We start from the raw sequence: 114,038 nt of genomic DNA, 5'->3' as shown, positions 1-114,038 counted from the left end.
CCACAGGGGAACGAGCGTATTAAGCACCGCTAACGCCAGGGTCAACAGCATCAGGCCACAGAGCAAAAGCATCACTGGCCGGGTATAGGTGGACATGTAAAAAACCGCGAGGAAGAGAAGAAATTTGTGCGCATCATGCCACCGGAAAAATGATTGTCAATCCAGCGCTGACGGGGCCTGGCGCCGGTTGAGGCCTGTCGATTTGAAAAACTTATCTTCGGCACGGGTCAAGCGTAGCGCACAAATGCTATCTCTCTGTTTTTGATAAGATCGGGCCGGGAGAATCGAAGCGGGATGGATGAAAAATTTCATGGTCATTCGGATGATATTTTTTTATCCGAATATTTATTAATTACTCGCGAACAAACACTCGCTTTCGGGATGAAATGATACTTCTTTGGGGGCAGGCATGCTTGTCTGATGTTAAATAAGGCGGAGGATCGGCTGTTCTAAGCCCTTAAGGCCGATAAAAAAAGCGCCCGCAGGCGCTTAATGAGAATCAGTCAGCAAGTTAATGCTTAACCGATGTATTCCAGACCTTTCATATAAGGACGCAGCACTGCCGGTACCTCGATGCGGCCGTCGGCCTGCTGGTAGTTTTCCAGCACCGCAACTAGGGTACGCCCCACCGCCAGGCCGGAGCCGTTTAAGGTGTGCACCAGGCGGGTTTTCTTGTCGGATTTGCTACGGCAGCGGGCCTGTAAGCGGCGAGCCTGGAAATCCCACATGTTTGAACAAGATGAGATTTCACGGTAGGTGTTCTGCGCCGGCAGCCAGACTTCAAGATCGTAGGTTTTAGCCGAACCAAAGCCGATATCGCCGCTGCACAACAGCACCTTGCGGTACGGCAGATTCAGCAGCTGCAGCACTTTTTCCGCATGCGCGGTCAGCTCTTCTAACGCATCCATAGAGTCTTCAGGACGAACGATCTGCACCATTTCAACTTTATCGAACTGGTGCTGACGGATCAGACCGCGCGTGTCGCGACCGTAGGAACCCGCTTCGGAGCGGAAGCACGGCGTATGTGCGGTTAGCTTCAGCGGCAGAGCATCTTCGTCGATAATCTCGTCGCGCACCAGGTTGGTCAGCGGCACTTCTGCGGTTGGGATCAGCGCGTAGTTGCTGCTGTCTGCTTCTTCTTCCAGCGGGCGAGTATGGAAAAGGTCGCCGCCGAACTTAGGCAGCTGGGCCCGTGCCGTACAGCGTGTCCTGGTTAACCAGGTACGGGACATAGTTTTCCGTGTAGCCGTGCTGCTCGGTGTGCAGATCCAGCATAAACTGGCTCAGCGCGCGATGCAGGCGAGCTATTTGCCCCTGCATCACCACAAAACGGGAACCCGTGAGTTTTACCGCAGCAGCAAAGTCCAGGCCTTTAGCCATTTCGCCCAGGGTAACGTGATCGCGCACGTCGAAATCGAATTTACGCGGCTCGCCCCAGCGGCTGATTTCAACGTTTTCGCTGTCGTCTTTACCGAGCGGTACGCAATCGTCGGGAATGTTCGGCAGGGTCAGCGCGATGTCGCGGATTTCAGCAAGCAGCGCATCCAGTTCGACCTTCGCCGCATCCAGATCTTCGCCCAGCTTGTTCACTTCCAGACGCAATGGCTCAATATCTTCCCCACGTGCTTTCGCCTGGCCGATGGATTTCGATCGCGAGTTACGCTCAGCCTGCAGATTTTCAGTTTTGACCTGCAACACTTTACGACGCTCTTCCAAAGAGCGCAGCGTTTCTACATCCAGCTTAAAGCCACGGCGTGCCAGTTTTTCAGCGACTGCGTCTGGCTCTGTACGCAGCAGATTGGGATCGAGCATGCTTATCCTGTGCTTATCGAATTAAATGAAGGGGATGCGGCCACAGCCTGCGACCGCCCAGGTAATTTTGCTAACCTTACCGCAACGCCTGCATTAGCGGTAGCGTTTTGTCGGGCTATTTTGATCCTGTTCAGCAAGCCAGGCGAGCTTTTCGCCAATCTTGCCTTCAAGACCTCTGTTTGTCGGGCGATAGTAGCGTGTTTGCGCCATTTCCTGCGGGAAATACACCTCACCGGAAGCGTAGGCGTTGGGCTCGTCATGGGCGTAGCGGTACTCCTGCCCGTAGCCCATCTCCTTCATCAGTTTGGTCGGCGCATTGCGCAGGTGGACCGGCACATCGTAATCCGGACGTTCGCGCGCGTCCGCCATCGCGGCTTTAAAAGCGGTATAGACGGCGTTGCTTTTTGGCGCGCACGCAAGGTAGACGATGGCCTGGGCAATGGCGCGCTCCCCTTCTGCCGGGCCGACGCGGGTGAAGCAGTCCCAGGCGGAAATGGCCACCTGCATGCCGCGGGGATCGGCGTTGCCCACGTCTTCTGAAGCAATGGCCAGCAAACGGCGCGCCACGTAAAGCGGATCGCCGCCTGCGGTGATAATGCGGGCATACCAGTACAGCGCCGCGTCTGGCGACGAGCCGCGTACGGACTTGTGCAGCGCGGAGATCAAATCGTAAAAACGATCGCCTTTATTATCAAAGCGCGCGCTACGCTCGCCGGCGATTTCCGTAAGCAGCGCCGTTTGCAAAACGCGTTTGCCTTTCGCATCGCTCTCGGCCATATCAGCCATCATTTCGAGCGTGTTGAGCGCGCGACGCGCATCGCCGTTGACCAGTTCCGCAATCGCCCGACGGGTGTCGTCCGGCAGCACCAAATCGGTCTGTTTGCCATAGCCGCGCTCGGTGTCTTTCATCGCCTGCTCCAGCACCTGTTCAATATCTTCGACGGTGAGGGATTTCAGCAGGTAAACGCGGGCGCGCGAAAGCAGCGCGGAGTTCAGTTCAAACGAGGGGTTTTCGGTAGTCGCGCCGATAAAGGTAATGGTGCCGTCTTCAATATGCGGCAGGAAAGCATCCTGCTGGCTCTTGTTGAAGCGATGGACTTCGTCGACAAACAGAATGGTGCGGCGCCCCGCGTTGCGGTTCTGGCGCGCGCGTTCGATGGCCTCGCGGATCTCTTTTACGCCTGACGTCACCGCGGAAATACGTTCGACATCGGCATTAGCGTAATGAGCTATCACTTCCGCAAGCGTAGTTTTACCGGTGCCCGGCGGCCCCCATAAAATCATCGAATGAAGGTGGGCCTGCTTCGATTGCTCTTGGCAAAGGCTTACCGGCGGCCAGCAGATGCTGCTGGCCAATATACTGCGTTAAATTCTCTGGCCGCATACGGGCGGCCAGAGGTTGAAACGTATTGTCAGAAAAATCGAGCGACAGATTGCCCACTCATGCCTCTATTTACGTTGGTCATCCACCGTCACGCCTTGCGGCGGGGTGAAGGTAAACTTACTCATATCCACCGAACCGTTTTGCTGGGTCTGCAGCGCGTAGCTGCTGCGCTGGTCGTCCTGCTCTACCGCGCTAAACTGGTGGATAGTCCCGTCGCTTCCTACGTTGATGGTGAACTGCTTCAGGTTGCCGGCGCTGGTTTTTGGCGTCAGCACAAAACTGTCGCCCGTTTGTTTGATGTTGTACTGCTGCCAGTCGCTGCTCTGGTTGCGCGCAATCAGCATGAACGGCGTATTGCTGGTGGCATCTTTCAGCCAGGTGGCGCTCACCTGCTCAACAAACGGATTATAGAACCATAAGGTTTTACCGTCGGAAACCAGAATGCTTTCGTCCGGCTGGGTCATATGCCAGTTGAAGAGATTAGGACGTTTTACCCATAAATCGCCCTGGCCTTCCTGCACCGCAGCGCCGCTGCCATCGGTGACTTTTTGCGTAAAGCTTGCGTGGAAGCTGCTCACCTTATCCAGGCGGCTTTTCAGGTCGCCGGCGGCATCGGCCCAAACGCTGGTGGCGGCAAAAGTACTCAACAAAGCACAGGCAATTACAATCTTTTTCATTATTTTCCCTCTGAATTCATCCGCCACGGCGCGACGGCGCGATGGCCCTTCTGTTGCTCAATCTAGTGCACAGCTAAGCGTAAGCAACAGAAGAAAAACCTGATTTTCTGGTAATTTACCCTTCTTTGCAAAAGAGCCGCAACAGCGGCTCTTTTGCAGGAGGCTTACTCGAACGGCGGAGGAGCAAGCACCTCGCGGTTACCGTTATGCCCCTGCGGGCTTACGATGCCCTGCGCTTCCATCTGCTCAACGATACGTGCGGCACGGTTGTAGCCGATACGGAACTGTCGCTGAACGCCGGAAATCGATGCTTTACGTTTTTCAACGACAAAGGCCACCGCCTGATCGAACAGCGCATCCAGCTCTTCGTCGCCGTCCAGACCGCCTCCTGCGCCGCCCTCGCCGTCGCTATCCGAGGTGATGCCGGAAATGTACTGCGGACGACCGCGCGCCTTCCAGTCCTGCACCACCGCGTGAACTTCCTGATCGCGCACAAAGGCGCCGTGCACGCGAACCGGCGTGGTCGAGTTCGGCCCCGAGTAAAGCATATCGCCCATGCCCAGCAGCGATTCCGCGCCGCCCTGATCGAGGATGGTGCGCGAGTCGATTTTACTCGATACGGTAAACGCAATACGCGTCGGGATGTTCGCTTTAATCAGGCCGGTAATCACATCCACAGACGGACGCTGCGTGGCGAGCACCAGGTGAATACCCGCCGCGCGGGCCTTCTGCGCCAGGCGGGCGATAAGCTCTTCCACTTTTTTGCCCACCGTCATCATCAGGTCGGCGAATTCGTCCACCAGCACCACGATATACGGCAGTTTTTCCAGCATCGGATGCGTGGCGTCCATGCTGTCGCCCGGCTTCCAGAACGGATCCGGAATCGGACGCCCCATCCGCTCGGCTTCGAGCACGCGTTCGTTGTAGCCGGCAAGGTTACGCACGCCGAGCGCGGACATCAGCTTATAGCGGCGCTCCATCTCGTTGACGCTCCAGCGCAGGGCGTTGGCCGCATCTTTCATATCGGTGACCACTTCGGTCAACAGATGTGGAATGCCTTCATAGACCGACAGCTCGAGCATTTTCGGGTCGATCATGATGAACTTCACCTCTTCCGGCGTGGCCTTGTACAGAATGCTGAGGATCATAGCATTCACGCCCACGGATTTACCGGAACCCGTCGTACCCGCCACCAGCAGGTGCGGCATTTTCGCCAGATCGGCTACTACCGACTCGCCGCCGATGTCTTTACCCAGCACTACGGTTAAAGGAGAAGCGCTTTCGCGGAATTTCGCGCAGTCGAGCACTTCCCGCAGATAGACGGTTTGACGCTTTTTATTCGGCAGTTCGAGGCCGACGTAAGGTTTGCCAGGGATCACTTCCACCACGCGCACCGCTACCGTAGACAGGGAACGGGCCAGGTCGCGGGACAGGTTAGAGATGCGGGCGGCCTTCACGCCGGGGGCTAAATCAAGCTCAAAGCGCGTAATGACCGGGCCTGGAGAGTAATCCACCACGTCCGCTTTAATGCGGTAGTCCGCCAGACGAGCCTCGACCAGGCGCGCCATCTGCTCCAGCGCAAAGGTATCCACCGGCTCAACTTCCGCCGGCGGCGAAGTCAGCAGATCCAAAGACGGCAGCGGCGTGGTCGGCTTTTGCAGCGGACGATCGTCGCCGTTACGCATCAGGAACGGATGAATCAGGCTGTCCTGCGGCTGCGGGGCTGCCGGCTGCTGCGGTTGATAAGCCTGATGCTGCGCAGGCGCCTGATAGGCCTCTTGCGGAGCATGCCTTTGAGGCGCGGCTGGCTGAGCAGGCGCAGGTTCCTGTACCGGGCTCGGCGTAAACAGCGGCTCGCTTGGGCCATCGTCTACCAGCGCTTTCATTGGTGAGAAATCGAAGTCATCAAGCGAGAACGGAACGTTTGACGCAGGCGCGGTTTGCTCATAACGCTGATGCTGCTGAGCGGCAAACTGACGCGCCAGCTCCGCCTGCTCAGCGGCAGCCTCATCTTCCGCGCCGAGCGGCTCTTCCTCGTATTCTTCGCCATAACGCTGCTGTTGCTGAGCGGAGAACTGGCGGGCCAGCTCCTGCTGCTGCATTTCGGCCGCGTTGTCGTCGGCATACTCATCGCCGTAGCTATCCTGTCGATGCCCTTCTTTGCGGGCCTGCTCTTCCGCCATGCGCTGCGACGGCAGCTTAATACCGTAGGAGGCCAGTTCACGGCGCGTAGGCACGCGCACGCGGTTCGGACGCGGCAGCTGCGGGCCGATACCTTCTTTTACCTGGGCGCGCGGCGCATCGCTTGCGATGCTGAATACAGGTGAAAACGCCGCGGTGGCCGCCGCGGCTTTTGCCGCTTCTTTAATGACGGGGGCCGCCGGAGCCACTTCCGAAGCCGGCATTTCAGGAGGCGTAGCCGGCGTTACCGCTGGCGCTGGCGGTATAACCGACGCGCGCTGCTGGTAAGGATCGGGCTTCGGCTCTTCCACCGGCTGATACCAGGCCGCAAGCTGTTCGCGTTCGCGGGCCCGCTGCGCTTCGACCTCTTCGAAATGATAAAGCGGCGGACGCGCGGGTTTTACTTCTTCAACGGGCGCCGGCTGGAATTCTGGCTCAGCGGCTGGCGCCGTCGGCTCTGACCAGCGGCTGGTCATTTCCTGCGGCACCTGCTGCGCTGCCGGACGCGGCGCGGTATAGCTTTCCGGAGCCGGAGCGATAACAGGCTCCGGCGTCACCGTGGTCGGCGCCGGCTCCCAGGCGATAGCGGCGCTGGTTTCGGTTTCTGGCGCGGGCGTATGCACCGGCGGCATGGGAGCCGCAGGCGTCACCGGCGCCGTATGTGCCTGATTCGCCATGGTGGCCGCGGCGGCCGCGGCTATCGGCTCAGCGATGGAATGGCCGTGCAGAAGCGGATCGTATTCTTCAGCCTCAGGCAGCGTCGCCTTGTTGCCTGAGAACAGCACATCGTTCGCATCGGTCGCGATGCCGCGCGCGCTGAACAGCACGTCGTCTTCGTCGTCGTCCATTCTTCTGCCGGAGAACAACGCGGCGTCGGTTTTGCGCGCATGAGGATTGGCGAATTTTTCTGAAAGGCGCTGCTTGCGGGCTAGCGCCCCGCGCAGAATGCGGGCGCGACGAGACTCACGTTTTTCCATTGCTGGCTCGTGCTCTTCGTCATGCTCCTCATAATGTTCGTCTTCGTAATCGTACTCTTCGTCCTGCCAGGTGTTGTCCCGGCGCGTACGATTGCTGGCAAAGGTCAGCACCGTCAGCACCGCGCTGCCGAGCTTTTCGGCGATACTGACCCACGACCAGCCGGTAAACAGCGTTAAGCCCGCAGCCCATACGCACAGCAGGGCGATAGTTCCGCCGCTGCTGTTTAGCAGCGGCATCATCGCGGTGCTCAGCAGGCTGCCGAGAACGCCGCCGGAAGCGAAGTACCAGATATCATCGGCGTTGATGGCGGCAAGGCCGCAGGAAGTCAGCACCATCGCCAGCACGCCAATCAGACGCAGGGAGACCGCGAAGTAATCAATGTAATCTTCGCTGCCGCGCTGGCGCCAGGTGAACCAACAGCCGCCGATGATGATAACCGGAATGGTGTAGGCTATGACGCCAAAAATGAAGAACAGGGTGTCGGCAAGCCACGCGCCGGGAGCGCCGCCCAAATTATGGATAGGTTCGTGCCACGCCGTCTGCGACCAGCTTGGATCGGAAGGATTAAAACTCAGTAAGGCGGCCATCAGATAGACGGCAAAAATGGCGACAAGAATCAGCAACGCCTCAAGTAACCGGCGCCCGCTGCTGAGTTTCCTCAATGTGACTTCTTTATCTTCGGTATATTCCTGGCTCAAGTAAGACTCTCCAGGTCCTTAAATATATGGAGAACAACAGCGCCGGGAGGTTCCCGGCACTGTTGCTGTATGGATTACCAGGAGTGTAACCAAAATACGCGGATTTTGCACCTGGCCCGTGTTAACGGGTCTTAATTACCAGACGATTACTCTGTTTGACCTCTTCCATAACTACATAGGTACGGGTGTCGTTCACACCCGGCAGTCGCAACAGGGTTTCGCCTAATAATTTGCGGTAGGCCGACATATCCGGCACGCGGGTTTTCAACAGGTAGTCGAAATCACCGGATACCAGATGACACTCCTGAATTTCTTCAAGTTTTTGCACAGCGGAGTTAAATTGCTCAAAAACATCCGGCGCGCCACGATTCAGAGTAATCTCAACAAAAACCAGAAGTGATGCATCCAGATAATGCGGATTCAACAGCGCTGTGTAGCCCTGAATAAAACCCTGTCGTTCCAGACGACGCACGCGCTCAAGGCACGGCGTCGGCGAAAGCCCAACACGCTTTGAAAGCTCGACGTTAGAAATTCGCCCATCCTTTTGCAGCTCGTTGAGAATATTACGATCGATGCGGTCGAGATCTTTGCCAGGGCGCTTTTTGCTATCTACCATTATTATTGTCTCTCTCTATTCCTTCCATCACCTGCCATAACCCAGGTTAACGTCACTGTTCCGGGTGTACGTGAGAAGACCGGTGCCGGGTGGCTGCTATCGACATCACGCATGGCGTCTGTCCACACCATGCGTAGATTTCAATCGCCCGGTAAATTTGCATCAGGTATGCGTGACGTTTCAGAACAATCACACCAAATGTTTTTTCTTCCTCGAATGTTTTCGCAAATGCTTAGGGGATTGTCAAAGCAAAACATCCATTTTTAGTGGAACGTGCCAGATATTGGGGGGACTTGACGATTATTCATCACTTTACCCCCGTGACTATCTCCCGCGCATGGTGCGTATTTATGCGCTTTTGCGGCATGTTCAGCGGTAATGATTGAGCCTGGCTATTACACATATCGTTAACACTATTCTCTAACATGGACGCTACACCTTTTTTTAACCCGCCAAATTCCCTACAATCCCCCGATTGTCAGCAAACGTTCAATGAGGAACTCATGAGCACGGCTAAACACAGTAAGTTGCTTATTCTGGGCTCCGGCCCTGCGGGCTACACCGCAGCGGTCTATGCTGCTCGCGCTAACCTGAAGCCGGTATTGATCACCGGCATGGAAAAAGGTGGTCAGCTCACGACCACTACCGAAGTGGAAAACTGGCCGGGCGACCCGCACGATTTAACGGGCCCGCTGTTGATGGAACGCATGCACGAGCACGCGGCGAAGTTCGAGACGGAAATTCTGTTCGACCATATCAGCAAGGTGGATCTGCTTAATCGCCCCTTCCGTCTGACCGGCGACAGCGGCGAGTACACCTGTGATGCGCTGATTATCGCCACCGGCGCCTCCGCTCGCTACCTTGGCCTGCCTTCTGAAGAAGCCTTTAAAGGGCGCGGCGTCTCCGCCTGCGCAACCTGCGATGGATTCTTCTACCGTAACCAGAAGGTCGCGGTCATCGGCGGCGGCAACACCGCCGTGGAAGAGGCGCTTTATCTGGCGAACATCGCCTCCGAAGTGCACCTCATCCACCGTCGCGACAGCTTCCGCGCGGAAAAAATCCTTATCAACCGTTTGATGGATAAAGTGGCCAACGGCAACATCGTGCTGCATACCAACAAAACGCTTGATGAAGTGACCGGCGATCAGATGGGCGTGAGCGGCCTGCGTCTGCGCGATACCCACAATACCGACCAGACTGAAGAGCTGGCGGTTGCGGGCCTGTTTGTCGCTATCGGACACAGCCCGAACACGGCTATTTTTGCCGATCAGCTGGAGCTGGAAAACGGCTACATTAAAGTGCAGTCCGGCATCCACGGCAACGCCACGCAAACCAGCATCCCCGGCGTTTTCGCCGCCGGCGACGTCATGGACCATATCTACCGCCAGGCCATCACCTCGGCCGGGACCGGCTGCATGGCCGCCCTTGACGCCGAGCGTTATCTCGACGGGCTGGCCGAACAAAATAAGTAAATTATTTGCGTAACAACGGGCGACCTTAATAGGTCGCCTTTCTTTTCTCCGCGTTGTAACATGCCTGCAAATTTTGCCTGATAATTCCTTTATCTACCTGCACTGGCATGCCATGAATAAAACCCGTCAACAAGAGCTTAGCCGTTGGCTAAAGCAGCAAAGCGTTATCTCCCGCCGCTGGCTTGGGCTGTCACGAATTTTAGGGCTGCTGAGCGGGCTGCTGATCGTCGCCCAGGCCTGGATCCTTGCGCGCCTGCTCGATCATATGATTATGGGAAATATCCCGCGGGAAGCCCTGCTGCTGCCGTTTATCCTGCTGGTGCTCATTTTCATTCTGCGCGCCTGGGTGGTTTGGCTGCGGGAGAAAGTGGGCTTTTACGCCGGCCAGCACATTCGCCAGGAGATTCGCCGCAAGGTGCTCGATCGTCTGCACCAGGCCGGCCCAGCATGGATTCAGGGCAAGCCGGTAGGCAGCTGGGCCACGCTGGTTGTTGAACAAATCGAAGATATGCACGACTACTACGCCCGCTATTTGCCGCAGATGTCGCTGGCGGTCATGGTGCCGGTGCTTATCCTTATCGCTATTTTCCCTTTCAACTGGGCGGCGGCGCTCATTTTGCTTGGCACCGCGCCGTTGATTCCTCTGTTTATGGCGATGGTTGGTATGGGCGCAGCCGACGCCAACCGACGCAATTTCCAGGCGCTGGCTCGCCTGAGCGGCCATTTTCTTGACCGCCTGCGCGGCATGGAGACGCTGCGCCTGTTTAATCGCGGAGCGGCCGAAACAGAAGATATTCGCACGGCCTCCCGGGACTTTCGTCAGCGCACCATGGAAGTGCTGCGCCTGGCGTTTCTTTCCTCCGGCGTGCTGGAGTTTTTCGCCTCGCTGTCCATTGCGCTGGTGGCGGTTTATTTCGGCTTCTCCTACCTGGGAGAGCTGAATTTCGGCCACTACGGTACCGGCGTCACGCTGTTCGCCGGCTTCCTGGCCCTGATCCTCGCTCCGGAGTTTTTCCTGCCCCTGCGCGATTTAGGCACTTTTTATCACGCTAAAGCGCAGGCGGTCGGCGCGGCGGACAGCCTGATGACGTTCCTGGATGCGCCTTTGCAGCAGCAGGAAAGCGGCAGCGTCCAGCTTGGTAGCGCCACGCCGTTAACCCTCGAAGCGCGGGAGCTGACGATCTTATCCGCTGAAGGTCGCCCGCTTGCCGGGCCGTTGAACTTCACGCTCTCGGCGGGGCAGCGCGTGGTGCTCGTCGGCCAGAGCGGGGCCGGGAAAAGTTCTTTGCTCAACGTCTTATCCGGCTTTTTGCCCTACCAGGGCGAACTGCGGGTCAACGGTATTGAGCTTGCGCAGCTCGATCCCGTCTGGTGGCGCGAGCAGTTAAGCTGGGTCGGGCAAAACCCGCAGCTTCCTGCGGCCACGTTAAGAGAGAATGTTTTGCTCGCTGCGCCTGACGCCAGCGAAGCGGCTTTAAAGGCCGCCTTAGACAAAGCCGCGGTAAGCGAATTTCTGCCGCTCTTACCCCAGGGCGTCGATACGCCGTTAGGCGATCAGGCTGCGCGTTTATCGGTCGGCCAGGCGCAGCGCGTTGCGGTAGCCCGCGCGTTGCTGGTGCCGGGCCAGCTGCTGCTGCTTGATGAACCGGCCGCAAGCCTTGATGCCCACAGCGAGCAGCTTGTCATGGAGGCGCTGGGCGCGGCCTCCCGCCATCAGACCACGGTGATGGTGACCCACCAGCTTGATTACATTACCGACTGGGACACCATCTGGGTGATGCGTGACGGCACAATCGTTCAGCAGGGCGATTACCGGACGCTTGCCGCGGCGGACGGCCCGTTCGCCGGGCTGCTGGCTAACCGCAAGGAGGAGATTTAATGCGCGCTTTACTGCCCTACCTGGCGCTTTATCGCCGTCATATCTGGCTGCTTTCGCTGGGCGTCGTGCTGGCTATCGTTACCCTGCTTGCCAGCATAGGCTTGCTGACCCTCTCCGGATGGTTCCTTTCCGCTTCCGCCGTGGTCGGCGTGGCCGGCATTTACAGCTTTAACTACATGCTGCCCGCGGCCGGCGTGCGCGGCGCGGCCATCACTCGTACCGCCGGGCGCTACTTCGAGCGGCTGGTAAGCCACGATGCCACCTTCCGCGTGCTGCAGCACCTGCGCGTATTCACCTTCAGCAAGCTGCTTCCCCTCTCCCCCGCCGGGCTGGCGCGTTTTCGTCAGGGAGAATTGCTCAACCGCCTGGTTGCCGACGTCGATACGCTCGATCATCTCTATCTGCGCGTGATATCGCCGCTGGTCGGGGCGTTGATGGTGATTGCGGCGGTGACCTTCGGCTTAAGCTTTCTGGACGTGCGGCTGGCGTTAACGCTGGGCGCCATCCTGCTTGCGACGCTGCTGTTTTTACCGCCGCTGTTCTATTACGCCGGCAAGCCGACGGGCGAAGCGCTGACGGTTTGCCGCGGCCAGTATCGCCAGCAGCTGACGGCCTGGCTGCAGGGGCACGCGGAGTTGACCATTTTTGGCGCCACGAAGCGCTATCGCGAACAGCTTGACGCCACGGAGTACGGCTGGCAGGAAGCCCAGCGCCGCCAGTCTGAGCTTACCGCCCTTTCACAGGCGTTGATGCTGCTGATCGGCGGCGTGGCCGTGGTGGTCATGCTGTGGATGGCGTCGGCGGGCGTAGGCGGCAATACTTCGCCCGGCGCGCTCATCGCCCTGTTTGTCTTCTGCGCGCTGGCGGCCTTCGAGGCGCTGGCTCCGGTTACCGGCGCGTTTCAGCATCTCGGACAGGTTATCGCCTCCGCGCTGCGGGTGACCCAGATTACCAGCCAGCGGCCGGAAGTGACTTTCGATGCGGGCGCGGCAGAAACGTTCGCGCAGGTTTCGGTGGATATCAAGCAGGTCGGCTTTACCTATCCGCAGCAGCCCCAGAGCGCGCTGAAAGATATTACGCTTGCCGTTAAGGCCGGGCAGCACGTCGCGGTGCTCGGCCGCACCGGCTGCGGTAAATCAACCCTGCTGCAGTTGCTGACCCGCGCCTGGGATCCGCAGCTGGGCGAGATTCACTTTAACGGCCGGCCGCTGCGCGAGCTGAATGAAAATACCCTGCGGGCCGCAACGAGCGTCGTGCCGCAGCGCGTTCATCTGTTTAGCGCCACCCTGCGCGACAACCTGCTGCTGGCGGCTCCTGCGGCGAGCGACGAACGGCTAAGCGCGATCCTGGAACGCGTCGGGCTCGAAAAGCTGCTTTCCGATGCCGGGCTTAACAGCTGGCTCGGGGAAGGCGGACGACAGCTTTCCGGCGGCGAGCTGCGCCGTCTGGCTATCGCCAGGGCACTGTTGCATGACGCTCCGCTGATGCTGCTCGACGAACCGACCGAAGGTCTGGATGCGGAAACCGAGCGCCAGATTCTGGATTTGCTGGCGGAAGTTACCGCCGGGAAAACGGTTCTGATGGTTACCCACCGCCTGCGCGGACTGAAACATTTTGACAGCATAGTTGTGATGGACAACGGACAAATTAAAGAGCTTGGCAGTCACGCAGAATTGATGGCAACGGGTGGGCGTTATTACCAGTTCCACCAGCGTTTGTAGCGCCTGCGCATAGTCTATTATCAATCAATAATTGCTTCGTGGTGGAGTGTTGCGGCCATGCGCCTGATACAGCTTTCTCGGGACTCTATTGCCTTTCCTTCACCGGAAGGCGCGTTACGCGAACCTAATGGATTACTGGCGCTTGGGGGAGACCTCAGCCCCGCCCGGTTGCTGATGGCCTACCAGCGCGGAATTTTTCCGTGGTTCTCGCCAGGCGACCCTATATTGTGGTGGTCGCCCGACCCTCGGGCGGTCCTGTTTCCACAGCAGTTTCACCTGAGCCGCAGCATGAAGCGGTTTCATAAACGCTCGCCCTACCGCGTGACGCTAAACCACGCCTTTGAAAAAGTGATTTCAGGCTGCGCCGACGATCGTCATGAGGGCACGTGGATCACTCCGGATATCGTGGAAGCCTATACGCGCCTGCACGAGCTGGGCTATGCGCATTCCGTTGAGGTCTGGGAAGACGATGAATTGGTCGGCGGCATGTACGGCGTTATTCAGGGAGCCTTGTTCTGCGGCGAATCAATGTTCAGCCGGCGCGAGAACGCCTCCAAGACGGCTCTGCTGGTATTCTGCCAGCACTTTTTACGCCACGGCGGAAAGCTGATTGATTGCCAGGTCTTAAATAGCCATACCGCATCCCTGGGCGCTATTGAAATTCCCCGCCGGGATTATTTGCACAACCTGGCGAATTTACGTTCTGAACACTTAATTTCCCATTGTTGGGTGCCACAAATCCTGTCCGGACTATAATGTTTACGGCACATTTTATTTGACGGTGTTATAATTAGCTCCGCAGAGTGAACTCTGCCCATTACCCCGCCGCCGTATGGGAACTGCAATTAAAGGGAACGCCCCTCGTTTATCTCTTCGCACCCCTTGTCGTAAGCGCATTTTATGCAGCTTTCGCGTGGTTTATGGGTAATGTGCAAAATGCACTTTCGCTTGCGAATTCACCAACAATTCTTTACATGATAAGCGAACTTCGGCATTATCTTGCCGGTTCAAACTATGGTAGTGATACCCCCGAGGATTAGATGGCCAAAGAAGACAATATTGAAATGCAGGGTACCGTTCTTGATACGTTACCTAACACCATGTTCCGCGTTGAGCTGGAAAACGGGCACGTGGTAACCGCTCATATCTCCGGTAAAATGCGTAAAAACTATATCCGCATCCTGACGGGCGACAAAGTCACTGTAGAGCTGACCCCGTACGACCTGAGCAAAGGCCGCATTGTCTTCCGTAGTCGTTAAGAGTTTTTATCTGTCGTAGCCGGGCGCTGCGGCTGAGCTATAGCTAATAAAAAGGCCGGATATCACTATCCGGCCTTTTTTTGCACGATGAAAACTAGTGCGCCGCTTCCGGCTTGTGCTTCTGGGCGCTGTGGAAGTTGTAGGTCAGCTGTTCGTGGGCCTTATCCAGCGCAACAATCACCTGTCCGCCGTCGACCAGGGAACCAAACAGCAGTTCGTTAGCGAGCGGTTTTTTCAGGTTATCCTGGATGACCCGCGTCATTGGACGAGCGCCCATCGCACGGTCATAGCCTTTTGCCGCCAGCCAGTCGCGCGCTTCCTGACTCACTTCCAGCGACACGCCTTTCTGGTCCAGCTGCACCTGCAGTTCGACAATAAATTTGTCGACCACCTGATGAATCACCTCGGTAGAGAGGTGGTTGAACCAGATAATGTTATCCAGACGGTTGCGGAATTCCGGGGTAAAGATCTTTTTGATCTCTTCCATCGCATCGGTACTGTTGTCCTGACGAATCAGGCCAATAGACTTACGCTCGGTTTCACGCACGCCGGCGTTGGTGGTCATCACCAGGATAACGTTGCGGAAGTCAGCCTTGCGCCCGTTGTTATCGGTTAAGGTGCCGTTGTCCATGACCTGCAGCAGCAGGTTAAAGACATCCGGGTGCGCCTTTTCGATCTCATCAAGCAGCAGCACCGCGTGCGGATGTTTGATAACCGCATCGGTCAGCAGCCCGCCCTGGTCAAAGCCGACGTAGCCCGGAGGCGCGCCGATCAGGCGGCTTACCGTATGACGCTCCATATATTCGGACATATCGAAACGCAGCAGCTCAATTCCCAGGGATTTCGCCAGCTGTACCGTCACCTCCGTTTTACCCACGCCGGTTGGGCCGGCAAACAGGAAGGAGCCCACTGGTTTATGATCGTGCCCAAGTCCGGCACGGCTCATTTTGATGGCTTCGGTTAACGCCTCAATGGCCTTATCCTGGCCGAACACCAGCATTTTCAGACGGTCGTTAAGGCTCTTGAGCGTATCGCGATCGCTTGCCGACACGCTTTTCTCAGGGATACGCGCGATGCGGGCAACCACGGTTTCGATATCCGCCACGTTGACGGTTTTCTTACGTTTGCTCACCGGCATCAGGCGGCTGCGCGCGCCGGGCCTCGTCAATGACGTCGATAGCCTTATCCGGCAGGTGACGATCGTTGATGTATTTCACCGCCAGCTCAACCGCCGCGCGAATCGCTTTCGCGGTATAGCGCACATCGTGGTGAGCTTCGTACTTGGTTTTCAGACCGTTGATAATCTGCACGGTCTCGTCGATGCTTGGCTCAGTAATGTCAATCTTCTGGAAGCGACGCGCAAGCGCGCGGTCTTTTTCAAAGATATTGCTGAACTCCTGGTAGGTCGTGGAGCCGATAACGCGGATCTTACCGCCGGACAGCAACGGTTTGATGAGGTTAGCCGCATCAACCTGACCGCCAGAAGCGGCGCCCGCGCCGATAATGGTGTGGATTTCGTCAATAAACAGGATGCTGTTCTGATCCTGCTCAAGCTGTTTGAGCAGGGCCTTAAAGCGCTTCTCAAAATCACCGCGGTACTTGGTGCCCGCCAGCAGCGAACCGATATCCAGCGAATAGATGGTGCAATCGGCCATCACTTCCGGAACGTCGCCCTGCACGATACGCCAGGCAAGCCCTTCGGCAATCGCTGTTTTACCGACGCCCGACTCCCCCACCAGCAGCGGGTTATTTTTACGGCGGCGGCAGAGCACCTGAATAGCCCGCTCCAGCTCTTTATCGCGGCCAATCAGCGGATCGATACCGCCCACGCGCGCAAGCTGGTTGAGATTGGTGGTGAAGTTTTCCATACGTTCCTCCCCGCCTGCCTGCTCTTCATTAACCGGATTTTCTGCACCCGGTGCCTGATTTGGCTCGTCTTTACGCGTGCCGTGGGAGATAAAGTTCACCACATCAAGACGGCTCACTTCGTGTTTACGCAGCAGATAGGCCGCCTGGGACTCCTGTTCGCTAAAGATGGCAACCAGCACGTTTGCGCCTGTTACCTCGCTGCGACCGGAAGACTGGACGTGGAATACCGCGCGCTGCAGGACGCGCTGGAAACTGAGCGTAGGCTGAGTATCGCGCTCTTCTTCACTGGCCGGCAGAACCGGCGTGGTTTGTTCGATGAAGGCTTCGAGTTCCTGACGCAGCGCCACCAGATCCACGGTACACGCTTCCAGCGCTTCGCGGGCCGATGGGTTACTGAGCAAAGCCAGTAACAGATGCTCGACGGTCATAAACTCATGACGGTGCTCGCGCGCTCTGGCGAAAGCCATGTTTAAACTGAGTTCCAGTTCTTGATTGAGCATAGGCACCTCCCCCAAATTTTTGCCTTCTTCAGGCCTGTTCTAGCGTACACAGCAAAGGATGCTCATTCTCCCTGGCATACTGGTTCACCAACGCAACCTTGGTTTCCGCCACTTCCGCAGTAAAAACGCCGCAGATGGCCTTACCCTGATAGTGAACCGTGAGCATCAGTTGTGTGGCTCGCTCTACATCATAAGAAAAGAACTTTTGCAGCACGTCAATAACAAATTCCATCGGCGTGTAGTCATCGTTCATTAACATAACTTTATACATAGAAGGGGGTTTTAGCGCTTCGCGCAGTTTATCGCCCACCAGTTGGTCAAAGTCTAACCAGTCGTTCGTCTTACCCATTGCGAATCGTCATCATATTTATTCGTCTGACGTTTATCAGACGAGGCCCTTAGGTTGAGTGTAATACGCTTTTGGCTACTGCAACTACTTGTGTAAAAAAGTAATGTTTTTGCCAGGACGCGAACTGCGTCACATTAATGGCAATAGCGTTAACTGCTTCAAATTTTTGACTGATTCTCATCCCACTCCCCCCGTTGAACGCTTGACGCAGTGATTAAATTATCTACATTGTACAGGCGTGAGTTGGCGAGGTTTTGAACAGCCCGCCCTTACCCACCGGTTCATTCCATCTCACTATTAAGATTTACGAAGGATAAGATGCATGGAGACGGGTACAGTTAAATGGTTCAATAACGCCAAAGGGTTCGGGTTCATCTGCCCTGAAGGCGGCGGCGAAGATATCTTCGCTCATTATTCCACCATCCAGATGGATGGTTACAGAACGCTCAAAGCCGGGCAGGTCGTCAGGTTTGATGTACATCAGGGGCCGAAAGGCAATCATGCCAGTCTTATCGTCCCGCTTGAAGCAGAAGCGGCGGTCGCTTAGGCCCACCTGTTTTATTGTGTACATCCTCAAGTCAAAATGCCAGTCCCTGCGGCTGGCATTTTTATTATAAGCCATCCAGCTTTACTACTCTCGCGCCAGCGCGTCAATCGGATTAAGCCGCGCCGCATTGCGCGCGGGCAGCCAGCCGAAAAGCACGCCGGTCGCCGTGGAACAGGCGAAGGCGGTAAGCAGCGCCACCGGCGAGAAGCCGATATGCCAGCCGGGCAAAAACAGCCCGAGCGCGAAGGCGATCAGCAAGGAAAGCGAGATGCCAAGCGCCCCGCCCACCAGGCAAACCAGGATCGCTTCAATCAAAAATTGCTGCAGGACGTCGCTTGCCCGGGCGCCAACCGCCATGCGGATGCCGATCTCTTTGGTTCGCTCCGTCACCGACACCAGCATAATGTTCATCACGCCAATTCCGCCCACCAGCAGCGAGATCACCGCCACTAAAGTGAGGAACAGCTGAAGAGTACGTGTGGTCTTTTCAGCGGTTTTCAACAGGCCATCCATATTGTAGGTGAAAAAATCCTTCTTACCGTGGCGCAGCTCCAGCATGCGATTAAGCTGCTGCTCCGCCTCGTGGCTGTCGTAGCCCTCTTTCACGCGTACCGTAATGGTATTCAGCCAGCTTTGCCCCATCACGCGTCCGGCCATCGTGTTGTAGGGCAGCCAGACGCGCAGCACTTTGCTGCTGCCAAACATCGACTGTTTTTCCTCCGCCACGCCAATCACGGTTGCCGGCATGTTTCCGACCAGCACCACTTCCCCCACCACGTTCATCTTATTCGGGAAGAGCTGGCGCTTGCTGTTGCTGTCCAGCACCACCACCTGCGCGCGCCCGCTAAGCTGCTCATCGTTGAAGGTTGTGCCCTGGCTCATCGTCATGCCGTACACGTTAAAGTACTGCCCGTTTACGCCGTTTACGCTCGCCGCGGCATCCACGTTGCCGTAACGCAGGCGCAGGTTGCTTGAGATGGACGGCGTCGCCGACGCCACCCAGGGCTGCTGCTCAATCGCCGCCAGGTCGGCGTATTTCAACGCCTGCTGGTACTGCGGATCGTCATCGCCGAAGTCTTTGCCGGGATAGACGTCAATGGTATTCGTGCCGATAGAGCGAATGTCCTCGAGCACCATTTGCTTCGCCGCATCGCCAACAATCACTATCGATACCACCGAGGCGATACCGATAATTATGCCCAGCATGGTCAACAGCGTGCGCATCTTGTTTGCCGCAAGCGCAAGCCAGGCCATAGAAAAAGCTTCGCGAAAACTGCTGAGCGTCTGCTGAAATGGAGAGACCCCGGGCCTTGCGGATGCCTCTTTCTTCGCCCTGGCATTCTGCGGCAGCGGCGGCGGATTATTAATGATTTCACCATCGCGAATTTCAATAATGCGCTGCGCCTGCGCCGCCACCAGGGGATCGTGCGTGACGATAATTACCGTGTGCCCCTGCTCGCAAAGCTGCTTTAAGGTCGCCATCACCTCTTCGCCGGAGTGGGTATCCAGCGCGCCGGTAGGCTCATCGGCAAGGATCACCTGCCCGCCGTTCATCAATGCGCGCGCAATGCTGACCCGCTGCTGCTGGCCGCCGGAAAGCTGGGAAGGCAGGTAGTCCACGCGCTCCGCAAGCCCCAGGCGCATCAGCAGCGCACGAGCGCGCTGCTGGCGATACACGCGCGCCGTTCCCGCATACACCGCCGGAACCTCGACGTTCTGCGTCGCGTTAAGATGCGAAAGCAGGTGATAGCGCTGGAAGATGAAGCCAAAATGCTCGCGGCGCAGGGTCGCCAGTTCGTCGCCGTTAAGCGCTGCGGTATCGACGCCCGCCACGCGATAGCTGCCGCTGGAAGGCTTATCCAGGCAGCCCAGAATATTCATCAGCGTCGACTTGCCCGAGCCGGACGCGCCGACGATCGCCACCATTTCACCCGCTTCGATGGTGATGCTCACGCCCTTGAGCACCTCAATTTGCTCGTCGCCCGACGGATAGCTGCGGCGAATATCCTTCAGCTCAAGCAGCGCCGTCATTGCGCGCTCCCGCCGGAAGATTTGCCGATAACAACCTCTTCGCCCTCCTCAAGGCCCCGTCGCGATCTGCACCTGCGTGTCGTTACGCATGCCAATGGCCACCTCGCGTTCGCGCGTTTCACCGTTGCGCAGCACGGTAACCTTGTAGCGGTTATCCCCTACGGGCTCGCCCAGCGCCGCCAGCGGAATGGTTAAAACGTCCTTCACTCCGCCCAGCTGAATATGGACCTGCGCGGTCATTTCCAGACGCAGTACGCCCTGCGGGTTGGGCACTTCGAAGCGCGCGTTATAAAAAATCGCATCGTTGACCTTATCCGGCGTGGGCAGGATGTCTTTTAACCTGCCTTCGTAGCGCGTCAGCGGGTCGCCGAGGACGGTAAACCAGGCTTTCTGGCCCGGCTTGAGATGAATGACGTCGGCTTCCGATACCTGGGCCTTGACGAGCATGGTGCTCAAATCGGCGAGCGTAAGAATATTCGGCGCCTGCTGGGCGGCGATAACCGTCTGCCCCTGAAGGGTGGTGATCTGCGTGACTTCACCGGCCATCGGCGCCACGATACGCGTGAAGTCCAGGTTGGTTTTCGCCGTATCAAGCGAGGCCTGATTGCGCTTAATTTGCGCCTCAATGGTGCTGATTTGCGCAAGCTTAACGTCCAAATCCGTAGCCGCGGTATCCAGATCCTGGCGCGATACCGCCTGGGTTTTCGCAAGCTCCCGCTGCCGGTTTAAGGTCACCTGCGCAAGCCTGGCCTGCGCCTGCGCCTGGCGGCGCTGGGCACGAAGCTCCATCAGCGTCGCCTCCACTTCTTTAATCTGGTTCTGCGCCTGCTCAGGATCGATAACGCCCAGCAGCTGATCCTTTTTCACCCTATCGCCAATGTTCACCGACAGCGTTTTTAACTGCCCGCTGACCTGGGCGCCGACGTCAACCTTGCGCAAAGCGTCGAGTTTCCCCGTCGCCAGCACGCTTTGCTCAAGCGAGCCTTTGCGCACAATCATGGTCTGATAGGCCGGCGCAGGCGCGTTCAGGAACTGCCACAGCCATACCGCCAGCATCAGAAAAACGAGCGCGAGCAACCAATAGCGTTTTTTAATTTTTCCCTTAAATCTCATAGGTATCCTGAAGAAAATGCGCGGTTAAACAAAGTTTCAACGAAGTTAAAAAGCCCGTCGCGGCGCCCGGCATGATTGAACTCTGGTTGAGGTTACGAGTGGTGGAATAGGCCTCTCCATCGCCAACCGGGTACTTATTATGTCGCAGATTGCCGTAAACAAATTGACAACAACGATGCCGCAAAGCGGCTGGCAACTGTTTCTTTCATTAGCCAGAGGGACACAGCTGCCCGGGGACGCCTGGCGCAGCGCCGGCTATCGGCATAAATTTATGCTGCGCTCTGCGGCCTCGCCTTTCACTACCGGGCGGCTGCTGTCGACCCTTGCTCAACAGCCCCTGCTGGATGAGCTCCTGCATGCCCAGCCGGGTTTGCCCTGTCGCCTGCATCGCCCCTACCTGTCGGTGAATTTTAACCGCAAGGATAGCCTGAATGCATTGTGTTTCCATTATCAGACGCTGATTCATCTGATGCCGCAAAAGCTGCTGCGCGCTCACCTCACCCTTAACGGGGCGCGCCTGGCCCGGCTTGTGGGCAAAGATGACGCGCAATACTTCATCGATTTATGCGCGGTTGCCAATCTGGATAAAGAGGGCGAAGCCACGCTTGTCATGCTCAACGAAGCGGGCACCGCCCTCGCGGAGCTGACCTTTACCCTGTGCCGCTATCTGGACAAAACCACGCTGTTTATCGGCGGCCTGCAGGGCGCAAAATCCTGGGTGCCCCATGAGGCCATTCAGAGCGCGACCAAAGCCTGCCACGGCTTATTCCCTAAACGCCTGCTGCTTGAAGCCGCCTGCCGGCTGGCGCGGCATCTTGGCGCCCGGCAAATTATCGCCGTCAGCAACAGCACGCATATTTACCGGTCATGGCGCTACCAGAAGAAGAAAAAGGATAAGCTGCATGCGGATTACGACAGCTTCTGGCAGTCGATGAAAGGAGAGCCCCTGGCCGACGGATATTTCAGGATGCCCGACGAAGTGGCGCGTAAGCCGCTGGAGGCCGTCGCCAGTAAAAAACGCGCCGAATATCGCCGTCGTTACCTGCTGCTCGACGACATGGCCGCCGGTATCGCCAGCCGTTTTTAGTCCGCCCGGCCTCGCGCCAGCCATAAAACGCGCGAGAACATCTTGCGCAACAAGGAAGGCACGGCCTCCACGCCGCGCCTGCCCGCCTCCATCGCCACCTCGATGGCAAGGTCCGGCTTGGACGAGCGATGAATCGCCTTAATTATCACGCGGCGCAGGTTCATATGCATATTTTCCGGGATCTGCGCCACGCGATGGTAAACGTCCGCGAACCCCTGCCGGTACATAAAATGCTCCATATCCATTGCCGGCAGGGCCGTCAGGTGGTCGCGCTCCCGGGCCTTGTCGTTATCCAGCAGTCCGCGAACGGTGGCGGCGTATTTTTTCCCCGCCTCGTCGCCGTCGACCAGCACGTGCCATTCGATGCCCATTCGGCGCGCAAACTTGATCAGCGGCTTCAGCCCCGACTGGGCAAACTCAATAACCTTCACCCCTTCGGCATCGAAATGATAGCCGCACTGGCGCGCCAGCTCGTTCATCACCCAGACTTCGGTTTCCCCTTCCACCAGCAGCCAGCAGCGGGCGAAAAGGGAGGAGGCGCGATTAAAGCGGATATGAAAGGCGATGCGGCGGCTGTCTTCGGCATTCATCCCGCCGGGGGCCCAGCCGCCAGGCGGCGACTCTGGAAGACTCGCGCACCAGCCGGCAAACCTGCTCAACCGGCGTTAGCGACAGCAGCTCGCCGGAGTTGGTGGTGGTGATTTTTTGCAGCGGCAGCAAATTGAGCAGGTGCCAGGCCACGGAGAGCATGATGGGATGCAGCCGGGTTTCCGGATCCTCCACCAGCAGCAGCGGACGCGCGTCTTTATCAAGCGTAACCGTGCCTTTCGCCTGCAGCAGCGTGGAAAACATGCCCAGCAGTATCATGCGGTAGCTGCGGCTGTTGGGCTGGTCGATCATCCGGTTAATGATGTCCAGATAGCGCCAGCTGCGTTGTTCATCGTGCGAGCGACGGCGCATCAGGCGCTGATGGGCAACGGCGCTCTGTTCGGAAAAATAGTGCTCCAGCAGCTGCACCATGGCAGAAAGCCCCTGCCGCAGCTGGGAGTCCGTCAGATTTTGCGGCCGCGAAACTAACTCGCGGGCCAGGAAATCGAGCTGGCGGGCGGTCATTTCCGTGTTCGGCATATCCGGCACGCTGCCGTTGCGTAAGCGACGCATAAAACGTGCATCGCGCAGCCTGAGAACGGGGTTGAGGCGCGTAATTTGCCGGGCAAGCGCGTCGATATCCTCAAGTACAAGAGGCTTTGCCAGCGGGTCGAGGAAGCTGCGCAGCGTCAGCACGGCATTATCCTGCGCCAGCTCACCTTCCAGGCGATACATGATGCGGCGATAGCCGTCGTTGCCGTCGATCCATACCGGCGCCAGCCCGCGGTATCTGCGCCCCAGGTAGTGTCCGGGCGCGGTTTCGCGAAAGGTCAGCACGATATGGAGATGGCGTTCACGCCCCTGTATATCGCCGGGGGGAAAGTAGAAGTCATCGCGTCTGAAGTGATAAAGAGACTCCTCAGGCGAGAGCAGCAGCGTCAGCGCGTCCAGCAGGCTCGATTTGCCCCAGGCGTTTTCACCGATCAGCACGTTATTTTGCTCAAGCTGCAGCGACAGACGATTAATGCCGCGAAACCCGACTATCTCAACTCGTTCGAGAAACATATCCCCTCCAGGGTTATCCGCCGCCTGTCCATAAGGGGCCGGAGCCGGCAATAAACCGAGTATAGCGGTAAGGCGTCAGGCTTTGTACGATTTCACAGAGGATATAGCCCTGACGAAACCAGAGCATTTTATCTGTTAATCACTCCCCCGGCCTGGCCGCCTTTATTAATTATTTTGCTCACGAGAATATTCTCAGGCCGCCTGAACCCGTCTGGAACTTTTTATAAAGTAAATTCCGAAAACAAACCCTATCACCTTGCCTTAAATCAAATCAGCAATATATATTGCGCTGGCCGGAAGAGATGAAGTTATTAACGTCTGCCGGTTTTTATCTTTTCGTCAACGCCATGGCATTAATAAAAAATACGATCGGCGCGTGTTAATTGCCCGCTGCGATTCGTTGTTCTTCTCACATAGAGGTGGATATGTTCAGAAAGTTAGCGGCCGAATGCTTTGGTACATTCTGGCTGGTATTTGGCGGCTGCGGCAGCGCGGTATTAGCCGCCGCCTTTCCTCAATCAGGTATTGGTTTCGCCGGCGTCGCTCTGGCGTTCGGTTTATCCGTTCTGACCATGGGCCTACGCCGTGGGCCATATTTCCGGCGGCCATTTTAACCCGGCCGTTACCCTGGGTTTATGGGCCGGCGGCCGCTTTCCACGCCAAGACATTATTGGCTATATCGTCGCTCAGTTAACTGGCGGGATTATTGCCGCGGGTATTCTTTATTTAATCGCCAGCGGTAAAACTGGATTTGACGCAGCGGCCAGCGGATTTGCCTCGAACGGCTTTGGCGAATATTCTCCTGGCGGTTATTCCCTGCTTGCGGCGGTTATTATTGAAATTGTGTTAACCTGCGGCTTCTTAATTATTATTCACGGCGCAACCGATAAAATGGCGCCGGCGGGTTTCGCGCCGCTGGCCATTGGCCTGGCGTTAACGCTGATTCACCTGATTAGTATTCCCGTCACTAACACCTCGGTTAACCCTGTGCGCAGCACCGCAGTAGCTATCTTCCAGGGCGGCTGGGCTCTGCAGCAGCTGTGGCTGTTCTGGGCCATGCCCATTATCGGCGGTATTCTGGGCGGCGTTATCTATCGTACCCTGCTGGAAAAGCGCGGCTAATGCTTTAGCTACTGCGCATAAAGGCCTGAGCGATCTCAGGCCTTTTCTTTTTGCGTTGTGCATAAATCCCTCATTTTTCGCAGCTTTACTCACTCCTTCTCTTTGGGTAGTGTGGGCGGTGCCTTTTTTATCGCAAGGATTGTCCGCCTCATGTTTTCGGGATTGTTAATTATCTTAGTGCCGCTGATTGTTGGCTATCTTATTCCCCTGCAGCAAACCAGCCTGTTAAAACTCATCAACCGCCTGCTGAGCTGGATTGTGTATGTCATCCTGTTCTTCATGGGGATTAGCCTTGCTTTTCTCGACAACCTGGCGAGCAACCTGTTGGCCATATTTCATTACTCGGCGGTAAGCGTCGTTATTATTTTATTATGCAACGCCGCGGCTCTTTTGTGGCTGGAGCGCTCACTGCCCTGGCATCACGCCCACCGGCAGGAAAAATTACCTTCCCGAATCGCCATGGCGCTGGAATCCCTGAAGCTGTGCTTTGTCGTGGTGGCGGGTTTTGTACTCGGGCTGACGGGATGGGCATTTTTACAGCACGCCGCCGAAGCAAGCGAATACACGCTGATTTTCCTGCTGTTGCTGGTTGGCGTACAGCTGCGCAACAGCGGCATGACGCTAAAACAGATCGTGCTTAACCGGCGCGGCATGATTATTGCGGCGGTGGTCGTGCTCAGCTCAATGGCAGCCGGCGTGATAAACGCCTTTATTCTCGATTTACCGCTTAAAACGGGCCTGGCGATGGCCTCGGGCTTTGGCTGGTATTCGCTCTCCGGCATCCTGATGACCGAATCCTACGGCCCGGTAATCGGCAGCGCCACCTTCTTTAACGATCTTATCCGCGAGCTGCTGGCGATTGTGCTGATTCCAGGCCTGGTGGCGAAAAGCCGCTCTACCGCTCTGGGCCTTTGCGGCGCCACCTCAATGGACTTCACGCTGCCGGTGCTGCAACGCAGCGGCGGGCTGGAAATCGTGCCGGCGGCTATCGTACACGGCTTTATTCTCAGCCTGCTCACTCCGCTGCTGATGGCCTTCTTCGCTTCCTGATACCACGTTGGCGGTAGGCTCCTGCCGCCAAAATTGCGCTAAATCAATTACCTCTTAACTTCCTGTAAAAAGACCTTTTCTCCTGCCGGAGCGAGGCATAACCTTAAACATGTATTTAAAATATAACTTTAAAGGTACGATTATGTTTTGTGTGCAATGTGAACAAACAATCCGCACTCCGGCGGGCAACGGCTGCTCTTACGCGCAGGGTATGTGCGGTAAAACCGCCGAAACTTCTGATCTGCAGGATCTGCTGATTGCCACTTTGCAGGGCCTGTCTGCCTGGGCCGTTGCGGCGCGCGAAGCGGGCGTTATCGATCATGAAGTGGATAGCTTTGCGCCACGCGCCTTCTTCTCGACGCTGACCAACGTTAACTTCGACTCCACACGCATCGTCGGCTACGCGCGCGAAGCGATCGCCCTGCGTGAAAGCCTGAAAGCGCGCGCGCTTGCCGCCAAGGCCGACATAACCGTCGACAGCCCGATGGCCGAGCTACAGTTGGTCAGCAGCGATTTAGGCGACCTGCAGCGTCAGGCGGCGGACTTCGCGCCTAACCGCGACAAGGCGGAAATCGGTGAGGATATCCTCGGCCTGCGCCTGCTGTGCCTGTACGGCCTGAAAGGCGCGGCGGCCTACATGGAACACGCCCACGTCTTAGGCCAGTACGACAATGACATCTACGCGCAGTATCACAAAATTATGGCGTGGCTTGGCACCTGGCCTGCCGATATGGGCGCGCTGCTGGATTGCTCGATGGAAATCGGCCAGATGAACTTCAAGGTGATGAGCATCCTCGATCACGGCGAAACCACCAAATACGGCCACCCTACTCCGGCTCAGGTCAACGTGCGTCCGGTAGCGGGTAAATGCATTCTGATTTCCGGTCACGACCTCAAAGACCTTTACCACCTGCTGGAGCAAACCGAAGGCACCGGCGTTAACGTCTATACCCACGGCGAAATGCTGCCGGCCCACGGCTACCCTGAGCTGCGTAAATTTAAACACCTGGTCGGCAACTACGGCAGCGGCTGGCAGAACCAGCAGACCGAATTTGCCCGCTTCCCGGGGCCGGTGGTGATGACATCCAACTGCATCATCAACCCGGAAGTAGGCTCCTATGCGGACCGTATCTGGACCCGCAGCATCGTCGGCTGGCCGGGCGTGAGCCACCTTGAAGGCGAAGACTTCACGCCCGTTATTAAACAAGCGCAGCAGATGACCGGCTTCCCGTACAGCGAAATCGAGCACCTGATAACCGTAGGTTTCGGCCGTCAGACCCTGCTGAGCGCCGCCGATACCCTGATTGATATGGTAAGCCGCGAAAAACTGCGCCATATCTTCCTGATCGGCGGCTGCGACGGCGAACGCAGCGAACGCAGCTACTTCACCGATTTTGCCACCAGCGTACCGGAAGACTGCCTGATCCTGACGCTGGCCTGCGGTAAATACCGTTTCAACAAGCTGGACTTCGGCAACATTGAAGGCCTGCCGCGCCTTATCGATGCCGGCCAGTGCAACGATTCCTACTCCGCTATCATTCTGGCGGTGACGCTGGCCGAAAAACTCGGCTGCGGCGTAAACGATCTGCCGCTGAGCCTGGTGCTGTCCTGGTTCGAGCAAAAAGCGATTGTTGTGCTGCTGACCCTGCTGTCGCTGGGCGTGACCAATATCGTGACCGGCCCGACCGCGCCGGGCTTCCTGACGCCGAATCTGCTGGCCGTCCTCAACGAGAAGTTTGGCCTGCGCGCCATCACCACCGTTGAAGAAGACATCAAACAACTGATGAGCGCGTAAGGAGAGGAGTAGCCATGACCATGCCAACGCCGATGTGCCCGTACCGCATGCAGGTGCATCACATTCATCAGGAAACGCCGGACGTCTGGACGCTGTCGCTGATCAACCACGACTTCTATCCTTACAAGGCCGGCCAGTATGCGCTGGTGAGTATTCGCAACAGCGAAGACACGCTGCGCGCTTACACCCTCTCTTCCACGCCGGGAATCAGCCCGTTCGTTACGCTGACGATTCGCCGTATCGAAGATGGCGTTGGCTCCGGATGGCTGACGCGGGAAGTGAAGCCGGGCGATTATCTGTGGCTTTCTGCAGGCCAGGGCGAATTTACCTGTGAAAATCTGACCACCGACCGCTATCTGCTGATGGCGGCGGGCTGCGGCGTTACCCCGATTATGTCGATGCGCCGCTGGCTGGCGAAACATCGTCCGCAGGCCGACGTCGCGGTGATTTTCAACGTGCGTTCGCCAGAAGATGTGATTTTCGCCGAGGAGTGGCGCGACTATCCGGTTACGCTGGTGGCGGAAAACAACGCCACCCTCGGCTTTATCCCCGGCCGCCTGACCCGCGAGATTCTGGAAAAGGTGCCGGATATCGCCTCCCGTACCGTTATGACCTGTGGCCCGGCGCCTTATATGGATCTGGTGGAAAAAGAAGTGAAGGCGCTCGGCGTAACCGAGTTCCACAGCGAGAAATTTTTCACTCCGGTCGCGGCGCCGGTGGACAGCGGGCTGAAATTCACCACCTTAAAACCGATGCGTGAATTTTACGCGCCTGTTGGCAGCACCCTTCTCGCGGCGCTGGAAAGCAACAGCGTACCGGTTAACGCAGCCTGCCGCGCCGGGGTATGCGGAAGCTGCAAAACCAAAATCGAATCCGGGGACTATACCGTAAGCAGCACCATGACGCTGACCGAAGCCGAAATCGCCAACGGTTACGTTCTGGCCTGCTCCTGCCATCCGCAAAGCGATTTGGTTCTGGCCTGATAAACCCTGCCACCCGCCTGCGGGTGGCACTTTCTGCCCGGTGACTTCTCTTTCATTGACTAAGCTTGTTAACGGTAACTGAATCGTGACAAGGAGAAACGATGAAACAGACCGTAGCCGCCTACCTGGCAAAAACTCTCGAAAGCGCGGGTGTAAAACGCATCTGGGGCGTGACCGGCGATTCCCTCAACGGCATCAGCGACAGCCTGAACCGGATGGGCACCATCGACTGGATGCCTACGCGCCATGAAGAAGTGGCCGCCTTCGCCGCCGGCGCAGAAGCTCATCTGACCGGCGAACTGGCCGTTTGCGCGGGCTCGTGCGGGCCGGGCAACCTTCACCTGATCAACGGCCTGTTCGACTGCCATCGTAACCGCGTTCCGGTGCTGGCCATCGCCGCGCATATCCCCTCAAGCGAAATCGGCAGCGGTTATTTTCAGGAAACGCATCCCGAAGAGCTGTTTCGCGAATGCAGCCATTACTGTGAACTGGTGTCGTCCCCGGAGCAAATCCCGCAGGTGCTGGCGATCGCCATGCGCAAAGCCGTCCTTAACCGCGGCGTTTCGGTCGTGGTTCTGCCCGGCGACGTGGCGCTGAAACCGGCCCCGGAAACCGCCACCACGCACTGGTATCCCGCGCCGCAGCCGGTCATAGTGCCGCAGCAAGAAGAGCTGAAAAAGCTTGCCCAGCTGCTGCGTTATAACGACAACATCGCCCTGATGTGCGGCAGCGGCTGCGCGGGCGCGCATGAGGAGCTGGTGCAGTTCGCCGCGAAGCTCAAAGCGCCGATAGTTCACGCGCTGCGCGGCAAAGAGCACGTCGAATACGACAACCCTTACGATGTCGGCATGACCGGGCTTATCGGTTTCTCCTCCGGCTTCCACACCATGATGAACGCCGACACGCTGATCCTGCTCGGCACCCAGTTCCCCTACCGCGCTTTTTATCCGTCGGACGCAAAAATTATTCAGATTGATATCAACCCCGGCAGCATCGGCGCGCACAGCAAGGTCGATATGGCGCTGGTCGGTGATATTAAGGCCACGCTGAGCGCGCTGCTTCCGCTGCTGGAGGAAAAAACCGATCGCAGCTTCCTCGACAAAGCGCTGGACGACTATCGCGAAGCGCGGGAAAGCCTGGACGAGCTGGCGCAGGCAAGCGACGAAGACAAGCCTATCCATCCGCAGTATGTCGCGCAGCAAATCAGCAAGTTCGCCGCCGGGGACGCTATTTTTACCTGCGACGTAGGCACGCCGACCGTCTGGGCCGCGCGCTATCTGCAAATGAACGGCAGGCGCCGCCTGCTCGGCTCCTTTACGCACGGTTCGATGGCCAACGCCATGCCGCAGGCGCTGGGAGCGCAGGCCACCGCGCCAGACCGCCAGGTGGTCGCCCTGTGCGGCGACGGCGGATTCAGCATGCTGATGGGGGATTTTCTTTCCGTCGTGCAGATGAAGCTGCCGATCAAAATCGTGGTCTTCAACAACAGCGTGCTGGGCTTTGTGGCGATGGAGATGAAGGCGGGCGGCTATCTGACGGACGGCACCGACCTGCACGCAACCAACTTCGCCAATATCGCCAATGCCTGCGGCATCACCGGCATTCGCGTTGAGAAATCCGCCGATCTGGATAGCGCCCTTCAGCGCGCCTTCAGCATCGACGGCCCGGTGCTGGTGGATGTGGTTGTCGCCAAAGAGGAGCTGGCTATTCCGCCGCAAATCAAGCTGGAGCAGGCAAAAGGGTTCAGTCTCTATATGCTGCGCGCCATTATCAGCGGCCGCGGCGACGAGGTCATCGAACTGGCGAAAACCAACTGGTTCCGGTAAAACAGAGGTTTATTATGGATATCTTTGAGGTTCCCCCGTGATAGATCTGCGCAGCGATACCGTAACCCGACCGTCCAGAAGCATGCTTGACGAAATGATGGCCGCGTCGACCGGCGATGACGTATATGGCGATGACCCGACGGTCAATGAACTACAGGCCTATGCCGCCGAAATCAGCGGCAAAGAGGCCGCGCTGTTTTTACCAACCGGCACCCAGGCAAACCTCGTGGCGCTGCTTAGCCACTGCGAGCGCGGCGAAGAGTATATCGTCGGCCAGCTTGCGCATAATTACCTGTATGAGGCGGGCGGCGCCGCCGTGCTGGGTAGCATTCAGCCTCAGCCCATCGAGGCGAATCAGGACGGTTCGCTGCCGCTTGATAAAGTGGCGGCGAAAATCAAGCCGGACGATATCCACTTCGCCCGCACCAGGCTGCTGAGCCTTGAAAACACCCACAACGGCAAAGTGCTGCCGCGTGAATATCTGCAGCAGGCGTGGGAATTTACCCGCGGCCATAACCTCGCCCTTCACGTTGACGGCGCGCGTATTTTCAACGCGGTCGTCGCTTACGGCTGCCGGCTTGAAGAGGTGGCGCGCTATTGCGACTCCTTCACCATCTGCCTTTCCAAAGGGCTCGGCACGCCGGTTGGCTCTTTGCTGGTCGGCAGCCAGGACTATATCAAACGCGCGTTACGCTGGCGGAAAATGGTCGGCGGCGGCATGCGTCAGGCTGGAATACTGGCGGCGGCAGGCCTGTACGCGCTGAAAAACAACGTTCAGCGCCTGCAGGAAGACCACGACAACGCCCGCTGGCTCGCCGGTGAACTGCGCGAAATCGGCGTGGACGTGACGCGCCAGGATACCAATATGGTCTTTGTACGCGTCCCGGCGGAGCAGACGGAAAGTCTGGGCAAATTTATGCGCGAGCGCGGCGTATTCATCAGCGCAGGTCCGGTTACCCGTCTGGTTACCCATCTTGACGTAAGCCGTGCGCAGCTCGCCGAAGTGGTTAGCCACTGGCGCGCCTTCGCACAGCGGTAGCCGAGGTCAGGGACGATGACGCAGCCGCAAAGGATTCTGGTGCTCGGCGCCAGCGGGTACATCGGCCAGCACCTGGTGCCCGAGCTGACCGGCGCCGGACATCATGTTATCGCCGCCGCGCGCCGCGTAGACTGGCTGAAGAAGCAACAATGGCCGGGAGTCGAGTGCCGCCATATCGATTTACAGTGGCCGCATCACCTTCCGGCGCTGCTTGCAGGCGTGGATACCCTGTATTACCTGGTGCACAGCATGGGCGACGGGCCGGATTTCGTCGCCCATGAGCGCCAGGCCGCGCTCAATGTGCGCGACGCGCTGGCGGAGCAGCCCGTTAAGCAAATCATCTTCCTGAGCTCGTTACAGGCGCCCGGCGGCAGCCGCAACTCCGACCACCTGCGCGCCCGTCAGCTTACGGCGGATATTCTGCGCGATTCCGGCGTACCGGTAACTGAACTGCGCGCCGGGATCATCGTCGGCGCGGGCTCCGCCGCCTTCGAAGTGATGCGCGATATGGTTTACAACCTGCCGGTGCTGACGCCTCCGCGCTGGGTGCGTTCGCGCACTACCCCTATCGCGCTGGAAAACCTGCTCTATTATCTCGTCGCCTTGCTCGACCATCCCGCGCAGGAAAACCGGTTGTTCGAGGCCGCGGGACCAGAGGTGCTCAGCTACCAGCAGCAGTTTGAACGCTTTATGGCAATCAGCGGCCGCCGTCGCCCGCTGATTCCTGTTCCCCTGCCGACCAGCTGGATCTCCGTCTGGTTCCTGAACGTGATCACCTCCGTGCCGCCGACGATCGCAAAAGCGCTGATCCAGGGGCTGGAGCACGATCTTTTAGCGGAAGATCGCCAGCTGCGGGCGCTTATTCCGCAGCGGCTGCTTACCTTCGACGACGCCGTGCGGGCGACCCTCGCCGAGGAAAATAAGCTGGCCAACTCCCAGGACTGGGGATACGACGCCCAGGCGCATGCCCGCTGGCGTCCGGAATACGGCTACTTTCCAAAGCAGGCCGGCTGCACGATGCAAACCCGCGCCAGCCCTGGCGAGCTATGGGAAGTGGTGAACCAGCTCGGTGGCAAAGAAGGCTACTTTTTCGGCAACGCGCTCTGGAAAACCCGCGCGTTTATGGATCGGCTGCTGGGGCACAGGCTGGCTAAAGGCCGCCCGGCGCACCCGATGCTCGCGGTCGGTGACAGGGTGGACAGCTGGAAGGTGATTATCGTGGAGCCGCAAAAAGAGCTGGCGCTGCTGTTTGGCATGAAGGCGCCCGGCCTTGGCCGCCTGGTATTCACTTTACGTGACGAAGGCGCCAGGCGAACGCTGGATGTCCGGGCCTGGTGGCACCCTCACGGCAGCGCCGGCTTGTGCTACTGGCTGGTGATGATGCCGGCGCACCTGTTCATTTTCAAAGGCATGGCGCGGCGTATATGTCGCTTAGCCGAACAATCTTCGCGCAAACACCGTCTATAGTTCTTATTCTTACTCACAGGGCATTGCAAGCGCCGCCGTTTCACGGAAAAATGCCCGCGTTACTCTCAACCAAAACGAGTTGGTCTACATGAAGGTACTGGTCACGGGCGCCACCAGCGGTTTAGGCCGAAACGCGGTCGAATACTTACGGGCGAAAGGTATCAGCGTTCGGGCTACGGGCCGCAACGAGGCGATGGGCAAACTGCTGGTGAAAATGGGCGCCGAGTTTGTTCATGCAGACCTCACCGAACTCGTCTCCTCGCAGGCAAAAGTGATGCTGGCCGGCGTCGACACGCTCTGGCACTGCTCAAGCTTTACTTCGCCCTGGGGCACCCAGGAAGCCTTCGATCTCGCCAACGTGCGCGCAACCCGCCGTCTGGGCGAATGGGCCGTGGCATGGGGCGTACGCAACTTTATTCATATTTCCTCGCCGTCGCTCTATTTTGACTATCACCACCACCGCAATATCAGCGAGGACTTCCGCCCGGTGCGCTTCGCAAACGAATTTGCGCGCAGCAAGGCCGCAAGCGAGGAAGTCATTCAGCTGCTGGCGCAGGCGAACCCGCATACGCGCTTTACGATTTTGCGGCCGCAAAGCCTGTTCGGCCCGCACGACAAAGTGTTCTTCCCGCGCCTGGTTCAGATGATGCGTCACTACGGCAGCGTCCTGCTGCCGCGCGGCGGCGATGCGCTGGTCGATATGACCTATCTGGAAAACGCCGTCCATGCCATGTGGCTGGCATCCGAGCGGGACAACCTGCCTTCCGGACGCGCCTACAACATCACCAATATGGAAGCGCGCCCGCTGCGCACTATCGTACAGAAGCTGATTGACGATCTGGATATCAAATGCCGCATCCGCTCCGTACCCTATCCAATGCTGGATATGATTGCGCGCGGCATGGAAAAATTCGGCAATAAGGCCGCCCGGGAACCGGCGCTGACGCACTACGGCGTATCAAAGCTGAATTTTGATTTGACGCTGGACACCACGCGCGCCGAAAACGAGCTGGGCTATCAGCCCATCGTCTCACTTGATGAGGGGATTCGCCGCACCGCGCTGTGGCTGAAAGACCACGGCACCCTGCATCGCTAAGCCCCTCAGCCCTGCCCGTACTTCTCCAGCAGGGCTTCGACAATAGCCTGACTTTGCGCATCCGCCACGCCGTTGTACAGCGCCGGGCGGAAGTGCATCTGGAAGGCGCTAATCACGCGCCGCTGCGCGGCCTGCGTCATTCCGGCATCAACCTGATAGCCGTAGCGGGACAGCAAATCCAGCAGGCCTGCGGTATCGACAGGTTCATAGGGATCGCGCCCGTTTAAATAAAACGCCACCCGCGCCTCGTCAGGCCATGCGCCAATGCCTTTTTGCGCCAGCTGCCGCCAGGGGAAAAGCGGGCCGGGATCGACCTTACGCTGCGGAGCAATATCGCCGTGGGCGACCACGTTCTGCGGCGCAATGTGGTAGCGCCCGATAATCTCTCTGGCGAGCTTTTCCAGCACGTCGATTTGCGCAGCGTTAAACGGGTAAAACTGCTTTACCTCACCCCGGCGGCTGTAGCCCTGATTTTCCAGCTCAATGCCGATAGAGGTGTCGTTAATGCGGGTAGCGCCGCGCCAGAAGCTCGCTCCCGCATGCCAGGCGAGTTCGCTTTCCGGCACCAGCTGCCAGATAACCGGCTTGCCGCCCGAAAGCGGCGGATTATCAGGAATGAGGTAATGAGAGCTGACGTTTTTATCCGTCAGCGTTGAAAGCGAGCCGTGGAAATCATCGGCGGTGTAATGAATAACCAACACTTTTACGCGTGGATAAGCCGCCTGCGCCTGACGGCGGGTATCAATTTTATAGCCGCCCTTATCAATCACGCCCGTGTCACCGGCGCAGCCCGCCAGCAGCGCGGCAATAATTAAGGCGGCGATACGACCTTTCATCGACGGGTTTTCACCGCCGTACCGGTTACGCTCACCATCAGCATGCTGCTCTCTTTGCCTACGGTTTCGTAATCGATATCAATGCCGACAACGGCGTTCGCTCCCAGGCTCTCGGCCTGCTCCTGCAGCTCTTTAAAGGCGATTTCACGGGCTTTACGCAGCTCCTTTTCGTAAGCGCCCGAGCGGGCCGCCGACGATGTCCCGCACGCCGGCGAAAAAGTCGCGAAAAATATTGGCGCCAAGGATAGCCTCTCCGGTGACGACGCCGCAGTATTCGGTGATGCTCTGTCCTTCAAGCGTTGGGGTAGTCGTAAACTGCATTGGCTTCTCCTCTTAGTGGATCAATATCTTAGCGCGTTATCCGCCACGCATTTTGACAGCGATACGCTATGCTAAGGTAGTCCTCCTGAGAAAATAAGGAAATAAAAATGCGCAGCTCAGTTTTGGCCCTTCTTCCGTGCGCCATGCTCCTCACGGCCTGTACGACCAGCGTTAATCCCGCCTTTAAAGATATCGGCACCCGCAGCGGCCCGTGCGTTGACGGCGGCCCGGACAGCGTGGCGCAGCAGTTCTACGACTACCACATAGCCCATAAATCCCAGGGCGCGAGCGGTTTAACCGGGCTGCGTCCTTACCTGAGCGATGCCTTAACGCAGCAGCTGCAAAAAGCCAGCACCTCGCCTAATGCGCAAAATGCGTTTATGCGCGCGGACATCTTCTCCAGCAGCGCCGACGGAGCGGACAGCGCCGAAGTGGCATCCGCTTCCACCATTCCGAATACCGATGCACGAAATATTCCGCTGCGCGTAAGGCTCACCAAAGGCAGCCAGAGCTGGCTGGATGAGGTGCTGATGGTGCGCGAAGGGCAGTGCTGGGCGGTGGACGACGTTCGCTACCTTGGCCACAACAGCCATGCGCCTTCCGGCAGCCTGCGTCAGGCTATTGAAACCAACTAGTTGCTGATTATTCGCACCGCCGGCGGGGTGGAATTTATAACCCATATAAATAGTCTGGAGTTTTCGCATAACTCCGACATTTATTCTTGCCCCCATCCCGCCGCGCTATTTTGTGCTACTTTTAAGAGTGTAACCCGGTTGTTTTTAAGTTTTAACGCACAAAGATTGCATAACTATTCTGTTAAAGGTAATCTTTGCGGCCTCAATTGCTATGTAACCGCAACGAATGAGCATTCAACTAAACGGCATTAATTGCTTTTACGGCGCACACCAGGCGCTGTTCGATATCACCCTTGAGTGCCCGCATGGCGAAACGCTGGTGCTTCTTGGACCAAGTGGTGCGGGCAAGAGCTCGCTATTGCGCGTACTCAATCTGCTTGAGATGCCGGTATCCGGGCAGCTCGACATTGCGGGCAACCATTTCGACTTCGCAAAAGCGCCCGGCGATAAGGCTATCCGCGAGCTGCGCCAGAACGTCGGCATGGTATTCCAGCAGTACAATCTCTGGCCGCATCTGACCGTGCTGCAAAACCTGATTGAAGCGCCCTGCCGCGTCCTCGGTTTAAGCAAAGATGCCGCCCGCGCGCGCGCCGATAAGCTGCTCGAACGCCTGCGCCTCAAACCCTATATGGATCGCTACCCGCTGCACCTTTCCGGCGGCCAGCAGCAGCGCGTGGCCATTGCCCGTGCGCTGATGATGGAGCCGCAGATCCTGCTGTTTGATGAGCCAACCGCCGCGCTGGATCCGGAAATTACCGCGCAGATCGTCAGCATCATTCGCGAACTGGCAGAAACCAATATTACCCAGGTCATCGTTACTCACGAAGTGGAAGTGGCGCGTAAAACCGCCAGCCGCGTGGTGTACATGGAAAACGGCCATATCGTTGAACAAGGCACGGCGAGTTGCTTTACCAACCCGCAAACCGAAGCCTTTAAATTTTATTTATCTCACTGATGTTGAACGGGAAAATGACAATGAAAAAAGTTCTGCTTGCCACATTGCTCGCCGGTCTGAGCCTGTCTGCCACGGCTGCACAAACGATTCGTTTCGCCACGGAAGCGTCCTATCCTCCGTTTGAGTCGATGGACGCCAGCAACAAAATCGTTGGTTTCGACGTCGATTTGGCCAACGCGCTGTGTAAAGAGATTGATGCAACCTGCACCTTCTCCAACCAGTCTTTCGACAGCCTGATCCCAAGCCTGAAGTTCCGCCGTATCGACGCGGTAATGGCCGGCATGGACATCACGCCCGAGCGTGAAAAGCAGGTTCTGTTCAGCAATCCGTACTACGACAACTCTGCGCTGTTCATCGGACAGAAAGGCAAAGTTGCCGATATCGCGGCGCTGAAAGGCAAAAAAGTCGGCGTGCAGAACGGCACCACGCACCAGAAATTCATCATGGATAAACATCCGGAAATCACCACCGTTCCTTACGACAGCTACCAGAACGCGAAGCTTGATCTGCAAAACGGCCGCATCGACGCGGTGTTCGGCGATACGGCTGTCGTTACCGAATGGCTGAAAGCCGATGCTAAACTTGCGGCCATCGGCGATAAAGTCACCGATAAAGGCTACTTCGGTACGGGTCTGGGCATCGCGGTTCGTCAGGGCAATACCGACCTGCAGGCGAAGTTCAATACCGCCCTTGAGAAAGTGAAGAAAGATGGGACCTACCAGACCATCTACGAAAAATGGTTTCAGAAGTAAGCCACACTGAATGAACGAACTGTTTCCTTTAGCAAGCGCCGCCGGGATGACCGTCGGCCTTGCCGTTTGCGCGCTGATCATCGGCCTTGCTCTGGCGATGCTCTTCGCTGTCTGGGAGTCCGCCAGATGGCGCCCTGTGGCATGGGTCGGCTCAGCGCTGGTCACCGTGCTGCGCGGCCTGCCTGAAATCCTGGTCGTTCTCTTTATCTATTTCGGCTCCTCTCAGCTGCTGTTGACCCTCTCTGACGGCTTTACCCTCAACCTTGGGTTTGCGCAGATCCCGGTACAAATGCAGATTGAGAACTTCGACGTCAGTCCGTTCCTGTGCGGCGTGATTGCCCTTTCCCTGCTCTATTCCGCCTACGCTTCGCAAACCCTGCGCGGCGCGCTGAAAGCCGTGCCCGTCGGGCAGTGGGAGTCAGGCCAGGCGCTGGGGCTGTCGAAAGTGGCGATTTTCTTCCGCCTGGTGATGCCGCAAATGTGGCGCCATGCGCTGCCGGGGTTGGGCAACCAGTGGCTGGTGCTGCTTAAGGATACCGCACTGGTGTCGCTTATCAGCGTCAACGATTTGATGCTGCAAACCAAAAGCATCGCCACCCGTACGCAGGAGCCTTTTACCTGGTATGTGATTGCCGCGGCCATTTATCTGGTGATTACGCTGGTGAGCCAGTACGTCCTCAAACGTATCGATCGGCGCGCCACGCGCTTTGAACGGAGGCCCGGCTGATGCTTGAGTATTTACCGGAGCTGCTTAAAGGGCTGCACACCAGCCTGACGCTGACCGCGGCGTCTATCGTCGTGGCGCTGATTTTATCGCTTATCTTCACCATTATCCTGACGTTAAAAACGCCGGTGCTGGTGCATATCGTTCGCGCCTATATCACGCTGTTCACCGGTACGCCGCTGCTGGTGCAAATCTTCCTTATCTACTACGGGCCGGGGCAGTTTCCGTCGATTCAGAACTATCCGGCGCTCTGGCATCTGCTTTCCGAGCCCTGGCTGTGCGCGCTGATTGCCCTCTCCCTGAACAGCGCCGCATACACCACGCAGCTGTTCTATGGCGCCATCCGCGCCATCCCGGAAGGCCAGTGGCAGTCCTGCGGCGCGCTGGGCATGAGCAAGAAAGACACGCTGGCGATTTTGCTGCCTTATGCATTTAAACGCGCCCTGTCTTCCTACTCCAACGAAGTGGTGCTGGTGTTTAAGAGTACCTCTCTTGCCTATACCATCACGCTGATGGAAGTCATGGGCTACGGGCAGCTGCTGTACGGACGCACCTACGACGTCATGGTGTTTGGCGCGGCAGGCCTGGTTTATCTGGTGGTTAACGGCGGCCTGACGCTGCTGATGCGCCTGATAGAAAGACGAGCGCTGGCATTTGAACGCCGTAGCTGACGGCTAAGACCAAATTCAGGCGGGGAATTTCCCCGCCTTTTTTTCGCTTCACATAGATATAATTATACGTTTTTATTGAATATAAATTCATTTGCTGGCAAGGTTGTCTGACGTCGGGAAACGACGATTACAGCATAAACATGACAGACGGGAGCAGCACAGATGAAGAAGTTATTAATGGCCGCCATGCTCGCTACAGCCGCTTTCAACGCCGCTGCAGCAGACAAGATTAGCTTTGGTTCTTCGGCAACCTATCCGCCTTTTGAATCGCTGGATGCCAGTAATCAGATCGTCGGTTTCGACATCGATCTTGCTAACGCTTTATGCACACATTTGCAGGCCGAGTGTACCTTTACCAACCACGCCTTCGACAGCCTGATCCCGTCACTGAAATTCCGTAAATACGACGCGGTGATCTCCGGCATGGACATCACGCCGGAACGCAGCAAGCAGGTCGCCTTTACCACCCCTTACTACGCGAACTCCGCCGTGGTGATCGCCAAAAAAGGGGCGTTTAAGTCTCTGGAAGATCTGAAAGGCAAGCGTATCGGTATGGAAAACGGCACCACGCATCAGAAATACCTGCAGGATAAGCATCCGGAAATCAAAACCGTATCCTACGACAGCTACCAGAATGCGATTATCGACCTGAAAAATGGCCGCATTGACGGGGTCTTTGGCGATACGGCGGTGGTGAACGAATGGCTGAAAACCAATCCACAGCTTGGTACCGTGGGCGAACACGTGACCGACCCGCAATACTTCGGCACCGGCCTTGGCATTGCGGTACGCCCGGAAAACCAGGCGTTGCTGAAAAAGCTAAACGATGCGCTGGCGGCGATTAAGGCTGACGGCACCTGGCAGAAAATCAGCGATAAGTGGTTCCCGCAGTAAGTTTTCCCTTACGTAGGCTCTGTCTTTAAAAGAGAGCCTGCGTTAAACATTTCCCGGCAATGACACAGCGTTTCTGGCTGGCGCGAAAGAAAGCGTGAGACGATTAGTTATCCGCCCTGCTGTATTTGCCGTTTTTATCTTTTTTGTACTCACCATTATCATCAACAACGAAAGATAATCCCTCTCTCTCACTGTAACTTATTCTGGCAAGAGAATTTTTCTCTATACAATTTGCTGTTGTTTTCATTTCATCAAAACAAAGCCGGTCATATTTTCCTTCCTCAAGATAGCCTTTAGCGAAATCCCAAACAATTACCGTAAAGTTGCCATAGCCAGCTGGCTTTGGTATATCATACTTCTCCTTTAACATACCTTTATTTTTAAACCACCAATCAATTTTCCCGTGGTTAGTTACAGGAAAATTCCTTACCAAAACGCTGCTGTAATTATTCCTTTGATGGACCCCTACAATTTCTACCGGCTGCAGATCACGATAAGTAATATATAAAAAAACGACGAGTATTAACCCCAGGAGGATTAGCAGATTTTTTTTAGTTTTCACTTTTTACGCTCTCCTTTTAGTTCTATTACGGTCTCCATATCGGTCATAAAGGGTCGAAAACCAAATTGATTATATCGTTGAAGAACAAACCAGATACGAAAGAAGCGGAACTGCCTGAACTAATGTGATGTACGTCGCCCCAGGTATTATGGGCGATAAATTCCATTATCTGTTAGTTATCCGATCTGCTGTATTTGCCGTTTTTATCTTTTTTGTACAGGTTTTCACCAATAGCAAAAGACACTTCATTTTCCCCGTCATTTCTGACCAGCATTAAGGAGTTTTTTTCTATGCAGTTTGTTTTTGTTTTCATTTCATCAAAGCAGAGTCGGTCATATTTCCCCTGCTCCCTATACCCTGCAGCAAAATCCCATACTTTTACAAAAAAGAAGCCGTTCGAAGCAGGCTCAGGTATATGAAATTTTTCTTTAAGCATATCTTTATTTTTTAGCCACCAATCTATTCTTCCCCGTTCGGTAACAGGGAAGTTTTTCACAAGAATATCAGAAAAATTCCCCTCATTATGAACGGCGATAATTTTCACTGGTTGTAAATCCCGACAGGCTATATACCCTGTGAAGATAGCTGCCAGCAGTAAAAGCAATAAGCATACTCTGCGCGGGAAGCGTAATGCGGACATAGTAAAACATTCCTTTGTTTATAACGCCGAAATGCTTTTTTAACATATAACTGAATGGCAGGTAACTTTTATCCGTGTACAAATATCTGATTTTGCAATCGCCAGCGACAGGACGGGCGCGGGCGATTTATTGCCTTACCAGCAGCGCTAAAACTTCATAATGCGCCGTATGCGGGAACATATCGAATAGCTGCACCCGCTCGACGCGATAGCCTGACAGTGACGAGATGTCCCGCGCCATGGTCTGCGCGTTGCAGCTTGAATAAACGATGTATTGTGGCGCAACGCCGTTAAGGTAATAGCACAGCGCCTGACCGATGCCGCGCCTTGGCGGGTTAACCAGCACCAGATCGGGAATATCCTGCTGGTCGGTGGCAAACTGCGTGGAATCCAGCGCCTGGAAATGAATATCCGTCAGCCCCAGTTTTTCCGCCGACTGGCGCGCGCTGGCGATAGCCTCCGGCGCGATTTCTATGCCGGTTAGCTTCATATCGGCAGTCGCGCAGTGCAGGCCAAATCCGCCCACGCCGCAGAATAAATCCCACATATGCTTAACCGGCAGCGCCCGCACCCAGTCGCGCGCGGCTGCGTAAAGCGCTGCGGCAACCACGGGGTTAGTCTGAAAGAAGCTTTGCGGACGGATATACAGCGGCACGCCGTTGAACCGCTCTTCCAGCGCGCGCTGTTCGCTCAGCGGTATCTCCTGCTCGCCTTCCATAATGGCCATATGCACGGGCTGAATATTAGCCGAGATAACTTTTAGCTGCGGCAGCTGCTGTTGCAGCCAGGGCAGCGCCGCCCGCAGCTGCTCCAGCTTGCTTTCCGAGCGCAGCACGAAGCGCAGCATCAGCCCGCCGTCCAGCCGGCTTTCGGTCAGCAGCAGATATTTCAGCTCGCCGCGTTTGCGCGCGACGTTATAGGGCGTCAGGCCCGCGCGCGCGATAAAGGGTTTCAGCACGGCGAAAACAGCCTGGAAAGAGGCCGGATACAGCGGGCAGTCGGTTAAATCTTCCGGCCTGCCGTCCCTGTGCAGCATGCCTAACAGCGGTTTTTCCACGCTGCCGCTGACGACCATTTTAGCTTTGTTGCGAAATGCCAGTTCCGGTCCGCCGACCGGCGCGCGCCACTCTTTCACCGCCACGTCGCCCAACAGCCTGTGCAGGTCGTTCATTTTAACGGTGAGCTGATCGGAAACGGGCTGTTCAATCCACTGACAGGAGCGGCAACGGCCAGCATCATAAAGCGCGCAAAGCATAGTAAAACCCTGAAATAAGACGAGGGCGCAGATTGTATCACCGCGCGCTTACTGAAGTTTGAAAAAAAGCCTGCTGCGCGGCGGGACAAAAAGCAGGAACAGCACCACCAAATCCGGCAGCTTCTGCGTGATCAGCGAGTGAAAAATCTCACGCTTCGACTCGCCGGGGATGCTGAATAACTCGGGATAGCCCCAGCCCACCGAGGCCGCCCACAGGTAGCTTACCGCTATCACCTGGGTGGCGAGATAGAGCCAGCGCCCCCACGTGCGCCCTTTGAGGATGACAAAAGCACAGCGCACCTCAACGCACAGCAAAACCAGGCTGCCGAGAAAAATAAGCGTCAGGCTCCAGGTTTGCACGCTGCGGTGGACAAAATCCATCATCCCCCGTACGCCCAGCAGATTAAGCAGCATCAGCAAATCCAGACCGCGGGTTGTCAGGATCGCGATGGCCGCCACCGCCACAAGCGTGGGGACGTTTAATTTGGCTTGATGACTACGTCGTTTCCTGAAAATTTGCATGACCTCGCGTTCCATACGGCACAGTGCCGCGTCGGGCGCGGCACTGGAGGTAACAATAATTGCAGATTTTAAGCGTTTCAGCCACGCCTTGCACGCTGGATATCGCGCAGTCGCTGCTTTTCTGCTCGCGCCATAAACCACCAGGCGATAAGCCCAATCAACCCTACCACGCCGAGAATAATCGACGCCAGGGCGTTAATTTCCGGATTAACCCCCATGCGTACGCTTGAGAACACCAGCATCGGCAGCGTTGTAGCCCCGGGCCCGGAGACAAAGCTTGCGATAACCAGATCGTCAAGGGAGAGGGTGAAGGCCAGCAGCCAGCCGGAAATAATCGCCGGGGCGATCATCGGAACCGTTATCACAAAAAAGACCTTCAGCGGCGCCGCGCCAAGGTCCATGGCGGCCTCCTCGATTGAGTGGTCAAGCTCTCTCAGGCGGGAGGCTATCACCACCGAAACGTAGGCGGTGCAGAAGGTGACGTGCGCAAGCCAGATGGTGAGCATGCCGCGGTCGCTCGGCCAGCCAATCGCATGCCCCAGGGCGACGAACAGCAGCAGCAAAGACAGGCCGGTGATAACGTCCGGCATGACCAGCGGTGCGGTTAGCATAAACGCGAAGCCCGTAGAGCCGCGGAACGTGCCGAAGCGCACCATCACCACCGCCGCGATGGTTCCCAGCACCACGGCCATGGTTGCCGCCGCGGCCGCAATCGTCAGGCTCAGGCCCACCGCGCTCATCATGGCGGAATCATGGAACAGTTCCGCATACCAGCGCGTCGACCAGCCCGCCCAGACCGTCACAAGCTTTGAGCTATTGAAGGAATAAACCACCAGCATCAGCATCGGCGCGTACAGGAAGGTAAAACCGATAGCCAGAATGGCAATCCGCCACGGAGAACGCACTACCGGTAAGTTGTTCATGCGTGCTCCCCCGCCATTTTGTTCTGGTATTTGTGGAACCACATAATCGGCACGATCAGCAGCAGCAGCATGATGATGGCGACGCTTGAGGCCACCGGCCAGTCGCGGTTATTGAAGAATTCCTGCCACAGCACGCGGCCGATCATAATGCTGTCCGGCCCGCCCAGCAGTTCCGGGATCACAAACTCCCCTACCGCAGGAATAAACACCAGCATAGAGCCGGCGATAATCCCGCCCTTGGTCAAGGGCACAATTACGCTAAAGAAGGTCTTCAGCGGACGGGCGCCCAGGTCCAGCGAGGCTTCCACCAGCGAATAATCTACTCTCGTCAGCGCGGTGTAAATCGGCAGCACCATAAACGGCAGATAGGCGTAAACAATGCCGATATACACCGCAAGGTTGGTGTGCAGAATGGTCAGCGGCTGGTCGATAACGCCCAGCCACATCAGCACGTTATTAAGCACGCCGTTGTTTTTCAGGATCCCCATCCACGCGTAAACACGGATCAGGAACGAGGTCCACGACGGCAGGATCACCAGCAGCAGCAGGATATTACGCGTCGAAGGCTTGCTGTGCGCCACCGCCCACGCGAGCGGATAACCCATCGCCAGGCAGCAAAGCGTGGAAACGGCGGCGATCTGCAGCGACTGTAAATAGGCCTCCGCATACAGCGGGTCGTCGGTAAGCTGGAAGTAGTTAGCGAAGTTCAGCGCCAGCGAAAGCTGATCGTCCGCCCACGTCATCAGATCGGTATACGGCGGGATCGCGCGCGCCATTTCCGCAAAGCTTATCTTAAAGACTATCAGGAACGGCAGCATAAACAGCAGGATCAGCCACAGGTACGGCAGGGCAATGACCAGCTTACGGCCGTGCGCCATTTGCATACGGGCCAGCCAGGATTTAAAGCCGCCTGTCGGCGCCCCGGCCGGGCGTTCGGTTAACAGACTCATGCGCCCTCCCTCAAACTGTCAGAACCACGCAGCTGTCCGCGTCCCAGCAAAGGCGGACTTCGTCGCCCCAGGTGGGAGCACCTTTGCGGAATCGCCGATCGTTTTGCATCTGCGCGCTAATCATCTGCCCGCTCTTCAGGCGCACGTGGTAAATGGAGAGGTCGCCCAGATAGGCGATATGCACCACTTCGCCCACCGCAAAGTTGAAGCCGTCGGCCGGCGGCTCGTCGCAGAGCGTGACTTTTTCCGGGCGCAGCGCGACGTATACCGGCACGCCGTCAACCACAGACGAGTCAGGATCCACTTTCAGCGGATGAACAAGCCCTGGGCTGTCGATGATCAATCCGTCTTCTTCACGCGCTTTTAACAGCCCCTCGAACACGTTAACGGAGCCGATAAACTCGGCGCTGTAGCGGGTTGTCGGATGCTCATAAATCTCTTCCGGCTCGCCAATTTGCACAAACTTGCCGCGGTTCATAATGGCGATGCGTCCCGCCATGGTCATCGCCTCTTCCTGGTCGTGCGTCACCATCACGCAGGTCACGCCGACGCGTTCGAGGATGTCCACCACCTCAAGCTGCATACGGTCGCGCAGCTTTTTATCCAGCGCGCCCATCGGCTCGTCGAGCAGTAGCAGCTTTGGCCGTTTTGCCAGGCTTCTTGCCAGAGCAACGCGCTGGCGCTGGCCGCCGGAAAGCTGATGCGGCTTACGTTTAGCAAACTCCTGCATATGCACCAGCGCCAGCATTTCCTGCACGCGCTGGGTTATTTCCGCCTTTGGCAGCTTGTCCTGCTTGAGGCCGAAGGCGATATTCTGCTCAACCGTCATATGCGGGAAAAGCGCATAGGACTGGAACATCATATTGATCGGGCGCTGGTACGGCGGAACGTGCGATAAATCCACGCCGTCGAGCATGATTTGCCCGGCGCTGGGCGGCTCAAAACCGGCCAGCATGCGTAGCAGCGTCGATTTTCCGCAGCCGGAAGGCCCAAGCAGCGCAAAAATTTCGCCTTTGTAGATAGTGAGGCTGACGTCGTCCACGGCGTGCTGCCCGTCGAAGGATTTGGTCAGATTGCGGATTTCCAGCAGCGGTGTCAGCGCTTTACGAATCTTCGCTTGCGGGCGGGGGATAGCGTCGTTCAATTATGTTGCTCTCCGGCAAAAGCATAGAAGGGTACGGCCCGGTTGCCGTACTAATGACGCGACGCAGGTTTTTGCCCGCGTCCGTAATGGGGCAGCTGCACCATCTGGGTGCCCCTGCCCCGTGGCAAATCCTGTTAAGTGGCTAACAGGTTTACTTATTTCCCAGTTTTAACTTTAGTCCACGCGCGCGTGATCACACGGTCAACTTTCGGCGACAACACCTTTTGTGTGAACAGCTTCGCACGCACCTCGGCCGGTGGGTAAATCCCCGGATTATCCCGCACTTCGGCGCTCAGCAGCGGCGTGGCCTCTTTGTTGGCGTTGGCGTAATAAACATGGTTGCTGATGTTCGCCACCACGTCGGGCTTCATCAGGTAGTTAAGGAACTGATACGCTTCGTCTTTGTTTTTGGCATCGGTTGGCATGGCGAACATATCGAAGTACACCATCGCTCCCTCTTTAGGAATGGTGTAAGCAATATTCACGCCATTTTTTGCTTCTTTGGCGCGGTTAGCCGCCTGCAGGATATCGCCGGACCAGCCGATGGCCACGCAGATATCGCCGTTCGCCAGATCGTTGATGTACTGGGACGAATGGAAATAGCGCACGGAAGGACGCAGCTTCATCAGCAGATCGTTGGCCGCGCCGGTGTAATCCTTCGGATCGGAACTGTTAGGATCCTTGCCCAGGTAATGCAGCACGCTGGCGTACACTTCGCTCGGCGCGTCAAGGAATGAAACGCCGCAGCTTTTAAGCTTTTCAAGGTTTTCCGGCTTGAAGATCAGATCCCAGCTGTCCACCGGCGCATCTTTGCCCAACACGGCCTTCACCTTCTCGACGTTATAGCCGATACCGGTCGTCACCATCATGTACGGAATGCCGTATTTATTATCGTGGTCGTTTTGCGCCACCAGCTTGAGCATTTCCGGATCGAGGTTTTTGTAGTTTGGCAGTTTGCTTTTATCAAGCGGCTGGAAGATGCCGGCTTGGGCCTGGCGCTCCAGGAACTGAGATGAGGGAACGACGAGATCGTAACCGGTGCTGCCGGCCATCAGCTTCCCTTCGAGCACTTCGTTAGAGTCAAAAACGTCGTACACCACTTTAATGCCGGTTTCTTTGGTGAAGTTTGCCAGCGTGTCCGGCGCGATATAATCAGACCAGTTATAGACGTGCAGCGTCTTTTGTTCTGCCGAAAGCGTTGAGGCAGACACCGCCATCAGCGCACCTGCAACCAAAGCCGACAACCATTTTTTACGTTGGGCGAACATATCTCATTCCTTCTGAATAAAGGGTAAAACCCCGCAGGCGCGGGCTTAATTTACTCAATACGGCTTATACGCGTGAAGTTCTCACATTCGAGACATGCAAGAATCATGCATCTCTATTCAGTCTGCAGTAAAAAAACACCCGGACATTTTCTGCAGACGTTGCACGCTTTTGGCAGCCCCGCAAGAATAACTGTAGCCAGGGTTGGCGAACAGAGCGCGGAGAAAAAAACGCCTTTTATCAATTTTTTAAGGATATTTGGTCTATGAGATCGCTTGCGGAAGGCATGAGTGGAGAGAATAATGCTGATTATTAGCGATTAATGCAGAACAAAAATTTGCAGAACGCAGCGAGCCTGGCAGCCACTGCGCCTGATTAAGCCGCGGTTAGTGGAGAAAGTGCGTTTGAATAACCGTGCCGACCGGCTCTTCCTCTTCCGAAATATACAGCAGCTGGTTTGCGCAGGCTTCCAGGATGACCATGGAGATCTGCTCTTCGCTCTGTTTGACGAAGGCGGCGAACTGATCGCGCGTAATGCCCACCGCCGCCTGCAGCGACTGACAGACCACAAGCTTCGGCAGATTATCATCCTGCACGTCGAGAAAGGCTTTCACGGTAAGCGAGCTTGCGTTGATCGAAGAGAGATCGGAGGCCAGCGGCAGCAAAGCGGAAGGTTTTACCTCAGCAAGCGCCGAAAACAGCACGATATTATCCACCAGATCGATTTTGGCATCGTAAACCCCATCGAAATTCTGCATATGCGGCAAATGCAGCGCCTGGCAGGTATCGCACTCGAAAATAGTCACGCCAATTTCATCCAGCCAGCGGCGTAAGGTGTCCAGAGTAGGGACAACGAGTGAATCCATAAATGCAGATGCCTCTTAAAGATGGTTAAAGTCGCGCCATAGCTTACGCAAAAATGGCGCTTCATACTATGTTTATGCGCCCGCTCCGGCGGTGTTTCTGCGCCGGATAAGGGCTCAGCCGCCGGTTTTCAGACAAAAGCCGGGCTGCGCCTGCAGCTCTATCCATTTGATCATAAGCGTCGCGATATCGACGCCGCTTGTCTTTTCAATGCCTTCCAGACCGGGAGAGGCGTTGACTTCCATCACCAGCGGGCCGCGGCTGGCGCGCAAAATATCCACCCCCGCCACATCAAGCCCTAAAGTCGCCGCCGCCTGCAAAGCAATTTCACGCTCTCGTTCGCTGATGGTGACCTGGTTTGCCTGCCCGCCACGATGCAGATTCGACCGGAAGTCGCCGGGTTTCGCCTGCCGTTCAATGGCCGCCACGACCTCATTGCCGACCACCAGACAGCGGATATCCGCCCCTTTCGCTTCCTTAATGTACTCCTGCACCAGGATGTGCGCATTCAGCCCGCGAAAGGCGTCGATAACGCTTTCGGCGGCCTGACGGGTTTCCGCCAGCACCACGCCAATGCCCTGGGTGCCTTCCACCAGCTTCACCACCAGCGGCGCGCCGCCCACCATATCAATCAGATCGCTGGTGTCGTCCGGGGAATGGGCAAAGCCCGTTACCGGCAGGTCAATCCCCTGACGCGCGAGCAGCTGCAGAGAACGCAGCTTATCGCGCGCCCGGGTGATGGCGACGGACTCATTAAGCGGATAGCTTCCCAGCATCTCGAACTGACGCAGCACGGCCGTACCGTAAAAGGTAATGGCCGAGCCGATGCGCGGGATCACCGCGTCATAATGAGGAAGCTGGCGCCCCTTGTAATGCACCGACGGGGCCGCCGGGTTGATGTTCATATAGCATGACAGCGGATCGATAATTTCCACCGCGTGGCCGCGGCGCAAAGCCGCCTCACGCAGGCGTTTACATGAATAAAGCGTTCCATCCCGGGACAAAATGGCGATTTTCACCCTGCACCTCAGCGTTTGCAGTCTGATAATAACGGCGCGCTTAGCATATCACCGCCGCAGCCGTTAGCGCGTAGCCCAGCCCTGCTTGTGCAAATAATCCAGAATAAAAGGACGGCTCTCTTTGATTAGGGTGCGGCGAATGTGGTCGCTCCAGGTATCGCGGCGCGCGTTGCTGTCGCGGGAAAGGTAGTACTGCGCCATCTCCTCGTCGTACTGCTCGAGCAGCTCTTTATCAAGCGGCCGGTAGTGATTCTCATGCACCAGCAAACCGGCAGGCATACGCGGTTTTATCCCGTGATCCTGATCGGGCCAGCCAAGACACAGGCCAAACAGCGGCAGAACATACTTTGGCAGGCCGAGCAGTTCGGTTACCGCTTCGATACTGTTACGAATGCCGCCGATATAAACGCCGCCCAGGCCCAGGGATTCGGCGGCGGTAAAAGCATTCTGCCCCAGCATCGCGGTGTCCACCGCGCCTAACAGCAGCTGTTCAGCAAGGCCCAGCTGCGCGTCCGGGCAAATCTGCAACAGGCGGTTGAAATCGGCGCAAAATACCCAAAACTCCGCGGCCTGCGCCACGTGCGGCTGCCCGCCGGTAAGCGTTACAAGCCGTTCGCGCATCGCCTTATCGGTAATACGGACTATTGAGCTGCACTGCAAAAAACTGGAGCTGGAGGCCGACTGGGCACCGGCTATAATCGCCGCGCGCTGTTCGTCGGTGATGGGCTCAGCGGTGAACTTGCGAATAGAGCGGTGGGCGCATAGCAAATCAATGGTCGGCGTCATCTCGTTTTTCCTTCGTTTTATCGGTTGGCGATTTATCTTCTGGCAGCTGGCCTTTGGTCAACAGCGGAGCAATGTTTTGCGCCATGGCCCATACCATCATCGCTGCCGCCGGGATCATCAGCGCAATGCCCAAAAATACCATGACAATGGCCGCGCCCGCACTACCGATTGGCGCCGGTAGCAAGACGTAGCCGTGCAGGGAAAGCCAGGAAAGAAGCAAAAAGCCGATGCCAATAACTTCAAGCAGCAGTACCGGCCCTGGCAGAGCACCGAGTGAACGCATCCTTTATCTCCACAGGCAGTTAGCGCCTTATTATATCCTGGTTAGCCGCCTGTAAGGATGGCTGCCATAGGCGCTGAGTATCAAACTAACAGGCAGGACCTGCTTTTCAAAAGGGCGCGTTAACGGCATTATGCTCCCCATTCGCCGGTTCGAATCGGCCACAAAAACTAAGGAGATACCATGTTTGCAGTAATTTTTGGCCGCCCTGGCTGCCCGTATTGCGTTCGTGCTAAAGAGCTGGCTGAGAAACTGACCGCCGAGCGTGACGACTTTAACTTCCGCTACGTTGATATCCACGCTGAAGGTATCACCAAGGCCGATCTGGAAAAAACCGTCGGTAAACCGGTTGAAACCGTGCCGCAGATTTTCCTCGACCAGAAACACATTGGCGGCTGCACCGATTTCGAAGCTTACGCGAAAGAACATCTGGCTTTGTTCCAGAGCGTGGAGTAAGCGTTAAACAAAAAAACCGGCTTTGAAAGCCGGTTTTTTTATGTCTTAGCGTCGCCTGCGCAGCATGTTGAGCAGTAAAAAGCACAGCGAGCCCAGCGACGTCCAGAACACCGCGCTGCACAGCCAGGCTATTTCCTGCCAGAACGAACGGACCGGCGTTAAGATGGTGTGCACCAGCACCAGGCAAAGCGGCAGGGCCAGCATCGCGCCGGTGAGCGGCCCAACCACCTTTCCTTCTTTTGCAAGAAAGCTGGCTATCGCGCCGGGTAAAATAAAGAATAAAAATCCCAGCTCCATATGGCCGGTGGCAATAAAGCGGCCCGTCACGTTTAAATGCAGCGACAGGAAAATCAGAGTAAAGAGCACAAAGCAGCAGATTATCCCTAACCAGCGTGGTCCACGCCTGTACATACCTTCTCCTTCTGGTCACCCGTATCGAACCAATAAATCGTCACTCTTTGCAGCACAAAGAGACCCAAGTCAGATAAAGTCGCGGCTATCCATGCCAAAAATGCCTGCTGTAATCAGCACAATATTCTCACTAGCCGTTAATCCCCATAAAGATTAAACTAGCGGCCGTTGTTAAGGTGCGGTCTGTGTTATTTTGATGCTCTTGGAAGGCATTCATTAACGCACTAATCGGTAAAAACCTTAACCTAAAAAACTTTCCCTTTCAACAACTTACTGGTAAACAAGAAGTTAGCCTTCGTGAATATAAACGTCGCAGATTTGTTAAACGGGAATTACATCCTGTTATTATTTGTGGTGCTAACCTTAGGGTTGTGCCTGGGTAAATTACGCCTTGGTTCAGTCCAACTGGGTAATTCCATTGGTGTTTTAGTCGTCTCTTTATTGCTGGGACAGCAACACTTCGCCATTAACACCGACGCCTTAAATCTTGGGTTTATGCTGTTTATCTTTTGCGTCGGCGTGGAAGCCGGACCAAACTTTTTCTCTATTTTCTTCCGCGACGGCAAAAACTACCTGATGCTGGCGCTGGTCATGGTGGGCAGCGCGATGCTGCTTGCCCTGGGACTCGGCAAGCTGTTCGGATGGGATATCGGCCTGACCGCCGGGATGCTGGCGGGCTCCATGACCTCCACGCCCGTGCTGGTAGGCGCCGGGGATACGCTGCGCCATTCCGGCATGGAGCGAGAGGTCCTCGCCGCGTCGCTCGATCATCTGAGCCTCGGCTACGCCCTGACCTACCTGATCGGTCTGGTTAGCCTGATTGTCGGCGCCCGCTATTTGCCGAAGCTGCAGCACCAGGATCTGCAGACCAGCGCGCAGCAAATCGCCCGCGAACGCGGTCTGGATACGGACGCTTCCCGGAAAGTTTACCTGCCCGTTATCCGCGCCTACCGCGTTGGGTCCGAGCTGGTCGCCTGGGCGGACGGCAAAAACCTCCGCGAGCTGGGGATTTATCGCCAGACCGGCTGCTATATAGAACGTATTCGCCGCAACGGCATCCTGGCAAACCCGGACGGCGATGCGGTGCTGCAAAAAGGCGATGAAATCGCCCTGGTCGGCTACCCCGATGCCCACTCCCGTCTCGACCCGAGTTTTCGCAACGGCAAGGAAGTGTTCGATCGCGACCTGCTGGATATGCGCATCGTCACCGAAGAAATAGTGGTGAAAAACCATAATGCCGTCGGGCCGCCGCCTCGGACAATTAAAGCTGACCGATCACGGCTGCTTTTTGAACCGGGTCATCCGCAGCCAGATTGAGATGCCTATCGACGATAATATCGTGCTGAACAAAGGCGATGTGCTGCAGGTCAGCGGCGATGCGCGGCGCGTGAAAACCGTTGCGGAGCGCATTGGCTTTATCTCGATTCACAGCCAGATAACCGACCTGCTCGCCTTCTGCGCCTTCTTTATTATCGGCCTGATGATCGGGATGATCACCTTCCAGTTCAGCTCGTTCAGCTTCGGTATCGGCAACGCCGCCGGGCTGCTGTTCGCGGGCATTATGCTGGGCTTCCTGCGCGCCAACCATCCAACCTTCGGCTATATCCCGCAGGGTGCGCTGAACATGGTGAAAGAGTTCGGCCTGATGGTCTTTATGGCCGGCGTAGGCCTGAGCGCAGGCAGCGGCATCGGCCACGTTGGCGCGGTGGGCGGACAGATGCTGATTGCCGGTCTGATTGTCAGCCTCGTGCCGGTAGTGATTTGCTTCCTGTTCGGCGCCTACGTTCTGCGCATGAACCGCGCCCTGCTCTTTGGGGCGATGATGGGCGCCCGTACCTGTGCGCCAGCGATGGAAATCATCAGCGATGTGGCGCGCAGCAACATCCCGGCGCTGGGCTATGCGGGCACCTACGCCATCGCTAACGTGCTGTTAACTCTTGCAGGTACGCTCATCGTTATCGTATGGCCCGGTTTGTGATCGGCATCATAGACAAAGAAAAATAGATTTTTTTTATGACGAACAGAACTTTTTGCCCGGGCGCTAGTCTTAATTAGTGCCACTGCTTTTCTTTGATGTCCCCAATTTGTGGAGCCCATCAACCCCGCCTCTTTGGTTCAAGGTTGATGGGTTTTTTATTGCCTGAAATTTGAGATGTTGCTAATCAGTAAGTTACGAACAATCTTCAAGCCAAATGGCGACAAAATGGCGACAGAGTTTTATGTATCCTACTGAATGTTTTTTCTAAATTCTCGCCAATCATTAGCGAGTTTAGCTTTAAGTCTCTCGCAGGATTGTCCTTTAAGACCGATGTCTTTATGAGCTTGTCTGTTCAGATCATCTAAGGCTTTATAAGCCATATCACCTATGCTCCCTTGTGTATTGGCATACCCATAATAAGTATCCTCCTCTGATTCGCCTTGTAAGTCTTCGACTTGATTTACATAAATGCTTTCCATGGCATGTCTGTGTTCTCTGATCAAATCTCTAAACTCATTCTCAAAATACACAAATGCGGTAACTTCTAACTGTGCGAGGGTTCTCATAGACTCATTGAAAGTTTGCGGATGTAGATCATTATCTCCGACTGTGACGGCACAGTATGCCTGTGCTCTGTTTGACTGCCCCCAAAAAGCAATTCGTTCAAAATGATTCAAGACAGTTTCGTATGCCTTCACCTTCGCTTCCCAATACTTTTCTTGCTTAAACTTGGTAACCCCCCAGCGGCTACCCGCCCAAGCACCTGCAAAACCAACCAATGCTGGAATAATCTTTTCAATAAAGGAGAGAGAACCGGCAAAATCCATGAGTATCTCCAGATAAAATATTCTTTAAAAAGTGTGTTCAGCATACTACAGCCATAAAAAAACCCGCTAGCGGCGGGTCAGTATCAGTAAGTTAATTGTTCCTGCATCCCTTTAGGGTGCGGTGGTGCGGCGCTGATTTTTTGCGGACGACATACAGAGCGGACAAACGTTTCATGCGTCACGAACGTATGCCCGCATTCGATATTGGTGCACTGGTTGTATCGTTCTTTGGTTTCACTAGAAACCTGAAAGCTACTGCGTGTATGCGCGGGCCTGACCGCACATCGGACAATTCATCATTTTGTTCAGCCCTCACTCTTAACCAGTTCGCAATAATGATACATCATTGTTCTCAATTTGGAACTAATCATTCAATTTCGAACTCATCTATTTTCACTTCGAGATCAAGACTGGTCGTGAATCCATTATCCGGGCTAACGGTATGCGTCAGCGTGGTGATGGTCCACTCCGCATCATCAATCGGCTGCTTGAAGCCGCTGACCTTCACCGGCATTTCGGTGTAGAGATCTGCCCGGCCCTCTGCAAGTTGTAGTGAGAATGACGCAACGCCACGCTGCAGGCGCTCCCATTGCATTTTTGCCGCACGCTCAGCATTGCTGCGGTTGGCATAGGTGCGATTAAGAACCAGCACGTTTTCATCCGTACCCACCAGATAATCCCCCTGCTTTGCTTCCGGCTCTTTCGGTTTCGCGGTTTTCTTGCGGCGGCGCTTCACCCGCGTGGTCTCTTTCTTCTTCGGTTCACGGGTATGCAACCAGCTGGCGATCACTCCGGTGTAGGCGCCACGGTCGGCCAGGCTAAAACGGTGACCGTCGCCTGCTTTACGGGTGATGGTGATAACCGGCAACGGTTTGCCGCTCGCCGTTCTGCCCTGCCCCTGCCGGATAAACAGCAGGTTACCGTCCTTCACGGAGGCAATGGCTCCGTACTGACGCGCCAGCTTCATCAGGAAGCTCGCATCGCTTTCGTTAGTCTGGTCCAGGTGATCCAGCGTCCTGTCCGTCAGGTCTTTGCCCAGCGCCAGTTTCAAGTTATGGCGGGCTGCAATCTCTTTCACCACCTCGCCCACCGTGGTCTGGTGCCATGACTTTTCACGGCGGGTATTCAGGGTTTGCCGAAAATCAGCGCTGCGGGCACGGATGGTCAGCCGGTCAGGCGCACCGCTATGCTCAATCTCATCTACGGTAAACGCCCCTTTTGGGAATAGCGGCTGGCCTTTCCAGCCCAGCGCCAGATGGATCACAGCCCCGCGACGCGGCAAGACAACTAGACCGTCGGCATCGTCCAGCTCCAGATCGAGCTGGTCAGCCTCAAAGCCCCGATTGTCGGTCAGCGTCAGACTCATCAGGCGCGTATCCATTATTGTCGTCACGTCTTTGCCTTCAATGGTGATACTGAAAGCCGGGCTTTTACCGTACAGACTAAGGAGTTCAGAACTAAAATTCACTGCAGCAGTCCTCCGGCCGTATTTTGAATATTCCCTATCGCAGACGTTGCGGTGTCTTTCAGGTTGCTGAGCTGGTCGCTCAGGCTGCCAAACATATCGGACAGCGACTCATCCACGCGTTTCAGGGTCAGCGTAAACTCAATGCGCCTGGGCATCCCACTTTCAAAAAATTCGGTTTTGGTCTGGCTCAAACTCTCGATCACAAACATGCCGTAAATCGTCCCGCTGCCCTCAATCAGAGGCCATGCTTTGCCCTGTTCTGCCATTTGCTCCAGTGCCAACAGGGACAGCCTGCCGCCGGTGATTTCCGGCAGAAGCACGCCGGACAGCGTCAGCGAGTCATTATCCGGGCCAAGAAACTGCGTTGACGGGCGGCGATTGACGCGGCTGTTAACCGCGTGCCGCCAGCTGCGCTGATACTGCAGCTCCTGATACGGCACCGTGCGCAGCATGAAAACGTATAAACCCAGCACCATCATCATGAATCGTATCCCCCCTGATCGCTGTAGTTGCTGCGGGCTTTCGCCCTGGTCCGGCGTTCGCGCTCGTCGAGCTGACGGGCAACTTCACGCGCAATATCCTGCGGGTTCTGGCCGGGCTGCGCGTAAATCGCGATCGGCGCGTGCGTTTCAAAGTGCATCACTGTCGGCGCGCGGTCCGTCTTCGCGGGCTGGCTCTGTTTGTATTCCATGGCGGGAAGACTGAACGGATGTAAGGGCACAGCTTCTGCAGGCGCTGCCGCCATGCCCAGGGTTCCGGCCACAACCGAAGCCAATGCCGCCGTGCGCCGCCTGCTGGTCACGTTTGCCGGACCGTTCACAATTTCGGGGCCATTCTCCCCGACAATGCCAAACTGACCGCGCGGGATCGCCCCGCCGCTGTCGTACATGCCCGCGAAGCCCATCGACGGGAATCCGCCTGGCGGCAGCACCACTTTCCCGTCACCGTTCACCGTGGCGGGTTGTTGCCGGGTGACTTGTTCCGGCAGTTTTGCTTTTGCCGCCACCTTGCTAACGATGCCGAGCTTTTCCAGCAGCCAAGACACGCCGGATTTCAGCGACTCCAGCGGGTGCATCACCATATTCAGCCCTTCAGCCAGGGCCTCACCGAACCGACGTCCCATAGAGGCCGCGTTATTGAGTTCGTCAGCCGTGGATTTGACTGGCGTCAGAAGGTCGCTGAACCATCCCCAGAGTGACCTGACCTTATCGCCAATCCATTCGAACAACGGGCGTAGGGGTTCAAACGCTTCGCTAATTGGTGCTGCGGCGGCTTTGAACCCTTCCAACACGCCACCCATAAATGCACTGATGGGCTGCCAGTGTTTCCAGATAACCAGCGCCACGCCTGCCAACGCAGCCACGATCAGCCCTACCGGACTGAGCAGCGCGCCCAGCAGACCGGAAATGCCATACAGCGCAACGCGAAGTAAGGCGAGCGGACCGGATACCAGAAAGCGCAGCACGCCACCGGCGGCGGAGAGTCCACCGCGCAGCACCGCCAGCGGGTTCATCACTGCGCCGATAACATTCCGAATACCAGCCATTCCCGTACGGAATACCGCCAGCGGCACGCCCGCCATCGTTTTCAGCGCATTACCCGTCACTCCGGCCGAGCGCCGCAGGGCATTCAGCGGGGCAGTAAGCAACCCTGCGTTGCCTCCAGTTGAAGCCATCCCGCGACGTAATACGGAAAGCGGTGCATTTGCCAGCCATGACAGCGCGCTGCCGGTTCGCGTAACCGCAGATGATACTGACGGCAGCGTTTTCACGCCGAGCATGGATAAGCCAAACCTGATCACCGCAATCGGCCCCAGCACAGCTGCCACCGCAATAGCCAGCGTGCCCAGAGCAAGCGCGATCGCGGCGGTGGCGGCCGCCACTTTCATCAGCGTGCCTGCCAGCTGCGGGTTGGTTTCTATCCAGCGTCGCAGCCCACCCATTACGCTTTTCACGTAATCCATGATATCCATCAACGGCTGGCGCAGCGTTTCGCCCAGGCTGCTGAAGGTGTTCTGCGCGCCCGTTTTTACCAGCGTCCACTGCGCAGAAAGGGAGTCTTTATTAATGTCGGACTCTTTCTGCATTGAGCCATTCGCGTCATTCCCGGCAGTCAGCTGCAGCTGGCGGCGCAGTTCGGGAAGGTTGTTAGCCAGCTTGGCGGCATCGTCGCCATACTCTTTGCCGAAAAGCATCGTCATGGCTGAAAGACGTTTGTCCTGCGGCAGCTTTTTAACTTTTTCCATCACCCGCAGAATGGTGCCCATGGCATCCTTCGCCATCTGCTTTTCAAGCACTTCGGGTTTGAGCTTCAGCATATCCATGCCGTCCATAAAGCGGTCGCTTTGCATGGTGGCAATGGACAGCTCGCGCACCATGGCGTTCGCCGCGCTGGCTGCCACTTCCGGCGCAGCGCCCAGCGACAGGAACGTGGAGCCAAGCGCCGCCGCCTTACGAAAGTCCAGACGGTCAGCCACGCCGCCCATGCGCTGCAGCACGTCGATAATGTCCGCGCCCTTAGACATGGCGTTATCGTCCAGGTAGTTCAGCGCATCACCCAGTTGTTCAATACTACGGGTCGGCACCTTGTAGAGGCTGGCGATTTTTCCCAGCCCTTCTGCCAGTTCATCAGCGGGCAGTTCGAATGCCGTTGCCGCTTTGGCCGCCGTACTGGCAAAGGCAAGCAGATCGCGCTTCTGGTCTTCGTAGGGATCGTTCTGATTGGTCACGCCCATGCGCGCGCCGCCTTCAACGAGTGCGGCATAGTCTAGAGCGCCATTCTCCATCGGCAGCTGTTCGCTGGCAGCCTTGATGGCGTCCTGCATGTCATAAAACTGTTTGGTACGGTTGCCGTTATCATCCCGCAGACCATTGACCTGCTTTGCCACGCCTTTCATGGCATCTTCCATGCTGGCATAGCTTTTCACCGCCGCCACGACCGGCGCGCCCATTGCCAACCCTGCCGCTGAGGTTGTGGCCCCTGCCCCGGCGATGCGATCCCGCACCTGCAGACTGCGGGAATACCGCTCCCTGACGGCGTTAACCCTGGCCTGCTGCTCTCCGAGCCGCTTAAGTGATTTCTGCTGACGGTCCAGCGCCTGTCGGGTTTCATCGGCATTCTGGCGCAGCTCGCGCTGAGCGCTGCTGAGCTTCCGGGTGTCCATTCCGGCCTCGTTCAGCGCAAGGCGTTGCTTCTGGACCGACTGGCGCAGGCCGTTGTATTTAGTCTGCAGTTCCGAAACGCGGTTTTTGGCCTGCTCAAGCAGGCGGGGCCTGCGCCGCCGTCGGGCGGTTTGTAGCGGTAAACTGCGTGGCGAGCCGGGCCGCTTCTTCGCGCGCGGCTTTGAGGTTATTACCGGTGACTGCCAGCTGCGCGCTGGCTTTACGAAAGCCCTCAATCCTCCCCGCCTGAGCGTCTAACTCTTTCAGCCTGGCACGGCTATGTTGAATGGCGGTAGCCAGCTCTTTCGAGCTGGCCTGCGCAGAACGGAATGGGCGGGTGAGTTTATCAACCGCATTAAGGATCACCTGCAGGCGCAGGTTGTTGTCACTCATCGCTGGCCCCGCTTCTCTTAATCGCTTTATGCCGCCACTCCAGCACTTCGGTCAGCGGCATAACGTCAGTGACGGACGGCGGCCAGTGGAAAATGGTGGCGATATCTGCCACCAGATCGTCAACCGTCAGGCTGTCGGCAAACCGGCAAGCACCGACTTCTTCAACAAAAAAGTCACCACCTCAACCGACAGCGCTGTGAGATCGGCGGGGTCCAGCTCAGCCATTTCCTGCGCCGTCAGTGTTGGCGTGGAAATACGCGGAATGACGGTCATCATTGCGCCCACGTCCATATCCATGATGGCCTGCAGGCGGGTGCCACGCAGCGCGCCGGACTGCGGTTTGCGCAGAATGATTTCCGTGATTTCGGTTTTACCACGCTTGATCGGTGTATCCAGCTGCACGGTCTTTTCGGTAGGTTTATCGCTCATGTTCGTGTCCTGTTAATGGGTACTGGCGCGGCTGCCCGCGCCCTTAAATGAATCAGAGGCCGAGGGCGTTACGGTGCGCTTCCATCAGGTCCACGCCGTCCACGATTTCAATCATGTTGACCAGATCGACCTCATAGAGCACTTCGCCGTTAATGGTTAGCTTCGCGTAGCTGTTGGTGCTGCTGACTTTGGTGCTGCTGCTCTCGCCAGTTTTCCATTCGCCGGAATCCAGCTCCTTGTGACGCCCGCGCACAACCAGCTCAACCGCCTGCACTTCGCCGGTATCGTCTCGCTGGATGGAGCCGGTGAAACGCAGCTGGATAGCGTCCACCGTGGTTTTGCCCATCTGCTTGAATAAAAGCAGTTCGGTGCCGCCGATTGAAAATTCCGTGTCCAGCGCGCCGTCATCCAGGCCCATATCCACATCCACCGCGCCCGGCATACCGCCGCCGCGATACTTCTCAAACTTGCGCGTGAATTTCGGCAGGGTCAGAGACTCAACGATCCCCTGCCAGTTGTTCCCGTCGTTGAACAGGTTCAGGTGTTTTAACTTGCGTGGTAAAGCCATGGGGTCTCCTTACGCGCTGACCTGGCTGGAAAAGTCCAGCAGGTACCGATCGGTGATGCGCTGGCGCAGCATCAGGTTTTCAAGCGGTGGCACCGGCGTGTAGTCGTAGTCGATAGTGAGCTTCCCGGCTTTCAGGGAGTCCTTATCGTTCACGGCCTCATCCAGCCAGCAGTCCGCGCCGATGATGTAACCCTGCGTTTTCAGGCTACGCAGTTTGGCGCGTATACCTTCGATAATGTCGCGGGGCCAGCGACGGGTTCAGCACACCATCCACCGCCCACATGTGCGCTTCTGCGATGGTGTCGGCCAACACCTGCGCCGTGCGGGTGTAGTTCTCAAAGGCAAACAGCGGATCGTCGCTGAGACAGCGCGAACCCCAGAAGCGGAAACCGTCTTTGCGGATAAGCGTGGTCACGTCGTTCTGGTTCAGCAGTCCCGCATCGGTTGCCGGGTCCTGCAGATCCCAGAACACGTCTGCAGAAATGCCGGTGACGCCGTTAACGCCAACGTTGGACAGGGTTTTGTGCCAGCCGGTCTGCTCGTCGATTTTGGCGCGCAGGCCGAGCGCACGGGCGGAGGCGTAAGCCGTCGCGTCTGCATTCAGCACGGTGTCAAAGTTGATGAAGTCAGGCCAGATCAGCATACCTTCACGCTGGCTGAAATTGTCACGGTAGGAAATGGCTTCTTCCACCGTTTTACAGCCGTAGGCAGACAGATAGGCAAACCCGCGCAGGCTTTGCGCTACGCTCAGCAGTTCCGTGGCAACCGCATGCGTGTCATGCCCAGGCACACCGAGAATGCGCGGCTTGACGCCGAGCTGCGATGGCGCCGAAAGCAACGCCTTCATACCCGTTTTTTTACCATCAGCAGTGACGCCGCCGATAATGTTGGAGGTGGTTTCCGCTTCGGTTTCACCCTGGGCAACACGCACAACGACGGTGACAGGTTTTGCCTGATCAGCGATGGCATCCAGTGAACGCGCCAGCGTGCCGGACTCGCCAGCTTTCCCGCTTGCGGTCAGCACATCAGTTAACAAAACCGGTTTGTTGAGGGGAAACACGGAAGCATCGGCATCATCGCCGGTGCATACCATGCCCACGATAGCAGTGCTTACCGTGGTGATTGATCGGGTGCCTTCGTTGATTTCAACAACGCGCACGCCGTGGTGGTAATCCTGAGCCATAAGGCAGTCTCTCCGGTTACAGGGGTCTGCTTATGTTGTTGTTGACAGGCACGCGGCGCACGCGCTGGCGATTGTGTGGCAAATTACACAACAGGGAAAATCACAACCTACCGGTTACATGCTGGAAATTTTCTGTAAAGGGTCGAGATCCCGACATCAAAAATCAGCGCAACACGCTGACGGGATTCTCCCGCCGCGATAAGGCGCCCGGCCTGCGCCCACTGCTCAGGTGTAAGTTTCGGACGCCGCCCACCGATGCGCCCCTGCGCACGCGCAGCTGCCAGCCCGGCGCGGGTGCGTTCGACAATCAGCTCTCTTTCCATTTCAGCAAGTGCGCCCATAACGTGAAAGAAAAATCGTCCCATCGGCGAGCTTGTATCTATGCTGTCCGTCAGGCTACGAAAATTAACGCCTCGCTGGCGCATTTCTTCAATCAGGGTAACAAGATGGCGCATGCTTCGGCCCAGCCTGTCCAGCTTCCACACAACCAGCGTGTCGCCCGGTGAAAGGGACCGCATAAGCTTTTTTAAACCCGGCCTTTCGTCTGTCTTTCCGCTTATTTTGTCTTCAAAAATCAGCTCACATCCTGCGCTCTCCAGCGCATTTCTTTGCAAACCAGTATTCTGGTCGTTTGTTGATACACGCACGTAGCCAATCAGCATATTTTTTCATCCATTTAAACTCACAAATTCGCGGCGCATTGTATCGAGGAAGGTTATTTCTGACCGTGCTGCAGCGAATGGCCAGCACGGTCATGACTGAAAGTGTTTGCCGGTGATTTCATCATACCTTGGTTTAGGAGGAGGTGCGCCTGCCATTGGAATTCCATTCTTCTGGCCTTCGGCCATTCTGCCGAACACAGTAATGCCTGAATGGTCCAGCATGGTCTTTCTAAAGTTCAATGGTGCCACGTTCTCAGCCTCTGCATATCCAAAGCTTGCTCTTGTAATGCCCACACTTACGCTGCCAGAGGCGCGGGGAGAGTTCCCGAGAATCTGGGATGATGGACGCGGAGTTGATAGTGGGCGTGCGCTGCTGTCAGTTCAGGGTGATGCGATAAGAAACATAACGGGTAAAATGATGTCGCGGGGACTACCAAATAACGCGAACCCAGGGGCCATCACTTCTGGCGATGGTGTATTTCGTTTAGTGCGCGGCGTAACAAATGATGAATCAACATCGTCGCCTGTTACAGCAAACCCGCCCGCGTCTGGGTTGGATACACTTTATTTTGACGCTGACAGGGTCGTTCCCACTGCATCCGAAAACCGCCCACGCAACATCGCTTTTAACCTTTTAGTGAGAGCTAAATAATGACACTTAAATTTGATAAAGATGGTTTTGCAATCGACGGCGGCGATATTCGTGTTTTTTATTTCGATGCAGTAACAAAAGAATATGTTGGCTGGTCTGATGAATATATTTACGAGGGTGTCAGCATGCCCGGTAGCTCAACGGCTATTAATCCGGGCGAGGAAGTTAATGGAAAAGTTGCGGTTTTCGATGGCAAAAAATGGAACCAGGAAGAGGATCATCGCGGCGAAACGGTCTACTCAATAGATGATAGCAGCGCCGCGACTGTAAATTATATCGGACCGATTAAAGAAGGATTTACAACTGCGGCACCGGAATCACCTTATGACAAATGGAACGGTAAAAAGTGGGTCAAAGATACTGCTGCGCAGCACGCAGCAGACGTAGCTGAAGCTGAGCAGCAAAAGCAGCAGCTTATCGACGTTGCAATGCAGTCAATCAGCCTTATACAGCTTAAGCTCCAGGCAGGGCGCACGCTGAATGATACAGATAAAGCAAAGCTGAATGCCGTGCTGGATTATATCGACGCGATAACTGCAGCTGACACAAGTACCGCGCCTGATATTAGCTGGGCCTGTGCTGGCGGAGTAGGCCATTCGAGATTCGGTGCGACGGAGGTTTCTACAACTTCCAACGCATCGAGATAATCCAGCCATTCGTTATATTGAGCCAACTCATTACTCTTTAAGCGCCCCAAAACCGCTTTGCCTGGCCACTGCTTACTGTTCATATAGTCGTTAGCCTGGTCGATGAGTTGTTGTTTATTAGCTTCTGCTGTTGCAATTATTTCCTCTTGCGACGGTGGTGGATTTAAAATTTCCTGAACCTCTTCTTCAGTTATCGGTTTCTTTTTCCCTATAAGGTCATCTTGCGAGCCGTCTTCTTCGTATCCGTAAATAACGTTTTTCTCATCAATAAAATATTTCATCGTAGTTCACCCCACTGCATTATTGTCCCGGAAGAAATCATGTATGTGCCGCCTGCAGGGATAATTGCAGAAAGCTGACTACGGACTGATGGGCCTGTCGCAAACCCAGAACAGGCCATTGATGCTGTAGCAGCCGAGTTGATATACAGCGTTGCAGTGGCGTCCCCGGCGTTCACTATGAGTGAAACAGATATCATGATCGGCTTGCCCGTTGAATTTGTGTACGTCACCCCGACAAGACGATCTCCGCCCCAAACTTTCCACGTCTGACCCTGCCCGATTATTAATTCTCTGATACCAAGGTATGAGAGAAGGCCGGAAACGTCCTTACCGCTTAGATTTGTCAGCGTGCTGTCCAGCGGCTGCTTACCGGCCAGCGCATTAACCATCGTCGTTGCAAAGTTCGGGTCATTACCCAGCGCTGCTGCCAGCTCATTAATCGTGTCCAGCGCGGCCGGCGATGAACCAACAAGTGCAGCAATGGCCGACTTTACAAATGCTGTAGTAGCGATTTGCATATTGTTTACAGTCTGCGCAGCGGTCGGCGCAGTAGGTACGCCGGTTAGCGCCGGGCTGGCCAGCGGTGCTTTCAACGCCAGCGCATTACTGATCGTCGTGCTGAAATTGGGGTCGTTATTGATAGCCGCCGCAATCTCTTTCAGCGTGTCGAGGGTAGCCGGCGCACCATTAATCAGGGCAATCAGCGCGGCCTGGACAAATGCAGTGGTAGCAAGCTGCGTTGTGTTGTTACCTGCCGCCGGCGTGGGTGCCTTTGGCGTTCCGACAAAGGTCGGACTTTCTTTTTGTGCGTATTGATTATGCGGGTCTGCTGCAGCCAGATGGGCACGCATCAGATCATCGACATAGAGCTTAAGCTCCAGCACTTTATCATCGACATACTTGCGGGTTGCCAGCACCACTGCAGGGTCAATTTTCAGGGTAATATTTTCGGTACTGCTGGTAATCAGCACCATGCGCACCGTCTGCGTGCGGCCGCTTCCCTCAGCGAGCTGCGGCTTATAGCTCTCCGGGCAGTTGCCCACGGCAATTAGCGCGCCGGTTTCATCGAACAGACCGACTTCACGAATCCACCACCCGCCTTCGGTTTCGGGGATCACCTGCTCGGCAATAATCTGGCTGCTGTTCTGCGGATCGATATACAGCATATTGAGAGAGGCGCGGCGTTTTTCAGCAACCAGCGCTTTCTGCTGCGCGCTGGGAGTCGGCAACACGCCGCCACCGTCGCCCACAGCCATCTGGGTAATTTTCAACGGAACACCGAGCGCGGCGGCGCTTGCCAGTTTCGCCGCGCCGACATCCGTCAGCAGGGTATAAAATTTTGCGCTCATGGATTCACTCTCACAGTGTCAATTACATGGACTGCCCCGCCCTCATAAGCGGTGCCGCCGGAAATAATGGTTTCGTTGATGTACGGATAAATCGTGATTTCTTCGCCGGTGTAGGTGGCTGCGCCTACAAAATACGGCCCGCTGGTCTGCAGGTTAATGGACATGCCGATCAGATGGCGGCTGCACGGTTTGGCATCGCTGATGAGGCGCTCCAGTTCCAGATAAGTTTCTTCCGTGATGCCCTGATCCTGCACGCCAATGTCCAGGCGAAACGTGCCCGGCTGCTCGCCGGTTTGCCACCACTCAATGATGCGTATCAGGAAACCGAACGGCTCCACCACACGCCGCACGGCGCTGGTTGTTCCCTTGTGCTGATGGATATAGAAAGCATCCTGCACTACACGGCGCTTCACGCTCTCCGTCCAGCTTTCGTCCCAGCGGTCAACGGAAAACGCCCACGCCAGATACGGCAGGAAGCTGACCGGACACGTCGCCGGGTTCCACAAATCGCGCAGCGGCACCTGCAAATCGGATATTCCGCTGCAGGTCTGCGCCAGGCGGCGCTCAAGCGGTGAGGAACCGGGCGGCAGCAGGCTATTCATCCGTGCCCCCGTTGGTAACGCTCCATTCCGTACAGGATGCCGCCTGCGTCTTATTCAGCACTACATCATCCAGTGGGGATGCCAGTTCCACACGCTGGACGCCCTCAACGTGCAGCGCGGCATAAATGGCGCTGCGGCGGATATCTCGGCCCAGCCGCGTCTGACTGGCGATGTAATTCTGCAGGCTGGCTTTTGCCGCCGCCATCACCGGCTCAGCTTCCGGCCCCGGATAAAGAAAAATCGTCGCATCCACGCTGTAAGGGATGATTTCGGCGCTGCGCACCGTCAGGCGGTCTGCCACCGGGCGCACGTTCTCGCTGTTAAGCGCCTGCTCAACCACCGCCAGCAGGTCAGCCTCTGCCGTACCGTCACCCTCACGGCTTAGTACGGTAATCACCACCTCCGCCGGTGCCGGGCTGGTTGCGCTGGCATCTGCAATGCGCCCGTCCGCGCTTTTGGCGTGAAACTCATAGGCCGCCGTAGGTCCCGCAACTGACAACCCCTCAAACGCAGCCGGAACACGCAGACGCAAAGCCTCATCACTTTCCATTACTGCGGCGATCGGCGGCACCGCGTTGTTGTCAGCAGGGGCCACCGTCAGACGTTCGACGTTATAGTTGGCCGCCAGCTGGTCGAGATCGCCGCCGATGGCATACGCCACCATAACCGCCTGCGCGGCCTCGTTAATTCGCTGGAGCAGCAGGATTTCGCGGTAGGTGCTTTCCTGCAGCAGCTTAGTGACGGGTTCAGACTCCAACGCCAACGTGCGCCGTACCGCGTCCTGCTTATCTGCCGAATAAAGTGCTACAAAAGCGGCCTTGCGCTCGGCAAGCAGCGTCTCAAAATCCGGCACGTTTACTATTTGTGGCGGGGGCAGTTGGGAAAGGTCAATCACTGCCATTGTCTGCTCCTGTTGATACCGAAAGGGAAACCGGCGCGCCGTTATTGCGCTGGCCGGTAAGCTCAACCACCATCGAGCCGTCAAAATTGCTGCTGATGGTGATGGAATCGAGCGTCAGACGAGGTTCCCAGCGGCTCAGGGCCACGTAGACCGCAGACATGACCTGCAGGCGCAGCGCCGGGTTCTGCGGCTGGTCAATCAGGGTAGACAGCAGGGAACCGTACTCCCGGCGGGCAATCCGGCTGCCCTGCGGGGTCAGAAGAATATCCCGGACTGACTGGCGTAGGTGGTCCGTATCAGTAATGGCTTTGCCGTTGCCCTGGTTCATGCCGATATACAGCGTCATACCGGGCCTCCTGACGTATCGCCGCCGGACTTAACGCCGGTGTGACCGTGTGTATCAACCACGATCCCGTTGGAACTCATCGGGCCGCCCCCCTGGGTGACGCCGCCATTGATCGCCACCTCGCTGTTAATGCGCGTAGTGTCAGCCTCAATCACGAACTCACCCGTTCTGAGGATGATATTGTCGGCAGCTTCGATCACCATGGATTTGATACCCCTGACGTGCCAGCGCCCGGTAGCAGGTTCGTATTCAAACCAGCCCCCGTCCGGGTACTCCGTCACGCAGCCGTCCACGGAATCCGACGGTGGGGCAAACTCATTGGAATAAATGGCGGGCAGCGCAAAAGCCGTTTCCAGATTGCCGCCCATGCTCAGCAGCACAACCTGCTCATCTGGTGACGGGCACCACCAGGTGCGGCCACCTCCGGCCCGCAGCGTCAGCCAGTTAATCCAGTTGGTTTCAAGCTCGCCTACCTTCACCCGGCACAGCCAGTTATCCCGGTCCACTTCGGTCACGGTGCCGGTGCGGATCAGGTTGGTGATAAGGCGCATGATTTCTGTGAGTTGTGCATTCATAGGAAGATAATGCCAGTGAAAACATTGAAATCTCTATCACTTGATTTGTATAGTTGCTGGCACAATCGTTGAATTCTGATGAGAATATTTTTATGTCTAACCAAGTAGAAGCCATTGAAACTTTATATGAGCGCGAATCTGAATATTATGAAATTTTAAAAGTATTAGAACACAGAGCAAGAAAGTCTCGAATATCTATCTTCATCTTAATATACTCCATGCTACTCGTTGCTACCTTGGTTATGGTTGGAGCCTATTATACCAAAACTAATCAATCGCCTATTAACACTCTTACAAGTTCATTACTTTTACTTTCAGAAAAAGCCAAAACTGAAGCTGCAATAAAAAATTTCAATGCTACTTTCGGTGATTTGTTAAAATCCACCAATAACACTTCGGCTGAAGAGCCTAAGCAAAATGGCAATAACGGCCTATTTTATAGTGCTTCTATAGTCAACTCACTCTTATCTCCTAACAGTCCATCAGAAAAAATAGCATCATCCATTGCATCGGTACTCTTAAGTTTTTCAGTCATACTATTTGTTGGGTTCGTAATGAAATCAATTTTAGTATTTATAAGATATTACATGCAGCTTGGAACTGACTTCGACAACCAGAAAATAGCATTTATTTTAAGCAAGGGAGATCAACAACAATTCCAAGCATATTTATCATGTTTAAGAGATCATAATGTTAGTTTTGAAAAAACCCCATCACTACCTCAAGAAAAAATAATTACAGGTCTTATTGAAGCTCTAGCTAATAATAAAAAAAATTCAAAAGATAATCAGTAAGTGGTTAGCCAACGTAGCAGAGTCTCATGAGTTACGTTTTCAACTTCATCATTGACACCCAACAACCGCCGCTCCGAATAACGCACCTCCGGCCCCTTACGGCTTACACGATCACGTAAGCCGTAATGATGTACCCGCGCAATGCGCTGCACCTTCCCTGAAAACTGCACGCTGGCTGAATCCGCGCTGGCTGCAGTTTTCAGGTATTTCGCCGTGCGCAGCTTCGCAAACATCTGCCGCTTAATACGCCCTTTTTTAGTCCGGACCGTGACCTTTCGCGGCTCGTAGCCGCTGCCGTCAGGGTTGCGCTGCAGCCGGATATTATTTTGCTGATTCCGGCGCAGCTCCTGCGCCAGCTCACGCATCATGCGCTGACGTGCTGCAGGCTCCAGATTCGCCAGCAGTGCGGCCAGCCACTCGTCCACCTTATGCAGATTATCCACGCTTCACCGTCCACATTTCTTCTGGCTCGTCGGGTTCTGGCTCCGCCTCAACCTTCGAGATAGCGCCATCGGAGCTAACCAGCACGCGCTCGGTCAGCTGCAGGTTCAGGCTAATATCACATACGTCGTTGCGCAGGATATCCACCTCAAAGGTGAACAGCTTTTCACGCAGGTCCGGGTTGTTGATGGCATCCGTCTGATTGGCTTTCAGCCACAGCAGCACCGGGGCCATCAGCAGGTTCTGGTCGCCGCTGAAATCCTCGATCACCACGTTCAAGGTGTAGCGGTATTCCCATGACATGGACCGCGCGCCGGTTGCCACCAGGGAACCGTTGTCCACGAACAGATGCAGCTTGTCCGGGTTATCGCGCACATAGGGCACTGCCTTATTCAGAGCACTGCGTAAAGACTGCGGCTTGTTCACTGTTTCGCTCCTGACACGCCACTATCGTGTCCACTTTATCAGCACAGACCGCCCAGGCGGCCTCGGTTTCGTCCAGCAAGGCGTTCAGGTCGCCGTTAGTGCGCGGCGCTGACGGGTTCAGGCTGCACGGCGTCACTCTGGGACAACCATTCACGGTAAGTTGCACCTCCGGAGAGGGCCGGACGCTCCCGCAGCCGGATAATATCAGCAGGCAAAGGAGTGTCAGTCCAGCGGCGTAACTCTTCGTTTTCACGTTTCAGTTCCTCGATCCGGTGCTGTCGGTTGCGCAGCAGCGCGGTTGTTTTCTCGGCTGCCGCATAAAGCCGCATCTGCTCCCGGCTGTTGGTTTCGGTCAGAATGGACAGGCCGATGAGCTGGCTATTTTTCTTCGCCAGCTCCTGCGTTTTCGTCTCCAGCGCTTCGCCCTGCGTCTCGATAGTGTGGCGGGCATTGTTCAGCCGCCATGACTGCCAGCCCAGCGCTGTTATGACCAGCGCCAACGCTATCGCCAGCGTGCGCGTCATACCCCAGCCCCTTGCAGGCACCAGGCCATTTCCCGCGCACGGCGGTTATCCAGCCCCTGATTAAACACGCCTTTGACATATACCCAGCGCGGCAGCTGGCGGCAGGCATCCTCCCAGCGCTTTTGGTTCAGCAGTTTCACCAGCGAGGAGCTGCAGGCATTGCCGGTGCCGACGTTGAAGGCAAACGACACCACCGCGTCATAGACCTTTTGCGGCACGGGTGGCACCACGCACTTCTCCAGCGCCCGTTCGACAATCAGCACGTTGCTAATCAGCCCCTGCGCCGCCTGGCGTTCGGTGATGGTTTTGCCAGGCGTCACGCCGGAAGTGTTGCCGATCCCGTCAGTCCAGACGCCCGCGCTGCACTGGTACGGCTGCAGGCGACAGCCCTCGTAATCACCAATCAGTTTCAGCCCCTCAACGGAGGTATGAAGCGACTGAAAGCCGGGCAGCGTGGCGGCAATAGCCAGCACCGCCCCGACCAGGCAGCGCTTAACGATTGAAGGATTCATACTCCCCCCGCGAGATTTTGCCGCCGCGCAGCAGTTTGAAAGACTGGTGTTTGTAGTACCAGTTGATCGCCAGCATCAACACGCCAATCAGCACGCCGCCGACCGTTGAGGCATCCTTGAGCGACAGGTCACCCAGCCAGGCAAGCAGCACGGCGATGCAGTAAGTGATAAAGGCGCTGACTCTCTCAAGCGTCATAATTCAGTCCCATAGCTGGACGGTCTGCACGGTGGTCGCTGCCGTGATATCCGGCAGCTCCACCTGCAGCCCGTGCGGTAAAAATGGGCCGTACTCAGCCAGCCCCGGATTTGCATGCAGAACCTGCTCGGTAACACCCTGCGTGCGCCCGTAATGACGCCAGCAAAGCGCGTCCACCGTGTCATACTGCTGCGCCCGCACTTTCATCAGATAAGCTCCACCGTACAGTGCGGTGCGTCCTGCACCCGGCTGATAGCCCAGCGGGCATCACGCCACAGGTCGCCGCTTGCCTCCGCCAGCTCCTCCCCTCGCTTCACGCCGGACGCCGTAGCGTCATAGTCCTGATAACGCTCATTCAGCACGGCGCGCGCCCAGCAATACACGGCGTTGTGGTAGTGCTGGATACGCTCGCTTTTGCCGTCCAGCATTTCTGCCGGAACCTCAGCCAGTGCCCGCCAGCCCAGCATCTGCTGACGGTTGCGGAAGTCGTACAGCTCGGCGTTAACCTCAGAAATCGCAGTCAGCAGCACCTGCTTTAAGCGCGACTGCGTCACCGTACCGTCAGTGCGCATTACGCTGCGAAACTCCGACAGATCCACATCCGGCCAGAACGGCGTGTTTTTGATGACCTCCGCCTGTTCCGGTGCCGGTTCGGGCGCAACAAACTTCATGCGGTCTTCTCCTGAATAAGTGGGCGGTGAACGGGATTTTGATGAGGCGGTGCCTGTCGCCATCCCGTGCCGCCCGTGCGCGGGGCACGTTCCGTCAGCGGTCGTTGCGCAGTCTGCGCTCCAGCCGCTCTTTGTCTTTCTTCACACCGCAGCGGGAATCCAGCTGGAGCGCATGAGTGAGGTGATTCAGTGCAGATGCCGGGTTGCTTTCGCTCAGTACCGCGCCGATAGCTTTGTGCAGGCGCGCACGTGACTGGTCCGGCATATCCTGCCCGGTGGTCAGGTCCAACGTCTGCAGCAACAGATCGGCATCGAAAGGGGTACCGGCGAGAATTGCGCTTTGCGCCGCATCGGCCATTTCCTCGGCCAGCACGGTCTGCACGTTGCGGTTGCCAAGCGGCATCACCCAAGCATGGCGCAGGGCATGTCGCCCAATTTCCAGCGCACCGGCATAGTCACCGGCGTCGATACGCCACAGCATCACGTACATCAGGACGTCATCCTGCTGAGCGCCTCCGGCAGCCAGCACGCCGTCCGCCCAGGCGGAATATTTCGGCAGCAGCTCCACCTTGATTTGCGCCTTTTTCACCGTGGACTGAATGCCCTTAAGGCGACGGCGATCTTCTGCCAGCTGCAACAGCATCAGGTCATAGCCCGAGGCATGGCGAACACTGCCGCCCTCGCGGGCGGCCTGTTCAGCCTGAATGCGCAGGCGGTGCTGCCGTGCGGGACTCAGGCTCATGCGTTACTCCCCGGCTTCCGGTGCGGCAGCCGCGCTGAAATCACCGATTTCGATGTTTTCCACCAGGGCCGCGCAGCGGTAGTCCTCGACCACATAGGGCCCTCGTTCACCGATTCGAAGTTTTCGATGCGGTCACGTTTCGGGTTGTCGATAACCGAGCGGCGGCGGGTGTCTTCCTGCCAGTAGATGGACAGGTTATCCAGGCGGGTGATCAGCACGGCGTTCGCCGGGAAGTAAGGCGCGCGCACGGCCTGCAGGCCGCCCATGCGTTTCTGGCTGATGATGAGATCGGCGGCGATTTTCTCGCTGTTCTCCTGCTCTTTGTTGACCAGCGGGAAATACTTGTCAGACAGAAGCTCACGGCCGCAGACCACAACCAGCTCGTCATCGTCCTGGAAAATCGGATCGATAAGCTCGTTGACCGCATCCATAACCAGCGCGTCAAGGTTGGCGTAGAGACCGCCCTTGCCCACTTTTACTGGTTCGATGGTCACAGTGCCGTCGTCTGCCGTTTTAGTGCCCAGCACGTTGTCCGGGGCGTCTTCACGAATTTTCTGCAGCCAGCCCTTGTTCACATCCTGCAGCAGCACGTTCTCGCCACGGTTGGAAGTTTTGGCGCGCTTCACGCCGTTAAAGCCGATCATGATGCGGTCCAGCGCCTGGCGTTTGACGATGGCGTTGCGGATGCGCACCTGGAAGTCCTGGAATTTGGCCCACAGGTCCAGCTTCGCGTAGGTCAGCACGGTGTCGAAGTTGGTCTGCTCGCACTTGTATTCCACGTCCGCCATCAGCGTCGGATCGGTCGGCTCGCGCTCTTTGGTGGTGGTGTCGGTGGTGCCTGCAATAGTGCTGCCGACGCCCAGCCCCAGCAGCTGGCCGGACTGTTCGGCCACGCCCATCACATTGATCAGCGTCAGAAACGCGGCGGACTGCTGAATTTCATCTTCCAGCGTCTGCGATACCGACGGCTCCACGGTGAACTTGCTGGCAAGCTCGGTCACGGCCACACCGTTCAGGCGCGCCAGCTGCTGCAGGTAGGCGTTAAAGGCAAAGCGGGTTTTCTGTTTCATTAGTATTTTTGCTCCTCAGCAATTGGTGACGGTGCCTGCCGGGGCGTCACCGCCCGGCGCGCGCTGGCGGTAGTCCTTACGGCTGTCCTCTCGGTTCAGCTTCTGCTCAAGTTCCGCAAAGGCCGCCAGCTGCGCCTGCAGGGAGGATTCCAGCGCAGACAGGCGTTCGCCGTTTTCAGAGAGGGTTTTGGCGGTGCGTTCGCTCAGGTTTTGCTGTTCGGTAGCGACCAGCTCCACTGCCTGATGGACGTCAGAAAAACGCGCGTCGTCGGTCTGCTCTTTTTTTGTGAACAGCGCGGTGACGCGGGCAAACAGCGAGGGTTTATCGTCCTGGACTTCTTCCAGCTCGATCAGCGTTTCTTCAGCAGCGGAAAACAGGTTGTCCGGCTTCTGCTTGCGGTTCGCCAGCGGGTTGTGCGCGGCGCTGGCGCTAAAGGCCAACATCTCGGTGCCGAGACTCGCAGGATCGTCCGTCGCGGCCAGGCCGACAAGGTAGGCTTTGCCGGTATCGGCAAATTTCGGGCTGACCTCCATGGAGGTGAATAGCTTCTGGCCTTTTTTGACCAGTTCCACCAGGGAGCTTGTCGGCTCCACGTCGGCGTACAGCGCCATCTTACCCGCCAGCGGACCGTCCTTAATTTCTTCGGCAACCAGTGCCGTCACCTGCCCGTAACGGTTAAAGGCGCTGTCCGGGGAATAGGACTTGATGTGCTCAAGGTTTATTAGCGCGGTGTAGACCGTCGGGTTGTAGCTGGCCGCCATCTGTTCCAGCCATTCGCGCTGGATTTCGCGTCCGTCGGTGGTGGCACCTTCCACCCCGATGCGGAAACGCTTTGCTTTCACTGTCATGAGCCGTGCTCCGTTAGAAAACTGTCTGGAGCCTTATGGTTGCGGGGATGGGGGGAGTGAGACAACGCGCGGCGCTTGTGCCTTTCGCCATACAAAACGAAGCCAAAGAAAGAGGTCAGTCAAGGCCGTAGGCTTGTGCCATGGATATGACACTGACCCCCGCAGACCTCGATCCCCGTCGGCAGGCCATGCTGCTGTACTTTCAGGGATACCGCGTAGCCCGCATTGCAGAAATGCTGGGCGAGAAAGTTGCAACCGTTCACAGCTGGAAGAAGCGCGACAAGTGGGGCGAGTACGGGCCGCTGGATCAGATGCAGCTCACCACCGCCGCGCGCTACTGCAAGCTCATCATGAAGGAGCAAAAAGAAGGGAAAGACTTCAAGGAAATTGACCTGTTGGCGCGCCAGTCCGAGCGCCACGCCCGCATCGGCAAGTTCAACGACGGCGGCAATGAGGCCGACCTCAACCCCAACGTCGCCAACCGCAACAAAGGCCCGCGAAAGCAGCCAGAAAAGAACCTATTTACCGACGAGCAGATCGAGAAGCTGCAGGAGGTTTTCCACGAGTCAATGTTTGCCTACCAGCGCCACTGGTGGGAGGCAGGCAACCGGCACCGTATCCGCAACCTGCTCAAGTCGCGCCAGATTGGAGCAACCTTCTTCTTTGCACGTGAGGCGCTGATTGACGCCATCACCACCGGGCGCAACCAGATTTTCCTCTCCGCCAGCAAGGCGCAGGCGCACGTCTTTAAGCAGTACATCATCGACTTTGCTAAAGAGGTCGATGTGGAGCTGAAAGGCGACCCGATGACGCTCAGCAACGGCGCGTGTCTTTATTTCCTCGGCACCAACGCCCGCACTGCGCAGAGCTACCACGGTAACCTGTACCTGGATGAATACTTCTGGATACCGAAATTCCAGGAGCTGCGCAAGGTGGCGTCCGGGATGGCTATCCACAAAAAATGGCGTCAGACCTACTTTTCCACGCCGTCGAGCCTGACCCACAGCGCGTATCCGTTTTGGTCCGGCGCGCTGTTCAACCGGGGCCGCGCCAAAGCGGACAAGGTGGATATAGACCTGACCCACGGCAGCCTGGCCCCCGGCCTGCTTTGCCCGGACGGACAGTATCGCCAGATTGTCACCGTGGAAGACGCGGTGCGCGGCGGCTGTAACCTGTTCGATATTGACCAGCTGCGCATGGAGTACAGCCCGGACGAATACCAGAACCTGCTGATGTGCGAGTTTATCGACGATCTGGCGTCCGTGTTTCCACTCAGCGAGCTGCAGGCGTGCATGGTGGACAGCTGGGAGGTCTGGAGCGACTTTCACGCTCTGGCGCTGCGCCCGTTTGGCTGGCGAGAAGTGTGGATCGGCTACGACCCGGCGAAGGGTACGCAGAACGGTGACAGCGCTGGATGCGTGGTTATTGCTCCCCCAACGGTACCGGGCGGCAAGTTCCGCATTCTGGAGCGCCACCAGTGGCGCGGCATGGACTTCCGCGCCCAGGCCGACGCCATCAAAAAGCTGACGCAGCAGTATAACGTGACCTATATCAGCATCGACTCCACCGGCGTCGGCCACGGGGTGTATGAGAACGTTAAAGCGTTCTTCCCTGCCGTGCGGGAATTTGTCTACAACCCCAACGTCAAAAATGCCCTGGTGCTCAAGGCCTACGACATTATCAGCCACCGCCGTCTGGAGTTCGACGCCGGGCACACCGATATCGCGCAGTCTTTCATGGCAATCCGCCGCGCCACCACCGCCAGCGGCAACCGCCCTACCTACGAAGCCAGCCGCAGCGAAGAAACCAGCCACGCCGATCTGGCCTGGGCAACAATGCACGCACTGTTTAACGAACCGCTGCAGGGCGAATCCGCCAATACCAGCAATATTGTGGAGATTTTTTGATGGGCAAGAGTAAGAAAAACCGCGCTGCAGTTCAGCACAGCAGCGGCGCGTCTGCAGAAGCTTTCAGCTTTGGCGACCCGATCCCGGTACTGGACCGCCGCGAGCTGTTAGATTATGTCGAGTGCGTACAGATGGACCGCTGGTATGAACCGCCGGTGAGCTTTGACGGGCTGGCGCGCACCTATCGCGCCGCCGTGCATCACAGCTCGCCCATTGCGGTAAAACGCAACATTCTGACCAGCACCTTTATCCCACATCCGCTGCTCAGCCAACAGGCGTTTAGCCGCTTTGTGCAGGACTATCTGGTATTCGGTAACGCCTATCTGGAGAAGCGCACCAATCGGCTCGGCGGCATTCTGTCGCTGGAGCCATCGCTGGCGAAATACACCCGCCGGGGCGTGGATCTGGATACCTACTGGTTTGTGCAGTACGGCATGACCACGCAGCCATACGAGTTCACCAGAGGCAGCATTTTTCACCTGATGGAGCCGGACCTCAACCAGGAGATTTACGGTCTGCCGGAATACCTGTCCGCCATTCCTTCCGCCCTGCTGAACGAGTCCGCCACGCTGTTCCGCCGGAAGTATTACATCAACGGCAGCCACGCGGGGTTCATCATGTATATGACCGACGCCGCGCAGAATCAGGAGGACGTAAACAACATCCGCCAGGCCATGAAAAGCGCCAAAGGCCCGGGCAATTTCCGCAACCTGTTTATGTATTCACCTAACGGCAAAAAGGACGGGATTCAGATCATCCCGCTTTCAGAGGTGGCGGCAAAGGATGAGTTTCTTAATATCAAGAACGTGAGCCGGGACGATATGATGGCGGCGCACCGCGTTCCACCGCAGATGATGGGGATTATGCCGAGTAATGTTGGGGGCTTTGGGGATGTGGAGAAGGCGGCAAATGTTTTTGTGCGGAATGAGTTAATTCCTCTGCAAAAAAGACTTGAAGAACTTAATATATGGTTAGGTGATGCAATAATTACTTTTAGGCATTACTCTTTAGAGCAATAGAATCTCTTTCAAAAGATAAGAGATTACATCTCTTATCTTTGCCACAACAACCATTCAAAGTAATTTTAAATTTCAAAATGCGATTTATATTCAATCAATTCATCCTTTGCAAGAACTCCACTGGAATCTATGTAGTTAATAATATCCCATTCATAAAGACACAACGTCAAAACCATTAATCTTACCAATGGGAAATCAGTCAAATTAATCAACACTTCGTAATATTCTTTTTTTTCTTGCCCCGATAACTTTTCATCGATCAACTTAAGCAAAAGATAAAAGCGTCTCGCTGAAGAGTGAATTGATTCTGAAACGTCACATTCGCTAATATCATTAGCGATGTCACTTCGTGAAAAGCCTTCATTTTTCTTAGAAAAAATAAGTTCCTCAAGATAATTTACAGCCTCACCTCCCTTGACTTCACTCCCATCCGCTTTACTTAATCTAAATTTATCGAAGGCAGTACGTTGAGCATCAATAAGATTATAAAATCTAGCTTCGAAATTCTTCAAGTAATCAAGATGTTCTTGACGTTTATTTTCTACAATGAGACTTGAATTAGCCTCTCTTTGTAGATTAACAGATCTTATCAAGAGCACTATGGATAAGAAGGTTAGTATAGGGTTTACAACCCCTCCCAAGTAATCACCGAATTGCGCCCAAACCTCAGTGCTTTTAGACAAACCTTTGCCAGTATTGAAGTTGTAGACATACGCAATTATGACGACAACTATAAAAAACAGGCTAAAATAAATAATCTTTTTCATTCTAAGATATCTCATGAATAAAATACTTAACAACTTCGCCGCTTCCTAACTTCAAGTCATGTACTGTTAAGGTAATAAAATCCCATTTATCTTTGGATAACCCATTATTTCGATGAAGATTTTCAGTGATTTTCTTCTTAAAGTCTAAAGGAACATATCTCAATCCTTTTGCTAAACCAAAAGCTGTCGTCTGATCATCACCTTGAACTATTAACCGGCCATTACCTGTCATTGAGTTAAATCGGGTAAAGATAACAGTAATTTGATATTCACGCTTTCCTTCTTCAGTTTCAGTAATATGCTGTGCTGTTTTAGGGGTTAGCATAGCGATTCGAGTTTTATCCCCCCTAGGTTTGTGGTTCAATTCTACATTGAAACTGCTCATAGTGGTTATTTTGTGCATATCGACCAGAGCACGCCGAAGAACTTCAAGGAGTTTATCCTCAACATTTTCCAATTCAGCAACAACTCCTAATGCACTTGCACTTAACTTATTAGGTTCAAGGAATAATGATTCTGAGATGAAATATGACATCACCTCACAAAAAACATCATTCCCCATCTTTTTTAACTTTCTTTTAAGTACTGGATCATTAATTTCGATACAAAAATTTTGCCCATAAGAGCTTTTAAAGCTTTGTTTCAGCTGAGTTCTAATATCATTTACACTTGTTCTTCTTTCAGAAACTTCTTGTTTGAGAATTGCTTCAGCGAGTGTTGATACAACTCTTGACGTCCCAGCTAAAGTCTTCAATCCGTAGTCCATATCGACCTGATGATCATCGCTGTTAATTACAATATCAAAATTAATATTCACAATACGTTACCTTTTATTCTATTGTTATCCTTCGCAGATTATTACCACTATCAATGGTTAAAGTTCAAATACTTAAACCAAAATAGTGAGCTAGCGCGCGCTCGTATCCCCGCCACGCCTGCCCGCTTTATGTAGCGGTTTTCATGCAGATGCATGACGGGCCGGAAAGCGCGCCAGTTCTGGCGGCCCCGACCCTTTGCGATCCTATATGGATCATGCGAATCCATGCACCATAGACATGCACCACCTTCGCATAACCGGCGACGCCATATGGGAGGGAATTTCCCCTGGTCGAAACTCGCTAATGCGTGCTCTCATCTTGCCCTACTCCGTAATCATTCAGCCTGGTAACCAGATCGCTGGTCAGTTCAGATAACCACGATATGGCAACCTCCTTATCGTCATCGCTGCAGTCTGCGTTGGCGACCAGCCGGGCCATAAGTTCGATACGCTGTAGTGCAAGTGACTCCATGAACAAATCGTTCACAACTCCCTCCCAATCTTACTGTTTATATATACAGTACATCATATGTAAATAAAGCTGAAATACTTTTTTACTCAGCTAACCCTTTGATTAATAGATAACCTCATTACCCAAAATTACCGCTTTAGAACCACTGCCGCCATTTATCATCTTCCTGGAGCCGTTCGTTCCGGTAAAAAATCCTCATCCCCGCGCCTGATGGGATGCTGCCGCCACGAAGAAGCAAATCGACCTCTTTCTCTGAACCTTCAAAGCCCCTGTTAACCAGTTCTGCTTCAAGCTGCAGCCGCTGTTGGTCCGTTATCTCCTGTTTGTAGCCTTTATGCTTCCTGGGTTTTACCAGGCGCAGCCGTGCTGTCAGTTCCCGCAGATCCTTTTTGCTCATATTTTCAAAATCCGGCAGCGGCGCGCCGCTTTCACTGCCGGATAATTCGCCCCCTGATTGGTTCAAAATTTCAACAGGGGGACAGTTATTGCCACGAGTCCAAGGGGCGCAAGCGCCCTGGTCGGCTGTCGCCTCCTGAACGTCAACGGCCTTACGAACCATTTTCCACTTGATTGCGTGCGTGCAAATTCGGCCCTCAACAATCGGGGACCAGATGCCATAAATGCGAATGCCATGATCGCCGTAGGCGCTCGGCTCGTCGTTAAGCTCGTATGCCGTCCTGACAAGATGATGCTTACGGGGAACCAACACGCCGCCCTGCTTCATGATGTACGTGGCAAAGCACCCCGCATCCGCAGCCGCCAGTACGGCGTCCAGACGGGCATTTTCCAGAACCGGCGCACCTGCTTTTTTATCGCCCTGCGATCTGCCAGCCTGGCCTGCCAGTAGGCGCAGCTCACGGTAAGCCTGGCGGCCCGGAATGCCGAAAAAACGGAACTGCTGGACGCGGTGCAGTGATGCCCAGGCGGTGACGTGCTCCGCACTGTCACGCAGTGATCTGCCCGTTTCCTTGCTGACTTCTTTAGCCAGCCCACGCCCGTCAATGTTCTTACTGATGTATTTGGCGATGTAACTGGTCGGCGTGCCTTTGCGTGGGTTGATCAGCTCAGATTTAAAGCGCGGCCCGGTATTTTTGCCCAGCTCCGCGCGGTCTTCGCGGATGGCGAATTTGCGCAGCAGCGCGGTGATGGCGCGGCGGTCTTTTTTACGCATGAAGCACAGCAGGTGCCAGTGCACGGTGCCGTCGTGATGTGGCTCTGCAACCCTGACGCCATACCAGCGCAGCCCTGCTTTGTGCAAGGCCTTACGGAATGCCGCGAAGGTTTCAACCAGATAATCACTGCTCTGCCGGACTGCTTCGCTGGTCCACTTCGGGTTTGGCCTACCGTTGTTGAGGGTGGCATGGAAGCGGGACGGGCAAGTGATGGTATAGAACACGGCGCAGTCACTGCGCATTTCAGCAATCAGCTCCAGCCCTTTGACGCAGGCCATCATTTCGTTGCGGCGGTGTGCCGGGTTACTGTTGCTGGCATTCACCACGTCTTCCATATCCAGCGTGTCGCCGTCGGTGTTTACCAGCTCATGCGACTTGAAAAACTCCAGTGACTTGCGGCGCTGTTCACGCTTATGGATCACAGCTTCATAGCTGACATACGGGGAGGCTTTCTTGTTGACCAGACAAACGGCGCGCAGCTGTTCCTCCCGCCATTCGCAGCGCATCTGCCACAGCTTGCGATACCACCAATCTGCGCAGAGCATACGCGCCAGCGATCCCGGAATGAGGTCATAAGGCACAGGCTTGCGACGGCGACGCTTCCGGCGCAGCTGCTCAAACGCAGGAGGGATCACATCCAGCCGCATTGCCTCAGCAGCCACCCTTTCCCACGCCTGGCGGATTTCTTCGGGTTTCACGTCGCCCGTAACAAAAAGATCACCGCAGGCCGCATCCAGACACACGTTCATGTGTGCCGCAACCAGCGTAGACAGGCGTTTTACTTGGTCCTGACTCATTTCAGGCAGGACCAGCAGCCCCTCCAGACCGTCATGGCTAGCCATGAACCGGAAGGAAGCAGACACCTGGCTGTCACGCACCCGCGCCAGGCGCTCAAGGCATGGCCTGATAGTTTCACGCAGATAACGGGAATAAGCCTTTGCCCGGCCCAGGCCATGAAAGTATTTGATGCGTTCCAGCAATGGCTTGCTGATGTGGGACGGCTCAGCGTTTACATCAGCGATAATCACCAGATCGGGATTAGTGCGCTGCTGCTCACGGGCCATTTTTGCGCGGCTGATGAGGTTATCCTGCTCCATTTCACGCTGGACAGGATCGCGGGACTCATTGAAGAAATAACGCTCCCAGACCTCATCACTCAGCGCCTCACGGCGCAGCTGCTCCTGCTCATTGTCGGCAGCGTACAGAGTGATCAGGTTTGAAAGTGCTGAACCCGGCGCTACTTCTGCCGGGTCAAGGTATGGGTTAACTGCTTTTTTGGCTAAGTTCCAGGCGTAAACCCCGGCAGCATTTTTTACCCCGCCGGGGGCTTGGGCAGGAGACAAGGCAGCGAGGCTGCCTGAAATACTTTCAGTCACTCACAAACCCCCGCGTACACACTGCTGCACACCGTGCTGTCATTCATTGCTGCCAGCAAATCGAACTGCGCACCACCGCGAGTCGTTAAGGCCCCAGACGCGGTAAGTCTCAATGCCATAGGCATCAACGGTAATAACCTCAATGCGTTTTTCAGCCCGGCGCGGGTCATGCGTGGATGGAAAGAACGTCGAATTGCCGCGGCGGGAGCACTCGGCCACCATTCTCTCCCATTCAGCCACCCGCTGGATTTCTTCAGGCCAGCGCTGAAATATTTCTGCCAGTTCAGACTTGCGGGCGTGGATGCATGGCATGCACCCGACACGGCTGCATCCCTGCAGATACAGTGGGTTCGGCTTAATGCCGTGACGCTTCGCAATGGCGAAAACATCTTCATGGAGCCAGTTAAGGATGGGACGGTAAACATGCAGACCAGGCGTGTTATCGGCATCTTCTTCCCACTCTGGAAGCAAGGCGCGTGCAGGTGACTCCTGGGCGCGGACACCCTGCCAGCTGATAACTTCGTCGTATAGCTCCAGTGCAGGCAGTACAACCTGGGTGCGCACGGGTTCGTGCTTCAGATCAAACGTGCAAAATCTTGCCTTCGTTGAAGGAAACCGCCCCTTCCACATGCACAAATCAAGAAAGGGGTTGCCCGTCGGTTTGAGGATTTCCAGTGCGCGGCTTACACGTTCTGCGGCTTCATCGGACGACATTCCACAGCCTTCGACCAGAGAAACGGGCCACTTCTCCGCAATGAACTTTCTTTTGCCTTCTACCTGACGCGTGAAATCAGCTTTGACGCGGGTCACTTTACCCAGTTTTGATTCCAGATAATCCAGATAGTCCATCGTCTGCGGGTGTTCATGACCCGTATCAGCAAAGACCGAAATATGAGGAACATCGTTTTCAATAGCCCGCAGCCACTGGGCAAGACTATCTTTGCCACCTGAAATACTGATGATGTTGATGGTATCGGCGGAGAGACAGCGTGAATCAATAGGATTCATACCGCCCCTCCGTTGTAGTGCTTGCCTTTCAGTTCAGCGATTTCCTGACAGGTGATGCAGCACTGCACGCCGGGAATAGCGCGGCGGCGAGCTGGCGGGATCGGTGCATCGCAATCAATGCAGAGAACACGGGCAACGCCCGGCACTTTGGCGCGGGCGTTGTGAATGTGACGCTGGAGGTCTTCTTCCACGCGCTGCTGCACGAGGTCCATTGAATCTGCCATCAGTGGATCTCCTGCGCTTCGTTCTGGATGGTTTCAGCAGCGTTACGCAGCAGCTCTGCCGCTTCGGTGCCGTTGAGTTTGCCGCGAGTGATATGCACCGCCAGCTTTTCCAGATGAGCTGCAAATACATCAGCACGGCCCCGGCGTTCTTCCATGCGCGCCTCGGTCAACATCAGGTTAAGCCCGGCATCATCTGGTCCGGTTTTCGTGGTTCGGGTTTCAATATTTCGCATTGTTTTCTCCTGAATTTGGGCAAAAGGAAGCCCGGCGGGTTTACGCCATTAATTTCTGGTTTGGTTTAAATCGGCATGGTCAGCCGTTTTGGAAATAAGCTCACCACTGCACGAAAATGGTTCATTGCCTTTATCAGCTCCCGCTTTTCGTCAGTCGTCAACTCACTAATTTTGACGCCGTGACGCTCTGCCGGAATATTAGCCATAAAAAATATGGCGGCTAATGCTCGCTTGTTCTGCTTATTATTAGCGTCCCGTGGGTCGCTCATTTCGTTAATAAACCGCTCAAGCTCTGACTCAATGTTGATTCCAAATACCTTTGCCCTTAATTCGGCTATGTGGTTCAACCCTTCATAGCGCTCACCGGGGCTTATCGAACGAGTCGTTGCAGCACTTTCAATAGCCATGGTTTCCCCTGTTTGATGGTTGACAGGTCAGCCAGCAGCTCAGCCTGCGAGTGACACGGATGCCAGCGCTTGCCATCTTTGCCCGCAATCCAGCCATGACCGAAGTGCATTCCTGGACTTTTCTTAATAAGCAGTGAAGCAAATGACGGTTCGTTAATCAGCATAAGCACCTCAGATCAGACCGAATGAAGCGCCCAGGCCCGACACGGTATCAACCGCACTTGCCATTGCCGGGCTTGTCTGCAGCCTGGCGTGCATAGAAACAGCCGTCAGCGCCATCAAACGAGTAACAGAGTTGATGCTGTCGATAACCTGCCGACGGCTGGCGGTGGTTTGTGGCTCACCAGAAACTGCGCTGGCAGCAACACGCCCGATCTCTGCTGTAGCATTCAGCACATAATGCGGCATCTTCTCGCTCGCCACTTCGTTCAACGGGACACACGGCAGGCAGTGAATCTGTGCCAGAAAGCCATCAACCAGAGTTGAGTCCTCAGTGAGATCAGTAAGCAGCCAGATTTCCGGCGCGGTGAGCTGATGCGGCTGCTCCGGGTTCAGCTTGTTGCGCAGTGTCTGAACGTTCATTTCTGCACGTTCCGCCAGCTTTGCCATGTTATGGCGTAAGGCGAAGGCCCGGCAGGGCCTCATCAAAATGCGGATGTTTGGAAACTCGATAGTCAAACATAGTCAGCGGCTCCGATGCATCTCAAAATGGAACTAACTAATAGCGACATTGCAATCAGAGAGCGCATCTACAGTCAGCGCGACAATGTTAATCATCACCTTCTCGCGTTTCTTGTCCTTACGCAGACGGTGGCGAGGCAAACGACCATCTGCAAGCATGTCGTTAATGGTGTCTACAGGCAGTCCAGTCAGCTCGCTGTAACGTTCGATTGTGACGTGTGGCGTATTCAGAGTGATTGAAATGTTTGGGGTCATGATGCAACATCTCCTATTGGCTTGTGGTGAGCCGGTTTAAGTCGTGACAAGAACTTCACAAAACGGAGAATAGGATCGCAATTTGGTTATGTCAACTCAAAAAAACACATTTCGCCATGTTAGCGACACCCTGAGAACTTCAATTTTGAATAATCGAGGTGGGCAGAAAGTAATCGAACGTATAGTTTCTGCCTATGGATTTGCATCGCGTCAGGCGCTTTGTAACCATCTCGGCATATCACAAAGCACCATGGCTAATAGATATGCTCGCGATACTTTCCCAGCAGATTGGGTGCTCATTTGTAACTTAGAAACCGGAGCTTCAGTGGAATGGTTGTCCTCTGGAGAAGATGCTGCCAAAACGAATGAGCCACCTAATGAAGAGTTTTTACCTCTAATGCAACAGCATTTACAGAGTGGAGATACAACTCTAGATCAACCGATTCGACAGTTCCCAATTGAGATTGAAATTAAAAATAACGAAGGTGGGAAGGCCGCAATTGATAGATTAGTTAACGCATACGGCTTCCCCACTCGACAAGCTTTGGCTGATCATTTGCGTATTTCCAAAAGCACGCTTGCGAACAGGTACCTTCGAGACACATTTCCAAGCGACTGGATAATTCAATGCGCCCTTGAAACCGGTGCCTCTCTACTTTGGTTAACAAGTGGAAAAGGTCCTAAATTCTCTAATGTTTCCAATTCAGTATCTTTTATTAAGAAGCAAAAATTAACTAAAGGGTTGTTGCAGGAGGAAGGGCCACATTGCAATCGATAATAGTTTATTAGTAAAAGAAATTAAAGATCCAATTGCAATTTCAGTCGATAATATAATTTATATCTCTGATACTAGGTTTGATGAGATCTCCGACGGTGATTGGTTAGTTGAAATTGAGGGTAAACTCCATATAAAAAAACTCACACGCATACCAATTGGAAAAGTTATTGTAAGTGGTTTAGACTCAACATTTGAATGTCTACTTAGTGAACTTAATATCTATGCAAAGTGTCATTCTGTTTTCATCAATTACGATTAAGGATTTTGTATGGATGATATGAACGAAGAAAATAACGAAAAAAGTTCTGACAATGAATTCGTCAGAAATAGCTATATTAATCTTTTGAGAAACTCAACAGACATACTATCATCTGAACAATATGATTACCTCTTTAAATTGCTTAAGAGAGGTGATCTAGATGAGTTTCGCCGTTTATATTGGAAGCATCTATCGCAGCATAAATCGAAGAAAGAGATAGCAGATTTTTTCAAGTCAAACAATAGCGGCCCAGAATATTTCAATAGTAACATGGAAGATAATTTAATATTAAGGGAAGAAATAGACATACTTAGAAAAAAACTTCATAGTGCAGAAAAAAACTTAGTAATCAATGAAGCGCGAACAAATAATTTCGAATCAGCTATACGTGATAAAGACTCGCAGCTAGAAATCTTTAAAACAAAGGTCAGTCAACTAGAGGCATCTAATAACGAGTTATTAAGTCGCGTACAACAAGAGCGAATTGACCAAAAAATTCCTGGTTATGTGGAAAACGTCAAAAAAGATCTAAGTACGGATGACGACCACTTTATATTTATGTCTAAAATTTGGGCTGCTATTGGCGGTATATTTGGAGTGCTTGCTGTTGCATTTTCATTTACCTCCATGTATATCACAATCGACTTTAATACATCTAAAGGATTTGAATTGTTCTACCTCTTCACTAGAGGTCTAATCGGAATTTCACTACTTTCATGGTTGTCGTATATTTGCTTGAGTAATTCTAAAAAATACACGCATGAGTCTATTCGTAGAAAAGACCGAAGGCATGCACTTATGTTTGGTCAGGTTTTCCTTCAAATTTATGGCTCAACTGCCACTAAGGAAGATGCAGTATTGGTGTTTAAAGATTGGAATATGTCAGGGGATTCAGCGTTTTCAGATCAAACAGAGCGACCTCCAAGTATCCAGACTCTTTGGGAAGCTGCAAAAGAAAAACTCAAAACAGCCCCGGACAAATCCTCAAGCTCGTAGCCGAAAGTAATGTATTATTTGCACCAAACCAAACATTGACCACTGTTCAAACATACAGTTAAATTTAGCCCTCAAACATGAGGGCTTTTTTTATGGCAGTACGAAAACTCGACACAGGAAAATGGATATGTGAGTGCTATCCCGCCGGGCGCAGTGGCCGCCGTGTGCGTAAGCAGTTCGCCACCAAAGGCGAAGCATTAGCTTTTGAACGCCACACGATGGATGAGACAGAGGCTAAGCCCTGGCTGGGAGAATCGGTAGATCGCCGGACTCTGAAAGACGTCGTTGAACTCTGGTTCAAACTACACGGCAAATCCCTGACCGCTGGCGAGCATGTTTACGATAAGTTGGTCCTAATGGTCGATGCACTTGGAAACCCTTTCGCTACTGATCTCAGCTCGAAATTGTTCGCACATTACCGTGACAAGCGCCTGACAGGTGAAATCTACTTTAGCGAAAAGTGGAAGAAAGGTGCCAGCCCGGTAACTATCAATCTGGAGCAAAGCTATCTGAGCAGTGTTTTTAGCGAGCTGGCCCGCCTTGGAGAATGGACGGCACCAAACCCGCTGGAAAGCATGCGCAAGTTCACCATTGCCGAAAAGGAAATGGCCTGGCTGACGCATGAACAAATCACAGAGCTTCTGTACGACTGCCAACGCCAAAGCGCCCTCCTCGCACTGGTCGTTAAAATCTGCCTGAGTACCGGAGCACGCTGGCGCGAAGCTGTGAATCTCACTCGCTCCCAGGTCACTAAGTATCGAATCACTTTCGTCAGGACCAAAGGCAAAAAGAACCGCAGCATTCCGATCAGCAAAGAGCTGTATGAGGAAATCATTGCCCTGGACGGCTTCAAGTTCTTTACTGATTGCTACTTCCAGTTCTTGTCAGTGATGGACAAAACCTCCATCGTGCTTCCGCGCGGCCAGCTTACCCACGTCCTGCGCCATACGTTTGCAGCACACTTCATGATGTCCGGCGGGAACATCCTAGCGCTCCAGAAAATCTTGGGCCATCACGACATAAAAATGACTATGCGCTATGCTCACCTGGCACCAGATCACCTTGAAACAGCGCTGCGCTTCAATCCGTTAGCGACTCTGCCAAATGGCGACAAAGTGGCGGCAGCGGTTGGCATTGCCCCGTAATCGCCACTCCTTACCACTAACCTAACTTATTGATTAATTTATAACTCATTGTTTTCACTAACCCATTTACATAAATGGGTTTTTTATTGCCTGAAAACCCTATTTATTCAAAAAATTATCTGTTTTCTTTTAACTTCAAATCACCTTCCCTCCCGCGTCTGACAAAATGATTCAACGCCAGCATAATCATCACCGCCGCAAGTCCGCCGCCTGAGCAGATATATAACACCCATGCGGGATCGTAATTATCAGCAGCGAAGCCTGCCGCAACCGGTAGAATCATCGTGATCGTCAGCTGCAAGCGCCATGATTTCGCCATTGCCGTGCCGGTTAAGGCGGCGGGGAAAGTTCGCATAATATTTAGCGTCGCCAGGACGTAAACGATATTAGTGAAGATATGCGCCGCTACGATCAGCAGCATTGCCAGCCCTTGCCTGTGCGTTATCGAAACCAGTACATAACAGCAGATGAACAACGCGAGGAAAATCACCGGCGCATGCAGTTTGCCGCTCTGGCGCGCCAGCTGCGCCTCCATGAGCAATAATGGACCGATCAGCTGTCCGAAACTACGTGCTAAAAGCAGCATTAATCCGGTATCCGTAACCTCACCGTTAAAATGCGGCGCCAGCGCGGGAAGCAGCGCCATTGCCGGTGCGCCTACCAGCGCAAGCGAGGGCAGCAACAGCAGGCTGCGGCGCTGGATCTCATTAAGCCCGCGCCACCTGAGCCTGCCGCCAGCCTCCGTCTTCTCCTGCCGCCCGACAGCCTGATAAGTTCGATGCGCCGCAAAAAGCAGAACAATAGCGAAGACAAAACTTAATGCATCCATAGCGAGGAGCGCCTGCGCGGGCAAGCGCCCGTACAGAAGCGTGCCGATACCAATGCCAAGAATTACGTTTGCCGCAAAGATCAGCGTCTCCAGGCCTGAAGCCGCCGCAAGCTCTGTCGATTGCAGACCGTTTTTCAGAAGCTGGCTTAGCACGGGCACCATCATACCGCCGGCAAACGCCGCTACGGCCTGGCTTAACAACAGCAGAATTTGGTTGTCGCTGTATAAAGACCACAGCGGGAAGACGAGTCCGCCGAACCCGAGCAGCTCACCCAGCATTACAATGGGAATAAGCGGCATTCGGCTGAGCAGTTTTTCCGCCAGCATGCTGCCCGGAATGCCCGGAGCCAGCGCCAGAATATAAGCCAGGGTCAACGCCGAAGGTTTTGCCGCAAGCGTGAGAAGCTTGCCAAAAACGATAACGTAGGTAAGGCCGTTACCAACCGAGGAGAGCAGCAGCGCGCCGCCGAGCAGCGCAAACCAGCGGTATTTCCGCAGACAGCGAAGAATAAGAAAAAACATAGGTATCCCTTATCAACAAGCACAGGTAAGTGGCCGACGGTAAAGTCGGTTTAAAGCCGTGGTTATCGGTAAAGGAACAACTACATTGGCGTGAAGCTCGCGTTAAGAAACTACTTCACACTCTAGCTGGCAAACGCCAAAAAATCACCTGCCAGATTTAGCGCACGATCTTCGCCACCATGCGGGTAAGATCTTCGCGGCTCATCGGCTCGCGATCGGTGACGTAGTGCAGGGTCATGCCTTCGATAAAGGCATCCAGCGTGCGGGCGGTAATAGGATCGAAGAAGGTTTCCAACGCCTGCTGGCTGCGCTTCATCCAGTCCTGCATGATGGTTTTGAGCGGCGGCGTACGATTGGCGTAGGCATAAAGCTGGTACATCACCTGCAGATTGTAAGAGGTGGCAATCTCCTCGCCGCAAATCATGTCGACGATGGCCCTCGCAGGCTTCCTGCGCGTTTTTCGCCCTTTCAAGCCGCGCGCGATAGCTGTCCGACATACCAAGCGCGAACTGAGTGAAGGCTTCGCTTAGCAGCGAGTCGATGCCGTCAAAATAGTAGGTCATCGATCCCAGCGATACGCCCGCCGCTTCCGCGATCTTTCGGTGCGTGATATGGCTGACGCCGTGCTCTACCAGCATATCCAGCGTGGCCTGCAGAATGCGGGCGCGCCGGTCAGGATCGTTGCGTCGTGGTGCTTTGCTCATGCTAAGTCCTGTTAAATGCCGGTGTCGGCGGCGGAGAAAAGAGTCTGTGGGGGATTATGTACAAATGTACACATTCTTGCTAGTGTAAATGACATCCGTCTTACTTTACTGGTCCCATCCATGCCTGCCGCTCCGACCCAAAGAAAAGCCTTATTGCATCGTACCTGGGCGCTGTTCGCCTTCTTCTTTCTGCCCGGCCTGGTGATGGCTTCCTGGGCGACGCGCACCCCGGCCATCCGCGATACGCTGAGCGTGTCCACCGCCGGCATGGGCATCGTGCTGTTTGGCCTCTCCGTCGGCTCAATGAGCGGTATTTTATGCTCCGGCTGGCTGGTTAAACGCTTCGGCACGCACAATATTATCCGCAGCGGCATGACGCTGATGGTCGCCGGCATGCTGGGTATGGGCAGCGCTTTGTTCTTCTCATCGCCGGTTCTCTTTGCTCTTGGTCTTGCGGTGCTGGGAATGGGGCTTGGCTCGTCCGAAGTGGCGATGAATGTGGAAGGCGCCATTGTCGAAGGGCTAATGAAAAAGACCGTGCTGCCGATGATGCACGGTTTTTACAGCCTCGGCACGCTGGTGGGCGCGGGCATCGGCATGAGCCTGACGGCCATTAACTTCGTCGCCTTCGGCCATTTGCTGCTGATAGGTCTGCTGGTCATCGTGCCGATTGCGGTTGCGATCCGCGCCATACCGCACGGCGTCGGCAAAGAAAATCCCGCGGGCGATGCCGCAAATCCGGCCGAGCCGCACCCGCCTTTTTATAAAGATATTCAGCTGCTGCTGATTGGCACCATCGTGCTGGCGATGGCCTTTGCCGAAGGCTCGGCCAACGACTGGCTGCCGCTGCTGATGGTCGATGGCCATGGCTTTAGCCCGACATCCGGCTCGCTGATCTACGTTGGCTTTACGCTGGGCATGACCGTTGGGCGCTTTACCGGCGGCTGGTTTATCGACCGCTACAGCCGCGTGACGGTGGTACGGGCCTGCGCGCTGATGGGCATTCTCGGCATCGGCATGATCATCTTTGTCGACAGCGCCTTCCTCGCCGGCGTGTCGGTCATTTTATGGGGGCTGGGTACTTCCCTTGGCTTCCCGCTGACGATTTCCGCCGCGGGCGATACCGGGCCGGATCCGGCGACCCGCGTAAGCGTGGTTGCCGCTTCGGGCTACGTTGCTTTTCTCGTAGGGCCGCCGCTGCTTGGCTTCCTCGGCGAACATTATGGGCTACGCCTTGCTATGCTGGTGGTGCTCGCGCTGATGGTGGTCGCCGCGCTGGTTGCCCGTGCCGTGGCGAAACCTTCGCCGTGCACCCGGCTGGCAAGTGATACAGAATAATGAATGACGTAGTTCAACGGAGGATTCGATGAGTGTAAAACTAATTGCCGTAGACATGGATGGCACTTTTCTCGACGACAGTAAAAACTATAACCGTGCGCGTTTTGCCGAACAGTACCGGCAGATGAAAGAGCAAGGCATTCGTTTTGTCGTCGCCAGCGGTAACCAGTATTACCAGCTCAAATCCTTCTTCCCGGAAATCGAACATGAGATTTCGTTTGTGGCGGATAACGGCGGCTGGGTGGTAAGCGAAGGCGAGGACGTCTTCAACGGCGCGCTGACGAAACAGCAGTACGATACCGTGATCAACCATCTGCTGACGCTGCCCCACGTGGCCGTCATCGTCTGCGGCAAGCGCAGCGGCTATACGCTGAGCAGCTATTGCGCAGAGTTCAGGCAGATGGCGGGCAGGTACTACCATCGCCTGGCGCTGGTGGATAATTTCTCCCATCCGGACGACGTGATTTTTAAATTCGCCCTTAATCTGCCGGATGATTTACTCGCCGATACCATGGATTCCCTGACCGCGATTCTCGAAGGCATCGTCGTGCCCGTCTCCAGCGGCCACGGCTCCATCGACCTGATAATTCCGGGCGTTCATAAAGCCAACGGGCTGCGCATTCTGCAGGAAAAATGGAATATTCACGACGGCGAGGTGGTGACCTTCGGCGACGGCGGCAACGACATTGAGATGCTGTGCCAGGCTGGTTTCGGCTTTGCGATGGCGAACGCGCCGGACAAAATTAAGCAGGTCGCACGCTTCCAGACCGGGCATAACAACGCGGAAGGCGTGCTGGATGTGATTGATAAAGTACTCAAGCGCGAAGCGCCTTTTAACAAATAAAGCGCTTCGCGAAGAAGCGGCGTCTGGCGCTTACCCACCCGAAGCAACCGCAGGGCGGGCAAGCGCCGGCCGCACGACTACTTCAGCTGGTTACGGCGATACTCTCCCTGCCGTTCCAGCATCCAGCCCGGGTATTCCCGCGGCAGCTCACTTACGGCATCGAGTTTCTGCAGCTCATCGTCGGTGAAGCGAATCTGCGTCGCGGCGATATTATCGTTAAGCTGCTCCACCCGTTTGGCGCCGATAATCACGCTGCTGACCACCTGCTGATGCAGCAGCCAGGCGAGCGCGACCTGGGCTACGGAAACGCCTTTGCCCTCTGCGATTTCACGCATTACGTCCACGCAGTCGAAGGCGCGGTCTTTGTTGACCGGCGGGAAGTCGAACTCGATGCGGCGGCTGCCCTCTTCGGCCTTGCCGTCGCGGCCGTATTTGCCGCTCAGCAAGCCGCCCGCCAGCGGGCTCCAGACCATCAGCCCCACGCCTTCGCTTTGCAGCATAGGCACCAGCTCGCGCTCAAGATCGCGTCCGGCGATGGTGTAGTAAGCCTGCAGCGATGCGAAGCGCGCAAGACCCAGACGTTCGGAAATCCCCAGCGCCTTCATGATTTGCCACGCGGCCCAGTTCGACACGCCTATATAGCGCACGTGCCCGTGCTGCACCAGCGTATCCAGCGCCCGCAGGGTTTCTTCGATCGGCGTTGCCGGATCAAAACCGTGCAGCTGGTAAAGATCGATATGGTCGAGCTGCAGGCGCTGCAGGCTGTCTTTCACGCTGTTGATGATGTGGTAGCGCGACGAGCCGCGGGAGTTGGTTGCGCCGGTGCCGGTTTCGCCGAACACCTTGGTAGCAACCACCACGTTTTCACGCGGGACCTTCAGATTTTTGAGCGCCTGGCCGGTAATAATCTCCGAGCGTCCTTCGGAGTAAACGTTCGCGGTATCAATAAAGTTGATGCCCGCATCCAGCGCGCCGCCGACCAGCTTTTCCGCGTCGGACTGGGCAAGGTTGCCTATCTTGCCCCACATGCCGCCCTCGCCACCAAAGGTCATGGTGCCAAGGCATAGCTCCGAAACAAACAGACCGGTGTTACCAAGTTTTTTATAACGCATAGTGGTGACCTCATGTTCAGGGTTTCAGATAGTTTTTCTTCAACGGCCTGACAGTTATACGCCCACTTTCCCGTTCTGAAATGGTGGATTTCTACCCATTTCTTGCCCGATTCTGCAAAAATCTAGCCGCGCGGCGCGTCGCCGAATACGGAATAATCAGGCAGATTCACCTGCTGATACGGCTCCCAGCCGCCGCCGAGGGCTTTATACAGGGCGACTAAATCAATGCTGCTTTGTACCCGCGCCTGGGCGCGCTGCTGCTCGGCCTGGGCCAGCTGCCGCTGGGCGTCCAGCACGTCGATAAAGGTGGCGATGCCCTTGCGATAGCTGTCGCTTGCCAGATCGAACGCGGTCTGCAGCGACTGCGTAGTCTGTTCCAGGCCCGCCTCCCGCTGCTGGTCGGTGCGATAGCTCACCAGCGCGTTTTCCACATCCTGCAAGGCGGTCAGGACGGTCTGACGATACTGCAGCACCGCGCTGCCCTGCTGCGCGCGCGCGACCTTCACGCTGGAAACCAGCCGGCCCGCCCTGGAAAATCGGTATCGAAACCTGCGGGCCGAAGCTGTAAAAATGGCTGGCCCAGTCGAGTAAATAACCCGACTCGTCATTACGTAAACCCAGCTGCCCGGTAAGTGAAAGCGACGGGAAAAGCTGGGCCACGGATACGCCAATTTGCGCGGTCGCCGCATGAAGATTGGCTTCCGCTTCCCGCACGTCCGGACGACGTCGGGCGAGGTTTGCCGGAATGCCCACGGACACGATATCCGGCAGCTTCGGCAACGCCTGTTTCGCCGTCAGCTCCGGGTCAAGCGCGCCCGGCGGCTTGCCCAGCAGCACCGCAAGCCCGTTCATCGCCTGGCGTTCCTGCGCCTGATACTGCGGCAGCTGCGCCTGAAGATTGCCAAGCTGCGCGCGCGCGTTTTCCACGTCCATCTGCGGGGACAGCCCGCCCTTCTGGCGGCTGGTGGTCAGCTCGAGCGTCTGCTGCGCCGTATCGATTTGCGTTTGCAGCGTCTGCATCACGCTTTGCGCCCCGCGCAGCTGCAGCCAGGCGCGGGCCACCTCCGCTTCAAGCGATACCAGCGCGTCGTTGCGCTGTTCGATTGCCGCATCCTGCTGGGCCTTCGCCGCCTCGACCTGACGCCGCACCTTGCCCCATAAATCCAGCTCCCAGCTGGCGTCGAAGCTTCCCTGGTAGAGCGTTATCGGCTTGGTTAGAGGATCCAAAGCGCCGTTCAGGGAAGGATCGGCCTCGTTAAGCTGGTCATAGACGCCATGGGATTTTAATTCGCCCTCCAGCCCCAGCTGCTGGCGCGTAACGCTCGCGCTGCCGTTAACGCTCGGGTAAAACGCGCCGCCCGCCTGGGTGATTTGCTCACGCGATCCGGCAATGCGCAGCACGGTCTGCTGCAGGGACAGATTGCCGGCGATGGCCCGCTCGATCAGGCTATCAAGCTGCGGGGAGTGAAAACTTTTCCACCAGCGCGGATCGGTTGCGGTGGTTTGCGCGCGCGAAGCCACGCCCGGCGCGTTCTGGTTGGCCGCGTCGTTAAAGCTTGCGGGCGTTTGCGGCCTGGCCGGCTGATAATCCGGCCCGACGGCGCAGCCGGACGCCAGCAGCGCCAGCGTGGTCATCCACATTTTCCTGTTCATATCAATGCGCTCCTGCAGCACCTTCGCTCTTCACCGGCGAAAGCAATAAACATAATGGGATCAGCAGCAAAGCCACGACGCTCAGAATGGTGAACACGTCGATGTAGGCGAGAATGCGCGACTGTTCAATCATCGTCTTATAGAGCTGTCCGGTGGCGAGGCCGGTCGGGTCGCCAATCTGCGTCGTGAAGTTCCGAATCGCCTGCGCGCCGCTTTTAATGGCCTGCTGAAACTGCTCGTCAAACGGGTTCATATGGGTGCTGAGATGGGCGCTGTGCGCCTGCGCCCGTTCGGTAATCGCCGCCGTTGAAAGCGAAATGCCTATCGAACCCGCCACGTTACGGAACATGGTGAACAGCGCCGCCGCGTCGGCGTTCAGCCTGCGGGGAATGGTAATAAACGCAATGGTGGTGAGCGGCACGAATAAGAAGCCCAGCCCGAAGGACTGCGCGCTGCGGAACAGCACCAGCGTTTCAAAATCGACGTTCGGCGTTAAATTGCGCGACCAGAAAAACGACGCGGCAAGGCAGCTGAAGCCAAAGGCGATAATCCAGCGCGTCTGCACAACCGGCATCAGCTTGATAACCAGCGGAATGGTCAGCACAATCAGCACCGCGCCGGGCGACAGCACAAGGCCCGACCAGGTAGCGGTATAGCCCAAATCCTGCTGGGCAAGCTGTGGGATCACCACCGAGCTGCCGTACAAAATCATGGCCATTCCCGCCATCAGCATGCTGGAAACGGCAAAGTTTTTATCCTTCATGCAGCGTAAATCCACCACCGGCTTTTTGGCGTAGACGAGCCAGAAAATCGCCCCGATGATGCCGATTATCGTCAGCACGGCGAAGGTGCGGATAAAGTTCGAGTAGAACCAGTCGTCGTCTTCGCCGCGATCGAGCATGACCTGCAGGCAGCCGAGGCCAAGCGCGATAAGGCCGATGCCGGTCCAGTCGACGGTGAGTTTTTCTGCAGATTTGCGCTCCCAGGGCGGGTCTTCCAGCAGCTGATAAATCGCCAGCACCGTGACGATACCCACCGGGATATTGATGAAAAACACCCAGCGCCAGGAATAGTTGTCGGTTATCCATCCGCCGAGCGTCGGCCCCAGCACGGGCGCGACGATAATCGCGATCGACGACAGCCCGAACGCCTTGCCGCGATCCTCGGGCTTGAAGTAATCCAGCAGCACCGACTGCTGCGTAGGCTGTAAACCGCCGCCGAAGAAGCCCTGCATCACGCGGAACAGAATAATTTCCCACAGCTCGGTGGCGATGCCGCACAAAAACGAGCAGATGGTAAACATCACGATGCAGATTAAAAAGAACTGCTTGCGGCCGAACAGGCGGCTCAGGAAGGCGGAAATCGGCAGCACGATGCCGTTTGCCACCAGGTAAGAGGTGAGCACCCAGGTGGATTCGTCATAGCTTGAAGAGAGCGAACCCGCGACGTGCGGCAGCGCCACGTTGACGATGGTGGTATCGAGAATTTCCATAAATACCGCAAGCGTGACGACTATCGCCACCGCCCACGGATTGCTGGCGGGCTTCCAGTTATCGTGATGCTCAGCGGCCATGTCGCTCATTCGACCGTGACCTTCGGTTCGACGGACAGCCCCAGCGGCAGCGGATGATTCGCATCCAGCCCTTTATCAATGACAATTTTCACCGGCACGCGCTGCACGATTTTCACAAAGTTGCCGGTGGCGTTTTCCGCCGGGAAGGCCGAGAAGCGCGAGCCGCTACCCTGCTGAATGCTGTCGATATGCCCTTCCAGCTCCATATCCGGGTAGGCGTCCACGCTGAGCGTCACCTTATTGCCAGGACGCATTCTTTCAAGCTGGGACTCTTTAAAGTTCGCGGTGACCCAGATATCCGGGGAAACCACTGAAAACAGCGCCGTGCCGGCCTGCACCAGCGAGCCGAGCTGCACGTTACGCAGCGTGACAAAGCCGTCAAACGGCGCGCGGACCTGGGTATAAGAGAGATTCAGCTCTGCCGTCTCAAGCTGGGCTTTGGCCTGATCCACCTGCCGGGCGCGGGCTTCCACGTTGGTTTCCTGCTGGCGGATTTGCAGTTTGACCTGGTTTGCGACCTCAAGCTGCGCACGGGCGTTGGCCGCGCCGGCCTCTGCTGAACGCAGCTGCGCGCTGGCGGTGTCGATATTCTGCTGGGAAGTGGCGCGGGGATCCACGCCGCGCTGGCGTTTGTATTCCGCGCGGGCGTTGGCTAAATCCGCTTCCGCTTTGGCGACCTGCGCCAGCGCCTGATCGCGCTGGGCCGGATACTGCACTTTCGCCAGTTCGAGCTGCGCCTGCGCCTGATGCAGCTGTGACTCCGCAAGGCCGACCTGCGCCCGGGCCTGGTCGCGCTGCGCGGCGGCATCCCGCGGATCGATAACCACCAGCAGGTCACCTTTATGCACCCGCTGGTTATCACCGACGTGTAATTCCGTCACGTAGCCCGCCACTTTCGGGGCGATGGTCACCGCGTTACCTTCGGTGAAAGCATCGTCGGTGGTTTCTTCATTACGGGTCAGAAACCACCACACTGCCGCCACGATAACCATGATTACAACGACGACGCCCAAAATAATCAGCGGCTTTTTGCCGGGGCGTTTTTTTTCGTCGTTTTGGTTGTTCTCGTCCTGCCTGCCGTCTTTTTGATTATTGTTTTTTTGAGCGCCGCTGTTTTGCTGCTCTTCGCCGTTATCCGGCTTGTCGTTTTGATCTGCCATATGTTTGCCAGTCGTCCTGCTACGCGTTATCTGCGTCACAAAAAAATTTACCGTTTAGTAAATTTAGGAGCTTGCTATACATTTGCCAGGAAAAACTGACGATTGGTATTAATCCTGGACCAACAGCCGGACTAAACCGTATCCCACCAGCGCCGCCCAAAGCAGCATCGGCAGCGAATAGTAGTGGAACCGCACCCAGATGCGCCGGTCGTTAGCCATGCGCAGCGCGATAAGGTTGGCAAGCGAGCCCGGCAGCAGGCCGAAACCGCCGATATTGACGGCAAACGCCAGCACAACGGAGGCCGGCACGTAGTTCAGCAGCAGAATAGTTGCGGGCACGTTGCTGATTACCTGCGAAAGAAGAATGCCCAGCGTGAACAGGCCGCCCTGCGAAAGCTGGCTTACTCCCTGCAGCGCATGCTCAAGCACCGGCAGCCGGGTAATTAAATGGACGTCGATAAACATCGCTATAAAGACCAGCAGCAGGCTCCAGTCGATGCTTAACAGTATGCGCCGGGCGGCAACGAAAAACCCCAGCGCCACCAGAGCCAGCCCCCAGATCTCCTGCCCGAGCTCAAGCGAAACGATAAACACCAGGTACAGCGCAACGCTTGCGTACACCAGGCGCGGCCGCCAGTCGTGGATCCTGTCGTGCCCGCGATAGTTCAGCGCCCTTTTCGGAAAGCAGAACCAGCACAGCGCCAGCAGGCTTGCTACCATCGCCGCCGCCAGCGGAGCCATCTGTCCGCTAAAGGCGCTAAAGGAAAGGCCGGAGCGTCCCCATAGCAGGATGTTTTGCGGATTGCCGACGGGCGTGAGAAGCGAACCGGCGTTCACCGCCAGCGCCTCGAAGATAATCAGCCGGGTCACCGGCATCGAACAAAGTTTTTTCAGCGTGATGGTCAGCGGCACGATGATAAACAGCGCCACGTCGTTGGTCAGAAAGGTGGAAAGCGCCGCCGCCGCGCTGACCATAAATATCGCCAGCTGCCGCTCGCTGCCAAAGCGCTTTACCATCCTGCGGCCCAGCACGTCAAAATAGCCGCTTAGCTCCACGCCTTTGGTCAGCATCATCAGCCCGGCAAGGGTGATGATGGTATGCCAGTCGATAGCATCGGCCCACAGGCGCGGGCGAAAGGGCACGGCCAGGCTGCACGCCGCTCCGATAAGCAGTAAAAGATGAAGGAAACGATCGCGCAAAAACGGGCGGACCAGCGTTTTCAACATTTATTGGCCAAACCCGCTCTGCTCTGTAAAGCGGCGGAACGCCTCGAGGGTTTCCTCGCTGACGTGATGCTCTACGCCTTCGGCATCAATGCGCGCCGTTTCCGGGCTGATGCCTAACGCCAGGAAGAAGTTCTCCACAATCTGATGGCGCTCACGGCTCAGCTGCGCCTGCTTCTCCCCTTCCTGGGTGAGAAAAACGCCTCGCCAGGGGATCTGCTCAATCAGGGCCCAGGCTTGCCAGACGTTTAAGCATTTTAGCGACCGTCGGCTGCGAAACCCCAAGACGCGCGGCCATATCCACCTGGCGCACTTCCCCCACTTCGCGGATAAGATCGGAAATCAGTTCGACGTAATCGTCAATTAACTCACGCCGGTGCGCTTCCCGCACCTGACGAAAACCTTCGACATGTTCTTCAACGTTAAGTAATTGCGTCACTTTTTCGCTGTTCTTTTGACCTGCCTGACGGCTCATGGAGCTTCCTCATACAGTGGCGCGGCGTCGTTCTTCGACGACGGAAGGCCCCATTGTAAACCACGCTCACGCATCCACAAAAAATTAACGAAATAGCCATAGCTATACAATATAGCCTGTGCTATATCTGTATGTAATGCAGTCAGCCCTTAAAGGAATAAGGGTGGCAGAACTAACAGGAGGATTTTTTATGAACGAGTTTAAGAGGTGTATGAGCGTGTTTACCCACTCCCCTTTCCAGGTGCGGCTAATGCTGCTGAATATGTTTTGCGACTGGGTTGCCAACAAATCCAGGCAGGGCGAACAATCCAAGCCGTAGGCACTCGCCCTGCCTTCGTTTAACGCCGTCTTTGAGGCCTTTTCGCGCCCTCTTTTTGTAACAACTGTTTTCCATTATTTTCACTTCCGCCTTCTCCTGCTGCGCTTTAACCCCACAAACTATCCGTTTTGCAATCCGCCTCGCAAAACACGCTCGGGTTACCAGTTGATCTTCTCTCAGATGCGCTCTATCTTCTTGCAGCCCTGCACATGAAGCGGCTCGCAGATGCGGTTCCTTCTCCCTTCTTTTCCGCCTGTCAGGCAGGTTTTTGACCCTTTTCGCCAGGGTTCTCGCATGGCGTTTTGTTGATTCGGTAAACATGAATTTAACGGCTAAAGATACCCTCACGGCTCGCGGTATCGCGCTTGACCCGTGGACAGGTTTTTACTTCCTGCAGTCCCTGCTTATTAACTTCGCCTTAGGTTATGCATTCAGCCTGCTTTATGCGGTCGCTTTCAGCTGCGTATTGCTGCTGCTGTGGCGCCGTGCGCCGCGCCTGCAAAAAGGGACGGTGGCGATTTGCAGCCTGGTGGCGGCCATGTATTTCCCCTTCGGGCAGGCTTACGGCGCGCCTAATTTCAATACCCTGCTGGCGCTGCATTCCACCAACTTTGAAGAGTCCACGGAGATAATGACCATTTTCCCGTGGTACAGCTACCTGGTGTCGTTATTTATTCTGGCGCTGGGCTATATCGCCGTGCGCCGCAAAGCGACGCCAAAAGCCGGGTGGAGCAATTTTGATAGCTCGTGCCTTGCGATAAGCCTGGCGTGCTTTTTCCTCACGCCGGTGCAAAACCTTGCCCACGGCGGCGTGTTTAAATTTAAGGATACGGGCTATCCGGTCGTGCGCTTCGTTAAAGACGTGGTGGTGAATAACCAGGAGGTGCTTGATGAGCAAACCCGCATGCAGGCGTTTGCCAAAATGAAAGACACCTGGAACGTTCTGGCGGTAAAGCCTAAGTATCACACCTATGTGGTAGTGATTGGCGAAAGCGCGCGCCGCGATGCGCTTGGCGCTTTTGGCGGCCACTGGAATAACACGCCGTTCGCCAGTTCGGTTAACGGCAACCTGTTTCTTGATTACGTTTCCGCAAGCGGCTCCACGCAAAAATCGCTGGGCATGACGCTTAACCGCGTTATCGACGGCAAGCCACAGTATCAGGATAACTTTGTTACCCTTGCCAACCGCGCGGGTTTCCAGACCTGGTGGTTCTCAAACCAGGGGCAGATTGGCGAATACGACACCGCCATCGCCAGCATTGCTAAACGCGCAGACGAAGTGCATTTCCTGAAAAGCGGTGATTTTGAGGCGGATAAAAATACCCGTGATGAAGCGCTGCTGAAGATGACGGCGCAGGTGCTGGCCACGCGCCGCGCCACGCCTCAGCTGATTGTGCTGCACCTGATGGGTTCCCACCCGCAGGCGTGCGACCGTACGCAAGGCAAGTACGCGGAGTTTGTGCAATCGAAAGAGACGTCCTGCTATATCTACAGCATGACGCAGACCGACGATCTGCTCAGGCAGCTTTACCAGCAGCTGCAAAACAGCGGCGAGACTTTCTCGATGGTGTATTTCTCAGATCACGGGCTGGCCTTTAAAGAGCGCGGCACTAAAGTGCAGTATCTGGCGCACGACGATGAGTTCCAGCAGAACTTCCAGGTGCCCTTTATGGTGCTCTCCAGCGATGATAAAACCCATCGCCTGATTAAAGCGCGCCGTTCGGCCAACGATTTCCTGAATTTCTTCTCGGCCTGGACAGGTATAAAAACCAAAGGGTTGAACCCAACCTACAGCTTTATTTCCGAGCAGAAAGCCGGGCCCGTGTGGATCACCAACTTTAAGCTTAAGAAGGTGGACTATACTCATCTGCAGAGCGATATCTTTGAGACAAAGTCGCATTGAGGTGAGTTCAGGACATAAAAAAATCCGCCCCTTGAGGCGGATTTTTATTTTCACCTTACAGGGTGAATTAGAAGCGGTAACCCACGCCTGCGATCCAGGTGCCAACATCAACGTTACGGATGCGGCTCTGCTCGTAGGAAACGTCCAGAGCAACGTTTTCAACCGGGTTGAACTGCATACCTGCGCCGTAGGAGAAACCGTAGTCGCTGGTGTCGGATTTTGCCGGGTAGTCAGTGCTCTGGAATTTACCGTAGCCTACACCCACAACACCGTAGACGCTTGCCCAGTCGTTCAGACGGAAAGCAGGACCAGCAGTGATGCCGTAGTATTGACCTTTGTTGTAAACGCCATTTTCAGTGCGGTCTTTTTCGGTGTAGGTGAAGGAACCGATATAGCCCAGTGGGGTGTCGTTTTCGTAACGATATTTCAGGTTGAAGCCGTTAGCTTTGTTAGCAACGCCCTGATAATCGCTCTGAGCATAGCCGCCGCTCACGGTGCTGGTAGCTGCAGCTGCGGTACCTACGGAAACGGCCAGAACACAAGCCAGTGCTGAAAGACATGCAATTTTTTTCATAATCCACCTCAAATGTGCTTCAAGTAAGTCCTAAGATTTAAATATAACAAAAGCGCGTGAGAAACTCTTCGACAATCGTGTTGTCTAACGAATCTTTTCATGTAACACAACGTTTCCACTACATGCTATGTCACTAAAATATCAACTATTTAACATCAAATCCGCGCAATTATTGTCGTGTTTAATAAAATCGTCATTCAGATAATTCTTGATTTTTCCTGAATGAAATTTACGCAAACCGACATATAAGGCATCGCATAGTAGTCCTTTTTTTCTTAATGAAAACTCAACCAGCCATAAGTTATTCCTTTACACTGAGGATCATTTTCTTAACCTGACCCACCCCGACATAAACTGACAGGACGCAGGATGCCGTTAACTCCCCGAAAAATGCCCGTTTGGCTGCCCATCGTTGTACTGCTTATCGCCATGACCTCGATTCAGGGCGGCGCGTCGCTGGCCAAATCACTTTTCCCGCTGGTTGGCGCCCCGGGCGTGACGGCAATACGTCTGGCTTTAGGGACGCTGATTCTGGTCACGGTATTCAAGCCCTGGCGTTTACGCTTTAAAGCGGAGCAGCGCGTGCCGCTTTTGATCTACGGCTTATCGCTCGGCGCCATGAACTATCTCTTCTATATGTCCATTCAGACCATTCCCCTCGGCATCGCCGTGGCGCTTGAGTTCACCGGCCCGCTGACCGTAGCGCTGTTTTCATCGCGCCGGGCCGTCGACTTTATCTGGGTGGTGCTGGCGGTAACGGGCCTGTGGTTCCTTCTGCCGCTTGGACAGGATATCGCCCACGTGGATTTGACCGGCGCCGCCTTTGCGCTGGGCGCAGGCGCGTGCTGGGCGCTGTATATCCTGTCCGGTCAGAAGGCGGGCGCCGATCACGGCCCGGCGACGGTGGCCATCGGTTCGCTGATTGCGGCGGTAATCTTCGTGCCGATTGGCGCCCTGCAAGCAGGAAGCGCGCTCTGGCACTGGTCGCTTCTTCCTTTGGGGCTGGGCGTGGCGATTTTGTCCACCGCCCTGCCGTATTCCCTTGAAATGGTGGCGTTAACCCGCCTGCCGACGCGTACTTTTGGCACCCTGATGAGTATGGAGCCGGGGCTTGCGGCGCTCTCCGGCATGCTGTTTTTGGGCGAACATCTGACCCTGGTCCAGTGGCTGGCTTTGCTGTCAATTATCGCGGCATCCGTTGGTTCGACATTAACGCTTAAACGCGAAACGCAGATAAAAACCGTCGATATAAATTAATCTGGATCAATTTATTTCCCATGCGTATGCAGCGTATGGGAAATAAGAAACCGGCGATCAACCACTTATATTCCTTTCAATTTACGTGCCTGAATAAGAATTATTCACCGGCGTTATTCATAATATTTTCATTTTTATGAAACATCTTAGTTATTTTGCATAACCCGCTGATAAAAATAGCTATTGTGATTTCCATCTCATCGTCGCTATTTGTTTGATAGGTATTATCTGATCCAGCAGGTTTAAAAACCGGTGCTATACTTAATCCCGGTAAGAAATCAGGAAACACACATCAAGAGGATGAATGATTATGAGTACCGCTAAACTGGTAAAAACCAAATCTACAAGTCTGCTGTATACCCGTAATGATGTAGCGGATAGCGAGAAAAAAGCCACCATCGAGCTGCTGAATCGTCAGGTCATCCAGTTCATCGATCTGTCTTTGATTACCAAACAGGCTCACTGGAATATGCGCGGTGCCAACTTTATTGCCGTCCATGAAATGCTCGACGGCTTCCGTACTGCCCTGACCGATCATCTGGACACCATGGCGGAACGCGCCGTTCAGCTTGGCGGCGTAGCGCTGGGGACCACGCAGGTCATCAACAGCAAAACTCCGCTGAAAAGCTACCCGCTGGACATTCACACCGTTCAGGACCACTTAAAAGAGCTGGCGGACCGTTACGGCATCGTGGCGAACGACGTGCGTAAAGCCATCGGCGAAGCCAAAGACGAAGATACCGCGGATATTTTCACCGCCGCATCCCGCGATCTGGATAAATTCCTGTGGTTCATCGAGTCTAATATCGAATAATCGACAGCGGTTTCCAGGGTTTCTTCCCCGCCCGGGGAAGAAACCTGCACCATTTTAGAGCATCAAATTGCTTAACCCCGCCGCAAAAGTTGCCATCCTGTAATAATCACATCACACAATCGTTAATGAATGATTGTTTTATCGCCCGGAATCGCGGTAAAACTACCCACCGACCTGCCGGCCAAAAATACGCACCATAATGGAGCACCATAAGAGTGCATCATGACCGACTTGCAACCCTTATTGTGCAATGTTACAAAACCACATCCTTGCAAAACAATATGTTGTAAATCTGGCACGATTCTTCCATGTTGCGCTGGCTGCAGGGGATAGCCCCATGGATTAACAAAGGAAATGCTATGAAGTCGATTTTGAAAGTTTCACTGGCTGCACTCACCCTGGCTTTTGCGGTAACTTCCCACGCCGCTGAGAAGAAACTGGTTGTCGCGACCGACACCGCATTCGTTCCTTTTGAATTTAAACAAGGCGACAAATACGTTGGTTTCGACGTGGATTTATGGGCCGCCATCGCTAAAGAATTGAAGCTGGACTATACCCTGAAGCCGATGGACTTCAGCGGCATCATTCCCGCGCTGCAAACTAAAAATATCGATGTGGCGCTGGCCGGCATCACTATTACTCCAGAACGTCAAAAAGCGATCGACTTCTCCGACGGCTACTACAAAAGCGGTCTGCTGGTGATGGTTAAAGCGAACAACGACGAGATTAAAAGCGTGAAGGATCTCGACGGCAAGGTCGTGGCGGTTAAAAGCGGCACCGGCTCCGTTGATTACGTGAAGGCCAACATCAAAACTAAAGACCTGCGCCAGTTCCCGAACATCGACAACGCTTACATGGAGCTGGGCACCAACCGTGCTGACGCCGTGCTGCACGATACGCCAAACATCCTGTACTTCATCAAAACCGCCGGCAACGGTCAGTTCAAAGCGGTAGGTGACTCGCTGGAAGCCCAGCAGTACGGCATCGCCTTCCCGAAAGGCAGCGACGACCTGCGTACTAAAGTAAACGGCGCGCTGAAAACCCTCAAAGAGAACGGCACCTACAACGAAATCTACAAAAAATGGTTCGGCACTGAACCAAAATAATAATTTTTAATCAGCCTTAAGCAGGACCTGAGGGGCGGCTTTCGCCCCTTACATTTTGAACCACGGTTTACAGTAACAGGAACACATCATGCAGTTTGACTGGAGCGCCATCTGGCCTGCAATTCCTCTCTTAATTGAAGGCGCCAAAATGACCCTGTGGATTTCGGTCCTCGGTCTTTGCGGCGGCCTGGTGATTGGCCTGGCGGCGGGTTTTGCCCGCACCTACGGCGGCTGGATCGCCAACCATATCGCGCTGGTCTTTATCGAAGTTATTCGCGGTACGCCGATCGTGGTGCAGGTAATGTTTATTTACTTCGCGCTGCCGATGGCCTTTACCGACCTGCGCATCGACCCGTTCAGCGCCGCGGTGGTCACCATCATGATCAACTCCGGGGCCTATATTGCGGAAATCACCCGCGGCGCGGTGCTGTCCATCCATAAAGGCTTCCGCGAAGCGGGACTGGCGCTGGGCCTGTCCAAACGCGAAACCATTCGCCACGTGATTATGCCGCTGGCGCTGCGTCGTATGCTGCCGCCGCTGGGTAACCAGTGGATTATCAGTATCAAAGACACTTCGCTGTTCATCGTTATCGGCGTGGCCGAGCTGACCCGCCAGGGTCAGGAAATTATCGCCGGTAACTTCCGCGCGCTGGAGATCTGGAGCGCCGTTGCGGTCTTCTATCTGATTATTACTTTGGTGCTGAGCTTTGTTCTGCGTCGCCTTGAAAGAAGGATGAAAATCCTGTGATTGAATTTAAAAACGTCTCCAAGCACTTCGGCCAGACCCAGGTGCTGCACAATATCGATCTGCACATCAAACAGGGCGAAGTGGTGGTGATTATCGGGCCGTCAGGCTCCGGCAAATCTACCCTGCTGCGCTGCATCAACAAGCTTGAAGACATCACCAGCGGCGATTTGATCGTCGACGGCTTAAAGGTCAACGACCCGAAGGTGGACGAGCGCCTGATCCGCCAGGAAGCCGGCATGGTATTCCAGCAGTTTTATCTCTTCCCGCACCTCACCGCGCTGGAAAACGTGGCTTTCGGCCCGATTCGCGTGCGCGGCCTGAAGAAAGACGCGGCGGATAAGCTCGCCAAAGAGCTGCTGGCGAAAGTGGGTCTTGCGGAACGTGCGCACCACTACCCTTCCGAGCTGTCCGGCGGCCAGCAGCAGCGCGTGGCGATTGCCCGTGCGCTGGCGGTTAAGCCGAAAATGATGCTCTTCGACGAGCCGACCTCCGCGCTTGACCCGGAGCTGCGTCATGAGGTGCTGAAGGTCATGCAGGATTTAGCCGAAGAAGGCATGACGATGGTTATCGTCACGCACGAAGTGGGCTTTGCCGAGAAAGTGGCTTCACGCCTGATTTTCATCGACAAGGGCCGCGTGGCCGAAGACGGCAATCCTCAGGAGCTTATCGCCAACCCGCCAAGCCAGCGCCTGCAGGAGTTCCTACAGCACGTTTCCTGATTAAGCATAAGCGTAGCGCCGCTGCCCGTTGGCGGATGGCGCTTTCGCTTATCCAGCCTGCCAACGCAGGCCGGCTGCCGGCACATCTTAAGCCGCACCAGATTAATCCCGTTTTCCAACCCCTTGATCCTGACTAACTATACTTACTCCTTTGCCTGACTTTCTCAGCCTGGAGGAGTGCCGTGCCGTGGATTCTGTTGTTACTATGCAGCCTGCTCAGCTTTCAAACCCAGGCGGTAACGCTGCCTGCCGCCGCCGTTGCCGCCTCCTCCACCCAAGCCAGCGCCGCCCCGCCCGCCGAACCCGATATTGAAGAGAAGAAAAAAGCCTATTCGGCGCTTGCGGACGTGCTGGATAACGACAAATCAAGAACGGAATTAATCGATCAGCTGCGTAAGGTTGCCGCCACGCCGCCGCCTGAACCCGTGCCCGCTATCACGCCGCCGGAAAAAATCAGCGAGGATAAGACCGTGCTGGAAAACGTGACGGACGTAAGCCGTCACTACGGCGGCGAACTGGCCGAACGCTTCGCCCAGCTGTACCGCAACATCATCGGCTCGCCGCACAAGGCCTTTAACCAGCAGACCTTTTTCAAGGCGTTCACGCACTTCTCCATGCTCGCCGCTTCCGTCTTCGCTTTTTATGTGCTGATTCGGCTATGCATGACGCCGATATGGCAGCGCATGGGGAAATGGGGACGCAAAAAAAACCGCGATCGCTCCAGCTGGTTCCACCTGCCGTTGATGATTCTCGGCGCTTTTGTGATGGACTTGCTGCTGCTGGCCCTGACGCTGTTTGTCGGGCAAATCTTCAGCGACATGATGAACGCGGGCAGCCGCACCATCGCCCGCCAGCAGGGCCTGTTTCTCAACGCCTTCGCGCTTATCGAATTCTTTAAGGCCGTTCTGCGGCTGATCTTCTGCCCGCGCTTCCCGGATCTGCGTCCCTTCCCGGTCAGCGACCAGAGCGCAAAATACTGGAATATCCGCTTATCAGGGCTCAGCAGTTTGATTGGTTACGGCATTCTGGTCGCCGTACCGATTATCTCAAGCCAGGTGAACGTGCAGATTGGCGCCCTGACCAACGTCGCCATTATGCTGTGCATCACCATCTGGGCGCTGTACCTGATATTCCACAACAAGCGGAATATCCAGCGCAGCCTGATTAACCTCGCCGATCGTTCCATGGCCTTTTTCAGCCTGTTTATCCGCGCCTTTGCGCTTGTCTGGCACTGGCTCGCCAGCGCCTATTTCGTGGTGCTGTTTTTCTTCTCGCTGTTCAATCCGGGCAACAGCCTGAAGTGGATGATGGGCGCGTCCGTGCATAGCCTGGCGATTATCGGCATCGCCGCTTTTATCTCCGGCATGCTTTCGCGCTGGATTGCGAAAACCATCACCCTTTCACCTCAGGTGCAGCGCAGCTATCCCGAGCTGCAAAAACGGCTGAACAGCTGGATTTCAGCCTCGCTGAAAATGGCGCGTATCCTTACCGTTCTGGTGGCCGTAATGTTGCTGCTGAACGCCTGGAGCCTGTTTGATATGTGGGCCTGGCTTACCAACGGCGCGGGCGAGAAAACCGTCGATATTCTTATCCGCATCGTGCTTATCCTGTTCTTCTCCGCCGTTGGCTGGACGCTGCTGGCAAGCCTGATTGAAAACCGCCTGGCGTCGGATATTCACGGCCGTCCGATGCCCAGCGCCCGCACGCGCACGCTGCTGACGCTGTTCCGTAACGCGCTTGCGGTGGTGATAAGCACCATCACGATAATGATTCTGCTCTCGGAAATCGGCGTGAATATCGCGCCGCTGCTGGCGGGGGCCGGCGCGCTAGGGCTGGCGGTCAGTTTCGGTTCGCAAACCCTGGTGAAGGATATTATTACCGGGATATTTATCCAGTTTGAAAACGGCATGAATACCGGCGACCTGGTGACTATCGGGCCGATTACCGGCACCGTGGAGCGCATGTCGATCCGCTCGGTCGGCGTGCGGCAGGATACCGGCGCCTATCACATTATCCCCTGGTCATCGATCACCACCTTCGCCAACTTCGTGCGCGGCATCGGCTCGTTCGTCGCCAACTACGATGTGGACAGGCAGGAAGACGTGGACAAAGCCAACCGCATTCTTAAAGAAGCCGTGGCCGAGCTGATGGAAAAACAGGAAATTCGCATGCTGGTCATCGGCGAGCCTTCCTTTGCGGGGATCGTTGGCCTGACCAACCAGGCGTTCACGGTGCGCGTGTCGTTCACCACCCAGCCGTTAAAACAGTGGACGGTGCGCTTTGCGCTCGACGGAATGGTGAAAAAGCACTTCGATGCGGCAGGAATTCGCCCGCCGGTGCAGACGGTGCAGGTAATGCAGCCGGGAGCGGACGCCGCACAGGCGCTGCAGGCTACGGAGGCGGCAACCGGAGCGCTGCCGCCTGCCAACCCTACGATATGATCATTTAAAGCGCGTGGCGGCCCAGCGAGCGCGCTGTGCATCGTTCATAAAGGTCCAGGCGATGAAGCGGCTTTGCTTCTGCCCCTGGGCCATCTCTTTTTTCACCACTTTCTCCACGCCCGCCTCCTGCAGCGCGCGGTAAATGGCCGGCAGATTTTCGCCGCGGGAGACCAGCGAAGTAAACCACAGCACCTGGCGGCCAAAGGCTTTACTCTCGTTAACCATCTGGCTGACAAACGCCACCTCGCCGCCTTCGCACCACAGCTCATGCTCGTGTCCGCCAAAGTTCAGCGCGCCCTTCTCATCCTGCCCGAGGTTGCGGCGTTTGCGCTCGCTGCCGCTGCGGGCCGCCTCCTGCGAGTCATGAAACGGCGGATTACAAAGCGTGGCATCGAAAGTTTCGTTTTTATGGATGACGCCGGGGAAGATAGCGTTCGGCGTTTTCTGGCGGCGCAGGCGAATCATGCGGCTTAAGCCCGGGTTAGCGTCGACAATCATCGTCGCGCTGCGCAAGGCGTCGGCGTCGATGTCTGAACCGGTAAAACGCCAGCCGTATTCATGCTGGCCGATTAGCGGGTAAATGCAGTTGGCCCCGACGCCCACGTCCAGCACGCAAGCCTGCGCGGGCACCCGGCCCTCATTCCCTTCCGCCAGCAAATCCGCCAGATGGTGAATATAATCCGCACGTCCCGGCACCGGCGGGCAGAGAAAACCTTCGGGAATATCCCACTGCGCTACGCCGTAGAAATGCGCCAGCAAAGCCTGATTAAGCGCCTTAACCGCCAGAGGATTGGCGAAATCCACCGTACTTTCACCGTGCGGACCGGTTTTGATAAAGGCCGTCAGCGCCGGGCAGCTTTGCTGCAGGGCGGAAAAATCGTAGCGGCTACGGTGACGGTTACGCGGGTGCAAACCCGGTTTGGTGGCAGCAGGGGTTTTCATCGAGGCTTCTCCTTGTGTGGGCGCGTAAGATACTCTGTGAAGCCGGCGGGGTAAATACGCCCCGCCAATTTCACCACTGAAAGGGGTAATATGTCTGCGAAAAGGTATTACTACGAACCCGCGGCCGGCCACGGTTTACCGCACGACCCGCTCAACGCCATTATTGGTCCGCGCCCGATTGGCTGGATATCGTCAATAAATCCGCAGGGCCTGCGCAATCTGGCACCTTACAGCTTTTTTAACTGCTTTAACTACCGCCCGCCGATCATAGGTTTCGCCAGCAGCGGCTGGAAGGACAGCGTGCAGAATATCGTTGAAACCAAAGAGTTCGTCTGGAACCTCACCACCCGCGAGCTGGCGGTGCAGATGAATGAAACCTCCGCGACTTTACCTCGCGGTGAAGACGAGTTTGCTGTCGCCGGGTTAACCGCCGTCGCGGGCCGCAAAGTTAAAGCCAGCCTGGTGGCGCAAAGCCCGGTGAATTTCGAATGCCGCCTGTCCCAGTGCATTCAGTTAACCTCCGCCGACGGGGCGGCGATTGAGACCTGGCTGGTGCTGGGGGAAGTCGTGGCGGTGCATATTGATGAAGCCCTGCTAAAAGACGGGATCTACCAGACGGCCCTTGCCAATCCGGTTCTGCGGGCCGGCGGCCCTTCAGCTTATTACACCATCGAAGAATCTCACCGATTCGACCTTATCCGCCCGGACGCCAGATAAATTAAATAAAATCAGCCGCATGTATGTGGCTGATTTGTAATGTTTTCGTCAAGTTTTGTCGTTCAAAAAACACGCACAACTTCATCAATTTTTTGCGCCCTTTTATCACAACTTTCCTCCTACACTTTGAGTGTTGATGGAATTTTAATCAACGCCCCCAAAAGATTATGAGGATGTGACGATGAAAAAATTGCTGTATTTCTCTGCGGTTATCACTCTGGCTGCTCTTCCCTTCGCTGCTCAGGCAGCGCAGGAGCTGATGGATAACCAAACCGGCCAGCTGCGCCCGGCGGGCACCGTTTCCGCAACCAACGCCCGCAGCCTTGACGAGCTGCAGAATAAACTGGCTGAAAAAGCGAAAGAACAGGGCGCCACAGGCTTTGTGATTAACTCCGCCGGCGGCGACAACCATATGTACGGGACCGCCACCATTTACAAATAGCCTGGAACACTCACGCAAGATGCTTAACTTCACCCCCTAACGGTTTCCCCTTCCGGAAACCGTTTTTCTTTCGGCCGCCATTTTTCAACGCCGTTGATTCACCCGCAAGCGATTGCTCATCAGGTACGACCAGCATTAAGAAAAAAAGTAGCAAAAGGTGCGCTAAACGAAGCCGCAATGTGACGAATTTCGCAAAATTGACAGATGAAGGATAAATAATAGCTACATTCAACGGCTTATAGTGCATTCAATTTTTTTGAACAACGACGTCAATTCTCTTCGGTTTATTCTTCTGCGTAAAAGTGTGACCATAATCACATCGACGGAACAACGTCACCCTGACAGAATAACCTGCGAGATATTTACCATGAAAACCATAAAATATGCTGTAGCCGCTATCGCTCTCTCAACGCTCTCTTTCGGCGCCTTCGCCGCGCAGGCGGTCAGCCCTGCCGAAGCGCAGAACATGAATAAAGTAGGCGTGGTTTCCGCGCATGGCGCAACGACGCTGGACGGGCTGGAAGCGCAGCTGGCTCTGAAAGCGGAACAGGCGGGCGCGAAAGCCTATGCCATCACTTCCGCCAACTCCAACGACAAAATGAGCGGCACCGCTGTTATCTACAAATAAGTTGTAAGGCAAAGCGTTAAAGTTTTATCCCTGTGAAATGTTGTATTGCTTTTGATTTAACCCTCATCTGGAGCCCTGCTCCGACCCTTGTTTGACCCTTGATGTTACCCTTATTGCCTGCGGATCTTGCCGCAGGCTTTTTTTATCTGCGCGCCGGGCTAGAACTTCTGCGCCACCCTGGCTAAGCCTGCCTCCAGCGTTGGCGCTTCGCCGGTGGCGACCAGGCAGCAGGCCATCTGCGTTTTTAAGGATTGCGGGACCGGCTCCACGCCCGCCACGCAGCGTTCAATCCAGCGCGCGGTGACCTCCGGATCTTTCGTCGCGGGCAGCGCAATATCTGCGCTATTCGCCTCCGTCTGCCTTTCGCTTAGCACCCGCGTGCCGCGGCTGTCGATGAGGCTTATCTGCGGGCAGCGCTGCGGGTTGGCGTACACTTCGCCTTCCGTACCGTGCATCAGCAGCCCGCGTCCGCCGATATCGGCAAAGAACTTCGCCACCTTCGGCACGTATTCCGGATGGGAAACGCTGGCAAGGCGCAGCGCGGCATCTTCCGCAAAGGGCGTCGCCAGTTTCGCAAGCGTATGCGCGCTGTTGCGAACGCCCATGCGCCAGCGCATGGCGAGCTGGTTTTCCATGGGCGGACACAGGGCGCTAATGGGCATATAAACCGGATGATGGGCTTCGAGCTTCGCCTGGGGCCTGCCCCGCATGCAGCGTTGGCTCAATGCCCAGCAGCGTAAACACGGTTTGCGTCAATACGCGCGTCGGATCGTGACTTACGCCATGCACCAGTACCGGATAGCCCAGGCGATTGAGCAGCATCGCCAGCAGCGGAGTCAGGTTTGCCTGCTTGCGGGCGCCGTTATAGGAGGGGATGACGATCGGCATCGGCTTATTGACCGGCGGCGTAAGGGAAATAAGATGCTGCTTCATCGCCTCGTAGAAGCCCAGCATTTCCGCCTCGCCTTCGCCCTTGATACGCAGCGCGATAAGCACGCCGCCAAGCTCAAGCTCCGGCACCTCGCCGTTTAGCATATGGGTATACAACCCGCGCGCGGTATCAAAGTCCAGATCTCTGGCGTGGTTCTTGCCACGGCCTATTTCTTTAATGATTTTGCGATAGTCCATTTCAGCTCCCCTGATATTTTTTACTCGCGCGTTTGCGCCGCGCGGCCTTTTTGGGCGTTGCTTCAACTATTTTAGCCGCCGGCGCGGGCGGCTGGGTAATTGGAAACACCGGTAAAGCGCCGAGCAAACGCTGGCCATAGGTTTTGGTCAGCAGGCGGCGGTCGTAAATCACCACTTCACCATAGCAACCGTGGCTGCGAATTAAACGCCCAACCTGCTGGATAAGATTAAAAGAGGCGGCGGGCAGGCTTTGCACCTCAAACGGATAGCGCCTGAGGCTCTTGAGCCATTCGCCTTCCGTAACCACCACCGGGCTGTCTACCGGCGGGAAAGCAATTTTATGGATATGCACCTGGCTTAGCAGGTCGCCTTTTAAATCCAGCCCCTCGGCAAAGGACTGCAGCCCAACCAGCACGCTGGTTTCCCCTTGTTCCACCCGCCTGCGGTGCAGTTCCACAAGGCGATAGCGCGGCTGGTCGCCCTGCACCAGCAGGGTAAGACGCAGATCGGTGACGTGGGTCAAAAACAGCTGCATGGCGCGGTTGCTGGCAAACAGCACCAGCATGCCCTTATGCTCGCCTTTTGCCAGCTCGGCGCGGAAAAAGGCCGCCATTTCCGCAATATGCCGCGGCTCGTTTTCCATCGTCGGCTCAACCGTGAGCTGCGGTATAACCAGCCTGCCCTGCTCGACATGATTAAACGGCGAGTCCAGCGCAATAAAACGGTCCCCCGCTTTTTCGCGCAGGCCGCTCATCTCCTGCAGGCGATCGAATTTGTTCAGCGAGCGCAGCGTGGCCGAGGTAATAATCACGTGCGGCACGTTACGCCAGACTAATTTTTCCAGCTGATCGCTTACGCGGATCCCCACGCAGTGGAAGAACAGGTGCGGCTGCCCCTCCCGATTTTCCCGCGTCACCCATTTGGAAACCGGCGCGCCTGACGCCTGATGCATGGCGGAAAGACGCCAGAGTTTGCTTTGGGATTCAAAATAGCCCAGCGCGCGGTTCATCTGCAGCAGGGCCCTGTGCACCCGCACCACGTCGTGGCTGCCGGTTTTTTCACTCAGATCGCCCTGCAGCGCTTCGGCGAGGCTGCGCAGGCCTTCCATAAGCTTCGCCAGCCGCTGGCAGATAGCCATGACCTCATCGGGCAGCACGCCCATTTCGAAACGGTGCTCGCTCTCAAACTCGCCCGGCATCCACAGCTTTACGATGCCGCAAAACGAGGTGAGCAGCTCGTGTATTTCATCGCAATGGTTGGTCAGACGTTCCGGCACGGTGAGCGGCGGCGGGCTTTTCGGGCGGAACTGCGCCATGCAGGTTTCCACCAGCTTGCAGAATAGATCAAGCTGCAGGCGGCTGTAGCCGGGGGTGATCTCAGCGCTCATCTCCAGCGCGTCGCGGGCGACGTCCGGCAGATGGTGGCCCTCATCGAGCACCAGCAGCAGGTTTTTAGCCTCCGGCAAAACGGCCTCGCTCTCCATCGCCGCCATCACCAGCGCGTGGTTGGCCACCACCACTTCCGCTTCGTCGATTTCGCGCCTGGCGACGAAGAACGGGCATTCGCGATACCAGTGGCAGTTGCGGCCAAGGCAGCTGGCCTTATCGGTGCTCATCCTGCGCCAGAGATCGTCGTCAATGGCCTGCGAGTTATGATCGCGTATCCCGTCCCATTTATAGCTATCGAGCTCGGTTTTCAGCTTTGCGCAGCGCTGCTGTTCATCTTTGCTGGCGGGAGCCATTTCGTCGTCCAGGAAGGCGAGCAAATCCCCCTGCGCCAGGCTGTCCGTGGCTAACGCCGCCAGGTTACGCGGGCAGACGTAGCGCCCGCGCCCGAAGGCGGCGGTAAATTTCAGATCGGGGATGATTTTGCGCAGCAGCGGCAGGTCTTTACTGAAGATCTGGTCCTGCAGCGCAACGTTTGCGGTGCTGACCACCAGCGTTTTTTCTTCCCCGCGCGCAATGGCGATGCCGGGAATCAGGTAAGAGAGCGTTTTGCCCACGCCCGTCGGCGCCTCGATCGCCAGATGGCGC

At 55.8% G+C, this 114,038-nt stretch carries 99 protein-coding genes and 22 pseudogenes (2 of these 121 only partly in view); 44 read left to right on the top strand and 77 right to left on the bottom strand.

Annotation, left to right across the window (positions count from 1 at the left end):
* The 6 genes and pseudogenes from WLO32_RS07250 to lrp form a co-directional block, all read right to left on the bottom strand.
* On the bottom strand, window positions 1-96 hold the start of the coding sequence (locus WLO32_RS07250) for an MFS transporter (protein ID WP_435947747.1). The gene continues 1,053 nt to the left of window position 1, outside the view; 96 of the gene's 1,149 nt are visible here — the first part of the coding sequence; the start codon lies at window positions 94-96; the stop codon falls past the left edge of the window.
* A 422-nt stretch (window positions 97-518) separates the two neighbouring features.
* Window positions 519-1,812, bottom strand: a pseudogene (gene serS / locus WLO32_RS07245) (serine--tRNA ligase).
* 93 nt (window positions 1,813-1,905) lie between these two features.
* A pseudogene (locus WLO32_RS07240) lies at window positions 1,906-3,253 on the bottom strand (replication-associated recombination protein A).
* A gap of 8 nt (window positions 3,254-3,261) precedes the next feature.
* Window positions 3,262-3,873 carry an outer membrane lipoprotein chaperone LolA gene (gene lolA / locus WLO32_RS07235; protein ID WP_435947746.1) on the bottom strand — a complete coding sequence of 204 codons (612 nt, stop codon included), beginning with the start codon at window positions 3,871-3,873 and terminating at the stop codon, window positions 3,262-3,264.
* Window positions 3,874-4,037: 164 nt separating this feature from the next.
* Window positions 4,038-7,730: a DNA translocase FtsK 4TM domain-containing protein gene (locus WLO32_RS07230; protein WP_435947745.1), complete on the bottom strand. Its 3,693-nt coding sequence runs from the start codon at window positions 7,728-7,730 to the stop codon at window positions 4,038-4,040.
* A gap of 121 nt (window positions 7,731-7,851) precedes the next feature.
* On the bottom strand, window positions 7,852-8,346 hold the full coding sequence (lrp, locus tag WLO32_RS07225; protein WP_002439523.1) for a leucine-responsive transcriptional regulator Lrp: 495 nt from the start codon (window positions 8,344-8,346) through the stop codon (window positions 7,852-7,854).
* A 503-nt stretch (window positions 8,347-8,849) separates the two neighbouring features.
* Here lrp and trxB point away from each other — a divergent pair.
* The 5 genes from trxB to infA all read left to right on the top strand — a co-directional run bounded on the left by trxB (window position 8,850) and on the right by infA (window position 14,677).
* A complete protein-coding gene (gene trxB, locus WLO32_RS07220) occupies window positions 8,850-9,818 on the top strand; it encodes a thioredoxin-disulfide reductase (RefSeq protein WP_121267269.1) in 969 nt (322 codons plus the stop codon).
* Between the two features lie 112 nt (window positions 9,819-9,930).
* Window positions 9,931-11,697, top strand: a complete 1,767-nt coding sequence (gene cydD / locus WLO32_RS07215) for a heme ABC transporter permease/ATP-binding protein CydD (protein WP_435947744.1) — start codon at window positions 9,931-9,933, stop codon at window positions 11,695-11,697.
* Window positions 11,697-13,418, top strand: a complete 1,722-nt coding sequence (cydC, locus tag WLO32_RS07210; RefSeq protein ID WP_435947743.1) for a heme ABC transporter ATP-binding protein/permease CydC — start codon at window positions 11,697-11,699, stop codon at window positions 13,416-13,418. The genes cydD and cydC overlap by 1 nt, the downstream gene beginning before the upstream one ends.
* 57 nt (window positions 13,419-13,475) lie before the next feature.
* Complete coding sequence (gene aat, locus WLO32_RS07205) at window positions 13,476-14,174, top strand: leucyl/phenylalanyl-tRNA--protein transferase (RefSeq protein WP_435947742.1); 699 nt, start codon at window positions 13,476-13,478, stop codon at window positions 14,172-14,174.
* A 284-nt stretch (window positions 14,175-14,458) separates the two neighbouring features.
* A complete protein-coding gene (gene infA, locus WLO32_RS07200; RefSeq protein ID WP_002211347.1) occupies window positions 14,459-14,677 on the top strand; it encodes a translation initiation factor IF-1 in 219 nt (72 codons plus the stop codon).
* A 94-nt stretch (window positions 14,678-14,771) separates the two neighbouring features.
* Here the strand turns inward: infA and clpA are convergent.
* Window positions 14,772-17,046: pseudogene (gene clpA / locus WLO32_RS07195) on the bottom strand (ATP-dependent Clp protease ATP-binding subunit ClpA).
* A 28-nt stretch (window positions 17,047-17,074) separates the two neighbouring features.
* Window positions 17,075-17,395 (bottom strand): ATP-dependent Clp protease adapter ClpS, encoded by a 321-nt coding sequence (gene clpS / locus WLO32_RS07190; protein ID WP_121267264.1) that lies wholly within the window; start codon window positions 17,393-17,395, stop codon window positions 17,075-17,077.
* 322 nt (window positions 17,396-17,717) lie between these two features.
* Between clpS and cspD the strand changes: the two genes are divergently transcribed.
* A complete protein-coding gene (cspD, locus tag WLO32_RS07185; protein WP_121267263.1) occupies window positions 17,718-17,942 on the top strand; it encodes a cold shock-like protein CspD in 225 nt (74 codons plus the stop codon).
* An 84-nt stretch (window positions 17,943-18,026) separates the two neighbouring features.
* Here the strand turns inward: cspD and macB are convergent, their stop codons facing one another.
* Together macB and macA are read right to left on the bottom strand one after the other, a co-directional pair.
* Window positions 18,027-19,973: a macrolide ABC transporter ATP-binding protein/permease MacB gene (gene macB, locus WLO32_RS07180; protein WP_435947741.1), complete on the bottom strand. Its 1,947-nt coding sequence runs from the start codon at window positions 19,971-19,973 to the stop codon at window positions 18,027-18,029.
* Window positions 19,970-21,086 (bottom strand): annotated as a pseudogene (macA, locus tag WLO32_RS07175) (macrolide transporter subunit MacA). Before macA ends, macB begins: the two are co-directional and overlap by 4 nt.
* Window positions 21,087-21,225: 139 nt before the next feature.
* On the opposite strand from macA, the gene WLO32_RS07170 reads away from it, so the two are divergent.
* Window positions 21,226-22,173, top strand: a complete 948-nt coding sequence (locus tag WLO32_RS07170; protein ID WP_435947740.1) for a VirK/YbjX family protein — start codon at window positions 21,226-21,228, stop codon at window positions 22,171-22,173.
* On the opposite strand, the pseudogene WLO32_RS07165 reads toward WLO32_RS07170, so the two are convergent.
* Window positions 22,170-23,826, bottom strand: a pseudogene (locus WLO32_RS07165) (ATP-dependent endonuclease). The gene WLO32_RS07170 and the pseudogene WLO32_RS07165 sit on opposite strands and share 4 nt — an antisense overlap.
* A 425-nt stretch (window positions 23,827-24,251) precedes the next feature.
* Here WLO32_RS07165 and aqpZ point away from each other — a divergent pair.
* The 8 genes and pseudogenes from aqpZ to WLO32_RS07125 all read left to right on the top strand — a co-directional run bounded on the left by aqpZ (window position 24,252) and on the right by WLO32_RS07125 (window position 34,204).
* Window positions 24,252-24,948, top strand: a pseudogene (gene aqpZ, locus WLO32_RS07160) (aquaporin Z).
* Window positions 24,949-25,098: 150 nt separating this feature from the next.
* A complete protein-coding gene (locus WLO32_RS07155; RefSeq protein WP_435947739.1) occupies window positions 25,099-25,998 on the top strand; it encodes a lysine exporter LysO family protein in 900 nt (299 codons plus the stop codon).
* 142 nt (window positions 25,999-26,140) lie between these two features.
* The gene (gene hcp, locus WLO32_RS07150) at window positions 26,141-27,793 is read left to right on the top strand and encodes a hydroxylamine reductase (protein ID WP_435947738.1); all 1,653 of its coding nucleotides are present in this window, start codon (window positions 26,141-26,143) and stop codon (window positions 27,791-27,793) included.
* A 14-nt stretch (window positions 27,794-27,807) separates the two neighbouring features.
* Window positions 27,808-28,776, top strand: a complete 969-nt coding sequence (hcr, locus tag WLO32_RS07145; RefSeq protein WP_435947737.1) for an NADH oxidoreductase — start codon at window positions 27,808-27,810, stop codon at window positions 28,774-28,776.
* 101 nt (window positions 28,777-28,877) lie between these two features.
* The gene (gene poxB, locus WLO32_RS07140) at window positions 28,878-30,602 is read left to right on the top strand and encodes a ubiquinone-dependent pyruvate dehydrogenase (protein WP_435947736.1); all 1,725 of its coding nucleotides are present in this window, start codon (window positions 28,878-28,880) and stop codon (window positions 30,600-30,602) included.
* Between the two features lie 37 nt (window positions 30,603-30,639).
* Window positions 30,640-31,641 (top strand): low-specificity L-threonine aldolase, encoded by a 1,002-nt coding sequence (ltaE, locus tag WLO32_RS07135; RefSeq protein ID WP_435947735.1) that lies wholly within the window; start codon window positions 30,640-30,642, stop codon window positions 31,639-31,641.
* Window positions 31,642-31,656: 15 nt separating this feature from the next.
* Window positions 31,657-33,108, top strand: coding sequence for a DUF2867 domain-containing protein (locus WLO32_RS07130; RefSeq protein ID WP_435947734.1), 1,452 nt, complete (start codon window positions 31,657-31,659; stop codon window positions 33,106-33,108).
* A gap of 88 nt (window positions 33,109-33,196) precedes the next feature.
* Entirely contained in the window at window positions 33,197-34,204 is a 1,008-nt protein-coding gene (locus tag WLO32_RS07125) for an NAD-dependent epimerase/dehydratase family protein (protein ID WP_435947733.1), read from the top strand.
* A gap of 5 nt (window positions 34,205-34,209) precedes the next feature.
* Here the strand turns inward: WLO32_RS07125 and WLO32_RS07120 are convergent, their stop codons facing one another.
* Both WLO32_RS07120 and WLO32_RS07115 read right to left on the bottom strand, forming a co-directional pair.
* Entirely contained in the window at window positions 34,210-35,040 is an 831-nt protein-coding gene (locus WLO32_RS07120) for an N-acetylmuramoyl-L-alanine amidase (protein ID WP_435947732.1), read from the bottom strand.
* A pseudogene (locus WLO32_RS07115) lies at window positions 35,037-35,361 on the bottom strand (heavy metal-binding domain-containing protein). Before WLO32_RS07115 ends, WLO32_RS07120 begins: the two are co-directional and overlap by 4 nt.
* Window positions 35,362-35,468: 107 nt before the next feature.
* Between WLO32_RS07115 and WLO32_RS07110 the strand changes: the two are divergent.
* The 6 genes from WLO32_RS07110 to artJ all read left to right on the top strand — a co-directional run bounded on the left by WLO32_RS07110 (window position 35,469) and on the right by artJ (window position 39,992).
* Window positions 35,469-35,996: a lipoprotein gene (locus tag WLO32_RS07110; protein WP_435947731.1), complete on the top strand. Its 528-nt coding sequence runs from the start codon at window positions 35,469-35,471 to the stop codon at window positions 35,994-35,996.
* A 226-nt stretch (window positions 35,997-36,222) separates the two neighbouring features.
* On the top strand, window positions 36,223-36,951 hold the full coding sequence (gene artP / locus WLO32_RS07105; protein WP_435947730.1) for an arginine ABC transporter ATP-binding protein ArtP: 729 nt from the start codon (window positions 36,223-36,225) through the stop codon (window positions 36,949-36,951).
* 20 nt (window positions 36,952-36,971) lie between these two features.
* A complete protein-coding gene (artI, locus tag WLO32_RS07100) occupies window positions 36,972-37,703 on the top strand; it encodes an arginine ABC transporter substrate-binding protein ArtI (protein WP_435947729.1) in 732 nt (243 codons plus the stop codon).
* A gap of 10 nt (window positions 37,704-37,713) precedes the next feature.
* Window positions 37,714-38,430 carry an arginine ABC transporter permease ArtQ gene (gene artQ, locus WLO32_RS07095; protein WP_435947728.1) on the top strand — a complete coding sequence of 239 codons (717 nt, stop codon included), beginning with the start codon at window positions 37,714-37,716 and terminating at the stop codon, window positions 38,428-38,430.
* Window positions 38,430-39,098 carry an arginine ABC transporter permease ArtM gene (gene artM, locus WLO32_RS07090; RefSeq protein WP_435947727.1) on the top strand — a complete coding sequence of 223 codons (669 nt, stop codon included), beginning with the start codon at window positions 38,430-38,432 and terminating at the stop codon, window positions 39,096-39,098. Before artQ ends, artM begins: the two co-directional genes overlap by 1 nt.
* 162 nt (window positions 39,099-39,260) lie before the next feature.
* Entirely contained in the window at window positions 39,261-39,992 is a 732-nt protein-coding gene (gene artJ / locus WLO32_RS07085; protein ID WP_435947726.1) for an arginine ABC transporter substrate-binding protein ArtJ, read from the top strand.
* 103 nt (window positions 39,993-40,095) lie between these two features.
* Here the strand turns inward: artJ and WLO32_RS07080 are convergent, their stop codons facing one another.
* The 13 genes and pseudogenes from WLO32_RS07080 to WLO32_RS07020 all read right to left on the bottom strand — a co-directional run bounded on the left by WLO32_RS07080 (window position 40,096) and on the right by WLO32_RS07020 (window position 50,206).
* Window positions 40,096-40,554 (bottom strand): DUF943 family protein, encoded by a 459-nt coding sequence (locus WLO32_RS07080; RefSeq protein ID WP_435947725.1) that lies wholly within the window; start codon window positions 40,552-40,554, stop codon window positions 40,096-40,098.
* A pseudogene (locus WLO32_RS07075) lies at window positions 40,551-40,673 on the bottom strand (DUF3289 family protein); the annotation flags it as partial. The pseudogene WLO32_RS07075 and the gene WLO32_RS07080, both read right to left, overlap by 4 nt.
* Window positions 40,674-40,726: 53 nt before the next feature.
* Window positions 40,727-41,194, bottom strand: coding sequence for a DUF943 family protein (locus tag WLO32_RS07070; protein ID WP_435947724.1), 468 nt, complete (start codon window positions 41,192-41,194; stop codon window positions 40,727-40,729).
* A 127-nt stretch (window positions 41,195-41,321) separates the two neighbouring features.
* Window positions 41,322-42,449 (bottom strand): 23S rRNA (uracil(747)-C(5))-methyltransferase RlmC, encoded by a 1,128-nt coding sequence (gene rlmC, locus WLO32_RS07065; RefSeq protein ID WP_435947723.1) that lies wholly within the window; start codon window positions 42,447-42,449, stop codon window positions 41,322-41,324.
* A 48-nt stretch (window positions 42,450-42,497) separates the two neighbouring features.
* Entirely contained in the window at window positions 42,498-42,971 is a 474-nt protein-coding gene (locus WLO32_RS07060; protein ID WP_435947722.1) for a YbjO family protein, read from the bottom strand.
* Between the two features lie 77 nt (window positions 42,972-43,048).
* Window positions 43,049-43,894, bottom strand: coding sequence for a putrescine ABC transporter permease PotI (gene potI / locus WLO32_RS07055; protein ID WP_435947721.1), 846 nt, complete (start codon window positions 43,892-43,894; stop codon window positions 43,049-43,051).
* Window positions 43,891-44,844 (bottom strand): putrescine ABC transporter permease PotH, encoded by a 954-nt coding sequence (potH, locus tag WLO32_RS07050; protein ID WP_435947720.1) that lies wholly within the window; start codon window positions 44,842-44,844, stop codon window positions 43,891-43,893. Before potH ends, potI begins: the two co-directional genes overlap by 4 nt.
* A gap of 10 nt (window positions 44,845-44,854) precedes the next feature.
* A complete protein-coding gene (gene potG, locus WLO32_RS07045) occupies window positions 44,855-45,988 on the bottom strand; it encodes a putrescine ABC transporter ATP-binding subunit PotG (protein WP_435947719.1) in 1,134 nt (377 codons plus the stop codon).
* 155 nt (window positions 45,989-46,143) lie between these two features.
* A complete protein-coding gene (gene potF, locus WLO32_RS07040; protein WP_435947718.1) occupies window positions 46,144-47,256 on the bottom strand; it encodes a spermidine/putrescine ABC transporter substrate-binding protein PotF in 1,113 nt (370 codons plus the stop codon).
* Between the two features lie 384 nt (window positions 47,257-47,640).
* On the bottom strand, window positions 47,641-48,120 hold the full coding sequence (locus WLO32_RS07035; protein WP_435947717.1) for a YbjN domain-containing protein: 480 nt from the start codon (window positions 48,118-48,120) through the stop codon (window positions 47,641-47,643).
* 114 nt (window positions 48,121-48,234) lie between these two features.
* Window positions 48,235-49,137, bottom strand: a complete 903-nt coding sequence (rimK, locus tag WLO32_RS07030) for a 30S ribosomal protein S6--L-glutamate ligase (RefSeq protein ID WP_435947716.1) — start codon at window positions 49,135-49,137, stop codon at window positions 48,235-48,237.
* A gap of 63 nt (window positions 49,138-49,200) precedes the next feature.
* Window positions 49,201-49,923 (bottom strand): oxygen-insensitive NADPH nitroreductase, encoded by a 723-nt coding sequence (gene nfsA, locus WLO32_RS07025; RefSeq protein WP_435947715.1) that lies wholly within the window; start codon window positions 49,921-49,923, stop codon window positions 49,201-49,203.
* Window positions 49,907-50,206 (bottom strand): YbjC family protein, encoded by a 300-nt coding sequence (locus tag WLO32_RS07020; protein ID WP_435947714.1) that lies wholly within the window; start codon window positions 50,204-50,206, stop codon window positions 49,907-49,909. Before WLO32_RS07020 ends, nfsA begins: the two co-directional genes overlap by 17 nt.
* Window positions 50,207-50,386: 180 nt before the next feature.
* Between WLO32_RS07020 and WLO32_RS07015 the strand changes: the two genes are divergently transcribed.
* Entirely contained in the window at window positions 50,387-50,659 is a 273-nt protein-coding gene (locus WLO32_RS07015; protein ID WP_435947713.1) for a GrxA family glutaredoxin, read from the top strand.
* Window positions 50,660-50,704: 45 nt separating this feature from the next.
* Here WLO32_RS07015 and WLO32_RS07010 read toward each other — a convergent pair whose 3' ends face one another.
* Window positions 50,705-51,070: an inner membrane protein YbjM gene (locus WLO32_RS07010; RefSeq protein WP_435947712.1), complete on the bottom strand. Its 366-nt coding sequence runs from the start codon at window positions 51,068-51,070 to the stop codon at window positions 50,705-50,707.
* Between the two features lie 297 nt (window positions 51,071-51,367).
* Between WLO32_RS07010 and WLO32_RS07005 the strand changes: the two are divergent.
* Window positions 51,368-53,048 (top strand): annotated as a pseudogene (locus WLO32_RS07005) (aspartate:alanine antiporter).
* Between the two features lie 248 nt (window positions 53,049-53,296).
* On the opposite strand, the gene WLO32_RS07000 reads toward WLO32_RS07005, so the two are convergent.
* The 10 genes and pseudogenes from WLO32_RS07000 to WLO32_RS06955 all read right to left on the bottom strand — a co-directional run bounded on the left by WLO32_RS07000 (window position 53,297) and on the right by WLO32_RS06955 (window position 61,739).
* Window positions 53,297-53,875 carry a hypothetical protein gene (locus WLO32_RS07000; RefSeq protein ID WP_435947711.1) on the bottom strand — a complete coding sequence of 193 codons (579 nt, stop codon included), beginning with the start codon at window positions 53,873-53,875 and terminating at the stop codon, window positions 53,297-53,299.
* Window positions 53,876-53,958: 83 nt separating this feature from the next.
* A pseudogene (locus tag WLO32_RS06995) lies at window positions 53,959-54,175 on the bottom strand (ogr/Delta-like zinc finger family protein).
* Between the two features lie 67 nt (window positions 54,176-54,242).
* Window positions 54,243-55,343 carry a phage late control D family protein gene (locus WLO32_RS06990; RefSeq protein ID WP_435947710.1) on the bottom strand — a complete coding sequence of 367 codons (1,101 nt, stop codon included), beginning with the start codon at window positions 55,341-55,343 and terminating at the stop codon, window positions 54,243-54,245.
* Complete coding sequence (locus WLO32_RS06985; RefSeq protein ID WP_435947709.1) at window positions 55,340-55,825, bottom strand: phage tail protein; 486 nt, start codon at window positions 55,823-55,825, stop codon at window positions 55,340-55,342. The genes WLO32_RS06990 and WLO32_RS06985 overlap by 4 nt, the downstream gene beginning before the upstream one ends.
* A pseudogene (locus tag WLO32_RS06980) lies at window positions 55,822-58,897 on the bottom strand (phage tail tape measure protein). The gene WLO32_RS06985 and the pseudogene WLO32_RS06980 overlap by 4 nt, the downstream one beginning before the upstream one ends.
* A complete protein-coding gene (locus WLO32_RS06975) occupies window positions 58,890-59,009 on the bottom strand; it encodes a GpE family phage tail protein (protein ID WP_196365274.1) in 120 nt (39 codons plus the stop codon). Before WLO32_RS06975 ends, WLO32_RS06980 begins: the two are co-directional and overlap by 8 nt.
* Before the next feature lie 14 nt (window positions 59,010-59,023).
* Window positions 59,024-59,326 (bottom strand): phage tail assembly protein, encoded by a 303-nt coding sequence (locus WLO32_RS06970; protein WP_435947708.1) that lies wholly within the window; start codon window positions 59,324-59,326, stop codon window positions 59,024-59,026.
* 52 nt (window positions 59,327-59,378) lie between these two features.
* Window positions 59,379-59,894, bottom strand: coding sequence for a phage major tail tube protein (locus WLO32_RS06965; protein WP_435947707.1), 516 nt, complete (start codon window positions 59,892-59,894; stop codon window positions 59,379-59,381).
* Window positions 59,895-59,903: 9 nt separating this feature from the next.
* A pseudogene (locus WLO32_RS06960) lies at window positions 59,904-61,077 on the bottom strand (phage tail sheath protein).
* A gap of 107 nt (window positions 61,078-61,184) precedes the next feature.
* On the bottom strand, window positions 61,185-61,739 hold the full coding sequence (locus tag WLO32_RS06955; RefSeq protein WP_435947706.1) for a recombinase family protein: 555 nt from the start codon (window positions 61,737-61,739) through the stop codon (window positions 61,185-61,187).
* Window positions 61,740-61,860: 121 nt separating this feature from the next.
* Between WLO32_RS06955 and WLO32_RS06950 the strand changes: the two are divergent.
* Both WLO32_RS06950 and WLO32_RS06945 read left to right on the top strand, forming a co-directional pair.
* Window positions 61,861-62,143: pseudogene (locus WLO32_RS06950) on the top strand (phage tail protein); the annotation flags it as partial.
* 247 nt (window positions 62,144-62,390) lie between these two features.
* The gene (locus WLO32_RS06945; protein ID WP_435947705.1) at window positions 62,391-63,038 is read left to right on the top strand and encodes a tail fiber assembly protein; all 648 of its coding nucleotides are present in this window, start codon (window positions 62,391-62,393) and stop codon (window positions 63,036-63,038) included.
* Here WLO32_RS06945 and WLO32_RS06940 read toward each other — a convergent pair.
* The 6 genes and pseudogenes from WLO32_RS06940 to WLO32_RS06915 all read right to left on the bottom strand — a co-directional run.
* A pseudogene (locus WLO32_RS06940) lies at window positions 62,969-63,199 on the bottom strand (tail fiber assembly protein); the annotation flags it as partial. The gene WLO32_RS06945 and the pseudogene WLO32_RS06940 overlap by 70 nt on opposite strands.
* A 116-nt stretch (window positions 63,200-63,315) precedes the next feature.
* Window positions 63,316-64,668 carry a phage tail protein gene (locus tag WLO32_RS06935; protein ID WP_435947704.1) on the bottom strand — a complete coding sequence of 451 codons (1,353 nt, stop codon included), beginning with the start codon at window positions 64,666-64,668 and terminating at the stop codon, window positions 63,316-63,318.
* Complete coding sequence (locus WLO32_RS06930) at window positions 64,665-65,270, bottom strand: phage tail protein I (protein WP_435947703.1); 606 nt, start codon at window positions 65,268-65,270, stop codon at window positions 64,665-64,667. The genes WLO32_RS06935 and WLO32_RS06930 overlap by 4 nt, the downstream gene beginning before the upstream one ends.
* The gene (locus WLO32_RS06925) at window positions 65,263-66,171 is read right to left on the bottom strand and encodes a baseplate assembly protein (protein ID WP_435947702.1); all 909 of its coding nucleotides are present in this window, start codon (window positions 66,169-66,171) and stop codon (window positions 65,263-65,265) included. Before WLO32_RS06925 ends, WLO32_RS06930 begins: the two co-directional genes overlap by 8 nt.
* A complete protein-coding gene (locus WLO32_RS06920; RefSeq protein ID WP_435947701.1) occupies window positions 66,158-66,517 on the bottom strand; it encodes a GPW/gp25 family protein in 360 nt (119 codons plus the stop codon). The genes WLO32_RS06925 and WLO32_RS06920 overlap by 14 nt, the downstream gene beginning before the upstream one ends.
* Window positions 66,514-67,092 (bottom strand): phage baseplate assembly protein V, encoded by a 579-nt coding sequence (locus WLO32_RS06915; RefSeq protein WP_435947700.1) that lies wholly within the window; start codon window positions 67,090-67,092, stop codon window positions 66,514-66,516. Before WLO32_RS06915 ends, WLO32_RS06920 begins: the two co-directional genes overlap by 4 nt.
* 92 nt (window positions 67,093-67,184) lie before the next feature.
* Between WLO32_RS06915 and WLO32_RS06910 the strand changes: the two genes are divergently transcribed.
* On the top strand, window positions 67,185-67,886 hold the full coding sequence (locus WLO32_RS06910) for a hypothetical protein (protein WP_435947699.1): 702 nt from the start codon (window positions 67,185-67,187) through the stop codon (window positions 67,884-67,886).
* On the opposite strand, the gene WLO32_RS06905 is transcribed toward WLO32_RS06910, so the two are convergent.
* From WLO32_RS06905 to WLO32_RS06855, 11 genes and pseudogenes are all read right to left on the bottom strand, one after another.
* The gene (locus WLO32_RS06905) at window positions 67,880-68,329 is read right to left on the bottom strand and encodes a phage virion morphogenesis protein (RefSeq protein ID WP_435947698.1); all 450 of its coding nucleotides are present in this window, start codon (window positions 68,327-68,329) and stop codon (window positions 67,880-67,882) included. The genes WLO32_RS06910 and WLO32_RS06905 overlap by 7 nt on opposite strands.
* Window positions 68,322-68,753, bottom strand: coding sequence for a phage tail protein (locus WLO32_RS06900; protein WP_435947697.1), 432 nt, complete (start codon window positions 68,751-68,753; stop codon window positions 68,322-68,324). The genes WLO32_RS06905 and WLO32_RS06900 overlap by 8 nt, the downstream gene beginning before the upstream one ends.
* Window positions 68,716-68,964: an Rz1-like lysis system protein LysC gene (lysC, locus tag WLO32_RS06895; RefSeq protein ID WP_435948260.1), complete on the bottom strand. Its 249-nt coding sequence runs from the start codon at window positions 68,962-68,964 to the stop codon at window positions 68,716-68,718. Before lysC ends, WLO32_RS06900 begins: the two co-directional genes overlap by 38 nt.
* On the bottom strand, window positions 68,849-69,277 hold the full coding sequence (gene lysB / locus WLO32_RS06890) for an Rz-like lysis system protein LysB (protein WP_435947696.1): 429 nt from the start codon (window positions 69,275-69,277) through the stop codon (window positions 68,849-68,851). Before lysB ends, lysC begins: the two co-directional genes overlap by 116 nt.
* Window positions 69,274-69,789 carry a lysozyme gene (locus WLO32_RS06885; RefSeq protein WP_435947695.1) on the bottom strand — a complete coding sequence of 172 codons (516 nt, stop codon included), beginning with the start codon at window positions 69,787-69,789 and terminating at the stop codon, window positions 69,274-69,276. The genes lysB and WLO32_RS06885 overlap by 4 nt, the downstream gene beginning before the upstream one ends.
* Entirely contained in the window at window positions 69,770-69,985 is a 216-nt protein-coding gene (locus WLO32_RS06880; protein WP_048220226.1) for an HP1 family phage holin, read from the bottom strand. The genes WLO32_RS06885 and WLO32_RS06880 overlap by 20 nt, the downstream gene beginning before the upstream one ends.
* 3 nt (window positions 69,986-69,988) lie before the next feature.
* Window positions 69,989-70,192 (bottom strand): tail protein X, encoded by a 204-nt coding sequence (locus WLO32_RS06875; RefSeq protein WP_435947694.1) that lies wholly within the window; start codon window positions 70,190-70,192, stop codon window positions 69,989-69,991.
* Window positions 70,192-70,656 (bottom strand): head completion/stabilization protein, encoded by a 465-nt coding sequence (locus WLO32_RS06870; RefSeq protein ID WP_435947693.1) that lies wholly within the window; start codon window positions 70,654-70,656, stop codon window positions 70,192-70,194. Before WLO32_RS06870 ends, WLO32_RS06875 begins: the two co-directional genes overlap by 1 nt.
* Before the next feature lie 94 nt (window positions 70,657-70,750).
* The gene (locus WLO32_RS06865; protein ID WP_435947692.1) at window positions 70,751-71,398 is read right to left on the bottom strand and encodes a terminase endonuclease subunit; all 648 of its coding nucleotides are present in this window, start codon (window positions 71,396-71,398) and stop codon (window positions 70,751-70,753) included.
* Window positions 71,399-71,401: 3 nt separating this feature from the next.
* Window positions 71,402-72,468, bottom strand: a pseudogene (locus tag WLO32_RS06860) (phage major capsid protein, P2 family).
* A gap of 15 nt (window positions 72,469-72,483) precedes the next feature.
* Window positions 72,484-73,317: a GPO family capsid scaffolding protein gene (locus WLO32_RS06855; RefSeq protein ID WP_435947691.1), complete on the bottom strand. Its 834-nt coding sequence runs from the start codon at window positions 73,315-73,317 to the stop codon at window positions 72,484-72,486.
* Window positions 73,318-73,457: 140 nt separating this feature from the next.
* On the opposite strand from WLO32_RS06855, the gene WLO32_RS06850 reads away from it, so the two are divergent.
* Together WLO32_RS06850 and WLO32_RS06845 are read left to right on the top strand one after the other, a co-directional pair.
* Window positions 73,458-75,224 (top strand): terminase ATPase subunit family protein, encoded by a 1,767-nt coding sequence (locus WLO32_RS06850; protein ID WP_435947690.1) that lies wholly within the window; start codon window positions 73,458-73,460, stop codon window positions 75,222-75,224.
* Entirely contained in the window at window positions 75,224-76,243 is a 1,020-nt protein-coding gene (locus WLO32_RS06845; RefSeq protein ID WP_435947689.1) for a phage portal protein, read from the top strand. Before WLO32_RS06850 ends, WLO32_RS06845 begins: the two co-directional genes overlap by 1 nt.
* A gap of 65 nt (window positions 76,244-76,308) precedes the next feature.
* Here the strand turns inward: WLO32_RS06845 and WLO32_RS06840 are convergent, their stop codons facing one another.
* The 11 genes and pseudogenes from WLO32_RS06840 to WLO32_RS06790 all read right to left on the bottom strand — a co-directional run bounded on the left by WLO32_RS06840 (window position 76,309) and on the right by WLO32_RS06790 (window position 83,655).
* Window positions 76,309-77,010: a hypothetical protein gene (locus tag WLO32_RS06840; protein ID WP_435947688.1), complete on the bottom strand. Its 702-nt coding sequence runs from the start codon at window positions 77,008-77,010 to the stop codon at window positions 76,309-76,311.
* A 1-nt stretch (window position 77,011) separates the two neighbouring features.
* The gene (locus WLO32_RS06835) at window positions 77,012-77,827 is read right to left on the bottom strand and encodes a hypothetical protein (protein WP_286777753.1); all 816 of its coding nucleotides are present in this window, start codon (window positions 77,825-77,827) and stop codon (window positions 77,012-77,014) included.
* 301 nt (window positions 77,828-78,128) lie between these two features.
* A complete protein-coding gene (locus tag WLO32_RS06830; protein ID WP_435947687.1) occupies window positions 78,129-78,299 on the bottom strand; it encodes a hypothetical protein in 171 nt (56 codons plus the stop codon).
* 136 nt (window positions 78,300-78,435) lie between these two features.
* On the bottom strand, window positions 78,436-80,814 hold the full coding sequence (locus tag WLO32_RS06825) for a replication endonuclease (protein WP_435948259.1): 2,379 nt from the start codon (window positions 80,812-80,814) through the stop codon (window positions 78,436-78,438).
* 29 nt (window positions 80,815-80,843) lie between these two features.
* Window positions 80,844-81,855 (bottom strand): annotated as a pseudogene (locus WLO32_RS06820) (phosphoadenosine phosphosulfate reductase domain-containing protein).
* The gene (locus tag WLO32_RS06815) at window positions 81,852-82,079 is read right to left on the bottom strand and encodes a TraR/DksA family transcriptional regulator (protein ID WP_435947686.1); all 228 of its coding nucleotides are present in this window, start codon (window positions 82,077-82,079) and stop codon (window positions 81,852-81,854) included. Before WLO32_RS06815 ends, WLO32_RS06820 begins: the two are co-directional and overlap by 4 nt.
* On the bottom strand, window positions 82,079-82,312 hold the full coding sequence (locus WLO32_RS06810) for a DUF2732 family protein (protein ID WP_045355694.1): 234 nt from the start codon (window positions 82,310-82,312) through the stop codon (window positions 82,079-82,081). The genes WLO32_RS06815 and WLO32_RS06810 overlap by 1 nt, the downstream gene beginning before the upstream one ends.
* A gap of 65 nt (window positions 82,313-82,377) precedes the next feature.
* Window positions 82,378-82,719: a DUF5347 family protein gene (locus WLO32_RS06805; RefSeq protein WP_435947685.1), complete on the bottom strand. Its 342-nt coding sequence runs from the start codon at window positions 82,717-82,719 to the stop codon at window positions 82,378-82,380.
* Complete coding sequence (locus WLO32_RS06800; protein WP_435947684.1) at window positions 82,683-82,883, bottom strand: phage filamentation protein Fil family protein; 201 nt, start codon at window positions 82,881-82,883, stop codon at window positions 82,683-82,685. Before WLO32_RS06800 ends, WLO32_RS06805 begins: the two co-directional genes overlap by 37 nt.
* 7 nt (window positions 82,884-82,890) lie before the next feature.
* A pseudogene (locus WLO32_RS06795) lies at window positions 82,891-83,401 on the bottom strand (phage regulatory CII family protein).
* Window positions 83,402-83,433: 32 nt separating this feature from the next.
* Window positions 83,434-83,655 carry a regulator for prophage gene (locus WLO32_RS06790; protein WP_004201303.1) on the bottom strand — a complete coding sequence of 74 codons (222 nt, stop codon included), beginning with the start codon at window positions 83,653-83,655 and terminating at the stop codon, window positions 83,434-83,436.
* Between the two features lie 145 nt (window positions 83,656-83,800).
* On the opposite strand from WLO32_RS06790, the pseudogene WLO32_RS06785 reads away from it, so the two are divergent.
* The 3 genes and pseudogenes from WLO32_RS06785 (at window position 83,801) to WLO32_RS06775 (ending at window position 86,833) form a co-directional block, all read left to right on the top strand.
* A pseudogene (locus tag WLO32_RS06785) lies at window positions 83,801-84,692 on the top strand (phage repressor protein CI).
* A 9-nt stretch (window positions 84,693-84,701) separates the two neighbouring features.
* Window positions 84,702-85,688, top strand: coding sequence for a hypothetical protein (locus WLO32_RS06780; RefSeq protein ID WP_435947683.1), 987 nt, complete (start codon window positions 84,702-84,704; stop codon window positions 85,686-85,688).
* Between the two features lie 92 nt (window positions 85,689-85,780).
* A complete protein-coding gene (locus WLO32_RS06775; RefSeq protein WP_435947682.1) occupies window positions 85,781-86,833 on the top strand; it encodes a phage integrase in 1,053 nt (350 codons plus the stop codon).
* A 115-nt stretch (window positions 86,834-86,948) separates the two neighbouring features.
* Here WLO32_RS06775 and WLO32_RS06770 read toward each other — a convergent pair whose 3' ends face one another.
* Both WLO32_RS06770 and WLO32_RS06765 read right to left on the bottom strand, forming a co-directional pair.
* Window positions 86,949-88,184 (bottom strand): MFS transporter, encoded by a 1,236-nt coding sequence (locus WLO32_RS06770; RefSeq protein WP_435947681.1) that lies wholly within the window; start codon window positions 88,182-88,184, stop codon window positions 86,949-86,951.
* A gap of 157 nt (window positions 88,185-88,341) precedes the next feature.
* Window positions 88,342-88,822: pseudogene (locus WLO32_RS06765) on the bottom strand (TetR/AcrR family transcriptional regulator).
* A gap of 186 nt (window positions 88,823-89,008) precedes the next feature.
* On the opposite strand from WLO32_RS06765, the gene WLO32_RS06760 reads away from it, so the two are divergent.
* Together WLO32_RS06760 and WLO32_RS06755 are read left to right on the top strand one after the other, a co-directional pair.
* Window positions 89,009-90,226, top strand: a complete 1,218-nt coding sequence (locus WLO32_RS06760) for an MFS transporter (RefSeq protein ID WP_435947680.1) — start codon at window positions 89,009-89,011, stop codon at window positions 90,224-90,226.
* Between the two features lie 28 nt (window positions 90,227-90,254).
* On the top strand, window positions 90,255-91,070 hold the full coding sequence (locus WLO32_RS06755; protein ID WP_435947679.1) for a Cof-type HAD-IIB family hydrolase: 816 nt from the start codon (window positions 90,255-90,257) through the stop codon (window positions 91,068-91,070).
* A gap of 77 nt (window positions 91,071-91,147) precedes the next feature.
* Here WLO32_RS06755 and WLO32_RS06750 read toward each other — a convergent pair whose 3' ends face one another.
* The 6 genes and pseudogenes from WLO32_RS06750 to mntR all read right to left on the bottom strand — a co-directional run bounded on the left by WLO32_RS06750 (window position 91,148) and on the right by mntR (window position 98,267).
* Complete coding sequence (locus WLO32_RS06750) at window positions 91,148-92,182, bottom strand: aldo/keto reductase (RefSeq protein WP_435947678.1); 1,035 nt, start codon at window positions 92,180-92,182, stop codon at window positions 91,148-91,150.
* 122 nt (window positions 92,183-92,304) lie between these two features.
* Window positions 92,305-93,835 (bottom strand): annotated as a pseudogene (locus WLO32_RS06745) (efflux transporter outer membrane subunit).
* A 1-nt stretch (window position 93,836) separates the two neighbouring features.
* Window positions 93,837-95,408, bottom strand: a complete 1,572-nt coding sequence (locus WLO32_RS06740) for a DHA2 family efflux MFS transporter permease subunit (RefSeq protein WP_435948258.1) — start codon at window positions 95,406-95,408, stop codon at window positions 93,837-93,839.
* A gap of 5 nt (window positions 95,409-95,413) precedes the next feature.
* Entirely contained in the window at window positions 95,414-96,568 is a 1,155-nt protein-coding gene (locus tag WLO32_RS06735; RefSeq protein ID WP_435947677.1) for an HlyD family secretion protein, read from the bottom strand.
* Window positions 96,569-96,676: 108 nt separating this feature from the next.
* On the bottom strand, window positions 96,677-97,795 hold the full coding sequence (locus WLO32_RS06730; protein ID WP_435947676.1) for an SLC13 family permease: 1,119 nt from the start codon (window positions 97,793-97,795) through the stop codon (window positions 96,677-96,679).
* Window positions 97,796-98,267, bottom strand: a pseudogene (gene mntR, locus WLO32_RS06725) (manganese-binding transcriptional regulator MntR).
* Window positions 98,268-98,457: 190 nt separating this feature from the next.
* On the opposite strand from mntR, the gene mntS reads away from it, so the two are divergent.
* Both mntS and WLO32_RS06715 read left to right on the top strand, forming a co-directional pair.
* Entirely contained in the window at window positions 98,458-98,586 is a 129-nt protein-coding gene (gene mntS, locus WLO32_RS06720; protein ID WP_435947675.1) for a manganase accumulation protein MntS, read from the top strand.
* A gap of 319 nt (window positions 98,587-98,905) precedes the next feature.
* Window positions 98,906-100,489, top strand: a complete 1,584-nt coding sequence (locus tag WLO32_RS06715) for a sulfatase-like hydrolase/transferase (protein WP_435948257.1) — start codon at window positions 98,906-98,908, stop codon at window positions 100,487-100,489.
* Window positions 100,490-100,556: 67 nt separating this feature from the next.
* On the opposite strand, the gene ompX is transcribed toward WLO32_RS06715, so the two are convergent.
* Complete coding sequence (ompX, locus tag WLO32_RS06710) at window positions 100,557-101,063, bottom strand: outer membrane protein OmpX (RefSeq protein ID WP_121267219.1); 507 nt, start codon at window positions 101,061-101,063, stop codon at window positions 100,557-100,559.
* Window positions 101,064-101,432: 369 nt separating this feature from the next.
* Between ompX and rhtA the strand changes: the two genes are divergently transcribed.
* The 6 genes from rhtA to ybiO all read left to right on the top strand — a co-directional run bounded on the left by rhtA (window position 101,433) and on the right by ybiO (window position 108,148).
* The gene (gene rhtA, locus WLO32_RS06705) at window positions 101,433-102,320 is read left to right on the top strand and encodes a threonine/homoserine exporter RhtA (RefSeq protein ID WP_435947674.1); all 888 of its coding nucleotides are present in this window, start codon (window positions 101,433-101,435) and stop codon (window positions 102,318-102,320) included.
* A gap of 310 nt (window positions 102,321-102,630) precedes the next feature.
* Window positions 102,631-103,134 (top strand): DNA starvation/stationary phase protection protein Dps, encoded by a 504-nt coding sequence (dps, locus tag WLO32_RS06700; RefSeq protein WP_435947673.1) that lies wholly within the window; start codon window positions 102,631-102,633, stop codon window positions 103,132-103,134.
* Between the two features lie 359 nt (window positions 103,135-103,493).
* On the top strand, window positions 103,494-104,240 hold the full coding sequence (glnH, locus tag WLO32_RS06695; RefSeq protein ID WP_121267217.1) for a glutamine ABC transporter substrate-binding protein GlnH: 747 nt from the start codon (window positions 103,494-103,496) through the stop codon (window positions 104,238-104,240).
* Window positions 104,241-104,328: 88 nt separating this feature from the next.
* Complete coding sequence (gene glnP, locus WLO32_RS06690; protein WP_121267216.1) at window positions 104,329-104,988, top strand: glutamine ABC transporter permease GlnP; 660 nt, start codon at window positions 104,329-104,331, stop codon at window positions 104,986-104,988.
* A complete protein-coding gene (gene glnQ, locus WLO32_RS06685; protein WP_435947672.1) occupies window positions 104,985-105,707 on the top strand; it encodes a glutamine ABC transporter ATP-binding protein GlnQ in 723 nt (240 codons plus the stop codon). The genes glnP and glnQ overlap by 4 nt, the downstream gene beginning before the upstream one ends.
* 182 nt (window positions 105,708-105,889) lie before the next feature.
* Window positions 105,890-108,148, top strand: coding sequence for a mechanosensitive channel protein (gene ybiO, locus WLO32_RS06680; RefSeq protein WP_435947671.1), 2,259 nt, complete (start codon window positions 105,890-105,892; stop codon window positions 108,146-108,148).
* Here ybiO and rlmF read toward each other — a convergent pair whose 3' ends face one another.
* Entirely contained in the window at window positions 108,149-109,090 is a 942-nt protein-coding gene (gene rlmF, locus WLO32_RS06675; protein ID WP_435947670.1) for a 23S rRNA (adenine(1618)-N(6))-methyltransferase RlmF, read from the bottom strand.
* 90 nt (window positions 109,091-109,180) lie between these two features.
* On the opposite strand from rlmF, the gene WLO32_RS06670 reads away from it, so the two are divergent.
* From WLO32_RS06670 to ybiJ, 3 genes are all read left to right on the top strand, one after another.
* Complete coding sequence (locus tag WLO32_RS06670; RefSeq protein WP_435947669.1) at window positions 109,181-109,807, top strand: flavin reductase family protein; 627 nt, start codon at window positions 109,181-109,183, stop codon at window positions 109,805-109,807.
* Between the two features lie 181 nt (window positions 109,808-109,988).
* Window positions 109,989-110,249, top strand: a complete 261-nt coding sequence (mcbA, locus tag WLO32_RS06665; RefSeq protein ID WP_435947668.1) for a DUF1471 family periplasmic protein McbA — start codon at window positions 109,989-109,991, stop codon at window positions 110,247-110,249.
* A gap of 367 nt (window positions 110,250-110,616) precedes the next feature.
* Window positions 110,617-110,877, top strand: coding sequence for a DUF1471 family protein YbiJ (gene ybiJ / locus WLO32_RS06660; RefSeq protein ID WP_435947667.1), 261 nt, complete (start codon window positions 110,617-110,619; stop codon window positions 110,875-110,877).
* 158 nt (window positions 110,878-111,035) lie between these two features.
* Here the strand turns inward: ybiJ and ybiB are convergent.
* Window positions 111,036-112,005: pseudogene (gene ybiB / locus WLO32_RS06655) on the bottom strand (DNA-binding protein YbiB).
* Window position 112,006: 1 nt separating this feature from the next.
* Window positions 112,007-114,038, bottom strand: partial view of an ATP-dependent DNA helicase DinG gene (gene dinG, locus WLO32_RS06650; RefSeq protein ID WP_435948256.1) — the 3' portion only. The gene runs 140 nt beyond the window's last position; the window shows 2,032 of its 2,172 coding nt (coding positions 141-2,172); its start codon lies beyond the right edge, outside the window; its stop codon occupies window positions 112,007-112,009.

Source organism: Dryocola mayonis, from assembly GCF_051307045.1.
Classification (GTDB): Bacteria; Pseudomonadota; Gammaproteobacteria; order Enterobacterales; family Enterobacteriaceae; genus Dryocola.
This window is presented reverse-complemented; position numbering and strand designations above follow the sequence as displayed.

Excerpts from the sequence above, each read along its gene's own strand:
- lolA (WP_435947746.1), bottom strand. The coding sequence starts at position 3,873 with ATGAAAAAGATTGTAATTGCCTGTGCTTTGTTGAGTACTTTTGCCGCC.
- lrp (WP_002439523.1), bottom strand. The coding sequence starts at position 8,346 with ATGGTAGATAGCAAAAAGCGCCCTGGCAAAGATCTCGACCGCATCGAT.
- trxB (WP_121267269.1), top strand. The coding sequence starts at position 8,850 with ATGAGCACGGCTAAACACAGTAAGTTGCTTATTCTGGGCTCCGGCCCT.
- cydD (WP_435947744.1), top strand. The coding sequence starts at position 9,931 with ATGAATAAAACCCGTCAACAAGAGCTTAGCCGTTGGCTAAAGCAGCAA.
- cydC (WP_435947743.1), top strand. The coding sequence starts at position 11,697 with ATGCGCGCTTTACTGCCCTACCTGGCGCTTTATCGCCGTCATATCTGG.
- aat (WP_435947742.1), top strand. The coding sequence starts at position 13,476 with ATGCGCCTGATACAGCTTTCTCGGGACTCTATTGCCTTTCCTTCACCG.
- infA (WP_002211347.1), top strand. The coding sequence starts at position 14,459 with ATGGCCAAAGAAGACAATATTGAAATGCAGGGTACCGTTCTTGATACG.
- clpS (WP_121267264.1), bottom strand. The coding sequence starts at position 17,395 with ATGGGTAAGACGAACGACTGGTTAGACTTTGACCAACTGGTGGGCGAT.
- cspD (WP_121267263.1), top strand. The coding sequence starts at position 17,718 with ATGGAGACGGGTACAGTTAAATGGTTCAATAACGCCAAAGGGTTCGGG.
- macB (WP_435947741.1), bottom strand. The coding sequence starts at position 19,973 with ATGACGGCGCTGCTTGAGCTGAAGGATATTCGCCGCAGCTATCCGTCG.
- WLO32_RS07170 (WP_435947740.1), top strand. The coding sequence starts at position 21,226 with ATGTCGCAGATTGCCGTAAACAAATTGACAACAACGATGCCGCAAAGC.
- WLO32_RS07155 (WP_435947739.1), top strand. The coding sequence starts at position 25,099 with ATGTTTTCGGGATTGTTAATTATCTTAGTGCCGCTGATTGTTGGCTAT.
- hcp (WP_435947738.1), top strand. The coding sequence starts at position 26,141 with ATGTTTTGTGTGCAATGTGAACAAACAATCCGCACTCCGGCGGGCAAC.
- hcr (WP_435947737.1), top strand. The coding sequence starts at position 27,808 with ATGACCATGCCAACGCCGATGTGCCCGTACCGCATGCAGGTGCATCAC.
- poxB (WP_435947736.1), top strand. The coding sequence starts at position 28,878 with ATGAAACAGACCGTAGCCGCCTACCTGGCAAAAACTCTCGAAAGCGCG.
- WLO32_RS07130 (WP_435947734.1), top strand. The coding sequence starts at position 31,657 with ATGACGCAGCCGCAAAGGATTCTGGTGCTCGGCGCCAGCGGGTACATC.
- WLO32_RS07125 (WP_435947733.1), top strand. The coding sequence starts at position 33,197 with ATGAAGGTACTGGTCACGGGCGCCACCAGCGGTTTAGGCCGAAACGCG.
- WLO32_RS07120 (WP_435947732.1), bottom strand. The coding sequence starts at position 35,040 with ATGAAAGGTCGTATCGCCGCCTTAATTATTGCCGCGCTGCTGGCGGGC.
- WLO32_RS07110 (WP_435947731.1), top strand. The coding sequence starts at position 35,469 with ATGCGCAGCTCAGTTTTGGCCCTTCTTCCGTGCGCCATGCTCCTCACG.
- artP (WP_435947730.1), top strand. The coding sequence starts at position 36,223 with ATGAGCATTCAACTAAACGGCATTAATTGCTTTTACGGCGCACACCAG.
- artI (WP_435947729.1), top strand. The coding sequence starts at position 36,972 with ATGAAAAAAGTTCTGCTTGCCACATTGCTCGCCGGTCTGAGCCTGTCT.
- artQ (WP_435947728.1), top strand. The coding sequence starts at position 37,714 with ATGAACGAACTGTTTCCTTTAGCAAGCGCCGCCGGGATGACCGTCGGC.
- artM (WP_435947727.1), top strand. The coding sequence starts at position 38,430 with ATGCTTGAGTATTTACCGGAGCTGCTTAAAGGGCTGCACACCAGCCTG.
- artJ (WP_435947726.1), top strand. The coding sequence starts at position 39,261 with ATGAAGAAGTTATTAATGGCCGCCATGCTCGCTACAGCCGCTTTCAAC.
- WLO32_RS07070 (WP_435947724.1), bottom strand. The coding sequence starts at position 41,194 with ATGTCCGCATTACGCTTCCCGCGCAGAGTATGCTTATTGCTTTTACTG.
- rlmC (WP_435947723.1), bottom strand. The coding sequence starts at position 42,449 with ATGCTTTGCGCGCTTTATGATGCTGGCCGTTGCCGCTCCTGTCAGTGG.
- WLO32_RS07060 (WP_435947722.1), bottom strand. The coding sequence starts at position 42,971 with ATGCAAATTTTCAGGAAACGACGTAGTCATCAAGCCAAATTAAACGTC.
- potI (WP_435947721.1), bottom strand. The coding sequence starts at position 43,894 with ATGAACAACTTACCGGTAGTGCGTTCTCCGTGGCGGATTGCCATTCTG.
- potH (WP_435947720.1), bottom strand. The coding sequence starts at position 44,844 with ATGAGTCTGTTAACCGAACGCCCGGCCGGGGCGCCGACAGGCGGCTTT.
- potF (WP_435947718.1), bottom strand. The coding sequence starts at position 47,256 with ATGTTCGCCCAACGTAAAAAATGGTTGTCGGCTTTGGTTGCAGGTGCG.
- WLO32_RS07035 (WP_435947717.1), bottom strand. The coding sequence starts at position 48,120 with ATGGATTCACTCGTTGTCCCTACTCTGGACACCTTACGCCGCTGGCTG.
- nfsA (WP_435947715.1), bottom strand. The coding sequence starts at position 49,923 with ATGACGCCGACCATTGATTTGCTATGCGCCCACCGCTCTATTCGCAAG.
- WLO32_RS07020 (WP_435947714.1), bottom strand. The coding sequence starts at position 50,206 with ATGCGTTCACTCGGTGCTCTGCCAGGGCCGGTACTGCTGCTTGAAGTT.
- WLO32_RS07015 (WP_435947713.1), top strand. The coding sequence starts at position 50,387 with ATGTTTGCAGTAATTTTTGGCCGCCCTGGCTGCCCGTATTGCGTTCGT.
- WLO32_RS07010 (WP_435947712.1), bottom strand. The coding sequence starts at position 51,070 with ATGTACAGGCGTGGACCACGCTGGTTAGGGATAATCTGCTGCTTTGTG.
- WLO32_RS07000 (WP_435947711.1), bottom strand. The coding sequence starts at position 53,875 with ATGGATTTTGCCGGTTCTCTCTCCTTTATTGAAAAGATTATTCCAGCA.
- WLO32_RS06985 (WP_435947709.1), bottom strand. The coding sequence starts at position 55,825 with ATGATGATGGTGCTGGGTTTATACGTTTTCATGCTGCGCACGGTGCCG.
- WLO32_RS06970 (WP_435947708.1), bottom strand. The coding sequence starts at position 59,326 with ATGAGCGATAAACCTACCGAAAAGACCGTGCAGCTGGATACACCGATC.
- WLO32_RS06965 (WP_435947707.1), bottom strand. The coding sequence starts at position 59,894 with ATGGCTTTACCACGCAAGTTAAAACACCTGAACCTGTTCAACGACGGG.
- WLO32_RS06955 (WP_435947706.1), bottom strand. The coding sequence starts at position 61,739 with ATGCTGATTGGCTACGTGCGTGTATCAACAAACGACCAGAATACTGGT.
- WLO32_RS06945 (WP_435947705.1), top strand. The coding sequence starts at position 62,391 with ATGACACTTAAATTTGATAAAGATGGTTTTGCAATCGACGGCGGCGAT.
- WLO32_RS06935 (WP_435947704.1), bottom strand. The coding sequence starts at position 64,668 with ATGAGCGCAAAATTTTATACCCTGCTGACGGATGTCGGCGCGGCGAAA.
- WLO32_RS06930 (WP_435947703.1), bottom strand. The coding sequence starts at position 65,270 with ATGAATAGCCTGCTGCCGCCCGGTTCCTCACCGCTTGAGCGCCGCCTG.
- WLO32_RS06925 (WP_435947702.1), bottom strand. The coding sequence starts at position 66,171 with ATGGCAGTGATTGACCTTTCCCAACTGCCCCCGCCACAAATAGTAAAC.
- WLO32_RS06920 (WP_435947701.1), bottom strand. The coding sequence starts at position 66,517 with ATGACGCTGTATATCGGCATGAACCAGGGCAACGGCAAAGCCATTACT.
- WLO32_RS06915 (WP_435947700.1), bottom strand. The coding sequence starts at position 67,092 with ATGAATGCACAACTCACAGAAATCATGCGCCTTATCACCAACCTGATC.
- WLO32_RS06910 (WP_435947699.1), top strand. The coding sequence starts at position 67,185 with ATGTCTAACCAAGTAGAAGCCATTGAAACTTTATATGAGCGCGAATCT.
- lysB (WP_435947696.1), bottom strand. The coding sequence starts at position 69,277 with ATGACGCGCACGCTGGCGATAGCGTTGGCGCTGGTCATAACAGCGCTG.
- WLO32_RS06885 (WP_435947695.1), bottom strand. The coding sequence starts at position 69,789 with ATGAATCCTTCAATCGTTAAGCGCTGCCTGGTCGGGGCGGTGCTGGCT.
- WLO32_RS06880 (WP_048220226.1), bottom strand. The coding sequence starts at position 69,985 with ATGACGCTTGAGAGAGTCAGCGCCTTTATCACTTACTGCATCGCCGTG.
- WLO32_RS06875 (WP_435947694.1), bottom strand. The coding sequence starts at position 70,192 with ATGAAAGTGCGGGCGCAGCAGTATGACACGGTGGACGCGCTTTGCTGG.
- WLO32_RS06870 (WP_435947693.1), bottom strand. The coding sequence starts at position 70,656 with ATGAAGTTTGTTGCGCCCGAACCGGCACCGGAACAGGCGGAGGTCATC.
- WLO32_RS06865 (WP_435947692.1), bottom strand. The coding sequence starts at position 71,398 with ATGAGCCTGAGTCCCGCACGGCAGCACCGCCTGCGCATTCAGGCTGAA.
- WLO32_RS06855 (WP_435947691.1), bottom strand. The coding sequence starts at position 73,317 with ATGACAGTGAAAGCAAAGCGTTTCCGCATCGGGGTGGAAGGTGCCACC.
- WLO32_RS06850 (WP_435947690.1), top strand. The coding sequence starts at position 73,458 with ATGGATATGACACTGACCCCCGCAGACCTCGATCCCCGTCGGCAGGCC.
- WLO32_RS06845 (WP_435947689.1), top strand. The coding sequence starts at position 75,224 with ATGGGCAAGAGTAAGAAAAACCGCGCTGCAGTTCAGCACAGCAGCGGC.
- WLO32_RS06840 (WP_435947688.1), bottom strand. The coding sequence starts at position 77,010 with ATGAAAAAGATTATTTATTTTAGCCTGTTTTTTATAGTTGTCGTCATA.
- WLO32_RS06830 (WP_435947687.1), bottom strand. The coding sequence starts at position 78,299 with ATGGAGTCACTTGCACTACAGCGTATCGAACTTATGGCCCGGCTGGTC.
- WLO32_RS06815 (WP_435947686.1), bottom strand. The coding sequence starts at position 82,079 with ATGGCAGATTCAATGGACCTCGTGCAGCAGCGCGTGGAAGAAGACCTC.
- WLO32_RS06810 (WP_045355694.1), bottom strand. The coding sequence starts at position 82,312 with ATGCGAAATATTGAAACCCGAACCACGAAAACCGGACCAGATGATGCC.
- WLO32_RS06805 (WP_435947685.1), bottom strand. The coding sequence starts at position 82,719 with ATGGCTATTGAAAGTGCTGCAACGACTCGTTCGATAAGCCCCGGTGAG.
- WLO32_RS06800 (WP_435947684.1), bottom strand. The coding sequence starts at position 82,883 with ATGCTGATTAACGAACCGTCATTTGCTTCACTGCTTATTAAGAAAAGT.
- WLO32_RS06790 (WP_004201303.1), bottom strand. The coding sequence starts at position 83,655 with ATGACCCCAAACATTTCAATCACTCTGAATACGCCACACGTCACAATC.
- WLO32_RS06780 (WP_435947683.1), top strand. The coding sequence starts at position 84,702 with ATGGATGATATGAACGAAGAAAATAACGAAAAAAGTTCTGACAATGAA.
- WLO32_RS06775 (WP_435947682.1), top strand. The coding sequence starts at position 85,781 with ATGGCAGTACGAAAACTCGACACAGGAAAATGGATATGTGAGTGCTAT.
- WLO32_RS06770 (WP_435947681.1), bottom strand. The coding sequence starts at position 88,184 with ATGTTTTTTCTTATTCTTCGCTGTCTGCGGAAATACCGCTGGTTTGCG.
- WLO32_RS06760 (WP_435947680.1), top strand. The coding sequence starts at position 89,009 with ATGCCTGCCGCTCCGACCCAAAGAAAAGCCTTATTGCATCGTACCTGG.
- WLO32_RS06755 (WP_435947679.1), top strand. The coding sequence starts at position 90,255 with ATGAGTGTAAAACTAATTGCCGTAGACATGGATGGCACTTTTCTCGAC.
- WLO32_RS06750 (WP_435947678.1), bottom strand. The coding sequence starts at position 92,182 with ATGCGTTATAAAAAACTTGGTAACACCGGTCTGTTTGTTTCGGAGCTA.
- WLO32_RS06740 (WP_435948258.1), bottom strand. The coding sequence starts at position 95,408 with ATGGCCGCTGAGCATCACGATAACTGGAAGCCCGCCAGCAATCCGTGG.
- WLO32_RS06735 (WP_435947677.1), bottom strand. The coding sequence starts at position 96,568 with ATGGCAGATCAAAACGACAAGCCGGATAACGGCGAAGAGCAGCAAAAC.
- WLO32_RS06730 (WP_435947676.1), bottom strand. The coding sequence starts at position 97,795 with ATGTTGAAAACGCTGGTCCGCCCGTTTTTGCGCGATCGTTTCCTTCAT.
- mntS (WP_435947675.1), top strand. The coding sequence starts at position 98,458 with ATGAACGAGTTTAAGAGGTGTATGAGCGTGTTTACCCACTCCCCTTTC.
- WLO32_RS06715 (WP_435948257.1), top strand. The coding sequence starts at position 98,906 with ATGAATTTAACGGCTAAAGATACCCTCACGGCTCGCGGTATCGCGCTT.
- ompX (WP_121267219.1), bottom strand. The coding sequence starts at position 101,063 with ATGAAAAAAATTGCATGTCTTTCAGCACTGGCTTGTGTTCTGGCCGTT.
- rhtA (WP_435947674.1), top strand. The coding sequence starts at position 101,433 with ATGCCGTTAACTCCCCGAAAAATGCCCGTTTGGCTGCCCATCGTTGTA.
- dps (WP_435947673.1), top strand. The coding sequence starts at position 102,631 with ATGAGTACCGCTAAACTGGTAAAAACCAAATCTACAAGTCTGCTGTAT.
- glnH (WP_121267217.1), top strand. The coding sequence starts at position 103,494 with ATGAAGTCGATTTTGAAAGTTTCACTGGCTGCACTCACCCTGGCTTTT.
- glnP (WP_121267216.1), top strand. The coding sequence starts at position 104,329 with ATGCAGTTTGACTGGAGCGCCATCTGGCCTGCAATTCCTCTCTTAATT.
- rlmF (WP_435947670.1), bottom strand. The coding sequence starts at position 109,090 with ATGAAAACCCCTGCTGCCACCAAACCGGGTTTGCACCCGCGTAACCGT.
- WLO32_RS06670 (WP_435947669.1), top strand. The coding sequence starts at position 109,181 with ATGTCTGCGAAAAGGTATTACTACGAACCCGCGGCCGGCCACGGTTTA.
- mcbA (WP_435947668.1), top strand. The coding sequence starts at position 109,989 with ATGAAAAAATTGCTGTATTTCTCTGCGGTTATCACTCTGGCTGCTCTT.
- ybiJ (WP_435947667.1), top strand. The coding sequence starts at position 110,617 with ATGAAAACCATAAAATATGCTGTAGCCGCTATCGCTCTCTCAACGCTC.